At 62.9% G+C, this 113,827-nt stretch carries 105 protein-coding genes, 3 tRNA genes, 1 pseudogene and 1 riboswitch (2 of these 110 only partly in view); of the genes and pseudogenes, 48 read left to right on the top strand and 61 right to left on the bottom strand.

The annotated features are described in order from the left end of the window. The 14 genes from ssuD to NKH49_RS04565 form a co-directional block, all read right to left on the bottom strand. Positions 1-95, bottom strand: the start of a protein-coding gene (gene ssuD, locus NKH49_RS04630) for an FMNH2-dependent alkanesulfonate monooxygenase (RefSeq protein ID WP_352618964.1). 1,081 nt of this gene lie to the left of the window's left edge; only the first 95 of its 1,176 coding nucleotides appear in the window; it begins with the start codon at positions 93-95; its stop codon lies off the left edge, out of view. 33 nt (positions 96-128) lie between these two features. Continuing rightward, positions 129-1,376 carry an SfnB family sulfur acquisition oxidoreductase gene (locus NKH49_RS04625; protein WP_352618966.1) on the bottom strand — a complete coding sequence of 416 codons (1,248 nt, stop codon included), beginning with the start codon at positions 1,374-1,376 and terminating at the stop codon, positions 129-131. Continuing rightward, the gene (locus NKH49_RS04620) at positions 1,373-2,164 is read right to left on the bottom strand and encodes an ABC transporter ATP-binding protein (protein WP_352618968.1); all 792 of its coding nucleotides are present in this window, start codon (positions 2,162-2,164) and stop codon (positions 1,373-1,375) included. The genes NKH49_RS04625 and NKH49_RS04620 overlap by 4 nt, the downstream gene beginning before the upstream one ends. A 64-nt stretch (positions 2,165-2,228) precedes the next feature. Further along, positions 2,229-3,560, bottom strand: coding sequence for an ABC transporter substrate-binding protein (locus tag NKH49_RS04615; RefSeq protein ID WP_352613954.1), 1,332 nt, complete (start codon positions 3,558-3,560; stop codon positions 2,229-2,231). 49 nt (positions 3,561-3,609) lie between these two features. After that, positions 3,610-4,647, bottom strand: a complete 1,038-nt coding sequence (locus tag NKH49_RS04610; protein WP_023722896.1) for a branched-chain amino acid ABC transporter permease — start codon at positions 4,645-4,647, stop codon at positions 3,610-3,612. A gap of 3 nt (positions 4,648-4,650) precedes the next feature. Beyond that, positions 4,651-5,547: a branched-chain amino acid ABC transporter permease gene (locus NKH49_RS04605; protein ID WP_352453924.1), complete on the bottom strand. Its 897-nt coding sequence runs from the start codon at positions 5,545-5,547 to the stop codon at positions 4,651-4,653. After that, positions 5,547-6,449, bottom strand: coding sequence for an ABC transporter ATP-binding protein (locus NKH49_RS04600; protein WP_352470167.1), 903 nt, complete (start codon positions 6,447-6,449; stop codon positions 5,547-5,549). The genes NKH49_RS04605 and NKH49_RS04600 overlap by 1 nt, the downstream gene beginning before the upstream one ends. Positions 6,450-6,504: 55 nt before the next feature. After that, entirely contained in the window at positions 6,505-7,605 is a 1,101-nt protein-coding gene (sfnG, locus tag NKH49_RS04595; RefSeq protein WP_352496336.1) for a dimethylsulfone monooxygenase SfnG, read from the bottom strand. A 27-nt stretch (positions 7,606-7,632) separates the two neighbouring features. Continuing rightward, a complete protein-coding gene (msuE, locus tag NKH49_RS04590) occupies positions 7,633-8,202 on the bottom strand; it encodes an FMN reductase (RefSeq protein ID WP_352613953.1) in 570 nt (189 codons plus the stop codon). A 199-nt stretch (positions 8,203-8,401) separates the two neighbouring features. After that, a complete protein-coding gene (locus NKH49_RS04585; RefSeq protein ID WP_352925217.1) occupies positions 8,402-9,289 on the bottom strand; it encodes an ABC transporter permease in 888 nt (295 codons plus the stop codon). Next, the gene (locus NKH49_RS04580) at positions 9,286-10,245 is read right to left on the bottom strand and encodes an ABC transporter permease (RefSeq protein ID WP_352453579.1); all 960 of its coding nucleotides are present in this window, start codon (positions 10,243-10,245) and stop codon (positions 9,286-9,288) included. Before NKH49_RS04580 ends, NKH49_RS04585 begins: the two co-directional genes overlap by 4 nt. A 7-nt stretch (positions 10,246-10,252) precedes the next feature. Next, positions 10,253-11,890 (bottom strand): ABC transporter substrate-binding protein, encoded by a 1,638-nt coding sequence (locus NKH49_RS04575; RefSeq protein WP_352613951.1) that lies wholly within the window; start codon positions 11,888-11,890, stop codon positions 10,253-10,255. A gap of 34 nt (positions 11,891-11,924) precedes the next feature. Continuing rightward, the gene (locus tag NKH49_RS04570; RefSeq protein WP_352613950.1) at positions 11,925-12,701 is read right to left on the bottom strand and encodes a DUF427 domain-containing protein; all 777 of its coding nucleotides are present in this window, start codon (positions 12,699-12,701) and stop codon (positions 11,925-11,927) included. Between the two features lie 14 nt (positions 12,702-12,715). Next, positions 12,716-14,074, bottom strand: coding sequence for an LLM class flavin-dependent oxidoreductase (locus tag NKH49_RS04565; protein ID WP_352613949.1), 1,359 nt, complete (start codon positions 14,072-14,074; stop codon positions 12,716-12,718). Positions 14,075-14,282: 208 nt separating this feature from the next. Between NKH49_RS04565 and NKH49_RS04560 the strand changes: the two genes are divergently transcribed. The 3 genes from NKH49_RS04560 (at position 14,283) to NKH49_RS04550 (ending at position 17,014) form a co-directional block, all read left to right on the top strand. After that, the gene (locus NKH49_RS04560; protein ID WP_352613948.1) at positions 14,283-16,085 is read left to right on the top strand and encodes a dipeptide ABC transporter ATP-binding protein; all 1,803 of its coding nucleotides are present in this window, start codon (positions 14,283-14,285) and stop codon (positions 16,083-16,085) included. A gap of 301 nt (positions 16,086-16,386) precedes the next feature. Then, entirely contained in the window at positions 16,387-16,608 is a 222-nt protein-coding gene (locus NKH49_RS04555) for a hypothetical protein (protein ID WP_352613947.1), read from the top strand. A gap of 67 nt (positions 16,609-16,675) precedes the next feature. Then, positions 16,676-17,014 carry a BRA0787 family protein gene (locus NKH49_RS04550; RefSeq protein WP_352613946.1) on the top strand — a complete coding sequence of 113 codons (339 nt, stop codon included), beginning with the start codon at positions 16,676-16,678 and terminating at the stop codon, positions 17,012-17,014. A 165-nt stretch (positions 17,015-17,179) separates the two neighbouring features. Here NKH49_RS04550 and NKH49_RS04545 read toward each other — a convergent pair. Next, a tRNA-Thr gene (locus NKH49_RS04545) sits at positions 17,180-17,254 on the bottom strand. A gap of 160 nt (positions 17,255-17,414) precedes the next feature. On the opposite strand from NKH49_RS04545, the gene NKH49_RS04540 reads away from it, so the two are divergent. The 10 genes from NKH49_RS04540 to NKH49_RS04495 all read left to right on the top strand — a co-directional run bounded on the left by NKH49_RS04540 (position 17,415) and on the right by NKH49_RS04495 (position 23,631). Further along, on the top strand, positions 17,415-17,645 hold the full coding sequence (locus NKH49_RS04540) for a hypothetical protein (RefSeq protein WP_352613945.1): 231 nt from the start codon (positions 17,415-17,417) through the stop codon (positions 17,643-17,645). A 157-nt stretch (positions 17,646-17,802) separates the two neighbouring features. Beyond that, a complete protein-coding gene (gene murA, locus NKH49_RS04535) occupies positions 17,803-19,095 on the top strand; it encodes a UDP-N-acetylglucosamine 1-carboxyvinyltransferase (protein WP_023677408.1) in 1,293 nt (430 codons plus the stop codon). 301 nt (positions 19,096-19,396) lie between these two features. Beyond that, positions 19,397-19,831, top strand: a complete 435-nt coding sequence (locus tag NKH49_RS04530) for a DUF2948 family protein (RefSeq protein ID WP_352470153.1) — start codon at positions 19,397-19,399, stop codon at positions 19,829-19,831. Between the two features lie 4 nt (positions 19,832-19,835). Beyond that, positions 19,836-21,128, top strand: a complete 1,293-nt coding sequence (hisD, locus tag NKH49_RS04525) for a histidinol dehydrogenase (RefSeq protein WP_352613944.1) — start codon at positions 19,836-19,838, stop codon at positions 21,126-21,128. Positions 21,129-21,130: 2 nt separating this feature from the next. Continuing rightward, complete coding sequence (locus NKH49_RS04520) at positions 21,131-21,616, top strand: UPF0262 family protein (protein ID WP_352613943.1); 486 nt, start codon at positions 21,131-21,133, stop codon at positions 21,614-21,616. After that, positions 21,604-22,086 (top strand): arsenate-mycothiol transferase ArsC, encoded by a 483-nt coding sequence (locus NKH49_RS04515; protein ID WP_502907732.1) that lies wholly within the window; start codon positions 21,604-21,606, stop codon positions 22,084-22,086. Before NKH49_RS04520 ends, NKH49_RS04515 begins: the two co-directional genes overlap by 13 nt. A gap of 89 nt (positions 22,087-22,175) precedes the next feature. Then, complete coding sequence (gene infA, locus NKH49_RS04510; RefSeq protein WP_006200926.1) at positions 22,176-22,394, top strand: translation initiation factor IF-1; 219 nt, start codon at positions 22,176-22,178, stop codon at positions 22,392-22,394. 25 nt (positions 22,395-22,419) lie between these two features. Continuing rightward, positions 22,420-23,049 (top strand): Maf-like protein, encoded by a 630-nt coding sequence (locus NKH49_RS04505; RefSeq protein WP_352470150.1) that lies wholly within the window; start codon positions 22,420-22,422, stop codon positions 23,047-23,049. Further along, the gene (gene yacG / locus NKH49_RS04500; protein ID WP_023677402.1) at positions 23,046-23,237 is read left to right on the top strand and encodes a DNA gyrase inhibitor YacG; all 192 of its coding nucleotides are present in this window, start codon (positions 23,046-23,048) and stop codon (positions 23,235-23,237) included. Before NKH49_RS04505 ends, yacG begins: the two co-directional genes overlap by 4 nt. A 318-nt stretch (positions 23,238-23,555) precedes the next feature. Further along, positions 23,556-23,631, top strand: a tRNA-Phe gene (locus NKH49_RS04495). 193 nt (positions 23,632-23,824) lie between these two features. Here NKH49_RS04495 and ggt (NKH49_RS04490) read toward each other — a convergent pair. The 8 genes from ggt (NKH49_RS04490) to NKH49_RS04455 all read right to left on the bottom strand — a co-directional run bounded on the left by ggt (NKH49_RS04490) (position 23,825) and on the right by NKH49_RS04455 (position 30,678). Continuing rightward, on the bottom strand, positions 23,825-25,417 hold the full coding sequence (ggt, locus tag NKH49_RS04490) for a gamma-glutamyltransferase (protein WP_352613942.1): 1,593 nt from the start codon (positions 25,415-25,417) through the stop codon (positions 23,825-23,827). A 21-nt stretch (positions 25,418-25,438) separates the two neighbouring features. Next, a complete protein-coding gene (locus NKH49_RS04485) occupies positions 25,439-26,158 on the bottom strand; it encodes an ABC transporter permease (protein WP_352613959.1) in 720 nt (239 codons plus the stop codon). Continuing rightward, entirely contained in the window at positions 26,155-26,868 is a 714-nt protein-coding gene (locus NKH49_RS04480; protein ID WP_352925214.1) for an ABC transporter permease, read from the bottom strand. Before NKH49_RS04480 ends, NKH49_RS04485 begins: the two co-directional genes overlap by 4 nt. A 100-nt stretch (positions 26,869-26,968) precedes the next feature. Then, positions 26,969-27,814 carry a transporter substrate-binding domain-containing protein gene (locus NKH49_RS04475; protein WP_352470146.1) on the bottom strand — a complete coding sequence of 282 codons (846 nt, stop codon included), beginning with the start codon at positions 27,812-27,814 and terminating at the stop codon, positions 26,969-26,971. A gap of 86 nt (positions 27,815-27,900) precedes the next feature. Then, positions 27,901-28,548 (bottom strand): GntR family transcriptional regulator, encoded by a 648-nt coding sequence (locus NKH49_RS04470; protein ID WP_352683191.1) that lies wholly within the window; start codon positions 28,546-28,548, stop codon positions 27,901-27,903. A 536-nt stretch (positions 28,549-29,084) separates the two neighbouring features. Next, positions 29,085-29,462, bottom strand: coding sequence for a VanZ family protein (locus NKH49_RS04465; RefSeq protein WP_352613941.1), 378 nt, complete (start codon positions 29,460-29,462; stop codon positions 29,085-29,087). A 574-nt stretch (positions 29,463-30,036) separates the two neighbouring features. Further along, a complete protein-coding gene (locus NKH49_RS04460) occupies positions 30,037-30,408 on the bottom strand; it encodes a DUF6894 family protein (RefSeq protein WP_352613940.1) in 372 nt (123 codons plus the stop codon). Between the two features lie 78 nt (positions 30,409-30,486). Next, the gene (locus NKH49_RS04455) at positions 30,487-30,678 is read right to left on the bottom strand and encodes a DUF3606 domain-containing protein (protein WP_352613939.1); all 192 of its coding nucleotides are present in this window, start codon (positions 30,676-30,678) and stop codon (positions 30,487-30,489) included. A 422-nt stretch (positions 30,679-31,100) separates the two neighbouring features. On the opposite strand from NKH49_RS04455, the gene NKH49_RS04450 reads away from it, so the two are divergent. The 3 genes from NKH49_RS04450 (at position 31,101) to NKH49_RS04440 (ending at position 32,509) form a co-directional block, all read left to right on the top strand. After that, positions 31,101-31,400, top strand: a complete 300-nt coding sequence (locus NKH49_RS04450) for a DUF1236 domain-containing protein (protein WP_352470142.1) — start codon at positions 31,101-31,103, stop codon at positions 31,398-31,400. A gap of 139 nt (positions 31,401-31,539) precedes the next feature. Beyond that, on the top strand, positions 31,540-31,986 hold the full coding sequence (locus NKH49_RS04445; RefSeq protein WP_352613938.1) for a hypothetical protein: 447 nt from the start codon (positions 31,540-31,542) through the stop codon (positions 31,984-31,986). Between the two features lie 181 nt (positions 31,987-32,167). Continuing rightward, positions 32,168-32,509 (top strand): hypothetical protein, encoded by a 342-nt coding sequence (locus tag NKH49_RS04440; protein ID WP_292663955.1) that lies wholly within the window; start codon positions 32,168-32,170, stop codon positions 32,507-32,509. Positions 32,510-32,573: 64 nt separating this feature from the next. On the opposite strand, the gene ggt (NKH49_RS04435) is transcribed toward NKH49_RS04440, so the two are convergent. Next, the gene (gene ggt, locus NKH49_RS04435; RefSeq protein ID WP_352613937.1) at positions 32,574-34,310 is read right to left on the bottom strand and encodes a gamma-glutamyltransferase; all 1,737 of its coding nucleotides are present in this window, start codon (positions 34,308-34,310) and stop codon (positions 32,574-32,576) included. A 388-nt stretch (positions 34,311-34,698) separates the two neighbouring features. Then, a pseudogene (locus tag NKH49_RS04430) lies at positions 34,699-34,839 on the bottom strand (sugar isomerase); the annotation flags it as partial. A gap of 26 nt (positions 34,840-34,865) precedes the next feature. On the opposite strand from NKH49_RS04430, the gene NKH49_RS04425 reads away from it, so the two are divergent. Then, entirely contained in the window at positions 34,866-35,000 is a 135-nt protein-coding gene (locus tag NKH49_RS04425; RefSeq protein ID WP_352470139.1) for a hypothetical protein, read from the top strand. After that, positions 34,997-35,242, top strand: coding sequence for a hypothetical protein (locus tag NKH49_RS04420; RefSeq protein WP_352470138.1), 246 nt, complete (start codon positions 34,997-34,999; stop codon positions 35,240-35,242). The genes NKH49_RS04425 and NKH49_RS04420 overlap by 4 nt, the downstream gene beginning before the upstream one ends. A gap of 67 nt (positions 35,243-35,309) precedes the next feature. Here the strand turns inward: NKH49_RS04420 and rhaI are convergent, their stop codons facing one another. Together rhaI and NKH49_RS04410 are read right to left on the bottom strand one after the other, a co-directional pair. Then, positions 35,310-36,602, bottom strand: coding sequence for an L-rhamnose catabolism isomerase (rhaI, locus tag NKH49_RS04415; protein WP_352613936.1), 1,293 nt, complete (start codon positions 36,600-36,602; stop codon positions 35,310-35,312). A gap of 124 nt (positions 36,603-36,726) precedes the next feature. Continuing rightward, positions 36,727-38,829, bottom strand: coding sequence for a bifunctional rhamnulose-1-phosphate aldolase/short-chain dehydrogenase (locus NKH49_RS04410; protein ID WP_352613935.1), 2,103 nt, complete (start codon positions 38,827-38,829; stop codon positions 36,727-36,729). A 187-nt stretch (positions 38,830-39,016) separates the two neighbouring features. Between NKH49_RS04410 and NKH49_RS04405 the strand changes: the two genes are divergently transcribed. The 7 genes from NKH49_RS04405 to NKH49_RS04375 all read left to right on the top strand — a co-directional run bounded on the left by NKH49_RS04405 (position 39,017) and on the right by NKH49_RS04375 (position 46,158). Continuing rightward, on the top strand, positions 39,017-39,826 hold the full coding sequence (locus tag NKH49_RS04405) for a DeoR/GlpR family DNA-binding transcription regulator (protein WP_352613934.1): 810 nt from the start codon (positions 39,017-39,019) through the stop codon (positions 39,824-39,826). A gap of 55 nt (positions 39,827-39,881) precedes the next feature. Then, a complete protein-coding gene (gene rhaS / locus NKH49_RS04400) occupies positions 39,882-40,877 on the top strand; it encodes a rhamnose ABC transporter substrate-binding protein (protein ID WP_352448664.1) in 996 nt (331 codons plus the stop codon). Positions 40,878-40,960: 83 nt separating this feature from the next. Beyond that, positions 40,961-42,502: a sugar ABC transporter ATP-binding protein gene (locus NKH49_RS04395; RefSeq protein ID WP_352613933.1), complete on the top strand. Its 1,542-nt coding sequence runs from the start codon at positions 40,961-40,963 to the stop codon at positions 42,500-42,502. Next, on the top strand, positions 42,499-43,476 hold the full coding sequence (locus NKH49_RS04390; protein WP_352613932.1) for an ABC transporter permease: 978 nt from the start codon (positions 42,499-42,501) through the stop codon (positions 43,474-43,476). The genes NKH49_RS04395 and NKH49_RS04390 overlap by 4 nt, the downstream gene beginning before the upstream one ends. After that, complete coding sequence (locus NKH49_RS04385; protein WP_352541322.1) at positions 43,473-44,474, top strand: ABC transporter permease; 1,002 nt, start codon at positions 43,473-43,475, stop codon at positions 44,472-44,474. Before NKH49_RS04390 ends, NKH49_RS04385 begins: the two co-directional genes overlap by 4 nt. Beyond that, positions 44,474-44,791 carry an L-rhamnose mutarotase gene (gene rhaM / locus NKH49_RS04380; protein ID WP_352613931.1) on the top strand — a complete coding sequence of 106 codons (318 nt, stop codon included), beginning with the start codon at positions 44,474-44,476 and terminating at the stop codon, positions 44,789-44,791. Before NKH49_RS04385 ends, rhaM begins: the two co-directional genes overlap by 1 nt. After that, on the top strand, positions 44,788-46,158 hold the full coding sequence (locus NKH49_RS04375) for an FGGY-family carbohydrate kinase (RefSeq protein ID WP_352613930.1): 1,371 nt from the start codon (positions 44,788-44,790) through the stop codon (positions 46,156-46,158). The genes rhaM and NKH49_RS04375 overlap by 4 nt, the downstream gene beginning before the upstream one ends. A gap of 36 nt (positions 46,159-46,194) precedes the next feature. On the opposite strand, the gene NKH49_RS04370 is transcribed toward NKH49_RS04375, so the two are convergent. Then, entirely contained in the window at positions 46,195-47,445 is a 1,251-nt protein-coding gene (locus tag NKH49_RS04370) for a D-amino acid dehydrogenase (protein ID WP_352613929.1), read from the bottom strand. 43 nt (positions 47,446-47,488) lie between these two features. Then, entirely contained in the window at positions 47,489-48,484 is a 996-nt protein-coding gene (gene galE / locus NKH49_RS04365) for a UDP-glucose 4-epimerase GalE (RefSeq protein ID WP_352925210.1), read from the bottom strand. Between the two features lie 265 nt (positions 48,485-48,749). On the opposite strand from galE, the gene hemA reads away from it, so the two are divergent. Next, positions 48,750-50,027, top strand: coding sequence for a 5-aminolevulinate synthase (hemA, locus tag NKH49_RS04360; RefSeq protein ID WP_352613927.1), 1,278 nt, complete (start codon positions 48,750-48,752; stop codon positions 50,025-50,027). A 151-nt stretch (positions 50,028-50,178) separates the two neighbouring features. On the opposite strand, the gene NKH49_RS04355 is transcribed toward hemA, so the two are convergent. After that, on the bottom strand, positions 50,179-51,345 hold the full coding sequence (locus NKH49_RS04355) for a pyridoxal phosphate-dependent aminotransferase (RefSeq protein WP_352488243.1): 1,167 nt from the start codon (positions 51,343-51,345) through the stop codon (positions 50,179-50,181). A 111-nt stretch (positions 51,346-51,456) separates the two neighbouring features. After that, positions 51,457-51,879, bottom strand: a complete 423-nt coding sequence (gene mscL, locus NKH49_RS04350) for a large conductance mechanosensitive channel protein MscL (protein WP_352577002.1) — start codon at positions 51,877-51,879, stop codon at positions 51,457-51,459. Positions 51,880-52,110: 231 nt separating this feature from the next. Between mscL and NKH49_RS04345 the strand changes: the two genes are divergently transcribed. Then, the gene (locus NKH49_RS04345; protein WP_352613926.1) at positions 52,111-55,599 is read left to right on the top strand and encodes a PAS domain-containing hybrid sensor histidine kinase/response regulator; all 3,489 of its coding nucleotides are present in this window, start codon (positions 52,111-52,113) and stop codon (positions 55,597-55,599) included. 3 nt (positions 55,600-55,602) lie between these two features. Here NKH49_RS04345 and NKH49_RS04340 read toward each other — a convergent pair whose 3' ends face one another. Together NKH49_RS04340 and NKH49_RS04335 are read right to left on the bottom strand one after the other, a co-directional pair. After that, positions 55,603-56,265 (bottom strand): response regulator, encoded by a 663-nt coding sequence (locus tag NKH49_RS04340; RefSeq protein WP_473556440.1) that lies wholly within the window; start codon positions 56,263-56,265, stop codon positions 55,603-55,605. Positions 56,266-56,384: 119 nt separating this feature from the next. Then, positions 56,385-56,816, bottom strand: a complete 432-nt coding sequence (locus NKH49_RS04335) for a hypothetical protein (RefSeq protein WP_352613925.1) — start codon at positions 56,814-56,816, stop codon at positions 56,385-56,387. 128 nt (positions 56,817-56,944) lie between these two features. Here NKH49_RS04335 and NKH49_RS04330 point away from each other — a divergent pair, with 128 nt between their 5' ends. Both NKH49_RS04330 and NKH49_RS04325 read left to right on the top strand, forming a co-directional pair. Beyond that, positions 56,945-57,295 carry a DUF952 domain-containing protein gene (locus NKH49_RS04330; RefSeq protein ID WP_352613924.1) on the top strand — a complete coding sequence of 117 codons (351 nt, stop codon included), beginning with the start codon at positions 56,945-56,947 and terminating at the stop codon, positions 57,293-57,295. Then, positions 57,292-58,368 (top strand): quinone-dependent dihydroorotate dehydrogenase, encoded by a 1,077-nt coding sequence (locus NKH49_RS04325; RefSeq protein WP_352613923.1) that lies wholly within the window; start codon positions 57,292-57,294, stop codon positions 58,366-58,368. The genes NKH49_RS04330 and NKH49_RS04325 overlap by 4 nt, the downstream gene beginning before the upstream one ends. A gap of 3 nt (positions 58,369-58,371) precedes the next feature. Here the strand turns inward: NKH49_RS04325 and NKH49_RS04320 are convergent, their stop codons facing one another. Then, positions 58,372-59,796 carry an MATE family efflux transporter gene (locus NKH49_RS04320; RefSeq protein ID WP_352613958.1) on the bottom strand — a complete coding sequence of 475 codons (1,425 nt, stop codon included), beginning with the start codon at positions 59,794-59,796 and terminating at the stop codon, positions 58,372-58,374. 50 nt (positions 59,797-59,846) lie between these two features. Between NKH49_RS04320 and NKH49_RS04315 the strand changes: the two genes are divergently transcribed. Then, complete coding sequence (locus tag NKH49_RS04315) at positions 59,847-60,749, top strand: histone deacetylase family protein (protein WP_352613922.1); 903 nt, start codon at positions 59,847-59,849, stop codon at positions 60,747-60,749. Between the two features lie 4 nt (positions 60,750-60,753). On the opposite strand, the gene NKH49_RS04310 is transcribed toward NKH49_RS04315, so the two are convergent. Further along, positions 60,754-61,017 carry a DUF6460 domain-containing protein gene (locus NKH49_RS04310; RefSeq protein WP_023677362.1) on the bottom strand — a complete coding sequence of 88 codons (264 nt, stop codon included), beginning with the start codon at positions 61,015-61,017 and terminating at the stop codon, positions 60,754-60,756. Between the two features lie 131 nt (positions 61,018-61,148). Here NKH49_RS04310 and NKH49_RS04305 point away from each other — a divergent pair. Then, positions 61,149-61,222, top strand: a tRNA-Gly gene (locus tag NKH49_RS04305). A 313-nt stretch (positions 61,223-61,535) separates the two neighbouring features. On the opposite strand, the gene NKH49_RS04300 is transcribed toward NKH49_RS04305, so the two are convergent. Continuing rightward, a complete protein-coding gene (locus NKH49_RS04300) occupies positions 61,536-62,525 on the bottom strand; it encodes a LysR family transcriptional regulator (RefSeq protein WP_352613921.1) in 990 nt (329 codons plus the stop codon). Between the two features lie 317 nt (positions 62,526-62,842). Here NKH49_RS04300 and chvE point away from each other — a divergent pair, with 317 nt between their 5' ends. The 4 genes from chvE (at position 62,843) to araD1 (ending at position 68,009) form a co-directional block, all read left to right on the top strand. Continuing rightward, positions 62,843-63,907, top strand: a complete 1,065-nt coding sequence (gene chvE / locus NKH49_RS04295; protein ID WP_352470121.1) for a multiple monosaccharide ABC transporter substrate-binding protein — start codon at positions 62,843-62,845, stop codon at positions 63,905-63,907. Between the two features lie 99 nt (positions 63,908-64,006). After that, positions 64,007-65,539 carry a multiple monosaccharide ABC transporter ATP-binding protein gene (mmsA, locus tag NKH49_RS04290; protein WP_352470119.1) on the top strand — a complete coding sequence of 511 codons (1,533 nt, stop codon included), beginning with the start codon at positions 64,007-64,009 and terminating at the stop codon, positions 65,537-65,539. After that, on the top strand, positions 65,536-66,828 hold the full coding sequence (mmsB, locus tag NKH49_RS04285; protein ID WP_292659525.1) for a multiple monosaccharide ABC transporter permease: 1,293 nt from the start codon (positions 65,536-65,538) through the stop codon (positions 66,826-66,828). The genes mmsA and mmsB overlap by 4 nt, the downstream gene beginning before the upstream one ends. 188 nt (positions 66,829-67,016) lie before the next feature. Beyond that, positions 67,017-68,009, top strand: coding sequence for an AraD1 family protein (gene araD1 / locus NKH49_RS04280; protein WP_352613920.1), 993 nt, complete (start codon positions 67,017-67,019; stop codon positions 68,007-68,009). A 30-nt stretch (positions 68,010-68,039) separates the two neighbouring features. On the opposite strand, the gene NKH49_RS04275 is transcribed toward araD1, so the two are convergent. Then, entirely contained in the window at positions 68,040-69,134 is a 1,095-nt protein-coding gene (locus NKH49_RS04275; RefSeq protein WP_352613919.1) for a 2'-deoxycytidine 5'-triphosphate deaminase, read from the bottom strand. 135 nt (positions 69,135-69,269) lie between these two features. After that, a riboswitch (SAM riboswitch) is annotated at positions 69,270-69,347 on the top strand. A 70-nt stretch (positions 69,348-69,417) separates the two neighbouring features. On the opposite strand from NKH49_RS04275, the gene NKH49_RS04270 reads away from it, so the two are divergent. After that, entirely contained in the window at positions 69,418-70,608 is a 1,191-nt protein-coding gene (locus NKH49_RS04270; protein ID WP_352613918.1) for an O-succinylhomoserine sulfhydrylase, read from the top strand. A gap of 37 nt (positions 70,609-70,645) precedes the next feature. Here the strand turns inward: NKH49_RS04270 and NKH49_RS04265 are convergent, their stop codons facing one another. Further along, on the bottom strand, positions 70,646-71,797 hold the full coding sequence (locus NKH49_RS04265) for a ceramide glucosyltransferase (protein ID WP_352613917.1): 1,152 nt from the start codon (positions 71,795-71,797) through the stop codon (positions 70,646-70,648). A gap of 227 nt (positions 71,798-72,024) precedes the next feature. Between NKH49_RS04265 and apaG the strand changes: the two genes are divergently transcribed. After that, positions 72,025-72,417, top strand: coding sequence for a Co2+/Mg2+ efflux facilitator ApaG/CorD (gene apaG / locus NKH49_RS04260; protein WP_352470114.1), 393 nt, complete (start codon positions 72,025-72,027; stop codon positions 72,415-72,417). A gap of 6 nt (positions 72,418-72,423) precedes the next feature. On the opposite strand, the gene NKH49_RS04255 is transcribed toward apaG, so the two are convergent. The 3 genes from NKH49_RS04255 to NKH49_RS04245 form a co-directional block, all read right to left on the bottom strand. Next, positions 72,424-73,434 carry an Hsp33 family molecular chaperone gene (locus tag NKH49_RS04255; RefSeq protein WP_352470113.1) on the bottom strand — a complete coding sequence of 337 codons (1,011 nt, stop codon included), beginning with the start codon at positions 73,432-73,434 and terminating at the stop codon, positions 72,424-72,426. Positions 73,435-73,596: 162 nt separating this feature from the next. Continuing rightward, complete coding sequence (argF, locus tag NKH49_RS04250) at positions 73,597-74,508, bottom strand: ornithine carbamoyltransferase (protein WP_352470112.1); 912 nt, start codon at positions 74,506-74,508, stop codon at positions 73,597-73,599. Positions 74,509-74,522: 14 nt separating this feature from the next. Then, on the bottom strand, positions 74,523-75,722 hold the full coding sequence (locus NKH49_RS04245; RefSeq protein WP_352470110.1) for an aspartate aminotransferase family protein: 1,200 nt from the start codon (positions 75,720-75,722) through the stop codon (positions 74,523-74,525). Between the two features lie 355 nt (positions 75,723-76,077). On the opposite strand from NKH49_RS04245, the gene NKH49_RS04240 reads away from it, so the two are divergent. Continuing rightward, entirely contained in the window at positions 76,078-76,602 is a 525-nt protein-coding gene (locus NKH49_RS04240) for a GcrA family cell cycle regulator (protein ID WP_352925208.1), read from the top strand. Positions 76,603-76,699: 97 nt separating this feature from the next. On the opposite strand, the gene NKH49_RS04235 is transcribed toward NKH49_RS04240, so the two are convergent. The 3 genes from NKH49_RS04235 to NKH49_RS04225 form a co-directional block, all read right to left on the bottom strand. Beyond that, entirely contained in the window at positions 76,700-77,707 is a 1,008-nt protein-coding gene (locus tag NKH49_RS04235) for a magnesium and cobalt transport protein CorA (RefSeq protein WP_023677347.1), read from the bottom strand. Between the two features lie 116 nt (positions 77,708-77,823). Further along, positions 77,824-78,549, bottom strand: a complete 726-nt coding sequence (gene phoU / locus NKH49_RS04230) for a phosphate signaling complex protein PhoU (RefSeq protein ID WP_023677346.1) — start codon at positions 78,547-78,549, stop codon at positions 77,824-77,826. Positions 78,550-78,666: 117 nt separating this feature from the next. After that, on the bottom strand, positions 78,667-79,929 hold the full coding sequence (locus NKH49_RS04225; RefSeq protein WP_352501704.1) for an ATP-binding protein: 1,263 nt from the start codon (positions 79,927-79,929) through the stop codon (positions 78,667-78,669). Between the two features lie 197 nt (positions 79,930-80,126). Here NKH49_RS04225 and ppk2 point away from each other — a divergent pair, with 197 nt between their 5' ends. Beyond that, positions 80,127-81,029: a polyphosphate kinase 2 gene (ppk2, locus tag NKH49_RS04220; protein WP_352501703.1), complete on the top strand. Its 903-nt coding sequence runs from the start codon at positions 80,127-80,129 to the stop codon at positions 81,027-81,029. Positions 81,030-81,053: 24 nt separating this feature from the next. Here the strand turns inward: ppk2 and NKH49_RS04215 are convergent, their stop codons facing one another. The 3 genes from NKH49_RS04215 to NKH49_RS04205 all read right to left on the bottom strand — a co-directional run bounded on the left by NKH49_RS04215 (position 81,054) and on the right by NKH49_RS04205 (position 83,286). Next, positions 81,054-81,803, bottom strand: coding sequence for an enoyl-CoA hydratase-related protein (locus NKH49_RS04215; RefSeq protein WP_023677343.1), 750 nt, complete (start codon positions 81,801-81,803; stop codon positions 81,054-81,056). A gap of 15 nt (positions 81,804-81,818) precedes the next feature. Beyond that, positions 81,819-82,457: an acyl-homoserine-lactone synthase gene (locus tag NKH49_RS04210; RefSeq protein WP_023677342.1), complete on the bottom strand. Its 639-nt coding sequence runs from the start codon at positions 82,455-82,457 to the stop codon at positions 81,819-81,821. A 97-nt stretch (positions 82,458-82,554) separates the two neighbouring features. After that, the gene (locus NKH49_RS04205) at positions 82,555-83,286 is read right to left on the bottom strand and encodes a helix-turn-helix transcriptional regulator (RefSeq protein WP_352470107.1); all 732 of its coding nucleotides are present in this window, start codon (positions 83,284-83,286) and stop codon (positions 82,555-82,557) included. A gap of 271 nt (positions 83,287-83,557) precedes the next feature. On the opposite strand from NKH49_RS04205, the gene NKH49_RS04200 reads away from it, so the two are divergent. Beyond that, positions 83,558-84,409 (top strand): ABC transporter substrate-binding protein, encoded by an 852-nt coding sequence (locus NKH49_RS04200; RefSeq protein ID WP_352501702.1) that lies wholly within the window; start codon positions 83,558-83,560, stop codon positions 84,407-84,409. 14 nt (positions 84,410-84,423) lie between these two features. On the opposite strand, the gene NKH49_RS04195 is transcribed toward NKH49_RS04200, so the two are convergent. Beyond that, the gene (locus NKH49_RS04195; protein WP_023677339.1) at positions 84,424-84,834 is read right to left on the bottom strand and encodes a tellurite resistance TerB family protein; all 411 of its coding nucleotides are present in this window, start codon (positions 84,832-84,834) and stop codon (positions 84,424-84,426) included. A gap of 238 nt (positions 84,835-85,072) precedes the next feature. Between NKH49_RS04195 and NKH49_RS04190 the strand changes: the two genes are divergently transcribed. Continuing rightward, entirely contained in the window at positions 85,073-86,725 is a 1,653-nt protein-coding gene (locus tag NKH49_RS04190; RefSeq protein WP_352613915.1) for a lysine--tRNA ligase, read from the top strand. On the opposite strand, the gene NKH49_RS04185 is transcribed toward NKH49_RS04190, so the two are convergent. From NKH49_RS04185 to NKH49_RS04155, 7 genes are all read right to left on the bottom strand, one after another. After that, positions 86,688-87,527 (bottom strand): thermonuclease family protein, encoded by an 840-nt coding sequence (locus NKH49_RS04185; RefSeq protein WP_352613914.1) that lies wholly within the window; start codon positions 87,525-87,527, stop codon positions 86,688-86,690. The two genes, NKH49_RS04190 and NKH49_RS04185, sit on opposite strands and share 38 nt — an antisense overlap. An 11-nt stretch (positions 87,528-87,538) precedes the next feature. Next, the gene (locus NKH49_RS04180; RefSeq protein WP_352470103.1) at positions 87,539-88,183 is read right to left on the bottom strand and encodes a S24 family peptidase; all 645 of its coding nucleotides are present in this window, start codon (positions 88,181-88,183) and stop codon (positions 87,539-87,541) included. A gap of 82 nt (positions 88,184-88,265) precedes the next feature. Continuing rightward, the gene (locus tag NKH49_RS04175; RefSeq protein ID WP_352613913.1) at positions 88,266-90,485 is read right to left on the bottom strand and encodes a 3-hydroxyacyl-CoA dehydrogenase NAD-binding domain-containing protein; all 2,220 of its coding nucleotides are present in this window, start codon (positions 90,483-90,485) and stop codon (positions 88,266-88,268) included. A 12-nt stretch (positions 90,486-90,497) separates the two neighbouring features. Next, entirely contained in the window at positions 90,498-91,706 is a 1,209-nt protein-coding gene (locus NKH49_RS04170) for an acetyl-CoA C-acetyltransferase (RefSeq protein ID WP_352613912.1), read from the bottom strand. Between the two features lie 32 nt (positions 91,707-91,738). Continuing rightward, positions 91,739-92,908: an acyl-CoA dehydrogenase family protein gene (locus NKH49_RS04165; protein WP_352613911.1), complete on the bottom strand. Its 1,170-nt coding sequence runs from the start codon at positions 92,906-92,908 to the stop codon at positions 91,739-91,741. A 237-nt stretch (positions 92,909-93,145) separates the two neighbouring features. After that, positions 93,146-94,942 carry an acyl-CoA dehydrogenase gene (locus NKH49_RS04160; RefSeq protein WP_352613910.1) on the bottom strand — a complete coding sequence of 599 codons (1,797 nt, stop codon included), beginning with the start codon at positions 94,940-94,942 and terminating at the stop codon, positions 93,146-93,148. Between the two features lie 237 nt (positions 94,943-95,179). Next, positions 95,180-95,641 carry a MerR family transcriptional regulator gene (locus NKH49_RS04155; RefSeq protein ID WP_023677331.1) on the bottom strand — a complete coding sequence of 154 codons (462 nt, stop codon included), beginning with the start codon at positions 95,639-95,641 and terminating at the stop codon, positions 95,180-95,182. A gap of 552 nt (positions 95,642-96,193) precedes the next feature. Here NKH49_RS04155 and NKH49_RS04150 point away from each other — a divergent pair. From NKH49_RS04150 to NKH49_RS04135, 4 genes are all read left to right on the top strand, one after another. After that, on the top strand, positions 96,194-100,054 hold the full coding sequence (locus NKH49_RS04150; RefSeq protein WP_352613909.1) for a peptidoglycan-binding protein: 3,861 nt from the start codon (positions 96,194-96,196) through the stop codon (positions 100,052-100,054). A gap of 191 nt (positions 100,055-100,245) precedes the next feature. After that, a complete protein-coding gene (locus NKH49_RS04145; RefSeq protein WP_023676949.1) occupies positions 100,246-101,169 on the top strand; it encodes a sulfite exporter TauE/SafE family protein in 924 nt (307 codons plus the stop codon). Continuing rightward, positions 101,169-101,960 (top strand): TIGR02186 family protein, encoded by a 792-nt coding sequence (locus NKH49_RS04140; protein ID WP_352455141.1) that lies wholly within the window; start codon positions 101,169-101,171, stop codon positions 101,958-101,960. The genes NKH49_RS04145 and NKH49_RS04140 overlap by 1 nt, the downstream gene beginning before the upstream one ends. 108 nt (positions 101,961-102,068) lie before the next feature. After that, positions 102,069-103,325: an Hsp70 family protein gene (locus NKH49_RS04135; RefSeq protein ID WP_352613908.1), complete on the top strand. Its 1,257-nt coding sequence runs from the start codon at positions 102,069-102,071 to the stop codon at positions 103,323-103,325. A gap of 5 nt (positions 103,326-103,330) precedes the next feature. Here NKH49_RS04135 and NKH49_RS04130 read toward each other — a convergent pair whose 3' ends face one another. Next, positions 103,331-104,233 carry a LysR substrate-binding domain-containing protein gene (locus tag NKH49_RS04130; protein ID WP_352613907.1) on the bottom strand — a complete coding sequence of 301 codons (903 nt, stop codon included), beginning with the start codon at positions 104,231-104,233 and terminating at the stop codon, positions 103,331-103,333. Between the two features lie 279 nt (positions 104,234-104,512). On the opposite strand from NKH49_RS04130, the gene NKH49_RS04125 reads away from it, so the two are divergent. The 3 genes from NKH49_RS04125 to NKH49_RS04115 are packed head-to-tail and all read left to right on the top strand — an operon-like array spanning position 104,513 to position 109,121. Next, positions 104,513-107,443 carry a molybdopterin oxidoreductase family protein gene (locus NKH49_RS04125; RefSeq protein ID WP_352613906.1) on the top strand — a complete coding sequence of 977 codons (2,931 nt, stop codon included), beginning with the start codon at positions 104,513-104,515 and terminating at the stop codon, positions 107,441-107,443. Further along, positions 107,440-108,174 carry a 4Fe-4S dicluster domain-containing protein gene (locus NKH49_RS04120; protein ID WP_352470094.1) on the top strand — a complete coding sequence of 245 codons (735 nt, stop codon included), beginning with the start codon at positions 107,440-107,442 and terminating at the stop codon, positions 108,172-108,174. The genes NKH49_RS04125 and NKH49_RS04120 overlap by 4 nt, the downstream gene beginning before the upstream one ends. Before the next feature lie 11 nt (positions 108,175-108,185). Continuing rightward, on the top strand, positions 108,186-109,121 hold the full coding sequence (locus NKH49_RS04115) for a dimethyl sulfoxide reductase anchor subunit family protein (protein WP_352613905.1): 936 nt from the start codon (positions 108,186-108,188) through the stop codon (positions 109,119-109,121). A gap of 2 nt (positions 109,122-109,123) precedes the next feature. Here the strand turns inward: NKH49_RS04115 and pdeM are convergent, their stop codons facing one another. The 5 genes from pdeM to NKH49_RS04090 form a co-directional block, all read right to left on the bottom strand. Continuing rightward, positions 109,124-109,840 (bottom strand): ligase-associated DNA damage response endonuclease PdeM, encoded by a 717-nt coding sequence (gene pdeM, locus NKH49_RS04110; RefSeq protein ID WP_023676942.1) that lies wholly within the window; start codon positions 109,838-109,840, stop codon positions 109,124-109,126. After that, positions 109,837-112,359 carry a ligase-associated DNA damage response DEXH box helicase gene (locus tag NKH49_RS04105; protein ID WP_352613904.1) on the bottom strand — a complete coding sequence of 841 codons (2,523 nt, stop codon included), beginning with the start codon at positions 112,357-112,359 and terminating at the stop codon, positions 109,837-109,839. Before NKH49_RS04105 ends, pdeM begins: the two co-directional genes overlap by 4 nt. A gap of 67 nt (positions 112,360-112,426) precedes the next feature. Next, positions 112,427-113,338: a C40 family peptidase gene (locus tag NKH49_RS04100; RefSeq protein WP_502898527.1), complete on the bottom strand. Its 912-nt coding sequence runs from the start codon at positions 113,336-113,338 to the stop codon at positions 112,427-112,429. Next, the gene (locus tag NKH49_RS04095) at positions 113,301-113,651 is read right to left on the bottom strand and encodes a MarR family winged helix-turn-helix transcriptional regulator (RefSeq protein WP_023676939.1); all 351 of its coding nucleotides are present in this window, start codon (positions 113,649-113,651) and stop codon (positions 113,301-113,303) included. Before NKH49_RS04095 ends, NKH49_RS04100 begins: the two co-directional genes overlap by 38 nt. 70 nt (positions 113,652-113,721) lie before the next feature. After that, positions 113,722-113,827, bottom strand: partial view of a leucyl aminopeptidase family protein gene (locus NKH49_RS04090; RefSeq protein ID WP_352613902.1) — the end only. Its footprint extends 1,259 nt past the window's final position; the window shows 106 of its 1,365 coding nt (coding positions 1,260-1,365); its start codon lies off the right edge, out of view — the gene reads right to left on this strand; it ends in the stop codon at positions 113,722-113,724.

The raw sequence follows: 113,827 nt of genomic DNA, 5'->3' as shown, positions 1-113,827 counted from the left end.
GCCCTGCCCCCCTCGCAGGTGCCGAGATAGCGGCTGTCGCCATGGGTCGGAAGAAACCACAGGACCTTGATCCTGTCGGGGATGGCAGTGCTCATGAACAGTCCTCTATGACTTTACGGCGTTCTCGCTCAGCTCCAGGCGTGTAGCGGCGGATTGACGTCGTTCAGGTAATAGTTGCCGAGGATCGCGTATTTCCAGCGCACCGGATCGTGCAGCGTGTGGGTTCGGGCGTTGCGCCAGTGCCGGTCGAGATTGTGCTCGGCCAGTGTGGATCGCGTGCCGGCGAGTTCGAACAGTTTGTTGGTGGCGTTGATGGCGATCTCGGTGGTGAGGATCTTGGATTCGGCAACCGCGATCTGCGCTTCCGCGACGGTCTTATCGTTCGGATCGGCCACGGCGCGGTCGACCGCCAGCCCTGCCTTGTCCAGAACGGCCTGCGCCGCATTGGCCCGCAGGCGAAGGTCACCGACGGCCTGGATCGTGTAGGGATCCTGCCAGGCATGATCGACGCCGCTGTCGATCCACGCGCGCGACTTCGTGCGCACGAATCTGACGGTTTCGTCGATCGCCGCGTTGGCGATGCCGAGATCGACAGCAGCCTGGATGATCTGGAAGATGGCGCCGTCGGCCGTCGGCCGGTCATAGCCCTTGTAGCCGGGGACGAGATGCGTCTTCGGCACTTTCACATTGTCGAGCAGGACTGTGCCGGACAGCGTCGTCTTCTGGCCGAAGCTCGACCAGTCGTCGATGACCGTCAGTCCGGGCGCGCCGCGATCGGCGATGGCATACCAGGCCCGGCCCTCGTCATCGAGCGCCACGATCGGCACCAGATGGGCGAGCAGCGCGCCGCTGGAATAGAATTTCTGGCCATTGACCACGACGTGGTCGCCAGCGTCGACGAATTTGGTCTCGAAGTCGGCCGCCCGCTTGGAGCCGAATTCCGAGAACGCGTTGCCGAACCGCGTGCCGGACAGAACTTCGGCGAAGAGCAACTGCTTCTGGGCCTCGTCAGAGACGGTGCGGATGGCGGCGACGACGCCGAGATGGTTCTGCGGAATCTGGCCGAGCGACGGATCGGCCGCCGAGATGATGGTGATCACCTTCGACAGCGTCACATAGGAGAGTTCCGGTCCGCCATAGGCCTTCGGCACGTTGATCGACCACAGGCCGCTCTGCGAAAACGCATCGAGCTCTTCCTTCGGCCAGATGCGCTCGCGGTCCCGCCTGGAGGCGTCCTTGGCGAAGTCTGCGGCCAGTTTTTCCGCCACAGCGATCGCCTCGGCGTCGGTCTTGATGACATGCGCTCTGGCCGACGGACGCTCAACCGGGGGGACGGCGCTGCGGATATCGGACGGCTGCTTCGATTGGATGGTCATGCTGCGGTCTCCTGGGGAAAATGTTGCGATGGAAGCGGCGTGCCGCCGAGATAGTAGGTCTTGATGTCGTCGCGCTGGCGCAGGTCGGCGGCCGACCCTTCCAGCACGCTCTTTCCGTTTTCGAGCACGGTGGCGCGGTCGGCATATTTCAGCGCCACTGCCGAATTCTGCTCGGCGACAAGGATCGAAAGATCTTCGTCCCGATTGAGCCGCTTCAAAGCGCTGAAAATCTCGTCGACGATCAGCGGCGCCAGCCCCATCGAAGGCTCGTCCAGCACGAAGAGTTTCGGCCGCGACATCAGACCGCGGCCGATCGCCGTCATCTGCTGCTCGCCGCCGGAGGTGAGGCCGGACCGGGTTCGGCGCTTCTCGGTGAGCCTGGGGAAAAGCGCATAGACGCGGTCGAGGTCGGCCTTGACGCCGGTGCGGGAAGACGAATGCCCGAGCGCGCCGGTCAGAAGGTTCTCCTCGACCGTCAGCGAGCGGAAGCAGTGTCGGCCCTCGAGGACCTGGACCAGACCCTTGCGGACGAGGTGAGAGGGGGTTGCCCTGGAGACATCCTCGCCGTCGAAAGTGATCCGGCCAGCGGTAACAGTACCGCGCTCGGCCGGGAGGAGATTGGATACGGCGCGTAGCAGGGTCGTCTTGCCGGCGCCGTTGGAGCCGAGCAGTGCGACGATCTCGCCTTTGCCGACCGACAGGTCGACACCGTGCAGGGCGGCGATGGCGCCGTTGTAGACGGCCTCCACGCGACTGACCGACAGGATCGGATTTTCCGGGCTGGACATCGATGACTCCGCAATAGGCAGGAAATCGCGGCCGGCCCGTGGGCCGGCCGCGAGTTGTTGGACTTCAGTTGCTGACCACTGCTTCGGCGTCTTCGGCCGTGCGGATCTTGATGCCCTTTTCCCTGGCATAGGCCTCGGACGACTTCTCGATGATCGGACGCAGCAGCTTCCAGTCGGGCGCAATCCAGTCGGAGACGACGTTCCACTTCTTGCCGTCCCACTGCTGGAAGGTCACGTAGCCGTCACCTTCGTGATTGTCCCAGGAGACGTTGATCGAGTGGAACAGGTCCTTGGCGCCCAGCGCCTCGACGCGTGCCGGATCGAGCTTGAGATGCTCGAAGCCCCAGCGGACTTCGTCGCCGGTGAGCGTGCGGTTGCCGAACTTGGCCTGCGCGATGCGGACCGCCTCGACATTGAGGATGCCGTTGACGATGCCGAGATTGTGGTAGACCGAGCCGATACGGCTCTTTTCCTCGAGATTGCCTTTGCCGGCGCCGTAGACCGTTTTGACGATCTCCTGGACCACCGGATACTGCTCGCCTGACGCCTGGGTGGTGATGGCCGTATAGCCCTTGGCGGCATCGCCGGCGGGGATCACATCCTCTTCCGAATTCGACCAGACATTGCCGACGATGTGATCGGCCGGGAAGCCGGTCTTCTGCGCGGTCTTGAGCGCAACCGGGTTCATCACGCCCCAGCCGCGCAGCACCACATAGTCCGGATGCTCGCGACGGATCGTCAGCCACTGCGCCTGCTGCTCGTTGCCTGGATGCGGAACCTCGATCTGCGACAGCTCGAAGCCGTATTTCTGCGACAGCAGCTCATAGATCGGAATCGTCTCCTTGCCATAGGGCGAGCCGTGATAGAGCACGACGATCTTCTTGCCCTTGAGCTTGTCGAGGCCACCTTCCTTGGAGGCGATATAGTTCACGATGCCCGAGGTCTCGCTGTAGGGATTGAGCAGCAGCGGGAAGACGTAAGGGAACACGCGTCCGTCCGTGGTGTCGGTGCGGCCGTGGTTGATGGTAATCAGCGGCACCTTGTCATCGGTGATGCGGTCGATCATGGCATAGGCGATGCCGACCGAAAGCGGGTTCCAGGCGGCGATGCCGGGATTGCTCTTCAATCGTTCATACACCTCGACGCCCTTCTCGACCTCATACTGCGTCTCGCCCTCGCTCCAGGTCAGTTTGACGCCGTTGACGCCGCCGTCGCGGATGTTGATCAGGTTGAGATAGTCGATGAAGCCGCCGAAGAAGCCGGTGCCGCCGGCGGCATAAGGGCCGACGCGGTAGCTCTGCAGGGGAAAATACTGCTCGTCGGCGTGGACCGCCGTCGCGCCGAGGACGAAAGCCGTGGCGATCGCCGCTTTCTTGAGGTGACTGAAGAAGGTCATGGATTGCGTCTCCTGAGGTTGTGGTCCGTGAGAGGATGTCGAGCGGCGCTCAGCTGGACCTTGAGCCGATCCGTCGTTTCAGGCGGTCGAAGAGGGCCGACAGCCCGTTCGGTTCCGCGATGAGGAAGATGATGATGAGCGCGCCGAGCACGATGCGCTGGCTCATGTCGAGAACACCCGAATCGAACAGTCCGCCAAACAGGAAGGCGCCAAGCCGCGACAGGATGAGCGGAAAGATGACGATGAACGCCGCTCCCAGAAAGGCGCCGCGTATCGAGGCCAGCCCGCCGATGATGATGATGAACAGGATCTGGAACGAGCGGTCGAGATTGAAGCCGGCCGGCTCGACGGTGCGCAGATAGGTGAAGGCCCACAGCACCCCGGCGACGCCGATGATGAAGGACGAGATGGCGAACGCGAGCAGCTTGGTCTTCAGCACAGGGACGCCGATCACCCGCGCGGCGGTTTCGTTGTCGCGCACGGCGATGAAATTGCGGCCGGTCGCGCTGTTGACCAGGCGCCAGACGAGCGCCGTGAGCACGATGACCGTGGTCACCGAGAGCAGGTAGCGGCCCGTCGCCCTGTCGAGCGAGAAGCCCGCAACGGCAAGGTGCGGCGCCGAGATCACCCCGGAAGGGTTGTCGTTGGAGAACCACCCGAACTTGGTCAGCGCCCACTGCACGAAGAACTGAGCGGCGAGCGTTGAGACGGCGAGATAGAAGCCGCGCAGGCGCAGGCTCGGCAATCCGAACACGACGCCGATGCCGGCGGCTGAAATCCCGGCCAGGATCATGGTCGCAGCCAGCGGCAGTCCTTCGACCCGAAGGTTGAAATTGTAGGCGGCGAAAGCGCCGACCGCCATGAAGGCGGAGGAGCCCAGCGAAAGCTGGCCGCAATAGCCGGTCAAAAGGTTGAGGCCGACCGCCGCCAGGCTGAGCGCAAGGAACGGCAGCAGGATCGCCTCGACGAGATAGCTCGACGCATAGGCGGGGATCAGGCCGTAGGCCACGGCAATCAGGGCGACGGGCAGAGCTAACCTCTGCCAGTCGATGGGAAGCCTTGCGGCATCGAGCGCTTGCACGGCCATCGGTCAGACCCTTTCGACAGTCTTCTGGCCAAACAGGCCGGAGGGGCGCACCAGCAGGACGACCAGCGCCAGCGCATAGGCGAACCAGCCTTCGATGCCGCCACCGACAAAGGGTCCGAGGTAGACCTCGGCGAGCTTCTCGCTGGCGCCGATGATGAGGCCGCCGACGATGGCGCCGAGGATAGAATCGAAGCCGCCAAGCACCAGCACCGGCAGCGCCTTCAGCACGATCAGCGACAGCGAGAACTGGACGCCGAGGCGCGCGCCCCACAAGAGCCCCGCGACCAGTGCCACGAACCCCGCGGCCGTCCACACCGTTCCCCAGATCCGGGGCAGCCGCAGCCCGACGGCGAGCGCCGCGAACTGGTCGTCTGCGACGGCGCGAAACGCTAGGCCGACGCGGGTCCAATAGAAGAATGCGCTCAAGCCGGCGACCATCGCCGCGGCAATGCCTGCAGCAAGAAGATCGAACGACGATATCAGGATACCGCCGACCTCGAACGGCGTGTCGTCGATGCCGAGATCGAGCCCGTGCACCTGCGTGCCCCACACCAACTGGGCAGCGCCTTCAATGATGTAAGACAGGCCAAGCGTGGCCATGAACAGCGTCATCGGCGAGCGATTGACCAGCGGCCTCAGCACAGTTCGCTCGATGGTGAAGCCCAGCGCAACCATGACCGCGAGGGTAATGAGCATTGAAAGCGCAAACGGGATGCCGCGTTCGACAAGGCTGACAAAGGTGAGTGCGGCGAACAGCACCATCGACCCTTGCGCGAAGTTCAGCACGCCCGACGTCTTGTAGATCAGCACGAAACCGATGGCGACGAGCGAATACATGACGCCTGAGAGCAAGCCACCGACCAGCACCTCGATGACGAAGAGGAAATCATAGTAGCTCATCAGATGCCCTCGCCATCTTCGCCTTCGGCGGTGCCGATATAGGCCCGGATCACCGCCGGATTGGCCCTGACCTCGGCCGGTGTCCCGTCGGCGATCTTGCGGCCGTAGTCGAGCACGGCGACGCGGTCGGAGAGCCCCATGACCACGCCGATGTCGTGTTCGATGAGGATGATGGTGACGTCGTGCCGGTCGCGCGCTGCGCGCACGAAACCGGCCATCTCGGCCTTCTCGGTCGCCGTCATGCCGGCCATCGGCTCGTCGAGCAGCAGGATCTTCGGCTCGGCGACAAGCGCGCGCGCCAGTTCGACCCGCTTCTGCAGGCCGTAGGGCAGCGTTGCGACCAGGCGATCGGCGACGGCCTCGAGATGCAGGAAGGCGATTGTCTGGTCGACCTTTTCAGCGATCGCGGCATCTTCGCGCCGGGCGCGCGGTAGACCGGCGATATGTTCGACGAAGCTGGCGCGCCGGGTGTGGACGCGGCCCGACGCGATATTGTCGCGCACTGAAAGCCCACCGAACAGTGCCAGGTTCTGGAAGGTGCGCGCGACGCCGAGCCGTGCCAGACGGCTTGCCGACACCCGGGAGAAGGACTGGCCATCGATCGCGATCTTGCCCTGATCGGCGTGATAGAGGCCGCTGATGATGTTGATCAGCGAGGATTTGCCGGCGCCATTGGGACCGATCACCGCGCGGATCTCGCGGCTTTTGACCTCGAGGTCGACATCCCGCAATGCCATGACGCCACCAAAAGAAATGCTGATCCCGCCCAGCGCCAGGATCGCATCAGCCTTTGGCGACAGGCGCGCCGGGCGCGTGTCCTCGACGGGACCAGCACCAGCAAGAATCCCGGAGATTTCGGGCGCGCGCTCGTATGCGGCGGCTCCCAGCGAAGCACCAATCATGAAACGTCCCTGATTTTGAAGGCGTGCGGGCGGCGGCCTGAAGGCCGCGCCTGTCCTATTCCGCGGCGACGAGCTCCCTGTCGCGCGCCGCTTCCAGTTCGCGCACCAGAGGGATGACGCGCTTGCCGAAGAACTCCACCTCTTCCTGGAAATGCAGGAAACCGAGCAGGATCAGATCCGCGCCGGCATCCTTCAGCTTGAGGATGCGTTCGGCAATCTGTTCCGGCGTGCCGATGAGATTGCTGCGGAAGCCGTCATTGTATTGGACAAGATCCTCGAAAGAGGATTTCGCCCAGTTACCCTCGCCTTCCGGCGAGGCCTTGCCGGCGTTCTTGACCTGATCGGCGAAACCCTGCACCGCCTCCGGATTGGCCTTGGCGATGATCTCGTCGAGCACGGTGCGCGCTTCTGCCTCGGTTTCGCGAGCGATGGCAAAGGCGTTGACGCCGATCTTGACCTTGTGGCCATTGGCCTTCGCCTTGGTCTTGATGTCGTCAACCTGCTTCTTGATCTCTTCCGGCGTGTTGCCGTTGGTGAAATACCAGTCGGAAACCCGCGCAGCCATGTCGCGCGCCGCGCGCGATGAGCCGCCCTGGAAGATCTCCGGCTGCGGATCGATCGGCTTCGGCTTCATCGAGTAGTTGGTAAAGCGATAGAAGTCGCCCTTCAGAGTGAAATTGTCCTCGGTCCAGATGCCGCGCAGCGCACGGATGAATTCCTCCGAACGGCGATAGCGCTCGTCATGGTCGAGCCACAGCTCGCCGATGGCGGCGAACTCACCGCGGAACCACCCGCTGACGACATTGACGGCGACACGGCCATTGGTCAGGTGGTTGATGGTGGCTATCTGCTTGGCCGCCAGCGCTGGATTCCATGGGCCGGGCAGGATCGCCGCGATGACTTTCAGCGTTGTGGTCGCCGCAAGCAAGGCATGGCTGAACGATACGGATTCGTGCTGGTTGTCGGCGCCATAGCCGGCCGTGAAGCGTATTTGGCTCAGCGCGTAGTCGAAGCCGTTGGCCTCGGCGATCTGGGCGAGCTTGCGGTTATAGTCGATGTCCCAGCCGGTCCGCTGCTCGATGTTGGAGATGACCAGGCCGCCCGAGACGTTCGGGACCCAGTAGGCGAATTTCACGTCGTCGGAATTCGAGGTCATTTCGTTCGTTTCCCCTTTTGATTGGCTTCAACCGACGCGCGTGGCGACGGCAGTGTTTGCATCACTGGAATTAAGCAACGAGACCGCTTCGGTAGCGGCCCGTGAGATGCGCTCGATAATCGCCGCGCCGACGATCTTGGCATCGACGAAATCGTCAGGCGCGCCGTAGACGCCGGTAGGGACGGTGACGGCCCCGAAAAAACCGAACAATGGCCGGAGCTGATGTTCGAGAACCAGGCCATGGTATGGACTTCCGCCGGTCGCCGCGAGAAGCACGGTCTTGCCAGCCAGCGCACGGTAGTCGACGAGGTCGAACAGGTGCTTGAGAGCGCCGGTGTAGGACGCCCTGTAGAGCGGCGTCCCGACCACGAGCAGGTCGGCCTTCTCGACACGCTGGATGATCGCTTCGCCAGACGCGCCGAGCGCACGACGAGACAACCCGGCGAAAATCGAAGGCGCCGCCTCGGTGATTTCGATCAGCCCGGTGTCTGCCGGGACGCGCAAGGCGACTGCCTTGACCAGCGCGTTGACCACCGCGGTAGTGCGCGATGGTGTGCTTACGCCGCCGGATATTCCGAGAACCGATAGCCTTGCCAACTCGTCAATCTCCCGGACCCTGCATGCGCATCGGGTCATTTCCAAACCGGGGCAGACGATATTCGACAAAATCTATAGAGATAAGGAACTACGTTCCGATTTTTCGGCCTCGCGGAGAAAAATGCCGTTCTGCTAATGGACGTAGCAATGTCCGTATAGCGAGTAGACCGAAGCTCAGGCCATCAATACGGCTTCGCATTCATTCATCACCATTTTCAAACGCGCCTAAGCCTTGGGCAATTAGGTTCGTTGCCATGACCAGTGAAACGATCGCGCCGGAATTGAAAACGACGACCCACCATTTACCGCCGGACAGGAAGCCGTAGCCGTCGGCGACGGCTAGCCCCCAATCGGCCGACGGCGGCTGGATGCCGAGGCCCAGAAAACTCAGCGTCGCGATCGAAAAGAACGCGTAGCCCAGCCGAGTGACGAACTCGATGAGGATCGTCTCCCTGATGTTGGGCAATATCTCCAGGAACATGATAGCGAGCGCGCCTTCGCCGCCAAGCCGGGCGGCGCTGACATAGTCGCGCTGCTTCTGCTCGCGCACGGCGGCGCGGACGGTGCGCGCCACCAGCGGCGCATAGGCGATGCCGATCACCAGGACGACGGTCAGGTTCGACGGCCCGATCGCCACCAGCGTCATGGTGACGAGAACGATGAATGGAAACGCCATCAGTGTATCGAGCAGCCGCGCGCCGATGGCATCGGTGAGGCCATCGAAATAGCCGAGCACCAGGCCGATGATGCTGCCGGCGGCAACGCCGACCAGCGTCGCCAGCGGCGCAACCAGCAGGATATCGCGCGATCCGACGACAATGCGGGACAGCAGGTCGCGGCCGAGCTGATCGGTCCCGAACCAATGCGAGGCATCGGGCGGCGTCAGCATCGCCAGAAAATCCTCGGCATAGGGATCATACGGAACGAAAAGATTGCCTGCTACCGCGCATACGACCCAGAACAGTAGCAGCAGCGTTCCGATCACGACCGATGGGGGCAGTCCGGAGAAGGCACTGCCGATCCTGGGCACCGCCGGAAAACCGGCCACGGCGCGCCGTGATGCGGGAAACTCCGTCAGATCCGTCATGGCGAGGTCCGACGGCGTTGCCGCGGATCGAGCAAGGCCAGCACGAAGTCGCCCGCCGCCGCCGAAAGAACAAAGATTGCCGCCATCACCAGCACCCCCGCTTCAAGCATCGGGAAATCTCGCGCCTTGGCCGCGTTCAGAACCAGATTGCCAAGTCCCTGGATGCCGAACAGCGCTTCGATCACAACCAGCCCGCCAAGCATGTATCCGGTCTGCGTCGCCAGCACCGCGATGGTCGGGGTCAGCGCATTGCGCAGCACGTGCCGAAGGATGATCTCGCGCCGCTCAAGCCCTTTCAGGACGGCGGTGCGTGTGTAGTCGGCGGCCATCGCCTCGATCACGCCGGCCCGCGTCATCCGGGCGATGTAGCCGGCAAGATTGAGCACCAGCGGCAGCGCCGGCAGGATCAGATAATAGCCTTGCGTCCAGAAGCCCGCGCCATCCGGCGCAACGCCTGAGATCGGGAACCAGTTCAGCCACAGGCCGAAAACGATGAGCAGCATCAGGCCGGACACAAAATCCGGCACGATGCCGAAGGAGACGCCCGCCATCACGATCAGCCGGTCGATGAGGCGGCCGGCGTTGAGACCGGCGATGACACCGCCGCCAACCCCGAGCGGAATGAGAAAGACCAAAATAATGCCGGCAAGGGATGCGGAGCGCTTCAGGCTCTCCAGCACGAACGGGGCCACCGGCGCGCGCATCGAAAGCGAGGTGCCGAAATCGCCTGACACCGCCTTGCTGAACCAGAGCCAATACTGGACGAGAACTGGCTGGTCGGCGCCCAGCCGCTTGTTCAGCTCCGCCACCGCCTGCGCGTCGGCAAACGGCCCGAGCATCACGCGGCCGACATCGCCGGGCAAAACCTGCCCGGCGAAGAAAACCAGGACACTGACAAGCCACAGCGTGAGGACAAGAGTGCCCACACGCGCTGACAGAATGCGGCCGGTCAGCATGTCGCGATCATGCCTGGACGAAGGAAACGCGATCGAGCAGCAGATGCGAGATTGCGGTGAAGCGCACGCCCTCGACCTTCGAGCTGACAATCCGGCTGTATTGCGAGAAGTAGCTGATGATCGCCGGCGTCTCGTCAAGCAAAAGCGTCTGGATCTTGCCGGCAGCAAGGCGCTGGGCATTGAGGTCACGCGCCTTCGAGTAGTCGAGCAGCAGCGCATCATAGCCGGGGTTGTTGAAATGCGCCGCGTTCCAGGCTCCCGTACTCTTCAGCGTGGCGTTGAGGAAGATGTCGGGCGTGCCGCGATGGCCGTAGTCGGTGATGCCGAGAACCGAATCCAGCCAAGGCGAGCTGCCGAAGGTCGCCGAGCCGTAATAGGCGTCCTGCGGCAGGACATTGAGCTTGACATCGATGCCGATCTTTTTGGCGAAGTTCTGGATGATCACCGCATAGTCGGGAATGTCATAGGCGCGTTCGGTGGTCAGCGTCACCTCGAAGCCGTTCGGCACGCCAGCCTCGCCAAGCAGCCGCTTGGCTTCCGTGATATCGTGCTTGCGCTGCGGCACCGACGGATCGGCCGAAGGGAAGATCGGCGCGAACGGGGTGTCGTTGCCGACGATGGCGCGGCCCTTCAGCAGCCTCTTGACCACCGCCTCGCGGTCGATGGTGAGTGCCAGCGCGCGGCGGATGCGCTTGTCGGTGAACGGCGCCTGGTCGGTTCTGAGATGCACCTGGTCATGCGAGCTTGCCTGCACGCTGAGCAGCTTGAAGTTGGGGTTGCCCTCGATCGCCAGTTCCAACCGCGTCGTGCTGGGGATGACGTCGAGCTGGCCGGCCTGCAGCGTCAGCACCTGCGCCTGCTCGTCGTCGAAGAACTTGATCTCGATGCGGTCGGGAAGTGCCTTCTCGCCCCAGTAATCCGGATTGCGCACGAAGCTGGCGCCTTGCTTGGGACGGAAGGATTCGAGCTTGAACGGGCCGGTGCCGTTGAAATTTTTCTCGAAATCGCCGGCATAGTCGGCCGGCAGGATGACGGCGTTATAGACGTCGGAAGAGACATAGAAAGGGAAATTGCTGTTCGGACCGTCGAGATCGAAGGCGACCGTTTTGTCATCGACCAGCTTGGCGCCACCCTTGGACAGGATGCCCTTGTAGGCTGAGAGCGCCGACGAGCCGCTGGCGGGATCGACCAGCCGCTCGAAGCTCGCCACCACGTCCTTGGCGGTGACGGCGCGGCCATCGTGGAATTTCACTCCTTGCCGCAATTTGAAGGTCCAGCGGCTGGCTGTCTCGTCGGCCTCCCAGGACAAAGCGAGTTTCGGCTGGAGACCGTCCTTCGGATCGTCGAGGATCAGATATTCGCCGACCTGGCTGATCACCCCGATGCTGGCCGGATCGGTCACCGAAACCGGATCGATCGCCTTGGTCGGCTGACCGAGCCCGACACGAACCGTGCCGCCGGCGGCGGCCGCGGCGCGCGCGGCTCCGAACCCCTGCGAGATGGCAAAGCCTGTCAGGCCGAGCAGTGCGGCGTATTTCAGGAGATCGCGGCGCTTGAGAAAGCCGCCCTGATATTCGTCGACGGCGACATTCCAGATGTCCCCCGACAGGCTGCGAAGTGCGTCGATATCCCTGCGTTTGGTCATGTTAAAATCCTGCTTTGAAATGAAAATTGAAAACCTATGCGACGGGTTCGCCGTCGAGATGGATGCGGTCAACGGCCTGCGGATAGAAGGCGATGAGGCCTTTGATCTTCGGCATTTCGGCGATTGGTTCCCGGTAGCTCCAGGCGATGTCCGGGCGCACCGTTCCGTCGCTCAGCAGCCCCGACCAGTAGGAGGCGATGCCCTTGTAGGGACATCGCGTCGTTGTAACGGACGCCGTCAGCCGCTCCAGTCGGATGTCTTCCGCCGGCAGATAGAAACGCGTCGGCAGATGCGTCTCGAACAAAAGCACCGGGCGGTGACTGTCGGCGATCGGCTCGCCGTCGAACCAGACCTGCACATGGCTCGTGCTTTGCAGCACATCAATGCGCGCATAAGGGTCTCGCGCATGGACGAAGACCTCTTCGTCCTCCTCGAACCATTGGTCGACGGCCTTCCAGGTGAAGGCGATCCGCCCGGCCAGGGACGCCAGCGCTTCGTCCGGCGGCGAGATGAACGCCCACGCCGCGTTGGCACTCCGCCTGTCGCCGCTGTCGATATCCCAATAGGCCGTCTCGCCACCGACTGGATGCGGTTCGCGATGCAGCGAGGGCTTCAGCACCGACGGATCTACCGCTGACGGCGGGAAGAAATAGATCGGCAGGAAATGGTTGGAGCGCAGCACCAGCACGTTGCGGCCGTCGGCGATGGTGCGGCCGCCGAATTTGACGCGCACACGCTTGGGACTGTGCAGGACATTGACGAGCTGCGGCGCGGTGGCTTCGCGAGGCTGCAATCTTGGCGCGACGGTCATGATCGTTCTCCCGGTCAGGACACGGCGCGTGCGTTGTCGCGCTGCTCGGCGAAGCGGTTTGCCGGCCGCGCCAGACCGAAGCGGTCACGCAGCGTTCCCGGCGCGTATTCGGTCGGGAACACGCCGCGGCGCTGCAGCTCCGGCACCACCTGCTCGGCGAAATTCACCCAGTCCTCGGGCAGCAGCGGGAACATCAGGTTGAAGCCGTCGGCGGCGCCTGAAACGAACCAGTCCTGCAACTGGTCGGCGATCTGTTTGGGCGTGCCGGCGACGGTCGGCACCGAACCGCTGTTGGCGAGCTTGCGGGCGATGTCGCGTAGGCTGAGATTCTGCTTCGACCATTCCTTGACCCGGTTGAGCGATGTCCGTCCGCCATTGAAGGTGCTCTCGTCCGGCAGCGGCGGCAGCGGCCCGTCTGGCGGATAGACGGAGAGATCGATGCCGCTCCAGCTGGACAGAAGGTCGATGCCGACCTGATCCGGCAACAGGGTCTGGAGGTATTCCTGCTTTTCGCGACCTTCCGCCTCGGAAGCGGCGACAATCGGCAGAATGCCCGGCAGGATCTTGAAGCTCTCCGGCCGCCTGCCATAGCGGGCGAGGCGCTCGTTGATGTCCTGCCGGTATTTGATGCCGTCTTCCCTGGTGCTGTAGATGGCGAAATGCACGTCGGCCTGGGCGGCGGCGAAGTTCTTGCCGTCCTCGGACGAGCCTGCCTGGACGATCAGCGGGTGGCCCTGCGGCGGCCGCGAAACGTTGAGCGGCCCGCGCACCTTGAAGTGCTTGCCCTTGTGATCGATGGGGTGGACCTTGTCGGGATCGGCGAAATAGCCCGTCTCCTTGTCGATCAGCAGCGCCTCGTCTTCCCAGCTGTCCCAAAGCTCCTTGACGATATCGAGGAATTCGGCCGCGCGCTCATAGCGGAACGCATGTTCGATGTTGCCGTCGCGACCGAAATTGCGCGCCTCCTCGTCCATGGCCGATGTGACGACGTTCCACGACGCCCTGCCCTTGCTGATATGGTCGAGCGAGGCGAACATGCGCGCAACATTGTAGGGCTCGCTGTACGAGCTCGACACCGTGGTGATCAGGCCGATGTGTTTGGTCACGCCGGCCAGTGCCGACAGCAGCGTCAATGGCTCAAGGCGGGCATTGGCGTAGTGGGCGACACCGCTCTTGACCGAATCCCAGATCGAAACGTGGTCGGCGACGAAGATGGTGTCGATCCTGGCCCGCTCGGCCGCCTGCACGAGATCACGGTAGAACTCGAAGTCCAGCACCTCCCGGCCCGGCGCCCGCGGATGGCGCCACGACATCCGATGATCGCCCTGCGGGTTGAAGAAAAATGCGCTGAGGATCATGTGGTCTCGAGCCATGCCAGTCTCCTTCCAGATCTGCCCTGGAGCCAAATCTGCTCCGGAGATTGTCGCGCTGCTTCGGCAAGCGGCGACAATCGCTCTTGAGCCATGAAAGTTAGATTGCGCTCCGGCTTAATTCTAGTAATTTTATAGAGATAAAGCATTGCAAAAGTGGAAGCGATTGCCCTCGATCGCGACGCTGGAAGAAAGTGGTTTCAAGCTCCCAATGTCCTCCTCGGTTCTGAACGTCGACCAGCTTTCCATCGCCTATGACGGGCGCAATGGATCGCATCCCGCCGTCAGTGGCGTCTCCCTGCGCATAGGCGAAGGCGAAGCACTCGGCCTTGTCGGCGAGTCTGGATCGGGGAAAAGCTCGGTGGCGCTCGCCATCCTGCGCTATCTGCCGAAGAATGCCCGCATCGCGGCGTCAGCGCTGGAGTTCCAGGGCCGCGAAATCCGCGACCTTTCCGCCGAGCAGTTGCGCCAACTCAGGGGAAATCATATCGCCGCCGTCTACCAGCACCCGGGCGCGGCCCTCAACCCAAGCATGACGATCGGCCGCCAGATCACCGAGACGATCATGCGGCATCGCCCGGTGCGCCATGACGAGGCGCGCGAGCGGGCTTGCGAACTGCTCGGGCGCGTTCGGGTGAGCCATCCGGAGCGGGTGCTGGGGCTCTATCCACACGAACTCTCCGGCGGCATGCAGCAGCGCGCCAACATCGCCATCGCGATTGGGCTCGACCCGTCGCTGCTGGTGCTGGACGAGCCGACGACGGCGCTCGACGCCAGCGTCCAGTCCGAGATCATCGCTATCCTCTCCGGCCTGCGCAAGGACCACAAAACCAGCATTCTGCTGATCAGCCACGACATCAACATGATCCGCCGCACCTGCGACCGGGTGGCGGTGATGCAGTCGGGAACCGTGGTCGAAAGCGGCGCCGCCGGCGACGTCTTCGACAACCCCTCTCACGCCTATACGAAGGCGCTGATCGCCTCGATCCCGGCGCTCAACTACACGAAGCGGAATGGAAGACTGGCGGAGACGGACGGCCTGCCATCGCACTCGGCGGTCCAGAATGAAGACGCGGGCCGGCGCAAAGAACGCCGAATCGCGATCGCCTGCAAAGGCATCAGCCATGCGTTCGGCAGCCAACTGGTGCTCAGCAATATCGATCTCGACATCGGCCACGGCGAGACCTTCGGGCTGATCGGCGAATCCGGTTCCGGCAAGTCGACGCTGGCAAGGATCGTCACCGGCCTACAGATGCCAGACGCCGGATCGGTCGAGCTGTTCGGCAGGACGGTCGCACCGCGCGTCGAGAAGAGAAGTATTGGCGAACGCCGCGATGTGCAGATGGTTTTCCAGTCGCCGGATCGCACGCTCAATCCGCGTAAGCGGATCGGCAGGATACTCGGCCGCCCGCTGCGCCGGCTCGCCGGCCTGCGCAGCAGTGAGATAAAGGCCCGCGTCAGCGATTTGCTGCAATCGGTTCGCCTTGCCGGCGCCACAGCCGAGCAGAAGTCGCGATCACTATCCGGCGGCCAGCGGCAACGGGCGGCCATCGCACGGGCCTTCGCCGGCGTGCCGAAGGTCGTCGTGCTCGACGAACCCACTTCGGCGCTCGACGTTTCCGTCCAGGCAACCGTTCTCAACCTGCTCAACGACCTGCAGCGCGACAAGGACACGACCTATCTGTTCATCAGCCACGATCTCAGGGTCGTGCGCTACATGGCCGACAGGATCGGCGTGCTGTACCGCGGCCGCCTGGTCGAAACCGGCTCATCCGACCAGATTTTTCACGGACCCAATCATCCCTATACGAAACTGCTGCTGGCGGCGTCTTCAGACGATGCAGCGCCGAAGATCATCTCTCAGGCCGACATCGCGGCGGGCCCGAGCCAGAGATGCGCCTTCGCCGGCCGTTGCTCGCTCGCTGTTGCCGATTGCTGGAAAGCCGAACCGCCCCTCAGCCAAGCTGGCGACGAGCACCTGATCGCATGTTGGCGGCTCGACCAAGGTTCATGAAGGACGGATCATCATTCTGAAGATCCGTCGCGCTCGCGAGGAAGGCGCGATGGAGCTGATCCCCGTCGCAAAGTGCCAAGAGACCGGGAGCTGCGGCCGTTCGAGGCGCGGATAGCAGGAAGCTTGGCGATCAAGCATCCACCGTAGTCACAGGCAAGCTCGCATGGTATTTCGTCTGAGGCTCGCTCCTTACAAGCCAATGTCTACAAGTTTGATAGACATTTGCTAAGAAGCCGGTCATACTGCCCGCTTCAAGTGCCTGACTTTTCGCCGTCCATGTTCGCAGGATCAGGAGATGACGATGACGCAGACATTTCTGGAAGCCGTTCCGAGCTGTATCAGGATCGTGATCGGCGCCCTTTTCCCGCCCATGGAGCTTTCACGTTATGCGCCCGACCAGGCGCAGGCGGACGACGCATCTGACTCCGAGGCGAAATTTCGCCGCTCAGGACGGGATGAAGCCTTCTATTGGGGCATCGGCACTTGCGGCTATTGGGTAGGCGCCCGTCGCATCCGGCCATAGACCAATCATCGAAATGCGGGGGTTACCTGGCAGCATTGGCTGGCTGCCGCGATCCAGGAGGAGACCGATGACCACACGCCTTTTACCCGCACTGCATGAGGGCCATGCTCCGATTCATTTGCACGGAGCCTTCGACGATGCCTTGGAAGCTTACCAAACCTGGATTCCGGGAACGGACGAGCCGCACGTGGAATTTGAGGACCAGATGGTGCCGATCAGTTCGGTCTTCGGCCGCATGCGGACCTGCACCGATATTCTTCCTTGGCGCATCGAGGGCGATGTCCTAGAGGTTGTCGGCAATGCACTGGTTTTCGGCGGCGAAAAGGCGATCACTTACGCCGATGCCGCTCTGGTCCTTCGCGCTTTGTGCGTGAAGCGGCTCCGGAGCGGCGACGTCGGCAACTAACAGGCGACGCTGCATAGGTTCCCGTCAAAGCCGGAGGAGCCGGGCACAAGGCAGCTCGGCTCCGTATCATTCAGCCGGTATGCGTCGCGATCTGCCCTGATAGCCTCTATTTGCTCAGTCGGTCATGCGCGGCGATGGCCATAGCTCTGCATGGTGCGGATAGACTGGTGCTGCGAGAGAGGATTGAACTCTCGACCTCTCCCTTACCAAGGGAGTGCTCTACCACTGAGCTACCGCAGCCGCCGATGGCGGGGCTTCTGCCATATCGAACCGGCAAGCGCAAGGCCAAGACAAAGACGGGTTGAAAGGCCGCACCGGGCGATCGTTGCGGACATGGCCGTGCCACAATGTTGGCTATCCCTTTATATGCACCGGCGGGTCGCCGGCCGGGGGCAGAACGATGAACGGCAAGACAGTTTCTCCGAACAAGGATGGATCACCGAAGAAGGATGGTTCAGCGAAAAAGGCCGGAACGGGCCGCAAGGACCGGCTGGCCGAGCAGTTGCGCGCCAACCTGCAGAAGCGCAAGGCGCAATCGCGCTCACGAAGAGCCGGCGACGCCGACAAGCGGCGCGCCGGCGACGCCGACGAGCGGCCCGACGGGCTGCAGGCGGCGATGAAAAAAGATTAACGCGAATCGGCTATGTTGGTCGCCGGTACTTTGGCCAAGTCGGCGTGGGCCAAAGTGGGGAGTAGCCTGTTTCTTGAACCAAGCCGGCCAATGATCTAGATGGCCGCAACAGACTCAACCGATTTAAACCGGCCTTGGCGCCGAGGGGACGCTCTTCATGGATCGCATCAGAATTGTCGGCGGCAACAAGCTTGCCGGAAGCATTCCGATCTCGGGCGCGAAAAACGCTGCGCTGCCGCTGATGATCGCCGCGCTTTTGACCGATGACACGCTGACGCTGGAAAACGTGCCGCATCTGGCCGATGTCGAGCAGCTGATCCGCATCCTCGGCAATCACGGCGTCGACTATTCGGTCAATGGCCGCCGCGAAAAGCAGCAGGAAGGCTATTCGCGCACCATCACTTTCTCGGCCCGCAACATCGTCGACACGACGGCGCCTTACGAGCTGGTGTCGAAGATGCGGGCGTCGTTCTGGGTGATCGGCCCGCTGCTGGCCCGCATGGGCGAGGCCAAGGTGTCGCTGCCCGGCGGCTGCGCCATCGGCACACGGCCGGTTGACCTCTTCCTCGAAGGCCTGCAGGCGCTGGGCGCCGATATCGACGTCGACACCGGCTACGTCATCGCCAAGACCAGGAACGGCCGGCTTGTCGGCAACCGTTATGTGTTCCCGAAAGTTTCGGTCGGCGCCACCCATGTGCTGATGATGGCGGCCTCGCTGGCCAAGGGCGAGACGGTGCTCGAAAACGCCGCGCGCGAGCCGGAGATCGTCAACCTCGCCGAATGCCTCAACGCCATGGGCGCGAAGATCTCGGGCGCCGGCACGGCGACCATCACCATCGACGGCGTCGAGGCGCTGTCGGGTGCGCGCGTCAGGGTAATCCCCGACCGCATCGAGACCGGCACCTATGCGATGGCGGTGGCGATGACCGGCGGCGACGTCGTGCTGGAAGGCGCGCGGCCCGACCTGTTGCAGACGGCGCTCGACATCATTTCGCAGACCGGCGCCGAGATCACGCAGACTAATTCAGGCATCCGCGTCAGGCGCAACGGCGCCGGCATTTCGCCGGTCGACGTGACAACGGCGCCCTTCCCGGCTTTCCCGACCGATCTGCAGGCGCAGTTCATGGGCCTGATGACGATGGCCAAGGGCAAGTCGCGCATCACCGAGACGATCTTCGAAAACCGCTTCATGCACGTCCAGGAACTCGCCCGGCTAGGCGCCCACATCACGCTGTCCGGCCAGACGGCGATCGTCGACGGCGTAGCGAAGCTGAAGGGCGCGCCGGTCATGGCGACCGATCTTCGGGCCTCGGTGTCGCTGGTCATTGCCGGCCTTGCGGCCGAAGGCGAAACCACGGTCAACCGCGTCTACCATCTCGACCGCGGCTTCGAGCGGCTGGAGGAAAAGCTGTCTGGCTGCGGCGCGGAAATCGAGCGCATTTCGGGGTAATGATAGCAGGCTCAGGTCGGCGCTGCCCCTCACCTGCCTGCCGGCATCTTCTCGCCGTATAGGGACGGGGAGAAGGGACGCCTCGCGAAGGATTTCGCCAATCTCCGGCGTTGCGGAGAGGGTGCCGAGGTTGCGGCCAGCCCCTACACCCGTCCCTATACGGGGAGAAGGTCCTGGCAGGAGGATGAGGGGCAGCGCCGACCGGGGCGATTGCCTGGCCAAGACCTCCGGCGCGGTTGCACGAGCCGGAAAGACCGCCTAACAGAAGGTCGAATAATCAACTCGCAGGTGCGAATTCCGCATGAATGGCCTCAAGCTTGTCGCGCTCGACGATCAGGATCTGAGCATCATCTCGGCGCATGTCCAGGATGCCGTCATGAAGGTCAGCGATCTCGAATACCTGCCTTCGGTAAAGCGCTTCGTGCTGACCATGAACCGCTTCGTCTGGGAGGCGAAATCCGGCTTCTTCCGCCAGCACAATGAGCGGCGGCAGGCCGTGCTGCATTTCGACCGGGTGCTCGGCGCCAAGACCAGCGGCATTGCCCGCGACAAGCCCGACGAAGTGCTGTCGCTGCTGGCGATCAGCTTTCTCGCGCTCGACAAACCGGCCGGCATCGTCGAGCTGATCTTTTCGGGCGGCGGCGCGATCATGCTCGATGTCGAATGCATCGAGGCACGGCTTGCCGATGTCGGCGGCGCCTGGGAAGCGACGTCGCGCCCGGTCCACAGGGTTTGAGCCGATGGCCATCACGCTTCGCCAGTCCGACGCCGATTTCGAGCAGCGCTTTGCCGCGTTCCTGCTGACCAAGCGGGAAGTCTCGGCCGATGTCGACGCCGTGGTGCGCGAGATCATCGCCAAGGTGCGTGCCGAGGGCGACGCGGCGCTGGTCGGGTACACGCAGAAATTCGGCGGCGGTGACCTGGCCAGGCTCGGCATCGCCGTCTCCAGGGACGACATTGCCAAGGCTTACGAGGCCGCCGATCCGCAGACGGTCGAGGCGCTGAAATTCGCGCGCGAGCGCATCCGCTCCCACCACCAGCGGCAGATGCCGCAGGACGACCGCTACACCGATGCCGCCGGCGTCGAGCTCGGCTCGCGCTGGACGGCAATCGAGGCCGTCGGGCTCTACGTGCCGGGCGGCACGGCGAGCTATCCTAGTTCGGTGCTAATGAACGCGGTGCCGGCCAAGGTCGCCGGCGTCGAGCGCATCGCCATGGTGGTGCCGGCCTCCGGCGGCGAGGTGCCGCCGCTGGTGCTGGTGGCAGCCGACCTTGCCGATGTCTCCGAAATCTACCGCGTTGGTGGCGCCCAGGCGATCGCGGCCCTTGCCTATGGTACCGAAACGATAAAGCCCGTCGCCAAGATCGTCGGCCCTGGCAATGCCTATGTCGCGGCGGCCAAGCGCCAGGTGTTCGGCACGGTCGGCATCGACATGATCGCCGGGCCGTCGGAAGTGCTGGTTGTCGCCGACGGCAGCAACGATCCGGACTGGATCGCCGCCGACCTCCTCGCCCAGGCCGAACACGATGTGTCGGCGCAGTCGATCCTGATCACCGACGACCGTGCCTTTGGCGCAGCGGTCGAACAGGCGGTGGAGCGGCAGTTGCAGAACCTGCCGCGCGGAGCAACGGCGGCGGCGAGCTGGCGCGATTTCGGCGCCGTCATCCTGGTGCCGACGATCGAGGCAGCACTGCCGCTGGTCGACCGCATCGCGGCCGAACATGTCGAGCTTGCCATCGACGACCCAGAGGGCTTCCTGGCGCGGATGCGCAATGCGGGTGCGGTGTTTCTCGGCCGTCATACGCCGGAAGCCATCGGCGACTATGTCGCCGGCTCCAATCACGTGCTGCCGACGGCGCGCTCGGCGCGCTTTTCGTCCGGGCTTTCGGTGCTCGATTTCGTCAAGCGCACCTCGATCCTGAAGCTCGGGCCGGAGCAGTTGCGGGCACTGGCGCCGGCGGCGATCACGCTCGCCAAGGCGGAAGGCCTCGATGCACATGGACGCTCCGTCGCCATCCGGCTGAACATGTAGAAATGTCCGACTACGACCAAACCCGCGCCAGGCTGATCGATGTCGAGCTCGACGAGACGATCGGCCGCTCGACGCCCGATGTCGAGCATGAGCGGGCGGTGGCGATCTTCGACCTGATCGAGGAGAACCGCTTCCAGCCGGTCAATGACGACGGCGCCGGGCCGTACCGGCTAAAACTGTCGCTGGCCGAATCCCGGCTGGTGTTCGCCGTGGCGCGCGAGGACGGCGCAGCCGTGGTCACCCACATCCTGTCGCTGACGCCGCTTCGGCGCATCGTCAAGGACTACTACATGATCTGCGAAAGCTATTACGATGCCATCCGCACCGCGACGCCAAGCCATATCGAGGCGATAGACATGGGCCGGCGCGGCCTGCACAATGAAGGCTCGCAGAGGCTGATGGACCGGCTTGCCGGCAAGATCGAGATTGACTTCGACACGGCGCGCCGGCTGTTCACGCTGGTTTGCGTGCTGCACTGGCGAGGCTGAAACTGGCCGCCCCGCTGCCCCGCCAGATCCTGCCCCGCTCGATCCTGTTTGTCTGCGGCATGAACGCCGTGCGCTCGCCGATGGCCGAATTGCTGGCGCGCAAGGTGCTCCCGCCTACCACCTTCGTCGCCTCGGCGGGAGTGCGCGGCGGCGAACGCGATCCGTTCGTCGATGCCGTGCTGGCCGAAGAAGGGCTGTCGCTCGGCGAACGGCACCCGAGAACGATGGATGACCTCGAGGACGATTATTTCGACCTGATCGTCACGCTGGCGCCGGAAGCCCACCACATCGCGCTCGAACTCACCCGCTCGCTGGCCGTCGAGGTCGAGTATTGGCCTATGCCCGACCCGACCGGCGTCAGCGGCACGCGCGATCAGATCCTGGCCGCCTACCGCGACGTGCGCGAGCGGCTGAAGGGGCGGATCGGCCGCCGTTTCCTCGGCAACGGGGCTGAAAACGCCGCGGATTAAGCATGTTCACAAGCGGGCGTTTATCATATAGGTTCCGCGCAACTTTCCGGCCGGGGCGCTGGAAGTACCCATCCAAGCAAAGGTATCGAATGCCGAAGGAAGAAGTCCTCGAGTTTCCGGGTGTCGTGACGGAACTGCTGCCCAACGCGATGTTCAGGGTCAAGCTCGAAAACGAACATGAAATCATCGCCCATACGGCCGGCCGCATGCGCAAGAACCGCATCCGCGTTTTGACCGGCGACAAGGTCCTGGTCGAGATGACGCCCTACGACCTGACCAAGGGCCGCATCACCTACCGCTTCAAGTAAGTTCAAGGACCCGGCCGGGATCGCGATGGGCATTTTGCAGAAGCTCGTGCTTGCCTCGGGTTCGCCACGCCGGATCGAGCTGCTGCAGCAGGCCGGCATCGAGCCGGACCGTGTGCTGCCGGCTGATGTCGACGAGACCCCGCTGCGCGCCGAACACCCGCGTTCGCTGGCCAAGCGCCTGGCGACGCAGAAGGCCGAGAAAGCGCTGGCCTCGCTGAAAACCGAGACGGACTACGCGCCGAGCTTCGTGCTGGCGGCCGACACGGTGGTTGCCGTCGGGCGACGCATCCTGCCCAAGGCCGAGACGCTCGACGACGCCGCCAACTGCCTTGGGCTTTTGTCCGGCCGTTCGCACCGCGTCTATTCCGGCATCTGCCTGATCACACCTGGCGGCAAGCAGCGCTTGCGGCTGGTCGAGACCAGGGTGCGCTTCAAGCGGCTGCCGCGCGAGGAGATCGAGGCCTACATCGCATCCGGAGAATGGCGCGGCAAGGCCGGCGGCTATGGCGTCCAGGGGCTTGCCGGCGCCTTCGTCGTCAAGCTTGTCGGCTCCTACACCAACGTCGTCGGCCTGCCACTCTACGAGACGGTAGCGCTTTTGAGCGGCGAAGGGTTTAAGGTGCACGCCAACTGGCTGTCGGGTGCGCGGATATGAGCCCGGACGACAAGGTCACGCCGTTGCGGCCCAAGCGGCCCTGCCCCGAATGCGGCAAGCCATCGGCGCGCGAAACCTACCCGTTCTGCTCGACGCGCTGCAAGGACATCGACCTCAACCGCTGGCTGAAGGGGGTCTACGTCATCCCGGGCCGCGACGACGAGGATGAGAACGACGACCAGAAATAGCACCGTCCACCTGCGGTTTTCCACAGGCTTGGGACGGTTTCGCAGCCGCGATCGTGACCGATGATCGGCCTTGCGGACTGCCTGTCGTTTCCCGCCTGAAATCAATGTCCAGAACTTGTTCCATCCGGACACTGTCGGACGGAACAGCTTCTGGCGTTTGTCTGAGCATGATCTTTTCCGAAAACCGGATTCCACTTTTCGGGATCATGCTCTAAGCGCTGGACAGGCCGGATTCCCGTGCTATAACCCACGCGCTTTCAAGGGGTGCCGACGGCGCTTTCATGAACCCGGTGTGCAGATTGCCGCCCACCGGAGCAGGCCCAGATAGCTCAGTTGGTAGAGCAGCGGACTGAAAATCCGCGTGTCGGTGGTTCGAATCCGCCTCTGGGCACCATTTTTTTCCTGTCCAACCCGGACACATAGGTCACGGTTAATACCAGAGACATGGGTGACAACCTCGCGCAGATCGGATTGTCGATGGCGTGCAAGAATTATCTGGACCATGGCGCCAGCGGCTCCTGCTCGCCGGCCAAATGTCGATGGAGAGCATCTTCGGCATCTTGGATCCCGCTCTGGCCATAACCGCTCTACAGACCGAGGGCGCAGCCGTCCTTGCGCGGTTCAGAACCGCCCAGCAGGGTCCCGTTTGCCCAATCAATGCGAATGGCCTGCGCACCGCCGATCGGGTCCGTGGCGGGAATGATTTCGAAACCGCGTCGGCTAAGTTCAGCTACGGTTTCGCCAGCGAGCCCGTGTTCGGCCTGGACGTTCATGGTGCCGCTGACGGGGGCGACCCGCGGCAGATCAATCGCCTCCTGCAGATCCATCCCGAAATCGAGCACCTTCGTCAGCAGGTGCGCGTGGCCCATTGCCTGGTAGTAGCCGCCCATAACGCCGAAAGGCATTTCTGCCCGGCCGTCTCTCGCAAGCATCCCGGGTATGATGGTATGCAAAGGTCGCTTGTTCGGCGCCACTGCATTGGGGTGCCTGGGGTCAAGCGAAAAGCTTTGCCCGCGATTGTGCAAGACGACACCGGAGCGTGGCGAGACCAGGCCCGAGCCAAAGCTGTCGAAGACCGAGTTGATGAAACTGACCGCATTGCGGTCCTTATCGACAACGGAAATATAGACCGTGTCGCTGTGCAGCGGCATATCGAACGCCGGCAGGTCCGCGCGGGCGCGCTTTAGGTCAATCATGCCGGCCAGACGATCGGCCCAGGCATTCGACAACATCTCGGCCACCGGGACCTCGGAAGTGTCGGGATCGGCGACGAGCAGGTCACGCGCGGCGTAAGCGAGGCGTGTTGCTTCGATTTCCAGGTGAAGCCGGTCCGCGGATTGCGGGTCGCCGTGCGCTTCGAAGCGCGAGAGGATGTTTAGAATGAGCAGCGCGATCACACCCTGGCCATTCGGCGGACATTCGAACACATCGCAGCCTCGGAACGCCGTGCTGATCGGGGTCACGTATTCGCCTGTTGCCGAGGCGAAATCTTCGAGTGTGTGCAATCCGCCGAGCCCACGAAGATAGGCGACCATGTCGTCGGCCACAGGGCCAGTATAGAAGGCCTCTCGTCCCTTCTTGGCGATCAGCCGCAGCGTTGCAGCCAACTCAGGCTGGCGATGCACTTCGCCAACACGTGGCGCGCGGCCGTTTGGCAGGAAAATCCGTTTCGCGGCTACATCGGAGGCCAGAAGTTCTTCTTCCAACGCCCAGTCACGATGGACCCGCGGTGAAATGGCGTAGCCTTCCTCGGCGAAACGTATAGCGGGGGCCAGGATTTGATCGAAGGGCATATGTCCATGATCAGCGTGCAATCTGGTCCAGGCATCGATGGCTCCCGGGATGGTGACGGAGCCGGGAGAATTGCGGGCCACCTCGGCCATGCCACGTTCGAGGAACCAGTCAATTGTCAGGGCGGCGGGTGTCCTGCCCGATCCGTTGTAGGCGATGACCTCGCCGGATCCGTTTCGCGACAGAAGAGCGAAGCAGTCGCCTCCAATGCCGGTCGAGGCTGGCTCGACGACACATTGCACCGCGCAGGCTGCGATGGCGGCATCCATGGCGTTGCCGCCGGCCGCCATGATCTCGACCGCCGTCAGGGTCGCCGACGGATGAGAGGTGGCGGCCATGGCCTCGCGTGAAACGACGACCGAGCGCGTTGGTTTCTCAAAATTTCGCATGCTATGCCCTTCTGATCGTGCTCAAGAGGCGGCGTCGCTCATCGTCGAGGGGCGGTGCCGCAGATGCCGCGACATCCAGTATTCGAGTGCCGCCAAGGCCCGAATGATCGCGAAATTCAAAGTGAGATAAATGGCGCCCGCGCAGATGAAGACTTCAAAGGCGCGGTAGGTCTGGGAGATCAATCCCTGGGCAATTCCAGTCACCTCCATCAAGGTCACGATGGAAGCCAGAGACGTGCCCTTGATCATCAGGATGATTTCATTGCCGTAACTCGGCAGCGCCTGGCGAAAGGCCAGCGGCAGGATAACGTGCCGATACGTCAAATAGGTGGACAGGCCGACAGACCGGGCCGCCTCGACAAGGCCGCGTGGCACCGATTGAATCGCGCCGCGGAGGATTTCGCTGCCATAGGCGGTGGTGTTGAGGGTCAGCGCGATGATTGCGCACCAGTAGGGTTCGCGGAAAACGGTCCATAATCCAATTGCCGACAGTTGGTGCCGGAACTGACCAAGGCCATAATAGGTCAGAAAAATCTGCACCAGCAGAGGCGTGCCCCTGAACACGGCAACGAAGCCACGGATCGGCAAGACGACGAAGGGCGATTCCGATTGCTGGGCAAGCGCCAATGTGACGGCAAGAATGAAGCCGGCAACGATGGAAGTCAGGGCCAGTTCCATCGTGAGCGGCAGGCCGGCGAGTAGCTTCGGCAGGATCTCGAGGAAAAAACTGAAATCTATCATGCCGACCGGACGCGCCACGGCGCCTTCCGTTCCAGACGGTAAAAGGCGTGGCCCGTGACGGAAGCGATAGCCAGATAGAGCAAGGCTGCAGCAATGTAGAAAATGAACGGTTCACGGGTCGAACCTGCAGCGATCTGCGCCTGGCGCATCAGTTCAACGAGGCCGATTACCGATATCAGCGACGAGTCCTTCAGAACCAACTGCCACACATTGCCGAGACCTGGCAGCGCGTATCTCAGGAGCTGGGGAAAAATAACCTGTCGCAGCCGCTGCAGCCGGTTGAGACCAAGCGCGCAAGCGGCATCGTGCTGTCCCTGGTCGATGGCGACGTAAGCCCCTCGATAGACCTCGGCTTGATAGGCGCCCGAGATGATCGCGATAGCCAAGGTTCCGGTGGCAAAGGCCGGAACGCCGACGAATCCGGACCCGCCCAGGCTATGACCAAGCGAGGTCAGGGCGACGCTACCTCCATAGTAAAGCAGATAAATGGTCAGAAGGTCGGGCACGCCCCTGAAAACCGTGCAATAGCCAAGGGCCAAGAACCTCAATATTTTGGAGTTGCGGAGACGCCCGGCCGCTGCCAGCCCGCCAAATACAGCGCCAAGCGCAAAGCCCAGCATAGACAGGAGCACTGTGACCGAGGCCGCCATGAGAAGAGCAGCCCCCCAACCTCCGTGCTGGAAACCAAGCAGCCGGAATGCGTCAACCATTGATACCCCCGGCATTGATACCCCCGGCATTGATGCCCCCGGCAGGACGAACGGCTCAGCTCCGGAACGTGGTCAGGAATGGCCGTTCGCCGGCAAGCGCTTACTTGACTGGAGTAACGTCGCTCTTGAGCCATTTAAGCGACAGGGTTTTGATCGTGCCGTCGGCGGTCGCGGCGTCGATGGCGCCGTTGAGCATGTCTTTCAGTTTGGTGTCCTCTTTGCGGATGCCGGCCCCGGAGCCAAGACCGAAGAGACCCCCGACAAATCCTGGTCCTGCAAGCGTATAGTCGCTGAACTCCGGCTTGCTCAGCGTGGCGGCCAGCGCTGTCTGTTGCGCGAAGAGCGCGTCGATGCGACCCGCGGCAAGATCGAGATCGTGTTGCTCGGTGGTCTTGTATTCGCGAATCTCGGCGACGTCCGAGAAGTATTTTTTCAGGAATTCCAGGTTCGCCGTTGCAGCCTGAACTCCAATGATCTTTCCCTTCAGCAATGGCTTGAGCTTGTCGATTGCCGCCTGCGAAGTGGCTTCATTGTCCAGCTTGAACCGCTCGTTGGAAATGCCGAGCTTGCCCAGTTCGCTATCCTTGGCGACCGCGAAACCTGAGGGGTCAACCGCATATGGCTGGGTAAAATCAATGACCTTCAGACGTTTTTCAGTGATGAACATGCTCGCCATGATCACGTCGAACTTGCCGACGGTCAGCGCGGGGATCATGCCGTCCCAGTCCTGTGCGACGATCTTGCACTCGATCTTCATTCGCCCGCACAGATCATTGGCGAGATCGACTTCGAAGCCGTCCAGCTTGCCGTCGGCTGTTGTGAAATTCCAGGGCGCGTAGGCTCCTTCGGTGGCAATGGTAATTGCCTTTGGTGTTTCTTGTGCAACGGCGGCCTGGACCAGGCCAAACAGGACCGACGCAATGGCTGCGATGCGGCTAATTTTCATGTCATTCTCCTCTTTTTTGCCGGTACGGCAGTTCCCTTTCGTCGTGCCGGATTATCTTTCGGCTTCAACGAGTTAGATGGTATTCCCTAGCGGCGGCCGGGACTTGCGAAGTTGGCCAGAAGCGGCGCTGTCTCGACGATATGATCCCGCATGACGATCTCAGCCTTGCCGGCGTCACCTGACCGCAGCACGTCGATCAGGATCTCGTGCTCGGCACGCGCGCTGGCGGGTTTGTCGACATAGTCGAACCAGATGCGCAGGTAGGGCTCGATCACGACGTGCAGGCTGGCAATCTGCCGGACGAGTTTGGGTCGGTTGCTCAGTTGGCAAATCTGCAAATGGAAGGCCTGATGGCGCACGACCCAGTCGCTGCTGCCGGTCTGGCTGGCGCGCTCCATGCGGTCCAGCTGGCGTTCCAGTTCTTCAAGCACTTCGGCATCGATGTGCGGCATGGCAAGCCTCACCGCCAGCCCTTCGAGCACCGAGCGTATTTCAAAGGTTTCGTAGATCTCATCGAGGGTAAGCCCGGCGACGATGCAGCCACGGTTCGGGCGAATGACCACAAGACCTTCCGCGGCCAGTTGGCGGAATGCTTCGCGAACCGGCATGCGGCTCATGCCGATTTCCGTCGCGATCTCTTCCGGGATCAGCCGGTCCCCGGCCCGATAACGCCCCATCCTCAGGGCCCGCTGAATGTGGCGATAAGCTTCCTCCTCGGCGGTCGTGATGCCCAACGGCTCGATTGCGTCAGCTGCCATGTCCCAGGTCCGATCAGAGCGTATCTGTGTATCCACTTATCCAGTTGTCGAAACCTGTGTCAAGCACCGATGCTTGGGCGCTTTAGAATTTCTCTTGTGAGAATAAGCACTTGGCAGGGGAAATCGGGCTAAGCACACCGTGATCGGCTAAGCCGCTGATCGGCCTACTTTTCAACGTCCGGCAAAAAGGCCCGCCGCTCCATTTGCGAAGCGGCGAGGCCCCATATTCGGGGACGATTGCCGGGATTTCCCGGCATTGCCTGCAGTGCAATTCAGGTGCCAGATTTGTTGATCCAAAACGGGTCACCGCACCGGAGGCGCCAATGCGGACCTTCCGCGATCACGCTACTGCCGCGCTTTGCCGTTCCTGCTATGTTACTTTGCGGCGGACGTAATTTTTCCGCCTGGCCGGCGCCCCATCAGGCAACTTACCCCAACGCGCCCCCCAGTGGCGCCGGCCAATTTCCCCTTATTGGGGCACGGGCGCGCCGATTCCGTTATGCGCTTTCGAGCTATGGCAATCCGCCGGCGAGCCGCCTTGTCCAGCCTGCAACCATCAGTCCGCACGCGATTCCCGCGCAGTCGGCGACCCAGTCGAATAGATCCGGGTCGCGCCCTATCAGTCGCACGGCCTGAAGCCCCTCGATCGCCGCGCCCGTGAGAACGAGGAGTACGATCAGCTTCGCCTTGCGTTCCGGCCAGCCGAGACTTCCGAGAGCCGCCAGGACGACGAAGGCGGCGGCGTGATTGAGCTTGTCGTGATCAAACGTGAAAGCCAGGCCAAGGCCCCGCAGGACTTGCTCCGGCAAAAGGGCGAACAGCAGAACGCCGGCAAACGCGGCCGTAAAGGCAAACCTTGCCACGATCTGATAAGAATCCAGGCGCGACAAGGATAGAATGGCCTTTCATCCGAAATCTGCAGGGAATACCGCCGGCCGCCATAGTCGCGAGCGAGCGCGGTGTCCAATTTCCGCCGTCGGGGCGTCCGATGCATCGTCAGAATGAATGAATGCCGCGGGTCAGCCGCTGGGCAGGCCGAACTGCTGGGAGTGCTCTGCAATGGTGCGGCTTCCGCGATCACGCAATTACCTGCTGCGCCGGCGCGGCTACAATCTGGCTGCGGCGGACCTGATTTCCGCTTGACCGGCGCTGCGTCAGGGCACCTTACCCCATGCCACACGAAGCGGCGCCGGCCAGAATTCCATCGATTGCGTGATGACCGACCCGCGTCAAAAAAGCCCGCCGCCCTGTCGGACGACGGGCTCCGTTGCCTGGGCGCCAGGGCGCCGCGGTAACGACAGATGTTACTAATGCTCCCGCAGGCCTCCAATATGCTGCTGCCGAACGGCGTTGCGCATCGGCTAAACAAACGAAGCCCGCGCCTCTGGCGGAGGGCGCGGGCCGATCGGGTTGCACCCGATCTGCAGCAGAAACCTGGGAGGTTCCCGCTGCTTAAGATAACAATTAGAGATTTCTAATGTTCCGCGCCAGGGGAAGATGCCGCTGCACCAGAAATCTGATGCTCGGCGCGATGATGATCGAGCCGTAGTTCGTGCGCAAGTCGATCCGGAAAATCCGCTCGTCGAAGTGCCGCGTTTCAACGGCAAAGGTCAAAGCCACTTCAAGGACCAGACCGCCACGGTCGTCCCGGACCTTGACTGCAATCCTGCGATGAGGAAGGCCATCCCTGGCCATCTCGGCCAATGTGCGAAGGGCTTCTTTCCTGACCAGCGGGAGATCGTCATATAACGTTCCCTGATCGTCGGAATAGACAATTCCGTCTTCATCGGAATCGAAGAAGTAGCGGGGCATTGCGCTTGGCCGAAGCGGCGGCATCCGGGCACGTTGTCGATAGCTGGCCGGATCTCGGCCGATCGCGATCAGTGCCTTTCCACCGTTGGCTTCGCCGCCAGCTCACTTGCGCTCGCGCAATGCCTTCACCGCCTGCGAGAGGATTATCCGGTCGCCGCCGGTCCTTTTGATCAGCTTGCTCACCTGGCTGGGCGAAACACCATTTTCCCGCGCGAAATATTCGACCTCATAATATTCATCCGCCGAAACGCGATTTCGGTCGCTGAAGTCTCGCTTGCTCTTGTCATCGGCCATTTCCGCTCTCCTCGCCCCTTCTCTTCGCTTCAGGGGGTCAACTTTGGTGCACGCAGCAATTTGAGGGTTCGCCCGCCACAAAGTGACGCGCGAACCCTTATCGGCGCAGGAAGGGACAGTGCTGCGCAGATGCCGGATTCGATCGGAATGGAAACAGCCAGGACCGGTGCGAGCAACCGTCGACCTTTTCCATGGAATCCTCCCGGAACGTGCAGCCAGCAACGGCCACGCGCCGCCACGGTTCCGGGTCACGCGGCAAACCCACCCTTTGCGCGCAAGGATCAGACTTAGGTCCTGCGGCAACACGTCGGTTGGTCCCTGCCGGGCGGGACCGAAGCCCCGTCGACGGAACGTTTTCAGCTGCCTTCCGTTCGAGTGAGCCTTGGCGTGAAGAGCGGACCGAGTTCGCAAAGGAGACGACCATGAGAATGCATCTTTCCACCGCGGTGGCGGGATTTTTGCTGCTGGCAGGCATCGGCGCCGCTGCGGCGCAAGACGTTGTCATCGAACCGCAGCAGGAAACGATCATCAAGGAGTATGTGAAAAAGCAGCCGCTGGCCTCGGTGAAAATCCCTGGGGTGGAGCTCAATATCGGCTCGACGCTCCCCGATACCGTCGAGCTTCATGAAGTCCCCAACGTCAAATACCGCTATGTCGTCGTCGACAACCGCACCGTCGTTGTCGACCCAGGCACGCGCAAGATCGTCAAGATCATCGAGTGACGTGAAAGCTCGGGCAGTCGTCCCCCGCCGCTCGCAAATCCGCGGCGGGCGACGTATGCGTTAGGCGGTTCCTCGGCGTCGTCGCTCAGCAGGAACCCGCCGCACCGTCGAGGGCCGGGGGGCCTCACAGGCAGTTTCAATGCGAACAATCAGCAGACTTTTTGATTCCCATGACCAGGCGGCGCGAGCCGTCGAAGCACTTCAGGCGGCAGGAATTGCGCGCCACCAGATCAGTATCATCGGACCCTACGACGACGAAATCGGCGCCGTCTTGCGCGTTCCAGGCACCGGTGCCGCCCTTGGCGCGGCGGGTTTGTTGGCCGGCCTCGGCGCCTTCGATATCCCCGGCATCGATCCCCTCGGCGCGGGATGGCTGGCATCGGCCCTCGTCGGTGCAGCCTTGGGCTGCGTTGCCGGCAGACTTTTCGGCGCATTGTCCGATATCGGCAAGCAGCCAGGCAAGCCAGATGCCGCACAAGGTGTGATCCTGGTGCTGGCGCATGTCGATGAAAGGCAGGCAGACAGCGCACAGGCGGTGCTTGGGGCTTCCGTTCAGGCAACGCAGTCTTTGGCCAGGGCGGCATGAAGGTTCAGCTCGGGCAAGGCGCTTGACCAGGCCGCGCAGCGGGGCGGCGATCCAAGCGCGAATTCAAAAATCTCTGGCAAGCCGCCGCCAGAAAGTGTTGAACACCGTGCCGATCACATTCGGCGAGCGGTTGCGCTCGGCGAGGCTTGATGATTTGCTGTCGGTTTGCGGAGAACGAATAATGCATGAGCCTGTCGGTCAAGACGAATATGGGTCGACCAGCCCGTTCGATCCGGACGATCTGTCGAGGTTGAACGCAATCGGCCCGAGCGCTGGCAGCAACGATTTCGAGAAATACGCAGTCGCCGTGATCATCGTGTTCGGCGCCCTGATCATCGGTGGCCTGATGGCTGCCGGCTTGAGCTTCGGGCGCCGCAGCACCTTCTTTTTCGCGCTTGGTGGCGCCACCGCGGCATGGATATCCGGCAATGCGCTTCTGCTCGACCGGCCACGCATCTACGCCCTGTTCGTCGGCATCGCGGCGCTGATGCTGATAGCGTCGACGATCGCGCTGGTCACCTGATTCAGAGCGAAATCTTATTGTTGACCATGATCTTATCCGAAAAACCGATTCCCACTTTTGGGGTCTAATACCCGATAGCCTTGCCGGATGCGGCGCGGCTGTCGATGGCGCCATTGTAGCGGGTGCCGCCGCCCTTCTCGATTTCCGCCAGGCTCTTGCCGCCGACCAGGATGCCGGCCGCCTGGCCCCAGGTCGTGTCGGCAAGATCGAGGTGGTAGCCCATGCCGGTGAGCAGCTCTTCGGTATCGGGCGACAGGCCGAAAGGTTCGATATAGACCGTGTCAGGCAGCCATTGGTGATGGATGCGCGGTGCGTCGATGGCCTCCTGGATGTTCATACCGTGGTCGACGACGTTGACGATCGCCTCCAGCGTGATGGTGATGATGCGTGAACCGCCGGGGCTGCCGATGACCATGAACGGCTTGCCGTCCTTGGCGAGGATGGTCGGGCTCATCGAGGACAGCGGCGTCTTTTTCGGCGCGATCGCATTCGCCTCGCCCTGGACCAGGCCATAGAGATTGGGCACGCCGGGTTTCTGGGTGAAATCGTCCATCTCGTTGTTGAGCAGGATGCCGGTGCCGGCGGCGACAACGCCGGCGCCGAAAGAGCCGTTCAGCGTGTAGGTTACCGCGACGGCATTGCCATCATTGTCGATGATCGAAAAATGCGTCGTCTCGTTGCTCTCGCCAAAACCCTTCGGCATCAATTCCTGCGAGACGCCGGCCCGGAACGGATCGATCTTTTCGCGAATTTCCCTGGCGTAATTCTTGTCGAGCAGTTTTGCGACCGGATTGTCGATGAAACCGGGATCTCCGAGCGCCGAATTGCGGTCGACATAGGCGTGGCGCATCGCCTCGACCATGACGTGAACCGTCTCGGCCGAACCGGCGCCGAGATAGGACAACGGATAGAACTCAAGCACGTTGAGGATCTCGCAGATGATGACGCCGCCGGAGCTCGGCGGCGGCGAGGAAATGATCTCGTAGCCGCGATAATTGCAGGTCACCGGCTTGAGCTCGCGCACCGCATAGTTTTCGAAATCAGCCCTGGCCAGAATGCCGCCCTTCTCGCCACTCGCCTTGACGATGGCGTCGGCGGTCGCGCCTTTGTAGAAGGCATCCGCCCCGCGTTCGGAAATGGCGGCCAGCGAAGCCGCGAGGTCGGGCTGAACAAGACGCTCGCCGACAGCATAGGGCTTGCCGTCCGGCTTGAGGAAAATGGCCGCCGCCGCTGGGTCCCTCGCCAACCGCTCGGCGCCGCCCTGGAGCGAGGCCGCATCGCCCTGCTCCAGCACGAAGCCTTCCTTGGCAAAGCGGATGGCCGGCGCCAGCAAGTCCTGCCGCGACAGCGTGCCGTATTTCTCCCGCGCCATCTCGAAACCAGCGACCGAGCCCGGCACGCCGACCGCCAGATAGCCGTCGAGACTGGCGCCTTTTACCGGCTTGCCGTCCTTGTCGAGATACATGGTTTTGGTCGCGGCCAGCGGCGCGCGCTCGCGAAAATCGAGGAAGGTCGAGCGGCCGTCCTTGAAGCGGATGGTCATGAAGCCGCCACCGCCGATATTGCCGGCGGTCGGATAGACCACGGCCAGCGCATAGCCGACGGCGACCGCGGCATCGACCGCGTTGCCGCCCCTCTTCAGCACCTCGACGCCGACCTCAGACGCAAGATGCTGGGCGGTCACCACCATGCCGTGCTCGCCCTTCGCCGGCTGCGGCGAGGCGGCATAGGCGAGGAAGGGTACGAAGGTCAGGGTGAGGGAAAGGCTTACGGCGATTAGCGTTCGGCGGGTGTTGTGCATGGCCGTGCTCCGAGGCGTGGGGTAGGCCTAGAAAACGCGCTTGGAGCGGTTGAGTCTACTGCGAAGATCGAAAGAATCGGGAGGGTTCGCACGCCTGTGCCGGTTCGCCTCGCAACCGCCGTTGCAATCTTCGGCGACTGCAACGGCATGGATCCTAGGGTCTCCGCTACGTCGCTTCGCTCCTGCTCCGCCCTAGGATCCATGCCGTAACTTCTGAGCGCCGCAGCGTTGGTAGCAAGGCCACGCTTCATCGCGGCTCTCAGAATTTTTCAGTTACACAGCAACTTTGTTCTTGCTTTGTGCCGGCAGCTATGCTACTAATTTGGATATGGTGCTAATTGGCTCCAACGACCCGCCCTTCGTGGCGGGTTTTCATTTTCAGCCAATATCAAACAATCCCGCCGCCGACGCTCGCCACCGCCGGCCGTTCGGCTGCGACCTTCGCCCGGTAGCCGGCGGCGCGGTAGGCGGCGACCGGATCGATGGCGCCGCCGGTCTTCAGCCGCGCCATGGCAAGGATAGGCCGCAGCCACTGAGCATGGTACAGGCGCAAGCATGGCTGATCCGAAGCAATCCCAGATCCACAACTTCAAGGACGTAGCCCGCGGGCCTGAACGCGACGACGAGAAGCCCTTGGGCGAGCGGCTCAAGAAGCTGGTGAAGTACAAGCCGACAGAGAATTTGACGTGACCGACGAGCAGTTGGTTTTGGTAGCGATCCCATCGCTTGTGGCGGTTCTGCTCAATCGCGAACAGCAAAAGGGCTCGCCTTTGACTGAGGACGAAGTCGTGGCGATCAGGGACAGCGCCGCATGCATGGCGATGCCATACGACGTCGCCGCGCAGGTGGCGGAGAAGCGCGGCTATGATGACATCAGGCTTGAGAATGCTTGGGAAGACTGGAATGCGATCCGCCCAAGCCTGGGCTTATAAACGCAACAATCGCGATTGATTCGCACCGACGACCCGCCTTAGGCGGGTTTTCGTTTTTCAGCCAATATCAAACAATCCCGCCGCCGACGCTCGCCACCGCCGGCCGTTCGGCTGCGACCTTCGCCCGGTAGCCGGCGGCGCGGTAGGCGGCGACCGGATCGATGGCGCCGCCGGTCTTCAGCCGCGCCATCGCAAGGATAGGCTCGACGTCGGTGCGATAGGCTGTCTTCAGCGTCTGCGTCGCCATCAGCGCGTCATTAGCGTCCTGGAAGCCTTCGAGCGCCTTGCGGTCGACCAGCAGCGCCTGCGCATAGGCGCGCTGCACCTCGACCGCCGACAACATCAGGCTTTCTATCGGATCGGTGACGTTATGGCTCTGGTCGAGCATGTGGGCCGGATCGAAACCTTCGGCACCGGCAAGCTCGGCATCGACCAGTTCATTGAAGACGAGGAACAGCCGGTAGGGATCGATCGAGCCGGCGTCGAGATCGTCGTCGCCATATTTCGAATCGTTGAAATGGAAGCCGCCAAGTTTCTTGAACTGGATCAGTCGCGACACGATCATCTCGATGTTGACGTTGGGGGCGTGATGGCCAAGGTCGACCAGACAGAACGCCTTGTCGCCAAGCTCGTTGGCGATGATGTAGTTGGTGCCCCAATCCTGCACGACGGTCGAATAGAAGGCCGGCTCGTACATCTTGTGCTCGGTGAACAGTTTCCAGCCGTCCGGCAGTCCGGCATAGATCTCCTTCATCGCGTCGAGATAGCGCTCGAATGCCTTGGCGAAATTGACCTGGCCGGGAAAGTTCGAGCCGTCACCGATCCATACCGTCAGCGCTTTGGACCCCAGCGTCCTGCCGATCTCGATGCATTCGAGATTATGCTCGACCGCCTGCCGGCGTGTTGCTGCATCGGCATGCGACAGCGAGCCGAATTTATAGGAAAGTTTTTGGTCCCTGGCGTCGGAGAAGGTGTTGGAGTTGATGGCGTCGAAGCCGAGGCCGAAGCGGGATGCCGCCTGCTTCAGCCGGTTCGGATCGGCCTTGTCCCAGGGAATATGCAGCGAGACGGTCGGCGTCGCCTGCGTCAATTGCCGGATGACGGCGCAGTCCTCGATCTTGTCGAAAATGTCACGCGGCTCTCCGGCGCCGGGAAAGCGGGCAAAGCGGGTGCCGCCGGTGCCGACGCCCCAGGACGGGATGGCGACGGCGAATTTCTCGACCTTGTCGCGGATGGCGTCGATGGCGATGCCGCGGCGGTCGAGGCGCTCGCCGAGGGACTCGTAGTCGCGCTTGAGATTGGCGCTGCGCGCGGCATTGTGCCTGTCGACGAGGTCGGCGGAGATGATGGTTTCGGACATGGTGGTTTCCTCCCAATTTGTGTTGGTCGGCGCTGCCCCTCATCCGCCTGCCGGCACCTTCTCCCCGTATAGTGACGGGGAGAAGGGTAAAGCTCCGGCGTCGGCGCCAACCCTCAACGACTGCTTATCGCGTAAAACTCTGTGCGTTGCCGGCGTCGACGTTGATGATGTTACCGGTCGATTTGGCCGACATATCGGAGGCGAAGAAATAGATCGCCTCGGCGATGTCTTCGGGGAACACCGACCGCTTCAGCATCGAACGCGAGCGGTAGTGCTCCTCGAGATCGTCGGTCGACATCTTGTAGGCGGCGGCGCGCTGTTCCTTCCATTCGCCGCTCCAGATCTTCGAGCCGCGCAGCACGGCGTCGGGGTTGACGACATTGACCCTGATCTGCGCTTCCGCGCCTTCCAGCGCCAGGCAGCGTGCCAGATGGATTTCGGCGGCCTTGGCAGTGCAATAGGCGGCGGCGTTTGGCGATGCGGCAAGCCCATTCTTGGAGGCGACGAAGACGACGTTGCCGCCGATCTTCTGCGCCCGAAACAGCCGGAACGCCTCCCGCGAAACCAGGAAATAGCCGGTCGACAGGATGTCCATGTTCTTGTTCCACAGCGTCAGCGTGGTGTCCTCGATCGGCGCCGAGGAGGCCAGGCCGGCATTGGAGACCAGAATATCGATGCCGCCGAATTCGACCGCCGTTTCGGCAAAGCCGGAGATCACCTGATCCTCGGACGTGACGTTGATGACTACGGGCCGCACGAAATCCTTGCCATAGGCCTTGGCAAGCTCGTCATTGGCGCCGGCAAGGGCTGCTTCGTCGATATCGGCCAGCACGACGCACGCGCCCTCGCGCAGCAGCCGGTTGGCGGTGGCCCGGCCAATGCCGCCGGCGCCGCCGGTGACCAGCGCAATCTGGCCGGCAAGAGCCTTTGGTTTCGGCAGGCGCTGCAGCTTTGCCTCTTCGAGCAGCCAGTATTCGATGTCGAAGGCTTCCTGGTCGGGCAGGCCGACATAGGTCGAGACCGTCGAGGCACCGCGCATGACGTTGATGGCGTTGACGTAGAACTCGCCCGATATGCGCGCCGTCGCCTTGTCGCCGGCGAAGGTGAACATGCCAACGCCGGGCATCAGATAGACGACGGCGTTCGGATCGCGCACCGGTGGCGAATCCGCGTGCTTGCAGCGGTCATAATAGGCCTGATAGCCGACGCGATACTCCGCCACATCATCGGCAAGACGGGCAATGACGGCATCGACGTCGGGATTTTGGGGGTCGAACTCGATGACCAGCGGCCGGATCTTGGTGCGCAGGAAGTGGTCCGGGCAGGACGTGCCGAGTGCCGCCAGCGGCCGCAAATCCCTGGAATTGACGAATTCGAGCACGGCAGGGGAATCGTCGAAATGGCCCAGCTTGTGGCTGTTCTCCGAGATCAGGCCACGGATCCTCGGCATCAGTTTTGCGGCCGCGGCGCGACGCGCAGGCGCATCGAGGGATTTGACGACTTCGCCGCCGAAAATCGGCTTGCCCTGGCTCTTGCGCTCGAACCAGTCGATCGCCTGGTTGATCACCGAGATCGTCGTCTCGTAGCATTCCTTCGGTGTGTCGCCCCAGCTGAACAGGCCATGACTGGCCAGTACGACACCCTTGGCTTCGGGGTTTTCGCGGCAGAATTTCTCCAGCCACAGGCCGAGCTCGAAGCCCGGACGTTTCCATGGCAGCCAGCCGATCGTGTCGCCGAAGATCTCCTTGGTCAGCGCCTGCGAATCCTTGGCGGCGGCAATGGCGATGATGGCATCGGGATGCATATGGTCGACAAAAGGCTTCGGCACGAAGGCATGCAGCGGCGTGTCGATGGAAGCCGCACGCGGGTTGAGGTTGAAGGTGCAATGGGGCAGATAGCCGACCATCTCGTCTTCATGTTCGAGGCCGCGATAGAGACCTTTCAGCGCCCGCAATTTGTCCATGTAGAGCGTGGCGAAGCCGTCGAGCTTGATCGAGGCGCTGTCGCCGCCCGAGCCCTTGACCCACAGCACTTCCACGCTCTCGCCGGTGAGCGGATCGTTTTGCCAGATCTTGGAGGAGGTGTTGCCGCCGCCATAATTGGTGACGCGCTTGTCGGAGCCAAGAACATTCGAGCGATAGACCAGACGTTCGGGCTCGCTCATTGCTTGCGCTTTTGCGTCATCCCAAAGATTGGCGAGGCGCGTGCCGGAGCGCTTGTCGAGCATAGGTATCCTCCCTTTGGGACACGCAAACGGCGCGGGTCCCTTTTGTACGAATTTCTACGCAAGCAGCGGCCTTGTCAATCACAAACGATCAATATCAGTCATATTGCATTGCACAATGAAATTATCTGATCGGAAATGATTGACACTGCGCGCTTTGGGTGACTAGATGCTCCGGCAGGGAGGAACCATGCACGAGAAAGAGCGCCACAGGATCATTCTGTCCGCCGTCCAGGAAAAGCCTGTGGTGACGGTGCAGGAGATGGTCGACCTGACGGAGTCGTCGGAGGCGACGATCCGGCGCGACATCGCGGCATTGCATGTGCAAAAACGGCTGCGCCGGGTGCGTGGCGGCGCCGAGGCGCTTTTGCCGCCGCAGTTCATCGGCCTTGCCGGCCGGCCCTTTTCCGTCAACGAGACCATCAACGCTTCGCAGAAGCGGGCAATCGCGCGGGAAGCCGTCGAACTGTGCAAGGACGGCGAGCCGATCATCATCAATGGCGGCACCACCACCTTCCAGATGGTGCATTTCCTGACCGGCCGCCGCATGCCGATCTTCACCAATTCCTTCCCGATCGCGGAGCACTTGCTCAGGCACTCCAAGAACACGGTGATGCTGTCGGGCGGCACCATCTACCGCGAGCAGAACATCATCCTGTCGCCGTTCGACAATGACGTGACGCGCAATTTCTACGCGCGCCGCATGTTCATGGGCGCGCAAGGGCTGGGGCCGCTCGGTCTTATGGAAGGCGACCCGCTGCTGATCCAGGCCGAGCAGAAACTGATCGACCAGGCAGACGAATTGGTGGTGCTGGTCGATTCCTCGAAGTTCCGCAAACGCTCGAGCCTGATCCTGTGCGGCCTGTCGCGCATCGCCACGGTGATCACCGACGACGCCATCGAGGATCGCGAAGCCAACATGCTGGAGACTGCCGGCGTGACGCTGATCATCGCCCGCACAACGGCAACCAACAAGGAAGAATCTTCGCTGCAGGCCTGAGAACCACTCACGCCCGCAGCGGCGATGGAATGCAACGCTCAAGGGAGGATATTCGATGAGCTTTCTGAAGAAACTGATGGTTACGGCGGCGTTCTCCGCCGCCATGTTCGTGAATGCCGCCTACGCCGAAAACGTCAAGATCGCGCTGGTGGTGAAGTCGCTCGGCAACGGCTTCTTCGACGCCGCCAACAAGGGCGCCGAAGAGGCGGCCAAGGAGCTCGGCGATGTCGACATCATCTACACCGGCCCGACCAAGGCGACCGCCGAAGCGCAGATCGAAGTGGTCAATTCGCTGATCGCCCAGAAGGTCAATGCCATCGCCATTTCGGCGAACGACGCCGACGCGCTGGTGCCAGTGCTGAAGAAGGCGATGCAGCGCGGCATTACCGTCATCTCGTGGGATTCAGGCGTCGCGCCGGAAGGACGCCAGCTTCACCTCAACCCCTCCGATACCAACCTGATCGGCGAGACCATCATCAAGCTGGCCGCCGACTACCTGCCGGAAGGCGGCGATGTCGCCATCCTGTCGGCTTCTTCGACCGCGACCAACCAGAATGCCTGGATCGACGCGGCCAAGAAGGTGCTGCCGGAGAAGTTCCCCAAGATCAAGCTCGTCGCCACCGTCTATGGCGACGACGACTCGGCCAAGAGCACGGACGAAGCCAAGGGCCTGCTGAAGTCCTATCCGAACCTCAAGGCGATCATCGCACCGACCACGGTCGGCGTCGTTGCCGCCGCGCAGGTGGTGACCGATGAAGGCCTGATCGGCAAGGTCAACGTCACCGGCCTGGCGCTGCCGTCGGAGTTCAAAAAGTTCATCGACAATGGCGCCAGCCAGGCGGTTGCGCTGTGGAACCCGATCGATCTCGGCTACTCCGCCGTCTACCTCGCCCACGACCTGGCGGTGAAGAAGGAAGAGGCCAAGCCCGGTGCTACGCTGTCGATCGGCCGCGTCGGCAAGGTCACGCTCGACGACACCAACTCGGCTGCGATGGCTCCGCCCTTCCAGTTCGACAAGTCGAACATCGAAAAGTTCTCCAAGATCTATTGATCCTGGGACCTTCGAAACGGTGCGGCGGGGCTCAGGTTCCGCCGCGCTTTCAAACGAACCTTGCTACAGGGCTTGATACGATTATGGACACGACAGCCCAGCACGAAGTGGCACATGAAGCGCCTTTGTCATCCGGACCGCGCCTGACGCTGTCCGGCATCTCGAAAAGCTTTCCCGGCGTGCGGGCGCTGCACAATGTCGGCCTGTCGCTCTATCCCGGCCAGGTAACCGCGCTGATCGGCGAAAACGGCGCCGGCAAGTCGACGCTGGTCAAGATCATGACCGGCATCTACCAGCCGGATGCTGGCACGATCAGCATCGACGGCCAGCCGGTCATACTGCCCAGCGCCCACGCCGCGTTCGGGCATGGCATCACCGCCATCCACCAGGAAACCGTGCTGTTCGACGACCTGACGGTGGCCGAAAACATCTTCCTCGGCCATGCGCCGCGCACGCCTTTCAAAACCATCGACTGGCGCACCATGCGCAAGAATGCCCGCGAGGTGCTCGACACGATGGGCGCCGGCCATATCGACGCCGACGCCAGGCTGAAGGACCTCGGCATTGCCAACAAGCACCTAGTCGCGGTTGCCCGCGCCATGTCCATCGACGCGCGGATCGTCATCATGGACGAGCCGACGGCAGCGCTTTCGATGAAGGAGATCGAAGAGCTTTTCCTGCTGATCGAATTCCTCAAGAGCGACGGCAAGGCGATCCTGTTCATCAGCCACAAATTCGATGAGATCTACCGCATCGCCGACCGCTATACCGTGTTCCGCGACGGCGAGATGGTCGGCGAAGGCCTGATCAAGGACGCCGGCCAGAGCCAGATCGTGCGCATGATGGTCGGCCGCTCGGTCGATCACATCTTTCCGCAGCGCAAGGCCGAGATCGGCGCGCCGGTGCTGGCCGTCTCCGGCCTGTCGCACCCGACCGAGTTCGACGACATAGGCTTCGAGCTGCACAGGGGCGAAATCCTCGGCTTCTACGGCCTTGTCGGCGCCGGGCGCAGCGAGGTGATGCAGGCGATATCAGGCATCACCCGCACCAGCGGCGGCACGATCACGCTGGAGGGTAAGGCAATCGCGCCGAAATCGGCGGCGGATTCGATCGACGCCGGCATCGTCTATGTGCCGGAGGAGCGCGGCAAGCAAGGCGTGGTGATCGGCCTGCCGATCTTCCAGAATGTCTCGCTGCCCTCGCTCAAACGGACATCCAAGTCCGGCATATTGCGGCTGGCCGAAGAGTTCGCGCTGGCCCGCTCCTACACCGAGCGGCTCGATCTGCGCGCCTCCTCGCTCAGCCAGGACGTCGGCACGCTGTCGGGCGGCAACCAGCAGAAGATCGTCATCGCCAAATGGCTGGCGACCGCGCCCAAGGTGATCATCCTGGACGAGCCGACCAAGGGCATCGACATCGGCTCGAAGGCGGCCGTGCACGGCTTCATGGCCGAGCTCGTCGCGCAAGGCCTGTCGGTGATCATGGTGTCGTCCGAATTGCCGGAAATCCTCGGCATGTCGGACCGCGTCGTCGTTATGCGCGAGGGCCGCATTGCCGCGGTCTACGACAATAAAGGGCTCGACGCCGAAACCTTGGTCAGGACGGCAGCGGGGATCGCGGCATGAAGGCTCTTCTCAAACACCGCGAGGTCTGGCTGCTGGCGGCAATCGTCGTGCTGATCGGGCTGATCTCCACGCGGTTTCCAGGTTTTGCCGATCCGGCCAACCTGCGCCAGGTGTTCAACGACACGTCGATCCTGATGATCCTGGCGCTCGGCCAGATGGTCGTCATCCTGACCCGCTCGATCGACCTGTCGATGGCTTCAAATCTCTGCTTCACCGGCATGGTGGTGGCAATGCTGAACGCCGCGCATCCGGCGATCCCGATCCCGCTGCTGATCGTCATCGCACTGCTGGTCGGCCTGGTGCTCGGCGCCATCAACGGCCTGCTGGTATGGCGGCTGAACATTCCCTCGATCGTGGTAACGCTCGGCACCCTCACCATCTACCGCGGCGCCACGTTCGTTATTTCAGGCGGCGCCTGGGTCAACGCCGACCAGATGAGCGCTGAGTTCATCGGCCTGCAGCGTGCGGCTTTCCTCGGCATTCCGGTACTGTCGTGGATCGCCCTGCTGGTCATTGCATTGTTTTTCCTCGTGATGACGCGCACCGCGCTCGGCCGCTCGATCTATGCCATCGGCGTCAACCCGACCGCATCGGTCTATGCCGGCATCGATGTCGGCCGGACGAAATTCATCGTCTTCTGCATCTCGGGGATGATCGGCGGCCTCTGCGGCTATCTGTGGATTTCGCGCTACGTCATCGCCTCGGTCGAGGTCGCCAACGGCTATGAGCTCAACATCATCGCCGCCTGCGTCATCGGCGGCATCTCGATCGCCGGCGGCATCGGCTCGGTCGGCGGCGCCGTGCTCGGTGCGCTGTTCCTCGGCATCATCTCCAACGCGCTGCCGGTCATCAATATCTCGCCCTTCTGGCAGATGGCGATTTCAGGCAGCGCCATCATCCTGGCCGTGGTGCTCAACGCGCGCGGCGAACGCCGGCAAGGCCGCATCATCCTCAAGAAAGCGGAAGCGGCATGACCGACACCCCTGCCCCACGCCACATTCCCGATCGGCTCGACAAGCCGCTGACGTCGGCGATCTTCTCATGGGAGGCGCTGCTGGTCGTCGTGGCGGTTGCCATCTTTGCCGTCAACAGCTTTGCCTCGCCCTACTTCCTCGACGCGTGGTCGTTGTCGGACCTCACCTTCAACTTCACGGAAAAGGCGCTGATCGCGCTGGCCATGGCGCTGCTGATCATCTCCGGCGAAATCGACCTGTCGGTGGCCGCCATCATCGCGCTGGCGTCAACAATGATGGGCATGGCGGTGCAGGCCGGCGCCGGCATGCCTGAACTGGTGGCAATCGGCCTCGTCGTCGGGCTCGGCTGCGGCGCCTTCAACGGACTGCTCGTCACCAGGCTCGGCTTGCCGTCGATCGTCGTCACCATCGGCACGATGAGCCTATTTCGCGGCATTGCCTTCATCATCCTCGGCGACCAGGCCTACAAGGGCTATCCCGCGAGCTTCGCCTTCTTCGGCCAGGGCTATGTCTGGTGGGTGGTGTCGTTCGAACTGACGCTTTTCCTGGTCGCGGCAGTCGTCTACTGGTTCCTTCTGCACCGGACGAGCTTCGGCCGCCGGGTCTTTGCCATCGGTAACAACCCGGTCGCGGCGCAGTTTTCCGGCGTACGCGTCGGCCGTATCAAATTCATCCTGTTTTGCCTGACCGGCCTGATGGCGGGCATCGCCTCAGTGCTGATCACATCGCGGCTCGGCTCGACCCGGCCGTCGATCGCGCAGGGCTACGAGCTGGAAGTCATCACCATGGTGGTGCTTGGTGGCGTCAGCATCCTGGGCGGGGCCGGCAGCATAGTGGGCGTGGTGCTCGCGGCCTTCATCATGGGGCTGGTGACCTTCGGCCTCGGCCTGCTCAATGTGCCAGGGATTGTTATGTCGATCTTCATCGGCCTGCTGCTGATCATCGTCATCGCGCTGCCGATCCTGTGGCGGCGAGTACGGCGGGAGCGCTTTGCCTGATGCCGGAGAAATACGCGTTCAAGATGAAGCTCAATCCGGGCATGAAGGCCGAATACAAGAAGCGCCACGACGACATCTGGCCGTCGCTGGTCGAGCTGCTCAAGCAGGCCGGTATCTCCGATTACTCGATCCATCTCGACGAAGGGACCAACACCTTGTTCGGCGTGCTGTGGCGCCGTGACGACCACGGCATGGACGAATTGCCGAAGCATCCGGTGATGCAGCGTTGGTGGGCCGAGATGGCGGACATCATGGAGACCAAGCCGAACAACGAGCCGGTGGCGGTGCCGCTGGAAACAATGTTCCATATGGAATGACCCGCCACGTCGCCGTCATCGATATCGGCAAGACCAACGCCAAGGTGGCGCTGGTCGATCTTGCCGCAGCAAGCGAAGTCACGCTGCGCAGGATGGTGAACGAGCCGGTTCGGCAAGGCCCATACCCGCACCATGACGTCGAGCGGTTATGGGCGTTTATCCTTGGCAGCCTAGCCGAGATCGATCGCGAGCAGCGCATCGATGCGATATCGATCACCACCCATGGCGCAACGTCCGTGCTGGTCGACGCATCAGGCGAGCTGGCGCTGCCGGTGCTCGACTACGAATTCGACGGTCCGGATGCCCTTGCCGGGGACTATGACACGATCCGTCCGGCGTTCTCCGAGACCGGCACGCCGCGCCTGCTGGCCGGCCTCAATCTCGGCGCGCAGCTGTTCTGGCAGCAGAAGCGCTTTCCGGCGGATTTCGCCAGAACCTCCGCGATCCTGATGTATCCGCAATACTGGGCCTTGCGCCTGACCGGCGTCGCCGCCAGCGAGGTGACTTCGCTCGGCTGCCACACCGATCTGTGGAACCCGTGGAAAGCGGATTTTTCGTCGCTGGTCGACCGGCTGCAATGGCGCCGGCTAATGGCGCCGGTGCGGCAGGCCAAGGACCGCTTGGGCCCGATCCTGCCCGCGCTTGCGACACGGACCGGGCTCGACCCGCAAACGCCGGTGTTTTGCGGCCTGCACGATTCCAACGCCTCGCTGCTGCCACATCTCCTGTCCGACCGACCGCCTTTCTCCGTGGTCTCGACCGGCACCTGGGTGGTGTCGATGGCGGTTGGCGGCAACAAGATCGCGCTCGACCCGGCCCGCGATACGCTGGTCAATGTCAACGCGCTCGGCGATCCCGTGCCGTCGGCGCGCTTCATGGGTGGCCGCGAGTTTTCCGTGCTGACCGAGGGCCAATCGGAGAACTGGACGGAAGACGATGTTGCCACGGTGCTGGCGCGCAAGACGTCCCTATTGCCCTCGACCCAAAAGGGTTCGGGCCCGTTTCCGCATCATACCGCATCATGGCTTAACGCGGACGGTATGAGCGTCGGCCAGCGCTTTGTCACCATCTCGTTCTACCTGGCGCTGATGACCGCGACCTGCCTCGACCTGATCGGCGCGGACGGTCCAACCATCGTCGAAGGACCCTTCGCCCGCAACCGGCTGTTCACCCGCATGCTGGCTGCGGCGACGGCGCGTGGCGTCATCGCCTCCGAGGCCGCCACCGGCACCAGTATCGGCGCCGCCTTGCTGGCGTCGGACCAGGGGACACCGCAAGGCAGAGGCGAAAGGACCGAACCGTCGGCCGATCCACTCTGGACAAGTTACGTGCGCTCCTGGCGTTCAGCGGTCGACGAACGAGCCTGACCGCCGAGCTCATGGCGCCCTGATGTCCGGAGATGCCTAGCCCGCATAGAGCAATCCTTGCGGATCGATCTCCGGCTTGCGGCCGGCGACCACATCGGCAAGGAACTTTCCCGAGCCGCAGGCCATGGTCCAGCCGAGATGGCCGTGGCCGGTGTCAAGGTAGAGATTGTCGTATCGCGCCCGGCCGATGACCGGCACGGAGTTCGGCATCATCGGGCGAAGTCCAGCCCAGAGCTCGGCCTTGCTCTCGTCGAAAGCGCCGGGGAACAGGTCCTTGGCGGTGTTCAGGATCGAGTTGAAATCGCGTGGCTTGAACGTGCGGTCGAACCCGGTGAACTCCGCCGTCGAGGACATCCGCAGCCGATTTCCCAGCCTGGAATAGCCGATCAGCCGGTCCTCGTCGGCGCCACCCATGATCGGCCCCTTGCTTTCATCTTCCAGCGGAACAGTCACGGTATAGCCCTTCACGGGATAGACGGGCAGATCGATGCCGTAGCGGCGGCCGAGCAGACCGCTCTCCGGCCCCATGGAAATGACCACCGCGTCACCCGCCACCGGGCCGGCCGAGGTCATCACGGCGCGCACCCGGTCGCCGTCGATGTCGAGGCCTTCGACCGTGGTGCCGTAGAGGAATTGGACGCCGAGTTTCTCGGCGGCATAGGCAGCGAGGTTCTGCGTGAATTGGCTGGAGTCGCCGGTCTGGTCGATCGGCGAATAGACGCCGCCGGCTATCTTGTCCTTGGCGCCGGCAAGGCCGGGCTCGAGCTCGACCAGCCGGTCGCGGCCGACGATCTCGATCGGCAGGCCGTGTTCGCCGAGATAGCGGTAATTGTCGGTGCCGGTATCGAAACTCTGCTGCGAGCGGAAGAAATACAGAATGCCTTTCTTGCGCTCGTCATAGTGGATGCCGGTCTCGGCCGAGACGGCGTTGATGCAGTCGCGCGAATAGAGCGCCAGACGCAGCTTGACGTCGGTGTTGGCGCGCATGCGCTTATGCGTGCACTGGCGCAGGAAGCGCAGGCTCCAGGCGAAAAAAAACGGATCGAAGCGCAGCCGCACCTTGATGCCGAGATCGTGGTTGTAGAGGCCGCGCAGGAGCGTCTTCAGCGCGGCTGGCGAGGCCCAGGCGGTGGCGTCCCCGGGCGACACCAGGCCGGCATTCGACCGGCTGGTGCCGCGTGCCGCCGCCGGATGGCGCTCGATCACCGTCACCTCATGGCCGTCGCTGGCCAGATAATAGGCCGCCGCCGTACCGACGACGCCGGCCCCAAGCACCAGGATTTTCATTCCGCCCCCAGCCCGCTGAGCCAACCTTTGCGGAGAGCCCACTTCACCCCAGAGCCGAATTCTTGCTGGTCAGGATGCGCTCCCAGGCAAGCGCATCGGCAACGATCTGGTCGAGGTTGTCGCGCTGCGGGGTCCAGGCGAGCTCGCCGCGCGCCAGCTCCGAATTGGCGACGACCGCGGCGGCGTCGCCGGCGCGGCGATCGCCCATCCGTACGTCGAAATCATGGCCGAAGACGCGACGGACGCTGTCGATGACCTCGAGCACCGAATAGCCGTGGCTGTAACCACAATTGGCGACCAGGCTCGATCCGCCGGCACGCAGCCGCTGAAGCGCCAGCCGATGCGCCGCCGCCAGGTCGCTGACGTGGATATAGTCGCGCATGCAGGTACCGTCCGGCGTCGGATAGTCGGTGCCGAACACCTGCATGAAGGGGCGCTTGCCGAGCGCCGTCTCGCAAGCGACCTTGATCAGATGCGTGGCACCGGGCGTCGACTGGCCGGTGCGGCCCTTCGGATCGGCGCCGGCGACGTTGAAATAGCGCAGCGCCGTATAGCGCAACCCATGGGCAATTGCCGCGTCGCGCAGCATCCATTCACTCATCAGCTTGGACAGGCCATAGGGCGATTCCGGCGCAAGCCGGGCATCCTCGCGCACCGGCTCCAGGCCGGCGCCGCCATAGACGGCGGCGGTCGAGGAAAAGATGAAATTGGGCACGCCTTCGCGCACCGCGGTCTCGATCAAGGTGCGCGTCTTGCAGGTGTTGTTCTCGTAATAGGCAAGCGGGTCAGCGACCGATTCGGGGACCACGATCGAGCCGGCGAAATGGATGATCGCGTCGATCTTATTGTCGCGAATGATCGAAGCGACCAGTTCCCTGTCGGCGACGTCGCCGACGACGAGCTTTGCTTCCGGGGCCACCGCCCATTCAAAGCCGGTAGAAAGCCGGTCGAGGACGACGACGCTGTCGCCCGTGTCCAGCAATTCCCAGACCATATGGCTACCTATATAGCCGGCACCGCCTGTCACCAAAACCGTCATCCGCATCCTCGCTATTCATGATTTATCGGAACTGTCTCAATCGTCGCCGTACTGGAAAATCCGCCGCCAGGCCATTAAAACCTGCGGTAACCAGTCTCATCGGCGCGTGGCATTGTCCTGAAACAAGATTGATCCACATCAAGGGAATAGGCCACGTTCCGTGGTCGTTAGGAACAGGCTCGGGGCGTGGCATTTTGACCAAAAAGGCCAGGTGGACGACGAATGGGCCAATGACTATGATCCCGCGCAAAACTGGGAAGGCGACATGAATTATCAGCGGTTTTTCGAGGAAGCGATCGACCAGCTCCATGCGGAGCGTCGCTATCGCGTCTTCGCCGACCTTGAGCGTATCGTCGGGAAATTCCCACGCGCCATCTGGCGCGCCAATGGCCGCGCCGAGGAAATCACCGTCTGGTGCTCCAACGACTATCTCGGCATGGGCCAGCATCCCGACGTCATTGCCGCGTTCCAGAAGGCGGCAGGCAAGATGGGGTCGGGGGCCGGCGGCACCCGCAACATCTCCGGCACCAGCAACCCGCTGGTCGAGCTCGAACTGGAGCTTGCCGACCTGCACGACAAGGAAGCGGCACTGGTTTTCACCTCCGGCTTCGTTTCCAACGAGGCGTCGATCTCGACCATTGCAAAGCTGCTTCCCAATTGCCTGATCATCTCGGACGAGCTCAACCACGCTTCGATGATCGAGGGCGTGCGGCGCTCAGGCGCCGAGAAGAAGATCTTCCGCCATAACGACGTCGCGCATCTCGAAAGCCTGCTGCAGACGGCCGGCCGCGAGCGCGCCAAGCTGATTGTCTTCGAGAGCGTCTATTCGATGGACGGCGACATCGCGCCGATCAAGCAGATCGTCGATCTCGCCGAGCGCTACAACGCCATGACCTACATCGACGAGGTCCACGCCGTCGGCATGTACGGGCCGCGCGGCGGCGGCATCACCGAGCGCGAAGGGCTGGCCGACCGCATCGACATCATCGAGGGCACGCTGGCCAAGGCGTTCGGCACGCTTGGTGGCTACATCGCCGGCACCAGCGCCGTGATCGACGCGGTGCGCTCCTATGCGCCGGGCTTCATCTTCACCACGGCGTTGCCGCCGGCGATCGCTGCCGCGGCAACCACCTCGATCCGCCATCTCAAGCGCTCGCAGGCCGAGCGCGATGCGCAGCTGCGTCAGGCGACGCGGACCAAGCAAGTGCTGGCCGCGGCCGGCCTGCCGGTGATGGAGTCGCCTACCCACATCGTGCCCCTTCTGGTCGGCGATCCCGAGCTCTGCAAGATGGCCAGCGACCGCCTGCTCGGTGTGCACGGCATCTACATCCAGCCGATCAACTACCCGACAGTGCCGCGCGGCACCGAGCGGCTGCGCATCACGCCGACACCGTTCCATTCGGACGCGTTGATTGCGTCCCTGCAGGACGCGCTGGTCGAGACATGGGATGCGTTGGGGATTCCTTACGGTTCGGCGGGCCGACCGTCGGTCGCCAAGAGCGACCGCGTCATTCCGTTGCTGGTGCCGAAGTCGGGCGGCTGAAGCCCGTTTGAAACTCTACTCCGGCGGCCATCTGACGCGGCTTTCTGCGCTTCCGGTGCTCACGGACCCAAATGTCCGCTGCGCTCCGGTTCTCGAAACCCACGCCAGCTGACTCGCCGGAGCGAGTTTGAACTCGGGGCTTCGAGGCAGCTCACATATTCTTCATCCATTTCGCCAGCCGGTGCGCGGCTTCCTCGAGCTGGTCGAGACGGCGGTGGAAGCATAGCCTGAGAAAGGATTCGCCGCCGGGGCCGAAGGCGGTGCCGGGAGCCAGGCCGACATTGGCGCGGTCGACCATGTCGAAGGCGGCAGCGCGGGAATCGGTGATGCCGTCGACCGCGAAGAACAGATAGAATGCGCCCTGCGGCACGGTGAACCGCGCCCTGCCGGTTTCGGCGAGAATGCCGCACACCAGGTCGCGCGCCGCCCTCGCCCGCTCCACCTGCTCGACGATGAAGGCGTCGCCCTCATCGAGGGCAACGACGGCGCCGCGCTGCATGAACTGCGCAACGCCGGACGTCGAATACTGGACCAGGTTCTCGAACACCTGCTGCAAGGCGGGATGGATCTTGATCCAGCCGATGCGCCAGCCGGTCATCGCCCAGTTCTTGGAAAAGGAATTGACGAACAGGATGCGATCCTCATCGGCCATGATGTCGATGAAGGACGGCGCGCGACTATCGCCGTAATGAAACAGCGAATAGATCTCGTCGGCGATGATCCACAGGCCCCTTTCGCGGGCAAGGTCGAGGATCGCCTGCAGCGTCTCCTTGTCGGCGGTCCAGCCGGTCGGGTTGGACGGCGTGTTGACGAACAGCGCCTTGGTCCGCGGCGTGATCGCGGCTGCGATCTTGTCGACATCGCAGGACCAGCCATTGCCCGACTGGTCGAGCGTGACCGCGACCGGCACGGCGCCGGCGACGCCGGCGGCGGCGGCGAAGTTCGGCCATGCCGGCGACAGGTAGACGAGTTCGTCGCCCTTGCCGGCCACCGCGTCGATGGCCATCTGGATGGCATGCATGCCGGAGCCGGTGACGATGAATTCCTCGTTGGCGAAAGTCTTGCCGAAATGCCTGGTGTAGTAGCGGGCGAGTGCCTGCCTGAGTTCGGGAATGCCCCGCTGCCAGGTGTAGAAGGTTTCACCGCCGGCGAGTGCCTTGGCGGCGGCATCAGTGATGAAGGCAGGCGTCGGCAGGTCGCCCTCGCCGGCCCAGAGCGGGATCATGCCGTCGCGGCCGCGGCCACGGTTCATGACGGCGACAATGCCGCTTTCAGGCGCCGCCCGCGCTTCGGCGCGCAGAGTATCGATCAGGGTCATGGATGGGTCCGTTTTCGTTTGCTCGACTGCTAGCGTGTTTCAGGGCGGACGAAAACAGAAAACCCCGGCCGCAGGCGACCGGGGTTTTGGTCCAGAAAGTTACCGCAGGCGCTACTTTCTGGCGAGGAGATCGCGAATTTCGGTGAGCAGCGCGACATCGGCCGGCGGCGGGGCAACCGGGGCGGCCGGTTTCTCGCGCTCCAGCCGCTGGCGCAGATTGTTCACCGCCTTGACCATCAGGAAGATGATGAAGGCGAGAATGAGAAAATTCAGCGCCACGGTGATGAAACTGCCATACGCAAAGACCGCGCCCTGCTTCTTTGCGTCGGCCAGCGATGTGGCGTTGACGGCTGAAGACAAGGGCAGAAAGTAGTTGTTGAAGTCCAGTCCGCCGAAAATCGCCCCGATAATCGGCATGATGATGTCGTTGACCAGCGAATCGACGATCTTGCTGAAGGCAGCGCCGATGATGACGGCGACGGCCAGGTCCATCACATTGCCCCTGGAAATGAATTCCTGAAATTCTTTCAGCATTCGACCCTCCTTGTCCTGACCGGCCGTGCTGCCGTCCACGCCTCGGCATCGACCGGCGGGCAGAATAGCAAAAACCTGCGGTTGCGACAGGCGCAAAGACGTGTTTCCCCGGCCTGGATTGCGCGAAGCCGCGGCCATAATGCGCCGAAAGCCGCGATGGACTCGGTGGCGAAGCTGTGATTGCGTCTGCAAGGCCGGATGAAAAATCGGCGCAGGGAGGAAGTTCGAGCCGTGCAGGGCTGGTTCATCGTCATCATCGCGATCGCCTATGTGACGTTGCTGTTTGCTATCGCCAGCCTGGGCGACCGGCGCTCGACTTCATCCGGGCCTGGCCGCGCCCGGCCCTTTATCTATGCGCTCAGCCTCGCCATCTACTGCACCTCCTGGACCTTCTTCGGCTCGGTCGGGCTGTCCTCCGAGCGCGGCCTGGAGTTCCTCGGCATCTATATCGGACCGGTGCTGGTGTTCGTGTTCGGCTTTCCGCTGCTGCAGCGCATCGTCAGGCTGGCCAAGACCGAGAAGATCACCTCGGTCGCCGACTTTCTCGGTGCCCGCTACGGCAAGAGCTTCGCTGTCGCGGCGATCGCCACACTGATCGCGACCATCGGCGCGGTGCCCTATATGGCGCTGCAATTGAAGGCGATCTCGGGCTCGGTCAGCCTGATGGTCGAGCACTATACCGGCTCGCCGCCGTCGTTCGATCCGTTCGTCAGCGACATCTCGCTGGTCGTTGCCATGCTGCTGGCGCTGTTTGCGGTGCTGTTCGGCACGCGCCACGCCGATGCCACCGAGCACCAGGACGGGCTGGTGCTGGCGGTGGCAGTCGAAACCGTGGTCAAGCTCGCCGCCTTCCTGGCAATCGGCCTGATGGTCATGTTCCTGATCTTCGGCGGGCCAGGCGACATGTTCGACCGGCTCGCCGAAAACACGCAGGTGCGCCAGGCGATGGGCTACAACACCTCGCTCGCCACCTGGCTGGTGCTGACATGCCTGAGCGGCTTTGCCATCCTCATGCTGCCGCGCCAGTTCTACGTCACCATCGTCGAAAATCGCAGCGAGGCCGAGCTGCGCACCGCGACATGGGTGTTTCCGCTCTATCTGGTGGCAATCAACCTGTTCGTGCTGCCGATCGCGCTGGCCGGCCTGGAACTGGTCGGCCCCAGGACCAGCAGCGACCTTTACGTGCTGTCGCTGCCGCTGTTCAGCGGCCACGACGTGCTGGCCATGGCCGCCTTCATCGGCGGGCTGTCGGCGGCGACCGCAATGGTGATCGTCGAAAGCGTCGCGCTGTCGATCATGATCTCCAACGACCTGGTCATTCCGCTGTTCGTGCGCCGGCTGCTGCGGACCACGACATCCGAGAACGAGGACTGGTCGACGCTCATCCTCAATGTACGGCGGGCGGCGATCTTCATCATGCTGTTCATCGCCTTTCTCTACTACCGCGAGAGCACCAATAGCGCGCGGCTGTCCTCGATCGGCCTGATGTCGTTCGCCGCGATCGCGCAGTTCGCGCCGGCAATGATCGGCGGCCTGATCTGGCGCGGCGCCAACGGAAGGGGTGCCGCACTTGGCATGGTCGCCGGCATCGTCGTCTGGAGCTATACGCTGCTGCTTCCCTCGCTCGTCGCGCCCGATACCGGCATCCTCGTCCACGGCCTGTTCGGCTTCGATGCATTGCGGCCGCAGGCTCTTTTCGGCACCGTCGCCGAGCCGCTGAACCATGGCGTGCTGTGGAGCCTGTCGATCAACACGATTTTTTTTGTGTTCGGCTCGCTGTCGCGCGCCTCCGTGCCGCTGGAACGCATCCAGGCATCGATCTTCGTGCCGCGCGAGGCGGGGCCGCTGCCGAGCCTGCGCCGCTTCCGCACCACCATAACCGTCAACGACCTCAAGGACACGATCGCGCGCTATCTCGGTGTCGAACGCACCGAGCGGTCATTTCAGTCGTTCGAAAAGAGCGGCGGCACTTCACTGCACGGCAACGAACAGGCCAGCATGGATGTCATCCGCTTCTCCGAGCAGCTTCTGGCCAGTGCCGTCGGCTCCTCTTCGGCGCGGCTGATCCTGTCGCTGCTGCTGCGCCGCAACGACCGCGAATCCAAGGACGCCTTCCGCCTGCTCGACGACGCCACGGAGGCGCTGCAGCACAATCGCGATCTGCTGCAGATCGCACTCGACCAGATGGAACAGGGCATCACTGTCTTCGACCGCGATTTCCGGTTGATTTGCTGGAACCGCCAGTACCGGGCGCTGTTCGACCTGCCCGACGAGATGGGCCAGGTCGGCGTCTCACTCGATCGTATCCTGCGCCACCTTGCCGAGCGCGGCGATATACCGGCAGACCAGCGCGTCACCATGCTCAACCGCCTGACCAGCTTCGTCAGCCCATGGCAGATGGAGCTGAAGACAAGCGGGCGCATCCTGGAATTGCGCTCCAATCCGATGCCGGACGGCGGCATCGTCGCCACCTACGCCGACATCTCTGGACGCGTCGAGCAGGATCTGGCGCTGAAGCGCGCCAACGAATCCCTGGAACAGCGAGTGAAGAGCCGCACCGCCGAGCTCACCCGCGTCAATGAGGAGCTGGCGCAGGCGCAGATGCTGGCCGAGGAGGCCAATCTCGGCAAGACCCGCTTCCTCGCTGCCGCCGGCCACGACATCCTGCAGCCGCTGAACGCCGCCCGCCTCTATTGCTCGTCACTGATCGAGAAGACTGGCAAGGGACCTGCCGGCAAGGCGGCGATGAACATCGAATCGTCGCTGGAATCGGTCGAGACCATCCTCGGCGCGGTGCTCGACATTTCGCGCCTCGATGCCGGCGCGATGAAGCCGGACGATACGAGCTTCGGCCTCGACGGGCTGCTGCGCCAGATCGGCAACGACTTCCGGCCGCTTGCCGCCGAAAAGAAGCTCGAACTCTCGATCATGCCGTCGTCGCTCAGCGTCATGACGGACCGCAATCTGCTGCGCCGGCTGATCCAGAACCTGGTCTCAAACGCCATTAAATACACGCGCCATGGCCGCATCCTGGTCGGCGTGCGGCGGCGCGGCGAATTGGCCGAGATCCAGGTTATCGACACCGGCATCGGCATTGCCGGCGACAAGCTCAACACCGTGTTCCGCGAATTCACCCGGCTCGACGAGGGCGCACGCGAGGCGGAAGGCCTCGGCCTTGGGCTCTCCATTGTCGACCGCATCGCCCGCGTCCTGCGCCTCGAAATCCGGATCTTCTCCAACCCAGGCAAGGGCACACGCTTTTCCGTGTTGCTGCCGGTGGTGGCCGTGCAGGCACCGCGGCGCGAGGCCGAGGCGAAGCCGCCTGCCCGTGCCGCGGCCTCGCTTGCCGGGCTCCATGTGCTCTGCATCGACAACGACGCCCGCATCCTCGACGGCATGCGGCTGCTGCTCGAGGGTTGGGGCTGCAGCGTCGACACGCTTTCCGGCGCGGAGGATCTCGAGAGGTCCGGCATGCATCGGCCGGACATCGTGCTTGCCGACTATCATCTCGACAACAGGACCGGCCTCGAATTGATCGCCCAGTTGCGTGCGATCCATGGCGAGGACTTGCCGGCCGTGCTGGTCACCGCCGACCGCTCCAGCGAGGTTCGCGCCGCTGCCGGCAGGCTCGACGTGCCGGTGATCAGCAAACCACTGAAACCGGCAATGCTGCGCTCGATGATGGCCAGGGTCAGGCCGCTGGCGTCGGCGGCCGAATAGGAATCAGCCGGCCGTCTGCAGCGGGTCGCTGCCGATTTTGGACAAAAGGATCACCGCCTGCGTGCGGCTGTCGACGCCGAGCTTCTGCAGGATGGCCGAGACATGCGCTTTGATCGTCGCTTCGGAGACCCCGAGCTCATAGGCGATCTGCTTGTTGAGCAGTCCCTCAGCCAGCATGCCGAGCACGCGCGTCTGCTGTGGAGTCAGCGCTTGCAGGCGCTTGATCAGGTCGGAAATCTCGGGATCGCGCTCGACACCGAGATCGACCCCGGCGGGTGCCGCGATATCACCTGCGAGCACCGACTGCACCGCATTGCGGATCTCCTCCATGCTGGCCGATTTGGAGATGAAGCCGGAGGCGCCGAGATCGAGCGCGCGCCGGATCGTCACCGGATCGTCATGCGCCGAGACCACCATCATCGGCACCGCCGGATGGATGCCGCGCAGCGAAATCAGGCCGGAAAGACCGCTTGCCCCCGGCATCGAGAGATCGAGCAGCACCAGATCGACATCCTCATTGGCCAGGACCAGCGCCTTGGCGCTTTCGAAATCGCCGGCCTCGTGAATGGCGGCAACGTCTCCGATGCCCGCGAGTGCCTCCCTCAATGCACCGCGAAAAAGCGGATGATCGTCGGCAATGACGAATGTGTAGCCCAACGGTGATATCCCTCCCCGACTCCCATTGGCGATGTTCCGCCTTGCAGGATCTGAACGATTGTAACGCTACGCCTGCCGTCCGGCGTGGGCGGCTTGCTATTCCCGCCCCAGGTCTTTTTGCGAATTGCCTAGGTCTTTTGCGAATTGGGCTTGGCGCCGTCTTCGTCCTTGTCCATGTCCTTGACGATATCCATGAAGCTGCGCAGGAAGCGCTCCATGTAGCCCATCGTCTTGTTGAAATCCTCCTCGCTGGGCAAAGTCGATTCGAAACGGGCGGCAAGCGAATTTTCGAGCTTGGCGACGCGTTCGTCGAGCGCCTTCACCGAACTTTGCAGCCGGTCGACCTCGCCCTGGAAGGCGGCGCGCTCGTCGGCCGCCATCTTGCAGACGAGCTGGCCGGAACGCTCCTCGCAGAGCGACATGGCGCCGGTTTGCGTATCCATGCGGACATAGCCATTGGCCGATTTCTCCAACCGGTAGCGATCGGCTTCATCGGAAAAGGCCGACGCCGCGACAAGCGACACCAGTGCTGCGGGGATCAAGACGTGTTTCAGACGCATGTTTTCCTCCATGAGCCAGTCAGCGCAAAATCTATCACAGTTTGCGCCTGAAATGGGGACGAACCTGAAATGGGGAAGAACACGGGCCTGCCCTTCCCCGCGTGGTCGGTTCGGACTATAGCGCAACTATGTCCGAGATCATCTACAAGATAGTTCCCGAGGTGCTGTGGCGCGAGGCTGAAAGAGAAGGCCGCTTCACCGGCGCGCCTATCGACGTCGCCGACGGCTTCATCCATTTTTCCACCGCCGGGCAGGTTCGGGAAACGGCGGCCAAACATTTCGCCGGCCAAAGCCGGTTGCTGCTGGTCGCCGTCGATAGCGCGCGCCTCGGCGATGCGCTGAAATATGAGGTCTCGCGCGGCGGCGCCCTGTTCCCGCATCTCTATGGCGGGCTCGGCCTCGATGCGGTCGTTTCGGTGCAGGCATTGCCGCTCGGCGCTGACGGCCGGCATGAATTCCCGGCGCTGGAGGCCGAATGAGCGCGTTCGACCGGATCGGCCAGAAACTGCTGTTCACGCTCGATCCGGAAACCGCGCATGGGCTGTCGATTGCCGCGCTGAGATGCGGGCTGCCGGTCGCCGGTCGTCCGCCGCAGGACAACAGGTTAAAGGTCAGCCGTTGCGGGCTCGATTTCCCGAACCCGCTCGGCATGGCCGCGGGTTACGACAAGAATGCCGAAGTGCCGGACGCGCTGCTCGGCCTCGGCTTCGGCTTCGCCGAGGTCGGCACGATCACGCCGCTGCCGCAGACGGGCAATCCAAAGCCACGCATCTTCCGGCTGCCTTCGGAGGGGGCGGTGATCAATCGGCTGGGCTTCAACAATGAGGGCCACGCCGCCGCGGAGAAGCGCCTTGCCGCCCGCAAGGGCCGCCCCGGCATCGTCGGGATCAACATCGGCGCCAACAAGGACAGCGCCGACCGCGTCAGTGATTATGAGCGCGGCATGATCCGGTTCGCGCGATATGCCAGCTATCTGACGATCAATATCTCCTCGCCGAACACGCCGGGCCTGCGCAACATGCAGGCGCGCGACCAGCTTGGCGAGCTCCTGTCGCGGGTCATGGCTGCGCGTGCGGCGGCACCGGCAAAACCGCCCGTCTTCCTCAAGATCGCCCCGGACCTGGTCGAGCCCGAGCTTGAGGACATCGCCGCCGAGATCAGCGACAAGCAAATGGACGGCGTCATCGTCTCCAACACCACGATCGCGCGATCCGGCCTGCGCAGCGCCGGCCTTGCTGGCGAGGCCGGCGGGCTTTCGGGGAAACCCTTGTTCGAGCGCTCGACCATCGTGCTGGCAAGGATGCGAAAACTGCTTGGCCCGGATCCCACTATCATCGGCGTCGGCGGCGTTGATTCCGCCGAGACGGCGTTGGAAAAGATCCGCGCCGGCGCCGATCTCGTGCAGCTCTACACCGGCATGATCTATGCCGGGCCCGCGCTGCCGGGGCGCATTCTTTCCGGCATGGCCCGTTTCATGGACAGTCAAGGGCTGAAGTCGCTGCGCGAGCTTCGCGACAGCCGCCTCGATCACTGGGCGGCGAAACCGCTTTAGCGATCAGTTAAAGGCTGTGCGCGCCCGCAGCCGCAATATGGCGAGCAGGCTGAAGCCGCGTACCAGCAGGAAGACATGCAACGCCGCCCACAAGCCGTGATTGCCGAAGGCCGGCGCCAGAATCAGCAGCGCGGCGCTGAACGACAGGAACGACACCAGCATCATGTTGCGCATGTCGCGCGACCATGTTGCGCCGATGAAAATCCCGTCCATCTCGAAAGCCAGCGCGCCGCTGAGCGAGGTGAACGCCGCCCAGGGCAGGTAGATGTCGGCAATGGCGCGGACGTCTGTCGCGGTCGTGATCAGGGCGACGAGATCGGCGCCCTCCAGCAGGAAGAAGAGCGTCGCCGCGCCCGCCAGCCCGAGCCCCCAAAGCAGCGTCAGCCGCACCGCCTGATCAAACGCCGTGGCGGCACGGGCGCCGATGGCGCGCCCGGCGAGCTGTTCGGCAGCGGTGGCGAAACCATCGAGGAAATAGCCGGCAACCAGGAAGAGGTTCATCAGCACGGCGTTGGCGGCCAGCGTCAGAGTGCCGAATTGTGCGCCCTGGCGCGTGAACAGCGCGAAGGCGGCGAGCAGCGAGAAGGAGCGGATCATGATATCGCGGTTGAGCGACATCATGCGCAGGAATGCCGGCAGATCGAGCACGCGGTGGCGCGGCAGCCTGGGTGCCGCCCAGAAGCGCCGGCCGACGATGGCGAGACCCAGCAGCATGGCGACGAATTCACCGGTGAGCGTTGCCCAGGCAACGCCGGCAACGCCCCAGCCGAGCTCCAGGCCAAGCAGGAAGCAGAGGGCGATGTTGATGCCGTTCAGTATCAATTGCAGGATCAGCCCGAGCCCGCCCTCGCCGCGCCCAAGCACGTAACCGAGGATGGCGTAATTGATCAGCGAGAACGGTGCCGCGAGCATCCTGATGCGGATATAGACGTCCATCGCCGCGCTGACGCGCGGCTCGGCGCCGATGAACCATTGCCCGGCGGTGGAGACCAGCGGCGCAAGCGCGGCAAGGACGACGCCGGCGACGACCGCGATCAGCACGGCGCGCCAGAACACCGCCTGCTCCTCCAGCGCATCGCCGCGCCCGAAGGCCTGGGCGACGAGGCCGGTGGTGCCGGAGCGCAGGAAGTTGAAGGTGGTGAAAACGACGTCGAAGATCAGGGCGCCGGCCGCCAGGCCGCCGAGAAGGGCGGCGTCGCCGAACTGCCCAACCAGCGCCGTGTCGACAATTCCGAGCAACGGCGTCGTCAGATAGGCAAGCGTCATCGGCACGGCGATGGCGAGCACCGAGCGGTTGGTGACGACGAAGGCCCTGGCTTCGGTGGTGTGGGCTTCGATGGGTAAAGCCTGCTCCAAACGCGTGTTGCTTCCTGTTGCGGCTTGATCGGCCAGCCGATGTGCCCCAGTTTGCGGACCTCGCGCAACCATCCACCCCGTTATGTTCAACCGAAATCCGCCTCTGGCGCACCGGCCGCCCCATGCCCCTGCAGATCGTTCATCATCCCGACTACGACGCCGGCTTCGCCGTCAACCACCGCTTCCCGATGAGCAAATATCCGCGGCTGATGGATGCGTTGCGGGCACGCGGCCTGGCGCAGCCCGAAGCGCTCAACATGCCGGAGGCGACGCGGCCATCATGGCTGAAGCTTGCCCACGCGGTCGACTATGTCGACCAGGTGCTTGCCTGCAAAGTGCCGGTGGCGATCGAGCGCGAGATCGGCTTTCCCGTCGGACCGCGGGTTTCGCTGAGGGCGCAGCTCGCAACGGCCGGCACGGTGCTGGCAGCGCGGCTGGCGTTGCTGAACGGCATCGCCTGCAACACCGCCGGCGGCAGCCATCATGCACGGCGCGCGCAAGGCGCCGGCTTCTGCACCTTCAACGACGTAGCCGTTGCCGCGCTGGTGCTGCTCGCCGAAGCTGCTGTCCAAAACATCCTGGTCGTCGACCTCGACGTGCATCAGGGCGACGGCACGGCGGATATCCTGAACGACGAGCCGCGCGTGTTTACCTTCTCCATGCATGGCGACCGCAACTACCCCGCGCGCAAGATCGCCTCCGATCTCGATGTCGCCCTGCCCGACGGCGCCGGCGATGCAGCCTATCTGGAGCGGCTGGACGCCATCCTGCCGGAGCTGTCGGCGCGAAGGCGCTGGGACCTCGTCTTCTACAATGCCGGCGTCGATGTCCATGTCGAGGACCGGCTCGGCAGGTTGTCGCTCACGGATGACGGGCTGCGCGCCCGCGACGATATGGTGATCCGCCATTTCCGCACGCTTGGCATACCGGTATGCGGCGTTATCGGCGGCGGCTATTCGACGGATGTCGCAGCACTTGCTGCACGGCACGCCATCCTGTTCGAGGTGGCGGCGGGCTACGCCTGAAAATTCACTTCCGGTAGTTAGCGATCCTGAGCAGGATGAAGGCCGGCACGACGATCGCGGCACCGAGCAGGATGTAGCCGAGAAAGCGGTCGATGGCGTGGAAGCCCAAATTCCACAGGTCGATGAAGAATTTGCGAATGCCATAAAGCACATCCATCGGCGACCAGCCGAAGGCATTCATGACCAGCCCGACGAGGAACGACACCACAAGCAGCTTCAGGATCACCCGGAGCGGCGTATCGCCGAGAAAGCGGTTCAGTGCGGACAAGCCTGTCTCCACAGTCGGGTGCCGCGATTCGGGCACATGCCTAGAAATACGCAGTTGATAGCCCTGCATCAAGCCGAGCCCTCAAACCGGATTGCGCATCGGCGCCGGGCCATGATATCGGAGGAACCAGCGCGGGTATGATGTAATGGTAGCTTGTCAGCTTCCCAAGCTGAACGCGCGGGTTCGATTCCCGCTACCCGCTCCAGCTTTTGCCCCCGGTGCATTGCACTTGTTCTGGCCAAGCTGAAAACCAACGGATTTATAGGCAGTTTTACAGCCCGGCTGGCCGTCTTTCATCTGTTTGGCCGATGTGCCAGTTCGTGGAATATCTCACATTGAGGGTCGGCGGGGCCTCGAATGACCCCAACCGGAAAGTCTACCCTTGGCCCGCTGGCTTCTGCTGGCGGGCTTTTTTTGAGCATCAGGCAGTAGTGGCCGACGTGCATCGGCGCCGCTGCTGGCGGGCCTGTCTGGTCGTCTGGCCGGCCACGGGATGCGCCCGCTACCCGCTCCAACCCTCAGCCCACCTCTCGCAAAATAAAATCGTGCAGCATCTTGGCTGCCGGTGACAGCGCGCGGTTCTTCACCGTGATCAGGCTGTAGGGCCTGACCTCGATGTCGAATTCAGTCTGGACGACATCGATAGCGCCGGCCAGGCCTTCGGGGTTCTGGATGAACTTCGCGACCTGGATCGACACCGGTGCGATGGCGTCGGATTGCGCGACCATGACCAGAGTCAATAGCAGCGAGCTGGTGTTGAGGATGCGGTCCGGCAGCGCGATGTTGCGGTTCAAAAAGTTGCTTTCCATCGCCTGGCGCAGCGGCGAGCCGCCCGACTGGAAAACCCAGTCATAGGCGGCGGTGTCTTCCAGCCGCACCGCCTTGCCCTTGGTCAGCGGGTGGCCGCGGCGCACGATCAGGCAGGCTTTCTCGACGCCGATGACGCGCGCTTCGAACAGCCGCGGATTGAGGTCGTCGGGGATGCGGGCGATGATGAAATCGTGGCGCGAGGCGATCAGCTCGCGTGCCAGGACGTTCGAGGTCTCGACCTGCATGGTGATTTCGATGCGCGGATAAAGGCGCCGGATCTCGCGGATCGCCGGCACCGCCAGCTCGATCGCCGGTGCTGTCACCGCGCCCAGGAATACCGAGCCGCCCTTGCCCGCCTTGAGCTCGAAAATCTCGCGGTCGACCTCGCGCATCTCGAGCAGGATCGATCGCGCGCGCCGTGCCAACGCCTTGCCATAGGGTGTCAGCGTGATGCCGCGCGGCAGCCTTTCGCAGAGCTTGACGTCGAGCACGGCCTCCATCTCGGCGATCATGCGCGAGGCCGCCGGCTGCGAGATGTTCATGACCTGGGCCGCGGCGCTCACCCGGCCGTGCTCGTCGAGGGCTGCGATCATGCGCATGTGACGCAGGCTCAAGCCGCTGCGCAGCAAGGTTCCGCCATCACCCGGGATCTCATCGTAACTGGCTGATATTCCGCCAGGATTTCGCAGCGCTGCCATGATTCTTCCCTACTCTTACGCCCGGCGCCCTGGCAGGATCCGGCAGCGTCGTCACTAGCCTAAGCCATATCAGTCTCGATATAGCAACCATCAAAGATCGCATTTGACAGTTATGGCAAAGCGACACACCCTTCGCGCGTCCTGAGGCTTGACGGTCGGTGACGAGGGAAAACTCGTATCGATTGAAACCAGAGTCTCGGGGCCGATTGGGAGGATACCGGAGATCGATTGACGGCAGCGGCGCGTTTGGCGCTCCTGCACGATTGCGCGGCCCACGAAACCCAAGGGTACGCGTCCATCAACCAGGGAGAGTTAATGTGAAGATTATCAAGACACTGGCCGCCGTCGCGGCCCTAGGCATCGCGGCCATGACGCTGCCGGCGCAGGCGGGCGAAGGCCTGATCGGCGTGCTGATGCCCACCAAGACCTCGCAGCGCTGGATCAACGACGGCGACGCCGTCAAGTCCCAGCTCGAGGCTCTGGGCTACACTGTCGACCTGCAGTACGCGCAGGACGACATTCCGAACCAGCTCAGCCAGCTGGAAAACGAAATCACCAAGGGCCCGAAGGCGCTGATCATCGCTTCGATCGACGGCACCACGATGGGCGATGCGTTGCAGAAGGCGAATGACGCCGGCGTTGTCGTCGTCGCTTACGACCGCCTGATCAAGAAGACGCCAAATGTCGACTACTACACCACCTTCGACAATTTCGGCGTCGGCGTCATCCAGGCCAAATCGCTGCTCAAGGGTCTCGGTTATCCCGAGAAGAAGGGCCCGTTCAACATCGAGCTGTTCGGCGGTTCGCCGGACGACAACAATGCGTTCTTCTTCTATAACGGCGCCATGTCGGTTCTTCAGCCGCTGATCGACGACAAGACCCTCGTCGTGAAGTCCGGCCAGATGGGCATGGACAAGGTCGGCACGCTGCGCTGGCTGGCGGCAACCGCCCAGGCCCGCATGGACAATCTGCTCTCCGCCAACTACTCGGACGGCAGCCGCGTCGATGGCGTGCTCTCGCCCTATGACGGCCTGTCGCGCGGCATCATCGCTTCGCTGCGCGCCGTAGGCTACGGCACCGCCGATCAGCCATGGCCGATCGTCACCGGACAGGACGCCGAGACCGCTTCGGTCAAGGCGATCATCGCCGGCGAACAGTATTCGACCGTGTTCAAGGACACCCGCGAACTCGCCAAGGCGACGGTCGAACTCGTCGACAAGGTGCTCTCGGGCGGCAAGCCGGAAGGCCTCGACACCACGACCTACAACAACGACGTCAAGGTCGTTCCCTCGATCCTGTTGACACCGCACGACGTCGACAAGTCGAACTATCAGTCCCTGGTGGTCGATTCCGGCTACATCAAGGCCGAAGAGCTGAAGTAATCGCGGTTACAAAGCCTGGGGTCCTGCGCAGGCAGGGCCCCTTTTCGTTGGCGAGCCAGCCCGGTATTGTTTGCGGACCTCGCAGGAGTGGTATTCTCAATGGCATCGACGATTTTGGAGATGTGCGACATCACCAAGACGTTTCCCGGCGTCAAGGCGCTGTCGAACGTCAAGCTCATGGTCGAGGAAGGCGAGATCCATGCCGTGGTCGGCGAGAACGGCGCTGGCAAGTCGACGCTGATGAAGGTGCTGTCGGGTGTGTATCCGTCCGGCACCTATGACGGCCAGATCATCTATCGCGGCGATGAGTGCCATTTCAAAGGCATCCATGACAGCGAGCGCAAGGGCATCGTCATCATCCACCAGGAGCTTGCGCTGGTGCCGATGCTGTCGATCGCCGAAAACATCTTTCTCGGCAACGAGCACGCCAGATACGGCGTCATCGACTGGAATGCCAATGAGGCGCGCACCAGCGCCCTGCTCAAGAAGGTCGGCCTCAAGGAAGACCCCAACACGCTGATCACCAATATCGGCGTCGGCAAGCAGCAGTTGGTCGAGATCGCCAAGGCGCTCAGCAAGGAAGTGAAGTTGCTCATTCTCGATGAGCCGACCGCGAGCCTGTCCGAAAAGGACAGCCAGGCGCTGCTCGATCTGCTGCTCGAATTCAAGCGGCAAGGCATCACTTCGATCCTGATCTCGCACAAGCTCAACGAGGTGAACCGGGTCGCCGACAAGGTCACCATCATCCGTGACGGGCGGACTATCGAGACGCTGGCCAAGAAGGACATCTCGGAGGACCGCATCATTACCTCGATGGTCGGCCGTTCGCTCGACGACCGCTATCCGCCGCGCGAGCCGAAGATCGGCGAGACCGTTCTCGAAGTGAAAAACTGGTCGGTCTACCACCCCATCCATGCCGAGCGGCAGGTCATCAAGGGTATCAACCTCAACGCCCGCAAGGGCGAAGTGGTCGGCATTGCCGGGCTCATGGGTGCCGGCCGGACCGAGTTTGCCATGAGCCTGTTCGGCCGGTCCTATGGCCGTCGCATCACCGGCGAGGTGTTCCTCAACGGCAAGCCGATCGACGTCTCTTCGGTGAGCAAGGCGGTGGAACACGGCATCGCCTACGTTACCGAGGACCGCAAGACCTACGGGCTCAACCTGATCGACCACATCAAGCACAACATCACGCTGGCCAACCTGCCCGGCGTGTCGCGCCACGGCGTGATCGACGATTTGCGCGAGCTTTCGGTCGCCAACGATTATCGCGGCAGGACCAATATCCGCGCCTCGAGCGTCTACCAGATGACCGGCAACCTTTCTGGCGGCAATCAGCAGAAGGTGGTGCTGTCGAAATGGCTGTTCGCCAATCCGGAAGTGCTGATCCTCGACGAGCCGACACGCGGTATCGACGTCGGCGCCAAGTATGAAATCTATACGATCATCGCGCGTCTCGCCTCCGAGGGTAAGGCAATCATCGTCATCTCGTCGGAAATGCCCGAACTGCTCGGCATCACCGACCGCATCTACGTCATGAACGAAGGACGCATCGTCGGCGAAATGGCGGCAAGCGACGCCAGCCAGGAAAAGATAATGCGCGCCATCGTCCGCGGAGAAGGAAAAGCATCATGAGCACCGAAAGCGCTCCCGGGCCGCAGACCGGCGTTGCCCAGGATCTACAACAGGGACCTCGCATTGCCGTCTCGGCGCTGGTCACCAACCTGCGCGAATACGGGTTGGTGCTGGCGTTGATCGCAATCATGGTGTTCTTCCAGTTCACCACGTCCGGAACGCTGTTCAAGCCGGTGAACCTCAGCAATCTCGTGCAGCAGAACAGCTTCATCATCGTGATGGCGCTGGGCATGCTTCTGGTGATCGTTTCGGGCCACATCGATCTCAGCGTCGGCTCCGTCGCCGGCTTCATCGGCGCGCTGGCGGCGATGATGATGGTCATCTGGCCGCTTGGCCCATTGAGCAATCCGCTGGTGGTGTCGATCATCTGCCTGATCGTCGGTGGTGCGATCGGCGCGGCACAAGGCTACTGGATTGCCTATCACCGAATACCGAGCTTTATCGTCACGCTGGCGGGCATGCTGATCTTCCGCGGCATCTGCCAGGCGCTGCTGGGTGGCGGGTCTTCCGTAGGGCCGCTTCCCGTCGGCTTCAAGGCGCTCAGTTCCGGCTTCATTCCGGACCTGATCGGCCCATTGACGCTGATACCGCCAACCGTGAACGCCGCCGGCAAAACCATTGTCGGCAGCGGCCTGACGCTGCACCTGACGACGATCGTGATCGGCCTCGTCGCCGTGCTCGCCTATGCCTATTTCGGGCTCAGGGCACGGCGCACCCGCGAGAAGCATGGCTACGAAGCCGAGCCCTTCTCGCTGTTCGTCGTCAAGACCCTGGTGATCAGCGCGCTGGCGCTGTTTCTCGTCTACCAATTCGCCACCTATAGGGGCCTCCCCATCGTTCTCATGGTGATGGGCGTGCTGATCGCGTTGTTCGTCTTCGTTACCAAACGCATGACGATCGGCCGTCGCATCTATGCGATGGGCGGCAATGCCAAGGCAGCCCAGCTATCGGGCATCAAGACCGAACGGCTGACGTTGATGGTGTTCATCAATATGGGCGTGCTGTCGGCACTCGGCGGCCTGATTATCGCAGCGCGCCTGGGGCAGGCTGTGCCGGCGGCCGGCCTCGGCAGCGAGCTCGACGTCATCGCCGCGGTGTTCATCGGTGGCGCTTCGGCGATGGGCGGCGTCGGCCAGGTGATCGGCGCGGTGGTCGGCGGCTTCATCATGGGCGTCATGAACAACGGCATGTCGATCATGGGCGTCAATGTCGACTGGCAGCAGGTGGTCAAAGGCCTGGTGCTGCTCGGCGCCGTCGTCTTCGACGTCTACAACAAGAACAAGGCTTGAGAGGCAACCAGGAGGCATACGGGTCACATCGCGGCGCTGCCGGGCGCAAAGAAGTCCCCCGAGGGACCTGATCCGCGAGCGCAATCCGGACGAAGAATTTCAACCGAGGCGCGGACAGGGGTCCGGGCCGCGCAGGGTGGGGTTTGCCGAGAAAGGGCAGGCCAGCCCACAATTCAGAGAGGGTTACCATGCTGATCTCACAAATCCTCGACGACGCCGAGACGATCCGCGTCGTTGCCCGCAACGGCGGCAAGACCCGCGTCATCAACGGCGCCCGCAGCGTCTATTCGCTGGCGATGGAAGCCGCGCGTACCGGCAGCGGGCTTGTCGCCCTGATCGAGCGCAAGGGCTTCGGCGAAACCGTCGATCTCGACGCAGCCTACAAGAAGGGCCGGCTGCTGTCGCCGATCAACCATCCCGATCCGGCGCATCTCCATCTCACCGGCACCGGGCTGACGCATCTCGGCTCCGCCGCGACCCGCGATTCCATGCACAAGAAGCTCAGCACGGACGGCGAGGAACAGCTGACCGATTCCATGAAGATGTTCCGCATGGGGCTTGAGGGCGGCAAGCCGGCGAAGGGCCAGATCGGCGTGCAGCCGGAATGGTTCTACAAGGGCAACGGCACCATGGCGGTGGCGCCCGGTGCGGCGCTTATGTCGCCCGCCTTCGCCCAGGATGCCGGCGAGGAGCCGGAAATCGCCGGTATCTATGTGATCGGCGACGACGGCGCCCCGTTCCGCGTCGGCTTCACGCTGTCTAACGAGTTTTCCGACCATGTCACCGAGCGTGTGAACTATCTCTTCCTTGCCCATTCCAAGCTGCGCAATGCTTCGTTCGGGCCGGAGATCCTGATCGGCGATCTGCCGTCCGATATCCGCGGCACTTCGCGCATCCTGCGCGACGGCAAGCTGCTTTGGGAAAAGCCGTTCCTGTCGGGCGAGGCGAACATGTCGCACACCATTGGCAATCTCGAGCATCACCACTTCAAATACTCAGCCTTCCGCCAGCCGGGCGACGTGCATGTGCACATGTTCGGCACGGCGACGCTGTCCTTTGCCGACGGCGTCAGGACCGAGGCCGGTGACGTATTCGAAATCGAGGCGCAGGATTTCGGCCTGCCACTGCGCAACCCGCTTGAAATCGAGCAGCCGGTGAAGGTCGCCGTGAAGGCACTTTGAGCCGGGCGTAGCCCGGAAGTGAGAGGAAGGTCAGCGCGCGGCGCGGAAATGCTTGGACAGTTTCAGGCCCTGTGCCTGATAGTTCGAGCCGAGATCAGTGCCGTAGAGCGCCCGCGGCCGTTTCAGCATGTGCTCATAGACCAACCGTCCGACGATCTGGCCGTGGTCGAGGATGAACGGCACTTCGTGGCTGCGTACCTCGAGCACCGCCCGGCTGCCGGTGCCGCCCGACGCCGAATGGCCGAAACCCGGGTCGAAGAAACCGGCATAATGGACGCGGAACTCGCCGACCAGCGGATCGAAGGGCGTCATTTCGGCGGCGTAGAGCGGCGGCACATGCACCGCCTCGCGCGACACCAGAATATAGAATTCGTCCGGATCGAGCACCAGCTCGCCGGCACCGCTCTTGTAGAGCGGCTCCCAGAAATCGACGACATCCTGCGCGGCGCGCTTGTCGACGTCGACGAGGCCGGTGTGGTGCTTGCCGCGATAGCCGACCAGCCCGTCCTTGTCGCCGTCGAGGTCGATCGATAGCGCGATGCCCCCGCCTGAGATGTTGGGTGGTTCGGTGGCGACCAACATTTCGGCGCGGTGCAACTCGTGCAACTCGTTTTCCGACAAGAGCGCATTGCCGGTGCGGAACCTGATCTGCGACAGCCGCGAGCCGATCCGCACGACGATCGGGAAAGTGCGCGGGCTGACCTCCAGGTAGAGCGGGCCTTCATAGCCGGCGGCGATCTTGTCGAACTCGTGGCCGCGGTCGGTCATTACCCGAGTGAAGATATCGAGCCGTCCGGTCGAGCTTTTCGGGTTGGCGGAGGCGGAAATATGGGCGGGCAGCGCCAGGCTTTCGAGCAGCGGCACGATGTAGACGCAGCCGGTTTCCAGCACAGCACCTTCGGCGAGGTTGATCTCGTGCAGCTTCAGCCGGTCGAGCTTGTCGGCAACCCTGTGGTCCGGGCCGGGCAAGAAGGAAGCACGCACCCGCCAGGCCTTGTCGCCGAGCCTGAGGTCAAGGCTGGCCGGCTGGATCTGATCGGCATCGAGCGTGCGCGGCGATTTCAGCGCGCCCGTCTGGAACAGCGCGGAAATATCCTGATCGGGAAGAATGCCTGTCTGCCGCAAGGGTCTGGCTCCGTTCGAACGCCGGGCGAGGTCTTGTTCTGTCGCAGGTCCGACCGTGGACGCGTTTGGCACCTGCTTGGTACAACCCTCTTAATCATGCCGGCAATTGACGCAAGCGTGGCGCGGGTCTAAAGCTCGTTATCCCGTGGTGATTTGGCCGGTCGGCTTGCAGCCACGTTAAACAAGTCGCTAAAGGACCGTCGGGCCGCAAGGCCATATGGACCGGTTGCGACTTTCGCGACCGGTTTTTTGTTGTTTGGACCAATTTTGGTGTTTGGATGGAATGATGACCAAGAAGCGCGACTGGAAGCCTCAGACCGCACTCGTGCATGCCGGAACGCTGCGTTCCGGCTTCGGCGAGACCTCCGAGGCGATGTATCTCACCCAAGGCTATGTCTACGAGACGGCGCAAGCGGCGGAGGCCCGCTTCAAGGGCGAGGAGCCGGGCTTCATCTATTCGCGCTATGCCAATCCGACGGTCGACATGTTTGAGAAACGCATGTGCGCGCTGGAAGGAGCCGAAGACGCGCGCGCCACGGCATCCGGCATGGCGGCGGTGACGGCAGCACTGCTGTGCAGCGCCAAGGCGGGCGACCATATCGTGGCGGCGCGCGCGCTGTTCGGCTCCTGCCGCTGGGTGGTCGAGACGCTGGCGCCGAAATACGGCATTGAGGCAACGCTGGTCGACGGCACCGACATCGCCAATTGGGAAAAGGCGGTCAAGCCAAACACCAAACTGTTTTTCCTGGAAAGCCCTACCAATCCAACGCTGGAGGTAGTCGACATTGCCGCCGTCGCGGCACTTGCCAATTCGATCGGCGCCAGGCTGATCGTCGACAATGTCTTCGCTACGCCCTTGCAGCAGAAACCCCTGCAGCTCGGCGCCCACATCGTCGTCTATTCGGCCACGAAGCATATTGACGGCCAGGGGCGCTGTCTTGGCGGCATCGTTCTGTCGGACAAGAAATGGATCGACGAGAACCTGCATGACTATTTCCGCCACACCGGCCCAAGCCTCTCGCCCTTCAATGCCTGGACGCTGCTGAAAGGCCTGGAGACGCTGCCGCTACGCGTACGCCAGCAGACGGAAAGTGCCGGCCGCATCGCGGATTTCCTGGCCGAGCGCCCGCAAATCGCCCGTGTCATCTATCCCGGCCGTGCCGACCACCCACAAGCGGCCGTGGTCAAGAAGCAGATGTCGGGTGGCTCGACGCTGATCTGCCTCGATGTGAAGGGCGGCAAGCAGGCGGCCTTTGCCTTCCAGAACGCACTCGACGTCGTGCTCATTTCCAACAATCTCGGCGACGCCAAGAGCCTGATCACCCATCCGGCGACGACGACGCACAAGAACTTGACCGATGAGGCCCGCGCCGAGCTCGGCATCGGACCGGGAACGCTCAGGCTGTCAGTTGGCCTTGAGGACGCCGACGACCTGCTCGAAGACATCGAGCAGGCACTGAGAGTTGCCGGATAAGGGCTGGCCGAACAGAGGCGAGCGGGAACGCGCCCGATCAGGCACCGGACGGGGTCTCTTCCAGCTCCGCGACGGTCTTTGTCTGGATAGTCATCACATTGCCGCGCCAGTCGACGGCGCCGCTCAGCCATCCGCGCGCCCAAATGGCGGGAAGCATCAGGTCTCGCGCCATCATCGCCGGGATCGTGCGCGGCGACAGGTGCCATCCCTTAGCCGAGGCCAAAGCGCATTCCGGCAGGTAGGCCGCGACCAGCACGGCGATGGCGGTTGCCGGCAGGCTGACGCCGGCGTCAGCCGCCGCGATCAGCGCAAGCACCAGCGGCGGCGCCGCGCCGATCAGGATCTCGGGGGCGAAGAACAGCGCGAAGGTGACGCGGCGCAGCCGCGCCCAGCGCGCCTGCCGCGACCAGATCTCGCCAAGCGTGCGCCGGCCGAGCGGCTGTTCGAAGGGCGAGGCGACAAGATTGACCCGCAGTCCGAGCCCGTTGACCAGCTTGGTCGCGGCGGCGTCCTCGGCGATCTCGGCGGCAAGCGCGCGGATGCCGCCATTGGCGTCGAGCATCGGCTTGTTCCACAACATGCTCTTACCCTGCGCGAAGCCGAGGCCGAGCGCCTCTCCGGCGTACTGCCAGCGTGCCTGCAGCGTGTTGAGAAAGGCGCATTCGACCTCCCCCCAGAAGCCGTCCGGCCGTGAGCCGATCGGCGTCGAGCAGACGAGGCCAGTACCATGCCGCCATGCCGCCATCAGCTGCTGGACGTAGTCGCTCGGCATAAGCACATTGGAATCGGCAAGAATGACCCAGCGATAATGCGCCGCTTCCCAACCCTTCACGCAATTGTTGAGTTTTGGATTGCCGCTGATGCGGTCGTCACCGACTAGAAGGCGGGCGCGAATAGCTGGAAAGCGCGCCATTGCGGCGGTGATCGGCTTGACCACCGGGTCGTCGGCATGGGCAACGCAGAAGATGAGTTCGTAGCGCGGCCAGTCGAGTGAGAAGGCGCGCTCCAGCGTCTCTTCGGCAAACGGCTCGACGCCGCGTGCCGGGATGACGATCGATACCGGCGGCGCGTTGGCGGGCGGTGCGATCCTGGCTGGTCGCTTCAGCTTCAGCGAAGCTAACAGGATGCTGGCGAGATTTGAAAGAAGGAGGGCTATGGAAAGGAGAGCGGCTGCGAATGTCGGTTCCATCGAGATCTGGTCACTCCAGAAGTGCCGGCCGCATGACGGCCGTTTTCAACAATTCGACAGAACGCTGAGTCGCCCGGCACAAGCCTGCACACCATCATTGTCATGTGTCACTTAAATGACATTGTTTTTCGGCACCTGCGCTCGAGTCGGGCAAGGAGATGACGCGCATCGTTGATCAAACTGCGCTGAGCGTCGAAAGTTCCATCTACATTGCTTTGGAGCAGTTTATGTACAGCGCCGTCACCCGCAACATCGAAGTGCAGGTCAGGCCGTTCTATCTGGAGGATCACTCCGACCCGCCGCAAAACCGCTATGTCTGGGGATATCAGGTGACCATCGACAATCAGTCGGATGAGTTCGTGCAGCTTCTGTCGCGCTACTGGCACATTACCGACGGCACCGGCAAGGTCGAGGAAGTGCGCGGCCCCGGGGTCGTCGGCGAGCAACCCGGACTCAACCCCGGCGACAGCTATCAGTATACGTCTGGATGCCCGCTCTCGACGCCGTCCGGCATCATGGTCGGGCACTACACCATGCGCAACAGGCGGGGCGAGACGTTCGACGTCGCCATCCCCGCCTTCTCGCTCGACTTGCCGGGAATGCGGCGCACCGTCAATTGACGGCGGTCATCCGGCCGCTGCAAACTCCGCCGGGTCGAAGTCATATTGCTTCGAGCAGAATTCGCAGGCGACGTGAATGCTGCCATCCTCGGTGCTGTCCCTGATCTCCTCGGCGGAAAAGCCTTCGAGGATGCCGTGGATCTTCTCCCTCGAGCATGAGCACTGGTCGGCGACCGGCACCCCGCCGAACACGCGGACGCCATGCTCGTGGAAAAGCCGGTAAAGCAGCCGTTCGGCGCCGATCGTCGGATCGATCAGCTCGGTCGGTTCAACAGTACCAAGCAGCGCCAGCAGCTCCTGCCAGGAATTGTCGGTCGGGTCGTGGATTTCCTCACGCGGATCGCCGTCGCCACCTGGAAGGTCGGGTACGCGCATGCGCTCCGCCGACTGCGGCAGGAATTGTGCCAGCAGGCCACCGGCCCGCCATTGTTCGCGGGCACCGCCGACGCCGGGCGTCAGAAGCTTGGCAACCGAAAGCCGGAGGTCGGTCGGAATCTGCTCCGACTGGCGGAAATAAGTGCGTGCGGCATCTTCCAGTGTGACGCCGTCGAGCTGGACGATGCCCTGGTAGCGTTGCGTGTGGGCGCCCTGGTCGATGGTCAGCGCCAGGACGCCGCTGCCGAGCAGCGTCTGCGGTGACGTCTCGCCGGCAGAAGTCAAAGCCTGCAGCCGGTCGGCATCGAAGCGGGCGTAAGCGCGCAGCGCGTGCGGCGTGGAGAAATCCGCGACCAGCATGTCGACCGGCCCGTCGGTGCGGGTCTGCAGAATGAACTTGCCCTCGAACTTCAGCGAAGTTCCGAGCAATACCGTCAACACACAGGCTTCAGCCAGGAGCCGGGCGACCGGCTCGGGATAGTCGTGGCGGCTGAGAATAGCATCGAGCATCGGCCCGAGCTGGACGGTGCGACCGCGCACGTCGAGCGGGCCGACCTCGAACGGCACGACATGGTCGTCGCCGGCGTAGCCGAATTCGCCGAGCTTGGGTTTATGTTCAGCCAATTGATGAGTTTCCAACATGACAAAGCTCCGGGGCGCGGCGATGCCGCCCTCCGGGGCGCATGCGACGAGACGCGCTCGATTTGCGTGATGCGCCTGAGATAGGCACCACCAACTCCCGGATCAAGGCGGCCCAGATCAAGGCGGCGCAGATCAGGCCGGCCCGGATCACCGCGGCTCGTATCAAGCGCCCAGGCACCAGGCCAGGACCGCCTTCTGGGCATGGAGCCGGTTCTCGGCCTCATCGAACACCACCGAATGCGGTCCGTCGATGACCTCGTCGGTAACCTCCTCACCGCGATGCGCCGGCAGACAGTGCATGAACAGCGCATCCGGCTTGGCTTTCGCCATCAGTGCCGCATTGACCTGATAGGGCAGGAAGACATTGTGGCCGCGGGCACGGTGCTCCTGGCCCATCGACACCCAGCAGTCGGTGACGATGCAGTCGGCCTCGTGAACGGCCTCCTCGGGCGAACGGGTGAATTTCAGCTTGCCGCCATTGGCTTTCGACCAGTCGACATGCTTCTGGGCCGGTTCGCTGCCCTCGGGCACGGCGACATTCAGCTTGAAATGGAACCGCGCGGATGCCTCCAGCAGCGAATGCAGCACGTTGTTGCCGTCGCCGGTCCAGGCGATCGTTTTACCGGCCACCGGACCGCGGTGCTCTTCGAAGGTCATGATGTCGGCCATCAGCTGGCAGGGATGGGTCTCGTCGGTCAGCCCGTTAATGACGGGGACCGTAGCGTTTTCCATCAGTTCCAGCAGCCGGTCATGCGAGGTGGTGCGGATCATGATGGCATCGACGTAGCGCGACAGCACCTTGGCCGTGTCGGCAATGGTCTCCGAGCGGCCAAGCTGCATCTCGGTGCCGGTCAGCATGATCGTCTCGCCACCCAACTGCCGCATACCGACGTCGAACGACACGCGCGTGCGCGTCGACGGCTTGTCGAAGATCATCGCCAGCACCTTGCCTTCGAGCGGCTTGCTGCGTTCGCCGGCCTTGAGCCTTGCCTTTCGCACCGCTGCGTCGTCGAGCATGAAGCGCAGATCGCCTTCGGAAACGGCGGAAAGATCGGTGAAATGGCGAAGGGACATCAGGAATTCCAGGATTACTTCGCAGCGGCAGCGACGATGGCATCTGCCAGGCTCTTGGCGCCGGCACGAATGCGCTCGAGCGCTTCGTGGATCTCGGCGTCGGTGACGGTGAGAGGCGGCAGCAGGCGGATAACGTTGTCGCCGGCCGGAACCGTCAAGAGATGCTGGTCACGCAGTGCCACCGTGACCTTGGTGTTGGGCATCGCGCATTTAAGCCCGAGCATCAGGCCGGTGCCCCTGATGCTTTCGATAACATCCGGAAATTCGTCGGCGACGCCAGCGAGCCCCTGCTTCAACAGCAGTGCCTTGCGCTGGACGTCTTCGAGAAAGCCGTCTTCCAGTACCACGTCGAGCACGGCGTTGCCGACCGCCATTGCCAGCGGATTGCCGCCGAAGGTGGTGCCGTGCACGCCGGCGGTCATGCCGACCGCTGCCTCGTCGGTGGCGAGGCAGGCACCCATCGGGAAGCCGCCGCCGATGCCTTTGGCCACCGCCATGAGGTCGGGGGTGACACCCGCCCACTCATGCGCGAACAGCTTTCCGGTGCGGCCGACGCCGCATTGGACCTCGTCGAAAATCAGGAGCAGTCCGTGCTGATCGCAGAGCTGCCTGAGCCGCTTCAGCGATTGCGTCGGCACTTGCCTGATGCCGCCCTCGCCTTGCACCGGCTCGATCAGGATCGCCGCGGTTTCAGGCGTGATCGCCTTCTCGGTGGCATCCACATCGTCGAAACCGACCTGGTCGAAGCCGTCGACCTTGGGGCCGAAACCTTCCAGATACTTGTACTGGCCGCCGGCGGCGATGGTCGCCAGGGTGCGGCCGTGGAAGGCGCCTTCGAAGGTGATTGTGCGGTAGCGCTCGGGATGGCCCTTGACGAAGTGGTAGCGCCGCGCCGTCTTGATGGCGCATTCGAGCGCCTCTGCGCCGGAATTGGTGAAGAACACCTTGTCGGCAAAGCTTGCGTCGGCCAGCCGCTCGCCGAGCCGGCTCTGTCCCGGAATCTCGTACAGATTAGAGACGTGCCAGAGCTTGGCGGCCTGCTCGGTGAGGGCCGCGACCAGATGCGGATGGCTGTAGCCCAACGAATTCACGGCGATGCCGCCGGCGAAATCGAGATATCGCTCGCCCTTGTCGGTGACCAGCCAGGTGCCTTCACCGTGGTCGAAAGCCAGGGGTGCGCGAACAAAGGTCTCGAAAAGCGCCGAACCGCTCATTATATGCGTCTCCGGAACCGGAAAAATCAAAAAGCCGCCAAAGCGGCGGCCCTTGTGGCTTATCGTGTTTTTCGGCCGTGAAGTCAACGAAAAGGTCGCGCAAGGTCGCGCGGCAAGCCCCCCAGCATAACGCCGGCTCCTAAGCGACCGGGCAAGTTGGGGAAAACCGAAAAAACCGATTCGTGTTGGCCTTGGGACTCTTGTCACCGAGTCAGCGCATAAGGTAATTGTAGCAGAGAAATAACTAGATTTCGTGCGGCGGACCTAATCACCCGATATATGTGGTGTCTGCCCGGCAGAAGCCGGGTCGGGAATGGATTCCGATTGCCGCACGTTTCAGCAGGAGCGCGGTCTCATGAACTGGACTGACGAGCGAGTCGAACTTCTCAGAAAATTGTGGTCGGAGGGCCTCAGCGCCAGCCAGATCGCCGCACAGCTTGGCGGGGTCAGCCGCAATGCGGTCATCGGCAAAGTGCACCGGCTGAAACTGTCCGGTCGCGGACGCACGACCTCCTCACCGGCACGCCAGAAGAAGACGGTGCAGGGATCGACGATCCAGAAATCGGTGTCCCGGGCAGCAAGCGCCACGCGCCATGCCACCACCTCGATGTCGATCGGTGCGACCGCGCTCAAGGCGCAGTTCGATGCCGAACCGGTGGCGCGCCACTATATCCGCCCGGTCGAGAACGTCGTCGTGCCGATCTCGCGGCATCTGCAACTTGTCGAACTCAACGAGCGCACTTGCAAATGGCCGAACGGCGATCCGCTTTCGGAAGACTTCCATTTCTGCGGCAACGACGCCGCCGAAACCGGCCCCTACTGCAAGTACCACGCCCGCGTGGCGTTCCAGCCGGCATCGGAGCGGCGGCGGAGCAGGTGAATGGTGAATGGTGAATGGTGAATGGTGGCGGGCTGAGCTTGGAGTAAGAAAGCAAGGCTCTTGCCTAGCCCTATTCACTATTGATCATTCACCCACTTCATAGCCACCCATTCTTGCGAAACCGCCAGTAAAGAAACGTGCAGATCAGGGCAATTGCCGCCAGGACGGCCGGGTAGCCATATTCCATCCTCAGTTCCGGCATGTCGCTGAAATTCATGCCGTAAATGCCGGCGAATGCCGTCGGCACGGCCAAGATTGCGGCCCATGAGGCAAGCTTCTTGGAGATCGCCGTCTCCTGGCTTTGACCGACCAGAAGGCTCGCCTCGAAGGCGAAGGCGAGAACCTCACGCAGGCTGTCGATCTTTTCCTGGACAGTGCGGATGTGGTCGGTGACGTCGCGAAACAGCGGGTGCATGGCTGTGTGGATTTGCGGCAGATCGGCGCTGGTGAGCCGCCGGCAGACCTCCACCAGCGGCAGGGCCGCATTACGCAGGCGCAAGAGATCGCGGCGCAGCATGTAAAGCCGTTCGATATCGGAGCCGGTCATCGGTTTCAGCAGAACCTTGTCCTCGATCGCCTCGACCTCGTTTTCGATCTGCTCAAGCACCGGCATATAGTTGTCGACGATGAAATCGAGAATGGCGTAGAGGACGAAATCCTCGCCCTTGGCAAGGGAATGCGGGCAGCTTTCCCAATGCTGGCGAACGGCGGCGTAGGAGGTCGACGGGCCATGCCTGACGCTGACGATGTAGCCCGCGCCGACGAACAGATGCGTCTCGCCGAAGGTGACGCGGCTGTCGATCAGCTGCGCCGTGCGGGCAACGATGAACAGGGCATCACCATATTGCTCGATCTTCGGTCGCTGGTGCGGATGCTCGGCGTCCTCGATCGCCAGCTCATGCAGATGGAATTGCGCCTGGACGCGCAGCAACAAATTGCGGTCGGGCTCCAGCAGTCCGATCCAGACCACGTGGCCCGGCTTCCCGGCCCATTCGCCGGCTTCCTCGATCGGAATGTCGGCGATGCGCCGCCCAGCCGTATAGACGCCGCAAGCGATTATACCCGACATCGGCGGCGCAGGAGCAAACTCGCGGACATATTCCATCGCAGCCTCCTGAAGGCGTGGCCTTCATCGCGGAACTGAGAAGTCGGCGCGTCGAAAGCTTAGCGCAATTTTCTGTCGGGTGGCGAATCCGAAATTCGCATCAGTGCTGAGAGAACTCACTTCGCTGGTTGGGTTGCGGGAAGAATAATCTTGTCCGTCTTATCGCCCTTCGGACGATCGGCCGGCATCTGGTCGCCGGTGACGATATAGTAGATCGTCTCGGCGATGTTGGTGGCGTGGTCGCCGATGCGCTCGATGTTCTTGGCGCAAAACAGGAGATGTGTGCAGGGCGTGATGTTGCGTGGGTCTTCCATCATGTAGGTCAGCAATTCGCGAAACAGAGAGGTGTACATGGCGTCGATCTGGTCGTCGCGGTCGCGCACGAAACCGATTTTCTCCACCGACCGCGACGCATAGACGTCGAGTACTTCCTTGAGCTGGGTCAGTGCCAGATTGGCCAAAGCCTCGAGGCCGCGGAACAGGCTGTTCGGCTGGCGCCCGTCTGCGACGGCAACCACCCGCTTGGCGACGTTCTTGCCGAGGTCGCCTACCCGTTCGAGGTCAGCCGAGATGCGGATCGCGCCGACGATCTCGCGCAGATCCGTCGCCATCGGCTGGCGTTTGGCGATGATGATGATCGCCTTGTCGTCGATCTCGCGCTGTCCCTCATCCAGAACTAGGTCGTCCCGAATGACTTTCTGGGCAAGCCCCGGATCCGCATTGACCAGCGCCGCGACCGCCTGCTCGACCATGCGCTCGGCATGCCCGCCCATCGCAGCGATGCGCTTCGACAGATATTTCAGCTCCTCGTCATAGGCGCTGACGATATGCACGGACTGCATGGACGAAATGCCTTCCCGGGATCTCGTGGTTGAGTCGTTCCCTCGAATCCCCGCTGATACGCTAGCCGGATGACAGAAAAAAGAAACGGCCCATTATGTGCTAGAGATAGTACTACGTTAGCGAGCCGGCAAATGGACCGTGAACGCCGCACCCTTGCCGATCTCCGACCTGATGGAGAGTCTGGCGTTGTGGCGGGTCAGGATATGCTTGACGATGGACAGGCCAAGGCCGGTGCCCTTCTGGGTTCGGCTGTTCTCGACGTCGACGCGGTAGAAACGCTCGGTGATGCGCGGGATGTGCTCTTCGGGGATGCCGGGGCCGAAATCCCTGATGGTGACGTCGATGCCCGGTTCGGGATCGCTGTCGCTGCGTATGATCGACACCACGACACGTCCGCCCGACTGACCATATTTGCAGGCGTTTTCCAGCAGATTTTCGAAGACCTGGAAAAGCTCGTCCCGATCGCCGGCCACGTCGAGCGGCCCTTCCGCGAAATCACGCTCGATGACGACGCCGTTTTCCTTTGCGAGCGGCCCAAGCGAATCGATGACGCTGTCGATGGCCTGGCGCACGTCGACCTCGGTTCCCGGCTTGAGATAGGGCTTCATCTCCAGGCGCGACAGCGACAGAAGGTCGTCGATGAGGCGCGCCATGCGGCTGGTCTGGTTCTGCATGATCTGCAGGAACTGCTCGCGCGCCGCGGGGTCGTTGCGGGCCGGCCCGCGCAGCGTCTCGATGAAGCCGGCGATCGAGGCGAGAGGCGTGCGCAGCTCGTGGCTGGCATTGGCAATGAAGTCGGCACGCATTCTGTCGATCCGGCGCGCCTCACTCTGGTCCTTGAACACCAGCACGTAGAGATCCGTGGCATGGCCGACTGAAGACGCGCTCACCCGATAGGCTCGTTCGACCGGCAGCTTTTCTATGTAGTCGACGCTGTCCGAAGCGACGTTGCCCGCCAAGATGCTATCCAGCAAGGCCTGCATTTCCGGCGCGCGGAATTTCAGCGACAGCGACATGCCGGGGGCAATCCCACCGAAGGCGGCAAAGGCAGCGGCGTTGGCGTGGACGATGGCGGCGGAGCGATCGAAAATGATCAGCGGATCGGCAACCGCCGCCGCGAGATATTCGCCGGAAAGTTGTTGCACGCCCGACTCGATGGCCGCGGCATTTTCGGTCGATTGGCGGGCGATGCCGGCCGGCAGCATCGCAGCGGCAACCAGCACGGCGCCAGCCAGCAGCACCACATAGCCAGACATGCCGGCAAAACCATAGACCATCAGAACCGCAACGAGACCGGCCGCCAGCAGCCAGCGGCTGTTCCACAGCCGCATGGCGACGGTTTGCGCCCTGCCTCTCCGCTCTGTGCCGATGTCGGCCATTTGCGCTCCGTCTGCGGCCACTTCAAGAACTTCTTGCTGGACCGGCGCTAGAGCGCAGTGCGTCCAATTGGGCGCACAAAGGACGCTCTACCTCTTTATCTGCTGCATCGTTCTTTCCGAAAATCGATTCCGATTTTCGGGCCGATGCAGTAAGGCTCCCAATAGCACGAGTCCGGAAGCTGGAAAGGTTCGCCTCGATGAAAAACGCCAACGAAAGCCCCGCCGCACCCTCATCGGGGCCGCTGAAGATCATGATCGACGGCAAGGAGAGGGCGTTCGACATCGAGGCCCCCGCGCTTCCCGACTGGGTCGAGGACCGCAAGCTCACTGCCGGCGGTTACCCTTACGACAAGAAGATGAAGAGCGAGGAGTATGACGAGAGGCTAGAGAAGCTGCAGATCGAGCTGGTCAAGGCGCAGGCGTGGCTGCAGTCGACGGGCAAGCGGGTAATGTCGCTGTTCGAGGGGCGCGACGCTGCCGGCAAGGGCGGCACGATCTTCGTTTTGCGCCAGTATCTGAACCCTCGCACGGCGCGCAACGTGGCGCTGACCAAGCCAACGCCCACCGAGCTTGGACAATGGTACTTCCAGCGCTACGTCGACCACTTCCCGACGTCGGGCGAATTCGTCACCTTCGACCGCTCCTGGTATAACCGCGCCGGCGTTGAACCGGTGATGGGATTCTGCACGCCCGAGCAGCACGAGCAATTTCTGGACGAGGTTCCGCATTTCGAGCGGATGATTCGCAACGAGGGCATACATTTCTTCAAATTCTGGCTGAACATCGGCCGGGAAACGCAGCTCGAGCGATTCCACGACCGCCGCTGGAGCCCGCTGAAGAGCTGGAAGTTTTCGCCAATCGACATCGCCGGCATCAGCAAATGGGACGAATACACCAAAGCGCGCGACCTGATGGTCGAGCGCACGCACAAGGAGTTCGCGCCCTGGATCATTGTGCGGGCGAACGACAAACGGCGCGCGCGGCTGGCCGTCATGCAGCGCATTCTCCTTTCGCTTCCCTATGACGGCCGCGACCTCGACGTCATCGGCAAGGAGGACAAGAAGATCATCGGCGAAGGGCCGACTTTCCTCGAAAAATAAGCTCACCTCATCGATACGCGGCTCTCATGCCGCCAGCCGGGCAATCCGCTGCAGTCGCTTCAGCGTGGTGTCGTCCTGCAGCGCCTGCTGGAAAAGCGAGATCTCCTGATCGATGCGGTCGCAGAGCGCGCCGGTGTCGCCCCTAAGCAGGTCGCGCGTCTGTAGCAGCGCCGCGACAGGCTTCTTGGCGAGTTGCCTGGCTCTTGCCAACGTGGCTTCCTCGACGCTGCCGTCCGTCACGATCTCGCCGACAAGGCCCAGTGCCCTGGCATCTTCGGCGGCGAGCGTGTCGCCCAGGCAGAAGAAGCGGAACGCCCCGGCATAGCCGAGCTTCTGCGGCGCCAGAATGCTGGTCGCCGCGTCCGGCACCAGGCCGAAATCGACGAACGGCACCCGAAACGTGCTCTTGCTCGAGGCGATCACCATGTCGCAGTGGAACAGGATGGTGCAACCGACGCCGACGGCGTCGCCGTCGACACAGGCAAGGACCGGTTTCGGAAACGTCGCCAGCGTGCGGAACATATCGGTGACGGCGGCGATCAGTCGCCGATGTTTGGTGGCGTCGAGAAATTCGGAGAAATCGGCACCGAGGCAGAAGCACCCGGCCAAGCCGCGCAGGACCACTACGCGGACGTCGTCGTCGACAGCGGCTTCGTGGAATGTCCTGGCCAGGCTTTCATAGGCCCGCCTGTCCAGCACCGGGCGGCCGTCACCCGACGATACCGTGACGATCAGCGTGTGATTGCGGAATTCTGCTTTTGAGTGAACGTTCATGGCCTCTCTCCAATCTCACGAGGCGCGTCTCTGTCCGAGCATGTCCGGGTACCCTCTGGCCAGCACCGGCGCAAAGTGGTTGCGGCGCGAACGCACCACGTCGAGCGTGTGCTCGTTGAAGGTGAGCAGTGTGGCAACCACCTGCTGGTTGCCATAGGTACGCTGGTAACCGAGCGGCGTTGCCAGGAAATGCAGCTGCAGCGCGCGAAGCACCCACATCGGCTCGAATTCGATGATCACCTGGTTGACGTTGCGCTTCAGACCCCACTCGACGAAGCCGGCGATCAGCTCGGTGCCGACCGTCGACACGCCGCGCCGACCGTCGCGGAATCCCGGCGCAACCGCATAGCGGGTCAGTTCATAGACATTCGGGCCCGACGGTGGGGTTCCCTCATAAAGGTCCGCCAGCACATCGGTTAGAAGATGGGCCCGGGTTGTCGGCAACATCCGCTGATAACCGGCGAGCTCGCCATTGCGGATGACGATCTGGTGCACTGCCTCGTCGTGGTCGAATTGATCGATCTCGAGGCCATCAGGGCGCTGCAGATCGGTCCATCCCATCTCTTCGACGAAAACTCTGTAACGCAAACGATGAACTGCCTCCCAGAGGTCGGGCCGTTCCATCAGTTCCTGGGTTGTGAGGGAAAAAAGCATTTGCCGTCTCCTAGTTTCAATAGGAAGATACGGCCGTGCTTTCCCAAAAAAATTACGCGATCACGCAAGCAAGAATTTCTAGGCCGGCGCGGCCGACCTAGTTAATATAGCCGCGCCTTATCGCTTCCGCGACGGCCTGGACCCGGTTGACGGCACCGAGTTTGCTTTTGGCGTTAAGAAGGTGTTTCTCTGACGTGTGTTCCGAAATGCCGAGAATTTGTGAAATCTCCCATTCGGACTTGCCAACAGCAGCCCATTGCAGGCATTCGCGCTCACGCGGCGTTAATTCGACATGATCGATGGTTTTGCCCGCCATGGTGTGGAGCTGCATTGCGCGGCCAATCGCATAAGTCGAGACCAGCGACACCAACCCGAAATCGGCGCTCGACAATTCGACAGCCTCGCCGCCTAGCGACACCATGACGATCTGGCCATCGAGCGTGATTAGCGGAAAGGCCAACCCGTCGCGCAGCTTGAATTCCCCGGCATCGCCCATCACCTCGCCGCCGCTCTTGCCGATGCGGATGCCCTGAGATGCTTCCCGCCACTGGAATGGCGCTTGAAGCTGCTTCATGTGGCTGACGACGGGGTCGTGATCGACGTAGTTGCGCGCGACGTAGCGTTCAAGCCATTCAGCCGGCCAGTCGCAGAGCAGCACATGGTCCTTTTGCTGGTTTCTCGGCGTGCCAGGTTGCGGAACCGTCCCGGCCATCAGCGCCGTCAGCCCGAACCCGCTTGTTACCCCCAACAGCTTTTCGCAGACGGCGGCGGCTGTGCCGGCGTGCTGCAACTGATCTATCAACTCCAGCGTACGATCGAAATGACCCATCGCAACATCTACCCCATGTTGCCTTCCGCTCTTGAGGCCAATGGCAGTGATCAACCCGCACCACGCCATCAACCCCGGACTGCAAAGCTGCCTCCCCTGTGCGTCCTACTGCTCCTCTTCAGCCGGCATCACGCAGTCACTTGCAAACTCACTAAACAATATCCCTAAATTGCAATGATGAAACCAAAAACCGTCGCACCTGTGTTTTTTTCGTACAAAAACCTGTGTTATTTCGTACGAAAGCCGGGGCAAGACCGAACGGAGTCGTCGCGTGGCGTTTCGGCGCATATCCATTTCATTGATCTCGATATTGATCGGAGCGCAATCGCTTGCGGCTGCTGCGCTCGCCGCGGAGCCGCAGGTGCCCGTGTTCTGGGACGCCAAGGAGCGGCTGCCAAAGCCGGACCTTTCGATGCTGCCGCGGCTGCGATTCCTGACCACCACGGATTTCCCGCCGTTCAATTTCCTCGATGGGGCAGGCCGGCTGTCGGGCTTCCATGTCGACCTAGCGCGCGCCATCTGCGCCGAGCTCGGCGTTGCCGAAAAATGCCAGATCCAGGCGCTGCCCTGGGCCGAGCTCGAAGGTGCGCTCGGGAAGGGCGAGGGCGAAGCGATCATTGCCGGCATCGCCGCGACGCCGGAGTCGCGGTCGAAATACGCATTTTCACGCTCCTACCTGCAATTTCCGGCCCGCTTCATCATGCTGAAGACACAGGCGCTGACCGAACCAATGTTCGACAAGCTGCGCAGCAAGCGTGTCGGCGTGATCGCCGGCTCCGCGCACGAGCGGGTGCTGCGCGATTATTTCGGCGACGTCCAAATCGTCCCATTCGCAAAGCCGGAGGAGCTTTATGGCGAGCTGAAAGCCGGCAAGATCGACGCCGCCTTCGGCGACGGCATGCGTTTCGCCTTCTGGCTCGGCGGTTCGGATGCAGCGGGCTGCTGCCGCTTTGCCGGCGGCCCCTATCTGGCGCCCGAATATCTCGGCTCAGGCATGGCAATCGCCACCAGGGCCGACGATCCGGCACTGGCCGCCGCTTTCGACTACGCGCTGCAGGAAATCTCGGTGAAAGGCACGTTCGCCGAGTTCTATCTGCGCTATTTTCCCGTCAGTTTTTTCTGAGCTTGGCCGCCGGCTCAGGTCAGCGTGCGAAGGCGGGCCTTGGCGGCTCGCGCAATGGCGGCGACCGTCAGCGCATCGAGGTCGAGTTCCCGGCGGACGAGCTGCAGAACGCGTACCTCCTCCAGGCGCATTTCGAGATCGACAGCTGCGACCTCGAAGGCGGCGGCATAGGCGGTGTCACGCAGGCGTTCGGGCAGCGCCTCGGCGACGCGCGCCAGGACGCCCTCCAGCCCATCCTTTTCATGCAGCATTTTCTGGCAGGCCTGGGCGACCTCGACCAGCCGCTCCTGGTTGAAATCCTCAAACACCGGCCAGGATCGAACGACGTCGCCGATCCGCGCCAGTTCGACGTCGGTCATGTCGCGGTCTGACGCCGAGGTGATGACCATCAGGTAGATCATGGCTTCGTGTGGCGACAATGGCATTTACAACTCCTTGAGATGGTCCCGAAGTTAGGAACGAGGGACCGGCGCCGCAAGGAAAAACAGCCGCGATCGTTGGCGCTCCGATCACGCCTTGGAAGTTGATCCATCCTGACTATCGGGACGGGGGCTTCTTGCCTGATCACGGTCCTGCCCGAAAACCGGGTTCCACTTTTCGGGATCATGGTCTAGAGCATGCGGCTGCCGGCATCGATGCTGGCAACGTTGCAGGAATAGCATCATGGCCGAACAACAGCCGATCGATCTCAGCCCGGAAGTCCTCGCCGCCGCCGAAAGCAAGGCGTGGCCATTCGAGGAAGCGAAAAAGATCGCCGCCCGCTACGCGAGCAGCGGCTACCCGGAAACGGTGCTGTTCGAGACCGGCTACGGCCCGTCCGGCCTGCCGCACATCGGCACGTTCGGCGAGGTGGCGCGCACATCTATGGTGCGCCACGCCTTCCGCGTGCTGACTGAAGACAAGGTCAAGACGCGGCTGCTGTGCTTCTCCGACGACATGGACGGATTGCGCAAGGTGCCTGACAATGTGCCTAACAAGGACATGCTGCGCGCCTACCTCGGCAAGCCGCTGAGCAGGATACCGGACCCGTTCTCCAATGAGTATCCGTCCTTCGGCGCTGCCAATAACGCACGGCTGCGCACTTTCCTCGACCGTTTCGGCTTCGATTACGAATTCGCTTCCTCGACCGACTATTATACTTCCGGCCGCTTCGACGCGACGCTGCTCAAGATGCTCGAGCGCTTCGATAAGGTGATGGCAATTATGCTGCCGTCGCTGCGCGAGGAGCGGGCGCTGAGCTATTCGCCCTTCCTGCCGATCCATCCCAAGACCGGCATCGTCATGCAAGTCGCGATCGACGAGCGCAAGCTCGACGCCGGCACCATCGTGTGGCGCGACCCGGACACCGGCGAGCGCTTCGAGACGCCGGTGACCGGCGGTCATGCCAAGCTGCAATGGAAGCCAGATTGGGCGATGCGGTGGGCAGCACTCGGCGTCGATTACGAGATGTCCGGCAAGGATCTGATCGATTCCGTCAAGCTCGCCGGGCAGATTTGCCGCGCGCTCGATGCTCCGGCACCGGAGGGCTTCAATTACGAGCTGTTCCTCGATGAGAACGGCCAGAAGATCTCGAAGTCGAAGGGCAATGGGCTGACCATTGACGAGTGGCTGACTTACGCGCCGACCGAGAGCCTTAGCCTTTATATGTTCCAGCGCCCGCGAACCGCGAAGAAGCTCTATTTCGACGTCATCCCGAAGGCGGTAGACGAATATTACACGTTCCTCTCTGCCTATCAGAGGCAGGACTGGAAGGAGCGGCTGGGCAATCCGGTCTGGCACATGCATGACGGCAATCCCCCGGCAGTCGACCTGCCGGTTCCGTTCTCGCTGCTGCTCAACCTGGTCAGCGCCTCGAACGCGCAGAACAGGGACGTGCTGTGGGGTTTCATTTCGCGCCACGCGCCGGGTGTGACGCCGACAACCCATCCCGAGCTCGACCGGCTGGCCGAATATGCCATCCGCTATTTCGACGATTTCGTGAAGCCGGCGAAAGTGTACCGTGCTGCCGACGCGGTCGAGCGCGAGGCGCTGACCAAGCTTTCGGTAGCGCTTGCCGCGCTGCCGGCTGATGCCGACAGCGAGGCAATCCAGAACGCTGCCCTCAATGTTGCGCGCAAGATCGAGCGCTACCAGGACCATTCCAAGCAGAGCCCGGAGGGCGGACCCGGTGTCTCCGTCGCCTTCTTCCAGATGATCTATCAGGTGCTGATAGGTCAGGAACGCGGACCGCGCTTCGGCTCCTTCGCCGCGCTCTACGGCATCGCCGAAACGCGCGAGCTCATTCAGCGGGCGCTGGCTGGTCAACTGGCGGCATGAGGACGCCGTCTTGCTCCTCCAGGATCGAGCTAGGCGCTACAGGCGCGGATCGCGACGCAGCAGCCGGGAGCGGCGGCAGGCCTGAAACGCTCGGCGCCGGCCCGAAGACGCCTTTTTTTGCTGCACGCGCCTTCTCGCCGGCTTCTGCGTAAGGGCCGCCCTTGGCGGCGCGCGCCCAGCCATTTTCGACCAGCCATTGGCCGATATCCTGATTGCCGATCCGGCACTCGGCGGCGATCAGATCACGACCGCCTTCGGGCGGCACGGCACAGACCACCGCACGACTGCGGAGAAAGGCGCGGAAGGCCGTTCGCGCCCGAATGCCGCAATTCCAGGACTCGCCGCCGTCGGTGCAAGTCTCCTCCTGCTTGACGATGTCGATACCGGAAACCGCAATCGAATAGCCCTTTGCTTCGATGACCCCGGCGGCCGACGCGACGGGCTGGAATAGTTTCGTGCCTTTCCAGTCGTCAGGCATTTTCGTTTTTGGCGGCTTGGGCGGTCCGGCCAATGCCAGATCGCTCAACGGGGCGCGCGGCTCTATCCGTTCAAGCTCGTTAGAACCGGGCGGCGGCGGCACCACGATGTCTGGATCGATTGCCCTCGAATGCGCCGCCTGCTTGGCTGGCACTGGTTTCGGGATGGCCGACGTAGCCGGCGCGGCGGGCTGCGGTTCAGCGCCGACCTGGATTTGCTCCCAGGGGCCGCCGCTTTCGCTCTGGACGGCGCGGCCGCCGGCGACAATTGCCGTGGCCATCGCCGGGATCGCCAGAACAGCCAAGGCAAGGTGAGGCAGACGCACCGGCCCCGCGCCTACTGGCTTGCCCAGACAATCCGCGCCACCCATTCGACATCGCGCATGGGGATGTCGCGGTCCGGGTGATCGGGATTGAGGGAGACCAGCGCGATCGACCTCGGTGTCTGGCGGTCAAGCACCTTGGCCATCACCTCGCCGGCATTGGTCTTGACGACGACGCGATCACCCTTTCGTATAGTAGCCCCCGGCTCGACGATCAGGACATCGCCATTGCGATAGAGCGGCAGCATGGAATCGCCCTGGACCTTCAAGGCATAGGAGGTCTCGGTTGCCCGTGCCGGAAGCTCGATCAGGTCCCATCCCTGCCCCGCTGGAAACCCGGCGTCGTCGAAGAAGCCACCGGCGCCCGCCTGGGCGAAGCCGAGCAGCGGCACCGACGATCTCTGCACGGGTAGTGAGCCGGAATTACCCCGACCCTCGACCAGCCCCGCAAATTCGTCCAGCGAGGCGCCGGTCGCCTCGATGATCTTGGCCAGCGATTCGGTCGACGGCCAGCGCGGCCGTCCATCTGAGGACAGCCGCTTCGATTTGTTGAAGGCGGTCGAGTCGAGGCCAGCGCGCCTGGCCAGTCCAGAGGCCGAAAGCGAATAACGCTCGGCAAGAGCGTCGATGGCGGCCCAAACGCGGTCGTGCGAGAGCACCTTGCTCTTCCTTCGAAACAGGAAAAAATACCTTCCCTGTTCTACCCCTTGGCCGCCATCTTGTCCACCGCCGAAGACGGTGTCAGGCTGCCTCCTTGGCCTCGTCCCTGGTATAGGGATCGAAGCGCTCGTAAAAGGTCTCGCCCTTCTCGGCCATATCAAGCAGCAGCTTCGGCGCCTTGAACTCGGTGCCGTATTTCTTCTGCAGGCGCTTGGCGATTTTGACGAATTTCTTAGCGCCGATGCCGTCGATGTAGGACAGTGCACCGCCTGTATAGGGCGCGAAGCCGAAGGCCAGGATCGAGCCGACATCGGCCTCGCGTGGGTCGGTAACGATGCCCTCTTCCATCACCCGTACCGCCTCAAGCGCGATGGTGACCAGCAGCCGCTGCTTCAGTTCCTCATAATCAACCTGCTCCGGCGCCAGCTGCGGGTAGAGATCCCTGAGACCTGGCCACAGCTTCTTCTTGGCCGGTTTTGCCGGATAGTCATAGAAGCCCTTGCTGTTCTTGCGGCCCAAGCGACCATGCGTGTCGACCATCGTGTTGATCAGCGCCATCTGCTTCGGATCGACCGCCTTGTCGCCGAGATCGCGCATGGTCTGCTTCATGATCTTCTGGGCAAGGTCGATCGCGGTCTCGTCGGTCAATGCCAGAGGACCGACCGGCATGCCGGCGGCTTTCGCCGCATTCTCGATCATCGGCGCCGGAACACCTTCGATCAGCATCTTGTAGGCTTCCGACATGTAGCGCAGTACGCAGCGATTGACGTAAAAACCGCGCGTATCGTTGACGACGATCGGCGTCTTCTTGATGGCGCGGACGAAGTCGATCGCGGTGGCCAGCGCCTTGTCGCCGGTCTTCTTGCCGAGGATGATCTCGACCAGCATCATCTTGTCGACCGGCGAGAAGAAATGAATGCCGATGAAATTCTTCGGGCGCGCCGAATTCCTGGCCAGCGATGTGATTGGGATGGTCGACGTGTTCGACGCGAAGATCGCCGACGGCTTCAGCACCGCCTCGGCCTGTTCGGTGGCATCCTTCTTAACGGCCGAATCCTCGAACACCGCCTCGATCACAAGATCACAGCCGGCAAGATCGGCGTAATCGGCCGTCGGCGTGATCAGCGACAGCAATCTTTCCTTGTCCTCTGGCTTGGCGCGGCCCTTCCTGACCTGATCCGAGATCAGGTTGTCGGAATGCGCTTTGCCCTTGGCGGCGGACTCTATGTCGCGGTCGAGCAGCACCACCGGAATGCCGGCCTTGGCCGTCACATAGGCGATGCCGATGCCCATGAAGCCGGCACCGAGCACGCCGATCTTCTTGAACTTCGTTTCCGGCACACCGGCCGGGCGGCGCGCGCCCTTGTTCAGTTCCTGCAGCGACACGAACAGCGAACGGATCATCGCTGCCGCTTCCCTGGTCTGCATGATCTCGGTGAAATAGCGTTGCTCGATCCGCAAGGCGGTGTCGAACGGCACCAACAGGCCCTCATAGACGCATTTCAGGATGGCGGCAGCGGCGGGATAATTGCCATAGGTCTCGCGGCGCAGAATGGCGATGGCCGGGGGCCACAGATTGGCACCGGCCACCGAATAGATCGGGGCGCCGGGCAGCTTGAAGCCCTTTTCATCCCATGGCGCCACCGGTTTCAAGCCGTTCCTGATCATCGCCTTGGCGGTTTCGACCAGCTTGTCCGGCTCGGCAATCTCATGGATCAGGCCCATCGACTTGGCCTTCTGAGGCGACAGCGTCTGGCCGGACGTCAGCATTTGCAGCGCCTGCTGCTGGTCGGTCAGCCGCGGCACGCGCTGGGTGCCGCCGGCGCCCGGAAAAATGCCGATCTTCACTTCGGGAAGCGCCATCCTCACTTTGTCTGAATCGGCCGCGACACGGCCATGGCAGGCGAGCGACAATTCGAGCGCGCCACCCATGCATGTGCCGTTGATCGCCGAAACCCATGGCTTTCCCGAAGTTTCCAGCTTGCGGAATAGGCCGTTCATGGTGCCCGCATTGTCGAACAGGGCCTTGGTCGCCTTCTCCGGGTCCTTCGCCTTGTCGGCGGCGAGGGTCGCCAGCATCTTCTGCAGCATGGTGATGTCGGCGCCGCCCGAGAACGTATCCTTGCCGGAGGTGATCACCGCGCCCTTTATCGCTGCATCGCTCGCCACTTTGTCGACGATGGTATTCAGTTCGAGCATCACCTCCTCGGTGAAGACGTTCATCGAACGGTCCGGCATGTCCCAGGTGACCAGCGCAATGCCGTCGGCGTCGATGTCGAGGGTGAAATTGGTGTAGCTCATCATCTCTCTCCGTCAGACGCGTTCGATGATCGTTGCAGTGCCCATGCCGGCGCCGATGCAAAGCGTCACCAGCGCGGTGTTGAGGTCGCGGCGTTCCAATTCGTCCAGCACCGTACCGAAAATCATCGCACCGGTGGCGCCGAGCGGATGGCCCATGGCGATGGCCCCACCATTGACGTTGATCCGGTCATGCGGAATGTCGAAAGCCTGCATGTAGCGCAGCACCACCGAAGCGAAGGCCTCGTTGAGCTCGAACAGGTCGATGTCCGACAGCTTCATCTTCGCCCGCTTCAACAGCTTCTCGGTGACGTCGACGGGGCCGGTCAGCATCAGCACCGGTTCGGAGCCGATGTTGGCGAACGCACGGATGCGTGCGCGCGGCTTGAGGCCGAGCGTCTTTCCCGCCTTTTTCGAGCCGAGCAGCACGGCCGCCGCGCCATCGACGATGCCGGAGGAATTGCCGGCATGGTGGACGTGGTTGACCTGTTCCACCTCGGGATGCTTCTGCACGGCGACGGCGTCGAAGCCGCCCATTTCGCCGGGCATGACGAAGGACGGGTTGAGCGCGGCAAGCGACTGCATGTCGGTCGAGGGCCGCATATGTTCATCATGGTCGAGGATGGTCAGGCCGTTCTGGTCCTTGACCGAGATCACCGAATTCTTGAAGCGGCCCTCGCCCCACGCCTTGGCGGCACGCTTCTGGCTTTCGACTGCGTAGGCATCGACGTCGTCGCGCGAAAAGCCGTATTTGGTGGCGATCAGGTCGGCCGAGATTCCTTGCGGCACGAACCAGCCGGGTAGGCCGACCGATGGGTCCATGAACCAGGCGCCGCCGGAGGCGCCTATGCCGACGCGCGACATCGATTCGACGCCACCGGCGATGACGACCTCGTCGGCGCCCTGCGCGATCTTGGCGGCGCCGAAATTGATGGCGTCGAGGCCCGAGGCGCAGAAACGCGATATCTGCATGCCAGGCGCCTTGGTGTCGTAGCCGGCCTCGAAAGCGGCGGCACGTGGAATGACCGCACCCGCCTCGCCAACCGGATCGACACAACCGAAGATGATGTCGTCGACGGTGCCGGTGTCCAGCCCGTTGCGGTCGCGGATGGCCTCGAGCACCTTGGCGCCGAGCCGCACCGCCGGCACTTCGTGCAGCGAGCCATCCTTCTTGCCCCTGCCGCGCGGCGTGCGCACGGCATCATAGACATAAGCTTCGGCCATTTTCCTGCTCCTTGGGTTTGCCGAAAAGTCGCTCAGAGCGAGCGCCCGATCAGCAATTTCATGATCTCGTTGGTGCCGCCGTAGATGCGCTGGACGCGGGCGTCGCGGAACATGCGCGCAATCGGATATTCATTCATGTAGCCATAGCCGCCATGCAATTGAAGGCATTCGTCGACGACTTTTCCTTGCAGGTCCGACAGCCAGTATTTGGCCATAGACGCGGTCACCGGGTCGAGGCCGCCGTTAATGTGGCGGGCAACGCAGTCATTATAGAAGACGCGGCCGATGGTCGCCTCGGTCTTCAATTCGGCAAGTTTGAACTGGGTGTTCTGGAATTCGATGATGGGCTTGCCGAAGGCCTTGCGCTCCTTGACGTAGTCGATGGTAAGCGCCAGCGCCCGCTCGATCATGGCGATAGCAGTGGTGCCGATCTGCAGCCGCTCCTGCGGTAATTGCTGCATCAACTGGACGAAGCCCTGGCCTTCCTCGTTGCCGAGCAGGTTCGAGGTCGGCACACGCACGTCGTTGAAGAACAGTTCCGACGTGTCGTTGGCCTTGAGGCCGATCTTGTCGAGGTTGCGGCCGCGCTCGAAACCTTCCACCTCGTCAGTCTCGACGACGATCAGCGAGATGCCCTTGGCGCCCTTCTCAGGATCGGTCTTGGCAACGACGATGATGAAATTGGCGAGCTGGCCGTTGGTGATAAAGGTCTTCGAGCCGTTGAGCTTGTACTGGTTGCCGTCCTTTTCGGCGCGCGTCTTGACGCTCTGAAGGTCGGAGCCCGCACCCGGCTCGGTCATGGCGATGGCGCCGATCAGCTCGCCGGTCGCCAGCCTCGGCAGCCATTTCTTCTTCTGCTCGTCCGAGCCGTAATGGAGGATGTAGGGGGCAACGATCGAATTGTGCAGGCCAATGCCGAACCCGTCGACGCCGACATGGCCGATCGCCTCGATAATGGCGCTCTCATGCGCGAAGGTGCCGCCCGATCCGCCATATTCCTCCGGCATCGAGGCGCACAGCAGGCCGGCAGCACCCGCCTTCAGCCAGCTCTCGCGGTCGACCATTTCGTTCTTCTCGAACTCGTCGTAACGCGGCGCGATCTCTTCCGACATGAAGCGGTGCGCCATGTCGTAAAGCATGCCGACCTCGTCCGCCGCCCAGGCGGGCTTGGGAAGGCCAAGGATTTCGGCGGGGTGGGTCATGGTTTCTCCCTCGCGCCGACGTTCCCCTCCCCCTCGAGGGGAGGGTGGCCGCGAAGCGGCCGGGTGGGGTCGCCGATGACTTGCTCGACCTTATCTTTTACAACCTGCGCCATGTGCCACGGCATTGCGATCATTTTCCTCCAAGGCATGCACCAGAATGGAGGTCGGCGCACTGCACGCAGGACCCCTCCCGGCCCTTCGGGCCACCCTCCCCTCGAGGGGAGGGGAACGCCGAAGCTAGAACGCTTCCGCCGGCAGTGCCATCAATGTGTCGGCACCGCTGGAGATGCGGGCAAGATGCGCCGACGTCTCCGGCATGATCCGCTCTATGAAGAAGCGCGCCGTCACCAGCTTGTTGTCGTAGAAAGACGAAGCGCCGTCAGCGCCATCAGCCAATTTCGCTGCGGCCACCCTGGCCATCCGGGCCCACATATAGCCCAGCGCCACCAGGCCGAAGAGATGCATGTAGTCGGTCGAGGCGGCACCGGCATTGTCGGGCTTGGCCATGCCGTTCTGCACCAGCCACATCGTCGCCGCCTGCAGATCGTTGAGGCCCTTTTTCAGCGCCTTGGTGAAGGGCGCCATCGTCTCGTCGGTGCGGTTCTCCTCGCAGAACTCTCCGACTTCCCTAAAGAAGGCCTGGACCGCGCGGCCGCCATTCAAGGCCAGCTTGCGGCCGACGAGATCGAGCGCCTGGATGCCGTTGGCACCCTCATAGATCATGGCGATGCGCGCATCGCGGACGAACTGGCTCATGCCGTGCTCTTCTATATAGCCGTGGCCGCCGAAGACCTGCTGCGCCATTACCGCATGATCGAACCCCTTGTCGGTGAGCACGCCTTTGACCACCGGCGTCATCAGGCCGGTGTAGTCGTCTGCGACCTGGCGATCTTTGTCGTCTCCGGAGCGGTGAGCGATGTCGGACTTGATCGCCGTCCACAGCGCCAGCGCGCGGCCGGCCTCGTTGAAAGCCTTCATGGTCATCAGGCTGCGGCGGATGTCCGGATGGACGATGATCGGATCGGCCTTCCTGTCCGGCGCCTTCGGCCCTGACAGCGAGCGGCCCTGCAGACGATCCTTGGCGTAGGAAACCGCATTCTGATAGGCGACCTCCGATAGCGAGAGGCCCTGCAGGCCGACGCCAAGCCGCGCCTCATTCATCATGGTGAACATTGCTTTCAGCCCGCCATTGGCCTCGCCGAGCAGCGTGCCTTCAGCGTCGTCGTAATTCATGACGCAGGTCGAGTTGCCATGGATACCCATCTTCTGCTCGATCGAGCCACAGGAGACGGTGTTCTTCTCGTCCGGATTGCCTGAGGCATCGAGCTTGAGCTTCGGCACGATGAACAGCGAGATGCCCTTCACGCCATCCGGCGCGCCCTCGATACGGGCCAGCACAAGGTGGACGATATTGTCCGACATGTCATGCTCGCCGGCAGAGATGAAGATCTTCTGACCGGAGATCCTGTAGGTGCCGTCGCCATTTGGGACGGCCTTGGTGCGCAGCAAGCCAAGATCGGTTCCGCAGTGTGGCTCGGTCAGGTTCATGGTGCCGGTCCAGGCGCCCTCGACCAGCTTCGGCAACCATGTTGCCTTCTGCTCTTTGGTGCCATGGGTGATGATCGCAGCGATCGCGCCTTGCGTCAGGCCGGCATACATCATCAGCGACATATTGGCCGACACCATGTATTCGGCAACCGCAGTGTGCACCGCGTAGGGCAAGCCTTGCCCGCCAAACTCGACAGGTGCCGCGAGCCCCATCCAGCCGCCTTCGCGATACTGGTCGAAAGCTTCCTTGAAGCCTTTCGGCGTCGTTACCGAACCGTCGTCATGGCGCATGCAGCCTTCCACGTCGCCAATGCGGTTCAGCGGCTGCATCACGTTTTCGGCGAGCTTCGCGCCCTCGGCAAGGATGGCCTCGAGCACATCCGGTGTGGCGTCGGAAAATCCGGGAAGATTGGAATAACGCTGATATCCCAGCACTTCGTTCAGCACGAACAGCGTGTCCCGGACCGGCGCTCTGTAGATCGGCATGCGTTTCCTCCACCATGCGGTCTTGGCCCCGAAATCAGCCCCAGCATATGAGGATGGCAGACGGACCAACGTTGTGGTCGAGATAACAAATATTGACGTTTGCGTAAACGTCAATTCTGTGCTGAGGCAAATTTTCTCCCGCGCGCCAGGACGACAAACGACAAAGCACGGCAAACGACGAAGAACCGCGCAGCGAAAGCCGCGCGGCTCCTATTCGTCACAAATCGAAAGCTTAGTTTAGCTCGCCACACTGGCCTGCGGGGTCGAGCGCTCGATCAGCATTTGCCGGACGGTCGACATCGAAGCACTCAGTTCGCTGATGGCATCGTCGATCAGCGCCCGCTGCTTCTGCAGGCGGGCAAGCTGCTTCTCCGACTTGTCGAGCGCCAGCCGCAATTGCTTGGTGTTGGAGCCGTTCGGATCGTAGAGGTCCATCATCTGCTTGACGTCACGCAGCGAGAACCCGACCTTGCGGCCAAGCAGGATCAGCTTCAGCCGGGCCCTGTCGCGGCGTGTATAAAGACGGGTCGAGCCGTCGCGCTGCGGGTTGAGCAGACCCTTGTCCTCATAGAAGCGCAGCGTACGCAGCGTCACTCCGTATTTCTTGGCCATTTCGCCGATGCGGACAAGCTCTTCACCGGCTTCGCTCGACATATCGTTGGTGTTGGCCGCGGCTTGGCCGGGCGAAATAAGTTTCATGGTCACTGGCTTTCCCCGTCTGGTGGCGTCGCGGTCGCGGACCTTGCGTCGCCTGAGTGAAAGCGGGGGCGTGCTTCCACTCGTGGTTTCAACAAACAAATCGCAAACGGCGTAATCCGCTCATTTACGTTTACGTCAATTCTATATCGATAGCCGCCTCAGCACGCAAGAGTGTTCTGGTCTTGCAACTTTATGCCGCAGCACCAGCGGACAACCTAAAAGGTCGTTGCCGATTTCGGGAGCGATCATGCGGCTGATCAAAATTCTACAACGTCTTTTGCGCGTCCAAAAAAAGACACCCGGCGCCGTCGGCAGCCAGCCGACAAAGTTGCAACTTCTTAAGCTTGGTTAACGCGTTGTTTACCACGTTGGGGCGAAATGTGCGCATGTCGGTTACCCGTGTCTATCCTGTACTGAATTTTTCACGGTTTTTCGGAGCGCGGATGAGACCGGGAAGCTCGTCTTCCACTGCAACAAGCCAAGCAGTCGCCTTCGTCCCGGCAGGACTTTGGGAACCTGGTGAAAGCCAGCAATTCTGAAACGGGCGCATTGATGAACAGCAAGCGGTCCTACCTCGATACACTCAACGCCGGCAGGCAACGCCGGCCGCACACGACGCTTGAAGAGCTCAACCGCTCCCTGGAAACTCTGGAGCAGCGGCTGGAGCGGACGCGCGAGGAGACGGCAAGCCACGCCGATCCGCGCCGACCAGCGGCAGAACCACGCTATCCCAGCGCCCAACCCTATGGCCAGCAGCGCCGGTATGAGGATCCACGCGCGCAGCGGCCGAAAGGTCCAGCAGCGGCTTTCGACCAGAATTACCAGGCGATCGCCCGCGATATCGACCGGGTGCGGGGCCAGGAGGACGGCGTCGCCCTAGCCGGCAAGATCGCCGGCGAATTGCGCGGCCTGCGCGAAGAGTTGCGCCAGCAGATGACCTCCGGCCTGCAACGCGAGTTCGAGGTACTGCGCAAGAATATTGAGCGAGCCTTCCAGTCAAATGGCGGCGGCAAAGGCAGCGCCGAACTCAGCGTCGAATTCGAGCGGCTTTCCGGCGCCATCCAGACACTGGCCGAAAAAAGCGACGACAGAAGCGTCAATATGCTGCGGCTCGAGCTTGAGCAGGTCAAAGCCGCGCTCGATACGCTGGCGCGCGAGGAGAGCGTGCAGGCGGTCGGACGCCGCTGGGACGATTTCGACCGCCGCTGGAACGCTTTCGAGGATCGCGTCGAGGCCGATCAGCGCAAGCGTTCCGATGCACCCGGCCTGTCGGCGCTAACGGAGCGGCTCGAACAGATCAGCAATGCCGTCAGCAATCTGCCGGAATCGCTGTCGCTGCGCTCGCTCGAGGAAAAGGTCCGCACGCTTGCCGGAGCGGTCGACCATTTCGCCCGCCAGCAGGACAATCGCGGCGGCGACACATTCAGTCAGATCGACGAGCGGCTCGACGAGATTTCCCGCGCGATCGTCGCCTCGACGGTTGCCGCGCAAGCCAATTCGTTCGACCCCGAGCCCTTCGAACGCATCGAGAAGCGGATCGATTCACTGGCCCAGCAAATCGAAGAAGTGTCGCAGGATCGTCCGGGTCGGGAGGTCATCGACCGTCTCAACACATTGTCGAGCCGCGTGGATGAACTGGCCGGCCGAGCCAATCTGCCGGAACAGGCGATGGAGCGCCTTGCCAGGCAAGTCGCGCTTATTGCCGACAAGATCGACCACGCACCTGCCATGCCCGACGCCGACTACATCTTCCAGGGGCTCGAGCAGCGCTTCGACGTGCTGTCCAGCATGATGGAACGTCGCCAGGGCGACGCAATCGAACAAGGCAACATGCTGTTTCGCGACCTTGAGCGCCGGTTGGACGAGGTCGCCGACAGGCTGGACCAGCGCATGCCGCAGGTCGATAGCGCCGGCATCATGGATGCCATCGACGCCCGCTTCACCGCGCTGGCCAAGCGGATTGAGACGCGCGTTCCAGATCCCGCCAACGAGGCGGCGATCCGTGGCCTGGAGAGCCGGCTCGAAGACATCTCAAGCCGGCTGGATTCGTCCGCGGCACAGGTCGCCAGCATCGACCCGGCGTTGATCCGCAGTCTTGAAGCGCAGGTCGCCGGCCTGACGGCGCATCTTTCCAAGCCTGGCACGCCGCTGCCGGAATTCGACGACATCAGCCCGCGTCTCAACGAAATCGAGAAGTCGCTGGCCGGAACCCGCGATTCCATCCTCGGCGCGGCGCGCGAGGCGGCTGAGAGCGCCGTCCGCTCACTGGCCGGATCAAGCGCCAACACGGCGGCCGTTACCGGCCTCGCCCAGGACCTGAAGACGCTCGAGGCACTGACGCGGCGTTCGGACGAGCGCAATTCGAGAACGTTCGAGGCTATCCACGATACGCTGCTCAAGATCGTTGACAGGCTTGGTTCATTGGAGACGGGCGAACCGGCAAGCGCGGAGTTGAGCAAGCGTTTCGGCCGGCCATCCAAGATCTCGATACAGGACGCACCGTCGATGGACCTCGACCAGCCGCTGCCGTTGACAGGCAGCATGGCCGATCTCGACGGCCGCGCCGCGGCGCTCGTGCGCGACGAGCCAGGTCCGCGTACGCCAGCCGAGGCCGCCGCCGCAGCAGCCCTGGCGGCTCTCGGTTCAGACACGACGCGTGAAAAATCCGAGCAAGGCGGCGGCAGGAAATCGATGTTAGGCGGGCTGGCGCGCGCCTTGAAGGGCAAGAAGGACGCCGAGATGCCGCCGCTTGCAGGCTCGGCGCAGAGCGCCGAGATACCGAGCGTCGATCTCGACGAGCCCCTCGACCCCAAGCTCGCCAACCGGCCACTGGAACCCGGCTCCGGCGCACCCGACCTCAGCGCCATCATGAAGCGCGTGCGCGACGAGCGCGGGCAGCCGACCCGGGAAGGCGGCGCTGAGGCGGCAAAATCGGACTTCATTGCGGCAGCCAGACGGGCTGCGCAAGCGGCGGCTGCCGAGGCGGACGCCCTCAAGCGCCAGTCGACGATGAAAGGCCCGGTCAAGGCACTCAGGATCGGCGACCTGCTCAAGGCGCGGCGCAAGCCGATCCTGATGGGGGCAATCGCCATCATGCTGGCGCTTGCTGGCCTGCAACTGGGCAAAGCCTTCTTCTCCGACCCGGTCGAAGTTACCAACAATGAGGCGGCACCGGCCGTGGCCGTACAGCCGGTGGAAACCAATTTGGCCAGCGTTGCCAGCGAGCCGAAGGCGGACGCGCAGACGACACCACAGGAGAGCGCGCCGTCGCCCACCGTCAGGCAGGCAGAGCCATCCGCATCGATGACCAAGGACGACACGGCGGCGCAAACCGGCCCCGCTACACCGGCAGCCGAGACATCGACGGCGCCCTCGGCTTCCGCGGAGCCCGCTGACCTGGCGGCGCAAGACTCCGCGGCCGCAGTGCCCACGCCGGCAGCGGCGACGGCCAGCGACGCCGAGCCAATGGCTGCCGCGCCTGCTATAGCCACCGCTGCGACGCAGGACTCGACCGGCACGGTGCCACCGGCGGATGCTGCCGCGGCAGGCGTTGCCAAGATCGACGTTCCGGCCGATGCCGGTCCGGCCGCCCTGCGCGATGCAGCGGCGGGCGGCGACGCCAAGGCGCTGTTCGAGATCGGCTCGCGCTACGCCGAGTCTCGCGGCGTCAAAGAAGACATGGCGGCGGCGGCCAAATGGTATGAGAAAGCTGCCGAACTCGGTTTCGCGCCGGCAGAATACCGCATCGGCAATTTCTACGAGAAGGGCATCGGCGTCGCACGCGACATCAAGAAAGCGAAAACCTGGTACCAGCTTGCCGCAGCGCAGGGCAATGCCAGCGCGATGCACAATCTTGCCGTGCTGTTTGCGATGGCGGCGGATGGCGTGACCGACAATGAATCGGCAGCGCGCTGGTTCCAGGCGGCGGCGGATCTCGGTGTCAAGGATAGCCAGTTCAATCTCGGCATCCTCGCGGCGAAGGGCGTCGGCATGAAGCAGAACCTCGAGGAGAGCTACAAATGGTTCGCACTCGTCGCCAAGACCGGCGACAAGGATGCGGCGGCCAAGCGCGACGAGATCGCCAAAGCACTGAGGCCCGAGCAGCTGGAGCGTGCGCGGGCCGCGGCTGAACTGTGGAAGGCCAAGCCGCTCGATCCAACCGCCAATTCGGCCGACGTTCCTGAATCGTGGCAGGACGGCACACCGCAGACGACCGCCGGCATCGACATGACGAAAGCGGTCCAGAACATCCAGCGCATTCTCAACAAGAACGGCTACGAGGCCGGCAATCCCGACGGGATGATGGGCCAGAAAACCAAGAACGCGATCATGGCCTTCCAGGCCGACAACGATATGAAGGCAACCGGCGCGATCGACGAAAAGCTGGTCAAGGCGCTGCTTGCGCGTAAATAACGGCGGATGCGTCGTTTCCGCGACGCCCTTGCCACAGATTTGCCTGTTAACTGATTGAGTTGTTTTTTGTTTCGGCGGTGCGGCGAAGTTTGACTTCACGGCCCGGCCGGCGCAAGAACGAGATAGCCTTCTGACGCAAAATGCCCGCAACGGTTGCATTCGCCAGGAGGCAAACTGATCGAGACTGACGGGTGGGCATCTATCTCCCGATCGCGGAAATTTCCGTCAACATCTTCGTGCTGCTGGCCATGGGTGCGGCGGTGGGTTTCCTGTCGGGCATGTTCGGCGTGGGCGGCGGCTTTCTCATTACGCCGCTGCTGATCTTCTACAACATACCGCCGGCAATCGCGGTCGCCACCGGCGCCAACCAGGTCATCGCTTCCTCCTTCTCCGGCGCCCTGTCGCACATGAAGCGCGGCACGCTCGACTTCAAGCTTGGCGGCGTGCTTTTAGCCGGCGGCATCGTCGGCTCGACTGGTGGTATCTATGTCTTTGCGCTCCTGCGCCGGCTCGGCCAGCTCGACCTGTTCATCTCGCTGCTCTACGTCGTGCTGCTCGGCACCGTCGGCGGACTGATGCTGGTCGAGAGCGTCAATGCGCTGCGCGCCACTCGCAGCGGCGCCGCACCGGTGTTGAAGAAATCCGGCCAGCATAATTGGATCCACCGCCTGCCGCTGAAGATGCGGTTCAGGGCCTCGAAGCTCTTCGTCAGCGTCATTCCGGTGCTTGGGCTGGGCGCGGCGATTGGCTTCCTGTCCTCGATCATGGGCGTCGGCGGCGGCTTCATCATGGTGCCGGCCCTGATCTACCTTTTGAAAGTGCCGACCAACGTCGTCATCGGCACCTCGCTGTTCCAGATCATCTTCACCTCGGCTTACACCACGCTGGTCCACGCCACCACCAACCAGACGGTCGACGTCATGCTCGCCTTCCTGTTGATGGCAGGCGGCGTCGCCGGCGCGCAATATGGCGCCAAGGCTGGTCAGAGGCTGCGGGGCGAGCAACTCAGGGCGCTGCTGGCGCTGCTCGTGCTGGCGGTAGCCATCCGGCTTGCCATCGATCTTTTCGTCACGCCGCCCAATCTCTATTCTCTGTCCGGCGTGGGCCTGAGCTGATGGCCGGCCTAAGGACGCTCGCGGCCGCCGCCTTGCTGTCGCTGCTGGCTGCTGCGCCACCGGCGAAGGCGCAGGCGCCACTAACCGAAAACATCCAGATCGGCCTTTCCACCGACAATGTCTCGATTACCGCCGGCTTTTCCGGCGCCGACCTGACCATTTTCGGCTCACTGGAAAATGCCGATCCGCTTGTCGCGCGGCAAGGGCGCTACGACGTGATCGTCGTGCTGGAAGGCCCGGCTCGGCCGGTCGTCGTGCGCCGCAAGGACCGGGTGCTCGGCGTCTGGGTCAATCTGGAGTCGGAGACCTTCAAAAACGTACCTGTCTCCTATTCGGTGGCGACGACGCGGCCGCTGCAGGACGTCACCGATCCGAACAGCTACAAGCAGCTGTCGCTTGGCGCCTCCAACCTCTATTTGCAGCCGGCCGACGCGGAGGACAGCCCGGCGACAATCGAGGAGTTCACCGCCGCGCTGCGCGAACGCAAGGCGGCGACCGGCCTCTACAGCGAGAATGTCGGCGGTGTGCAGTTCCTGTCACAGAACCTGTTCCGCGCCACCGTCAGGCTCGCCCCAAACGTTCCGGTCGGCACCCATAAGGCCCGCGCCTTCCTGTTCAAGAGCGGCTTGTTCATCAAGGAAAGCTCCGCCCAGCTCGAAATCCGCAAGTCCGGTTTCGAACAGTCGATCTTCCGCGTCGCGCACGACTATTCCTTCCTCTACGGTGTCTTTGCCGTATCGCTTGCCATGCTGACCGGCTGGCTCGGAAGACTGGTGTTCAGGAAAGACTGAACTCTCGTAAAAGTGGTTTCCCTTTCCGAGGGTATGGGTTAGACCGCGACCCCCGGCCCGACCGGACACGAGCTGCTGCTCCCCAAATCAGAAATACAGGAACGCACGATGCGACCAGCATTCGCCGGGATCGACTTCGGCACTTCGAATTCCACCGTAAGCGTGGTCAGGAACGGGCAGCCGCGGCTGGTGGCGTTGGAAGACGGCCAGGTCACGCTGCCCAGTGCGGTATTCTTCAATTTCGAGGACAACCACACCTATTTCGGGCGACGCGCCCTTGCCAATTATACGGACAGTATCGAAGGCCGCCTGATGCGCTCGTTGAAGAGTGTGCTCGGCAGCTCGCTCGCCCACGAAAAGACGCGCATCAAGGCGCGCTCGATCGGCTTCATGGAGATTGTCGGCCTGTTCGTCGGCCATCTGAAAAAGAAGCTGGAAGAAGAAGCCCATGACGCGGTCGACAGCGTCGTGCTGGGACGGCCCGTGCAGTTCGTCGACGACGATGCCGAGGCCGATGCCAAGGCGGAGCACGAACTCGAAAACGCCGCTCGTGCCCACGGCTTCAAGCAGATCGCCTTCCAGTTCGAACCGATTGCCGCGGCGCTCGACTACGAACAAAAGGTGACGCGCGAGGAACTGGCGCTGATCGTCGACATGGGCGGCGGCACGTCCGACTTCTCAATCGTGCGGGTCTCGCCCGAGCGCGCCCGCTCGCTTGACCGCAAGGACGACATCCTGGCCAGCCGCGGCATCCATATCGGCGGCACCGACTTCGACCGGCTGTTGAGCATCGCCCATGTGATGCCGCAGCTCGGCCATCTCTCACCGACCAAGGATGGCAAACGTAATCTGCCGGCGAGCTACTTCATCGACCTGGCGACGTGGCAGCGCATCAACCTGGTCTATACCGCAAGGGCGATGACGCATCTGCGCCAGATCCGCTATGAGGCGGAGCGCGCAGACCTGGTCGACCGGTTCATCCACATCGTCGAGCATCGTTACGGCCACGCGCTGGCGGCACTGGTCGAAAAGGCCAAGATTGAGCTGACGGACCGATCGTCGGCCGATGTCGAGGTCGCGCTGCCGGAGGTGAGGTTCACGGCAGAAATCACGCGCAAGAGTCTCGAAGCCACCATAGCCAGGGACATTGAGCGTGTTGCGGCTACGGTCGAGCAGACCATCCGCGACGCACAGGTGAAGGCCTCGGATATCACCGCGGTGTTCTTGACCGGCGGATCGACCGCGATCCCGCTGGCCAGGCAGCAGATCCTGGCGCTGGTGCCGCAGGCGTCGGTAATCGAAGGCGATGTGTTCGGCTCGGTCGGGCTTGGGCTGGCGCTCGACGCGCAGCGGAAGTTCGGCTGATCGGCTTAAAGCGGCGCGGATCTCTCAGCTTTGCCGCCAAGATGCGCCTTGAGCGCCATCTGGGCCAGGCTTGGCTGCCGGTCGCGATGCGTGATCATGGCAAATTCGCGCTTCGGCAGATCGATCGGCACGGAACGCAGACTGCCTTCGGCGACCGCGCGCGCGACGACGAGTTCCGAAATGATGCTGGCGCCGGCGCCGGCCTCGACCGCCTGGCGAATAGCCTCATTGCTCGGCAATACCAGGAATATCTGCAGGTCCGCGAACGAAACCCCGTCGCGTCGGGCAAGGTCCTCCAGCGCCTCGCGCGTGCCCGACCCGCCTTCGCGAATGATCCAGCGAAGCCCGCCAAGGTCGGGATGTCCAGGCGAAACTTCCGCGATCTCAGGGTGCGTGCGCGCCACGACCAGCATCATGCGATCGATATCGACCTTGGCACGCCGCAAAATGTCGGATTCGGTGCGCCCCTCGACCAGGCCAAAATCGGCTGCGCCATCAAGTACATTGGTCTCGACCTGCCTGGTGTTGCCAATGCTCACGCTCAGCCTGACGGCAGGATAGGCTTCGTGGAAAGAGGCGAGCCGGCGCGGCAGCCAATAGCTGGCGATGGTCTGGCTGGCAGCTATCGAGAGACTGCCTGATATCGTCTGCGAGACATGCTCCAGCACATTGTGGGCCGCCGCAGCCCGCTCGAGGACCGCCTTGGCTTCGGGCAAGAATCGGCGTCCGGTCTCGGCGAGTTCGATGTTGCGGCCGACGCGGTTGAACAACTGGACGCCATGCTGCTGTTCGAGCGAGCGGATCGCGGCGGATGCGGCCGACTGTGAGATGCCCAGCAACTCGGCCGCTTTGGTCATGTGCGCCCGTTCGGCGACGGCGACGAAGATCCGCAACTGGTCCAGGGTCATTCCGATACTAAGAAGCAAATCCGATTGGAATTACAAGAGCAATTTGTTAGACGGATCGGTCGCTTTGTTCTAAATTTTGGCCCGAAATTGGAAAAAAGTCGCGCCAGAGCAGTCGAGGGTAGAATTGGTGGGGCGGTTCAAATCCGTGTTTGCGCACTGGACCCGCAGCCTGCGGTGGCGGCTCGTCGGTGAACGCTATCGTCCGGAACAACATTACATGCGCGGCCCAGGTCCGAAGACGAGAGCCAAGTTAGCGGAGCGCAAGAGCATCACCGGATCATGACCAACAACCTGCTGCGCGGAGCCAATTCGGCACCATCACAACGGCCGCTTGCCGATACGCGCGCGCCCGCTGAACGCGACGGCGTCGATACGTCGCCTGATGTCTCCGACAGCATCGCCAAGACCACCTGCTATATGTGCGCCTGCCGCTGCGGCATCGACGTCCATATCAAAGACGGCAAGGTTCGGTATATCAACGGCAACAAGGATCATCCGGTCAATCGCGGCGTGCTGTGCGGCAAAGGCAGCGCCGGCATCATGCAGCATTACAGCCCGGCGCGGCTGACGAAACCATTGCTGCGCACCGGACTGCGCGGCTCGGGCGAGTTCCGCGAGATTGAGTGGGAGGAAGCTTTGTCGATCGCGACAGAACGGCTTTCGAACATCCGCCAGACCGATCCGAAGAAACTCGCCTTCTTCACCGGGCGCGACCAGTCGCAATCGCTGACCGGCTGGTGGGCGAGCCAGTTCGGCACGCCGAACTTCGCCGCCCATGGCGGTTTCTGCTCGGTGAACATGGCAGCCGGCGGCCTCTACACGATTGGCGGCTCGTTCTGGGAGTTCGGCGAGCCCGACTGGGACAACACCAAATATTTCATGCTGTTCGGGGTTGCCGAAGACCATGATTCCAATCCGATCAAGATCGGACTCGGCAAGCTCAAGGCGCGCGGCGCCAAGGTGGTTTCAATCAATCCCTGCCGCACCGGCTATAATGCAATTGCCGACGACTGGATCGGCATCCGGCCCGGCACCGACGGCCTGTTCGTATTCGCCCTCATCCATGAATTGCTGAAGGCTGGCCGCATCGATCTCGAGTACCTCTTGCGCTACACCAATGCCCACATCCTGGTCGTTCAGGAGCCTGGAGCTGTCGATGACGGGCTGTTCATGCGCAATGGCGACGGCAATCCGCTGGCTTGGGACAGGGTGGCGAAGACGCCTGTCAATGCCAGCGATGCGGACGCGAAGCCCGCATTGACCGGCAGCGTTCTCGTCGACGGCCGCCGCTGCGTGCCGGTCTTCCAACTCGTCGTCGACCGTTATCTGGACGAGAGCTATTCACCTGACGCCGTCACTGACCGGTGCGGCATCTCCGCCGACACCATCCGACGCATTGCCGCAGAACTCGCCCATGTCGCCTTCGAACAGCAAATCGAATTGCCGGTGGCCTGGACGGACTGGGCCGGCCGCCGGCACGAGACCATCAAGGGTCGCCCGGTGTCGATGCATGCGATGCGCGGCATCTCGGCCCATTCGAACGGATTTCACACTTGCCGCGCCATTCATCTGCTTCAGGTGCTTCTCGGCACGGTGGACGTGCCGGGCGGCTTCCGCTTCAAACCGCCTTATCCGCGGTCCGCGCCGCCGGGTCCAATGCCCGCCGGCAAGAATGTAAAGCCGATGACACCGCTCGAAGGCATGCCGCTCGGCTTCGTCTGCGGACCGGAGGACCTGCTGATCGATGAAGGCGGCAAGCCTGTTCGTATCGACAAGGCCTACTCCTGGGATGCGCCGCTGGCCGCACACGGGCTCATGCACACGGTTATCCGCAACGCCTGGGCCGGCGATCCCTACAAGATCGACACTCTGTTTATGTACATGTCCAACATGGCCTGGAACTCGTCGATGAATACGGTCGAGACGATGGCGATGCTGACCGATATCGATGCGTCGGGCGAGTACAAGATCCCGTTCATCATCTATTCCGACGCTTATTATGCCGAGACCGTGCCTTTTGCCGATCTGGTGCTGCCGGACACCACCTATCTCGAGCGTCATGACTGTATCAGTCTGCTCGACCGGCCGATCAGCCATGCCGACGGTCCGGGCGACGCCATCCGCCATCCGGTCGTCGAGCCGGACCGCGACGTCAGGCCCTTCCAGACGGTGCTGATCGAACTCGGCGCGCGGCTCGGTCTGCCCGGCTTCGTTCATGACGACGGCTGCGCCAAATACCGCGACTATGCCGACTACATCGTCAATCACGAGCGCACGCCAGGTGTCGGTCCGCTCGCCGGCTGGCGCGGCAAGGACGGGGCCTCGGTCGGCAAGGGCGAGGTCAATCCCGACCAGTTGCAGCGCTACATAGATAATGGCGGCTTCTGGCACCAGGATTTCGCCGCCGATCAGCGCTACTACAAGATGGCCAACCGCTCGTATCTCGAATTGGCTGAGAGCATGGGCTTCATGCCGAAGGCCGAGCCGATCGTCTTCCAACTCTATTCGGAGCCGATGCAGCGCTTTCGCCTTGCGGCGCGCGGCCATGGCGGGGTGCTGCCGCCGGAGGCGGAGCGCAGCCGCATCGAGACCTATATGGATCCGCTGCCGTTCTGGTATGCGCCCTTCGAAGAGGCTGCGGTCGACAGCCAAGCCTATCCGCTGCACGCGCTGACGCAGCGGCCGATGCACATGTACCATTCCTGGGGCGGGCAGAATGCCTGGCTAAGGCAGATCACCAGCCAGAACCGACTGTTCGTGCACTACCGGACGGCAGCCGGCCTCAGCCTTGTCGACGACGATTGGGTTTGGATCGAGAGCATCAACGGCAAGGTCAAGGGGCAGATCAAGCTGGCCGACGGCGTCAACGCCGATACGGTGTGGACCTGGAACGCGATCGGCAAACGGCGCGGCAGCTGGGGGCTCAAGGACGACGCGGCCGAATCCAATCGCGGCTTCCTGCTCAACCACATCATCGGCGACCAGACCTCCGCCGATGCCAACGGCAAACGCTATTCGAATTCCGACCCGGTAACGGGCCAGGCCGCATGGTTCGACCTGCGCGTGCGCATCGTCAAATGCGCGCCCGAGGAAGCGGGCTTCACCGAACCGCAGTTCGAGCGGTTCCGCCAGCTGCCGGACTCTGAGCTCTCGCCCGACAAGCTCAGTTTCGGCGCCGAGTTCCGCATGAAAAGAGAAGCCGCCGAATGACTTGCCTTCCCGCCCATACCGACAAGAAGCTCGGCCTTGTCATCGATCTCGACACCTGCGTCGGCTGCCAGGCCTGCGTTACCGCCTGCAAAGAATGGAACACCGGCGGCCATATGGCGCCGCTAACCGACATCGACCCCTATGGCGGCAATGTCGACGGCGTCTGGTTCAACCGCGTGCACAGTTATGAGCACATGACCGAGATGGGTGGGCGCACGGTCAATTTCCCACGCTCCTGCCTGCACTGCGAGACGCCGGCGTGCGTCACGGTCTGCCCGACCGGCGCCTCCTACAAGCGGGCGTCGGATGGCATCGTGCTGGTCGACGAGGACAAATGCATCGGCTGCAAATTGTGCAGCTGGGCCTGCCCCTATGGCGCGCGCGAGTTCGACACCGATGTCGGCGTGATGAAGAAATGCACGTTGTGCGTCGACCGCATCTACAACGACAATCTGGCGGAAGAAGATCGCGTGCCGGCCTGCGTCGCTGCTTGCCCGACCAGCGCGCGGCATTTTGGCGATCTGGGCGATCCGGCATCCGCTATCTCGCAACTGGTGGCCGAGCGTGGCGGTGTCGATCTGATGCCGGAAATGGGCTATAAGCCGACCAACAAATATCTACCGCCACGTGCCCACACCACCCGCGCCGCATCGGTGCCGGCGCCAGCGCTTGAAGCGGTGCGGGCCGAAGGCGGCTTTCTCGGCTGGGTCGACCGCATGCTCTCGAACTGACCCGTGCCTTCATGCATCCAGCCTTCTCCGTCGTCTTTTTCACCACGGCCACGGGCGCCGGTTACGGCCTGCTCGCGCTGCTTGGCGTGCTCGCTGGACAGGGCTTTATCCCGCCCGATTTCTGGCTTGGCCTCACCGGCATGGGGCTGGCGCTCGGCCTGATCTCGACAGGCCTGCTGTCGTCGGCCGGCCATCTCGGCCGGCCCGAACGCGCCTGGCGTGCCTTCTCGCAATGGCGTAGCTCATGGCTGTCGCGCGAAGGTGTTGCCTCGGTCGCCACCTTCGTGCCGGCGGGGTTGTTCGGTATTGGCTGGGTGGTCCTCGGCCGTACGAGCGGCTGGGCGGCTGTCGCCGGGCTGCTCGCTGCCATCGGCGCGGTCGCAACCGTCTGCACCACCGGCATGATCTACGCGTCGTTGAAGCCGATTGCCCAGTGGCACAGCCGCTTCACCCTGCCCGCCTACCTGGTCTTTTCGGCGATGACCGGCAGCGTACTGCTCAACGCCCTGCTGCAGGGATTTGCCGCAGGCTCGAATATGCTTCTGGCGGGTGCCCTGTTGCTGACCGCGCTCGGCTGGGGTTTGAAGCTGGCGACCTGGCGATACAATGACAGGCTGGAGATCCCGACCAATGCCAACACCGCAACCGGGCTTTCCGGCGGCACGGTGCGGTCGCTGGAATGGCCGCATACCGAGGAAAACTATCTGCTCAAGGAGATGGGTTTTCGCATTGCGCGCAAGCACAGCGCTAAACTCCGCCAGATCACGCAGGTGCTGGCATTTGCTTTGCCCGCGTTGCTGCTGGTCGCAGCGTTCGCCTTGCCGTGGCCCTATGCGGCAGCACTGTCGATACTCGCCGCAATCGCCCAACTCGCCGGAATGCTGGTCGAGCGCTGGCTGTTCTTCGCCGAGGCCAAGCACACGGTCACTTTGTACTACGGCAGGTAGGTTCAGCCCGGTCTGAGCATCGCGTGGGAAATCGCGAAAATGCGCTCTGTGCCAAGCATATAGGCCATCAGCGTTTCGCGGCGGAACAGCCCGGCATAGGCGCGATCGAGCACGTTGAGCGAGCCGGTATAGGCGCCGAAAGCCGGCATGATCATGCGGCCGCCATCGCCGGCAAAGCAACGACGCCGCACCGAACGGCCTTGCTGCACGATGCGGGCGCAAGGATGCAGGTGGCCTGATATCTCGCCTTCCACTCTCACCGCCGAAGGCTCGTGTCGGAAGAGTAGCGAGCCGATAGCCAATTCGCGTACGGTCTCGCCTGGCAAGTCGGCCGGCGCTTCAGGATCATGATTGCCGGCGACCCAGAACCAGTCGCGCCCGACCATCAACCCTTCCAGCCTTTGGCGAAAGCTCGCGTGCATACGAGCGGCGCCGCCGCCATCGTGAAAACTGTCGCCCAGGCTGATAACGATCGCAGGCTGATAATCGGCGATCACCGCCTGCAGCCGGAGCAACGTCGCACCGGTGTCGTAAGGTGGGACCAGCGTGCCGCGCCTGGCCAGTGATGAGCCTTTTTCCAGATGCAGGTCGGATACGGTCAGAAGCCGGAATTCGGGAAAATAGAGCACGCCGCGACGGTCGCAGATCGCGCGTTCGCCGGCGATACGGACAGCGCCCGCATCCGCCAGAGGCGCAGCCATGGCGAGCGCGACAGTCATTTCGTCCCCATGGCCTCCTCGATCAGCGTGGCTGCATCCATCAGCAGCGTGTCATCGGCCTCGCCATGCACCGGCATTTTGCCGATCTCGAGCATGATCGGCACGGCGAGCGGCGATATCTGCTCGAGGTTCTTATGCATGATTCGACCTTGGACGCGCGAGAGCATCTCGGCAAGTCTGCTGACATCCAAGAGACCGGTCGCGGCATCGGCACGCGTCGCCTGCAAAAGGATATGGTCGGGCTCGTGGCTGCGCAGCACGTCGTAGATGAGATCCGTCGACACGGTTACCTGGCGGCCGCTCTTCTCCTGCCCCGGGTGGCGTTTCTCGATCAATCCCGAGATCAGCGCGCAATTGCGAAAGGTGCGCTTCAACAACCAACTGCCGGCGAGCCAGGCTTCGAGGTCGTCGCCCAGCATGTCCTGATCGAATAGCGCAGCCAGCGACGGTTTCTTCGCCCTGAACATATGGCCCATATCGGCCAGCGACCATATGGCAAGCGCATAGTCGGTGGCGACGAAGCCGAGCGGCTTGGCTCCCGCCCTGTCGAGGCGGCGGGTGAGCAGCATGCCGAGCGTCTGGTGCGCCAGCCTGCCCTCGAACGGATAGGCCACCAGATAGTAGCGGTTGCCGCGCGGAAAGGTCTCGATCAGCAGATCGTCGCGTTTCGGCAGCACCGACTTGTCGGCCTGAAAGCGTAGCCAGTCGGCGACCTGCTCCGGCAGCTTCTTCCAGCGCTGCGGATCGTCCAGCATGGCGCGGACCTGTTCGGCCAGGTACGTCGAAAGCGGGAATTTGCCACCACCGTAATACGGCACCTTGGCGTCGCTGCCGGGTGCATTCGAGACAAAGCACTCATTCTCGCGGATACCTTCGAAGCGCAGCACCTTGCCGGCGAACATGAAGGTGTCGCCATGCGTCAGCGTTTCGAGGAACGCCTCCTCGATTTTGCCCAGAACCCGGCCGCCACGCGAAGCCGCGCCTCTGCTGCCGGCCTGAACATAACGGACGTTGAGCGCCGGCACTTCGATGATGGTGCCGACATTGAGCCGGTATTGCTGGGCGACGCGAGGATTTGAGACCCGCCACAGCCCGTCCTTGTTCAACCGGATGCGGGCATAGCGCTCGTAGTTCCTTAGCGCATAGCCGCCAGTGGCGACGAAATCGATGACGCGATCGAATGTCGGGCGATCGAGATCGGCATAGGGTGCTGCCGTCCGCACCTCCTCGAACAGCGCATCGGCATGGAACGGCGCACCGCAGGCACAGCCCAGCACGTGCTGCGCCAGGACGTCGAGCCCGCCATCGACCAGCGGCGGCGTATCCTGGGCACCGAGATAATTGGCGTCGAGCGCCGCCCTGCATTCCAGCACCTCGAAGCGGTTGGCCGGTATCAGGATCGCCTTGGACGGCTCGTCCATACGGTGGTTGGCGCGGCCGATGCGCTGTGCCAGCCGGCTGGCACCTTTCGGCGCGCCGACATGGACGACCAGGTCGACGTCGCCCCAGTCGATGCCGAGGTCAAGCGTCGACGTGGCGACGATGGCGCGCAGGGCGTTCTCGCCCATTGCCTTTTCGACACGCCGGCGCTGCGCGACGTCGAGCGATCCGTGATGCAGCGCGATCGGCAAGATCTCCTCGTTGACCCGCCACAACTCCTGGAATAGCAACTCCGCCTGGCTGCGCGTGTTGACGAACAGCAGGGTTGTCTTGTGGCGCTTGATCTCGTTGTAGATTTCCGGCGTTGCGTAGCGGGCCGAATGTCCCGCCCACGGCACGCGCTCCTCCGAATCGAGAATGGAGATGTCGGGCTTGGCGCCGCCAGTGACGACGATCAGTTCGGCCATCGGCCCCGGTGGATTCTGGCTGACCAGCCAGCGCCGCAATTCGTCAGGCTCGGCGACCGTCGCCGACAGGCCTATCGTCTGCAGGGCGGGCACAAACGAGCGCAGCCGGGCCAGCCCGAGCGACAGGAGATGCCCGCGCTTCGAGGTCACCAGCGAATGCAATTCGTCGAGCACGACATAGCGCAGGTCCTCGAAGAAGCGCCTGGCATCGGGCGCGGCAATCAGCAGCGCCAATTGCTCGGGCGTGGTCAGGAGAATGTCGGGGGGCGCCAGCTTCTGCCGCTGGCGCTTGTGTGCGGGCGTGTCGCCGGTGCGCGTCTCGACGGTGACCGGCAGCCCGATTTCTTCGACGGGTTTGCCGAGATTGCGCTCGATGTCGACGGCCAGCGCCTTCAGCGGCGAGATGTAGAGTGTGTGGATGCCTCGATGCGCCTGCCCCGGCCTTCTCCTCGGCCGGCCGGCCAGTTCGGTCAGCGATGGCAAGAACCCGGCCAGCGTCTTGCCGGCGCCGGTCGGGGCGATCAGCAATACCGACCGGCCGCCCTGGGCTTTGGCCAGCAAATCGATCTGGTGGGCGCGCGGCGACCAGCCCTTTTCCGCAAACCATTTGACAAATGGCTCGGGCAGGACGACGGCGGCATTCTGTTCGGCAAGGCGCGGCTGCTCTGTCACGCGCCAGACGTAGCGCGGCGGCGCGCAATCGCCAAGCAGAATCAGAACAAAAGGTGATCGATTCGCGCTACGGCCGGCGAAACCCGGTCGGTCCGCCATAGAGATAGCCGATACGGGCGACCGCCTCCCTCAGTCCTTCACGCGACACCAGCATGGTGTGGCCGTTGGCGTGGATCATGGTCTCCGGATCTGTCATGATCGCGACGTGGCCTTTCCAGAAGACCAGGTCGCCGCGCCGCAACCCGGCAAAATCCGGCCCGGGTTCGAGCGGCTCGCCGACGGTCGCCGCCTGCATGTCGGTGTCGCGCAGCACTTGCCTGCCAGCCATGTGCATTGCAAGTTGCACGAGACCGGAACAATCGATGCCGAAGCCGGAGACGCCGCCCCACAGATAGGGCGTGCCGAGAAACGCCTCGGCGACCGCGACGTAGTCGGGATGAACCTCGGCGACCGGCCTGAGATGACTCGAGATGACCGCCTGGCCGGACGGCAGCAGAGCATAATGCGTGCCGCGCGTTTCCGCTGAGCCCGTCACCGCCACCAATGACCCCATCGAGAGCTCCCCGCTCACCGGGAACCGCAAATCCGGTCCCGGATAGAGGAAAGTGCGCGGCACCGAGACAACATGGGTGGGCGCATGCTCCCGACCGCCCAGCACGGTGTCGGCGACATAGCCGACATAGCCGTCGCGCTCGGCCTGTATCCAGGCCCAGCCCTCAACGTCCTCGAAGACGAGGACGTCTTCGCCGAACAGAAGCTGGGTATCGACGCCGGCGTCCGGGCGCGGCGCCTTGCGGATGTCGGCGACGCAGGCTGATATGCGAGCCGGCCGGCCGGCGACGAAACGGTCGGCGGCGACCTCGCCTCGCAGCCTGGCGTCGGCGAGATCGGAGCGGAAGGCATGGAGGCGGGCATCCCTGGCGGTCAAATCGGCAACTCGTTCAAATGGGCAACTCTTGGGCTCTGGCAATGATAACATCGCCAAAGCGCTCGACAAAGAGCGCGCCTTCGACTGTGCGCCTGACCAGCACGTTGCGCTTGTCGAGCTCGTCGCGGTGGCGCGACACCAGTTTCAGCGCCCCCATCGTATCGAGCGCACGGGTGATCACCGGCTTGGTGACGTTGAGGCGGGCGGCTAACCCCCGTACCGTGTGGGGCGGCGGATCGAGATAGATGGTGAACAGGATCGCCGTCTGGCGCATGGTGAGATCGGGCGCGTCGTCGCGCACCTCCGACAGCACCACCTGTTGCCATAGTCGCAACGCTTGGCTTGGACGCATGATAATCGACATCCGTCCAGCATGACGGAAAATTGTTTCGGTTCCGTTTCAGTCAATAACCTTCGTCGGCTATGCCCGAGAATCAGCCGTAGCGGTTCGAAATGACCTGCTCCAGCGCCCGGATGCCTTGCGCTTCGCCACCGGCAAGGCCGTGCGGGCGGTCGAACGGGTTCCAGGCGAAGATGTCG

This window comes from Mesorhizobium sp. M1088 (genome assembly GCF_040318575.1).
Lineage (GTDB): Bacteria > Pseudomonadota > Alphaproteobacteria > Rhizobiales > Rhizobiaceae > Mesorhizobium.
Note: the sequence above shows the minus strand (reverse complement) of the source record. Positions and strands in the feature narration are given on the sequence as shown.

Excerpts from the sequence above, each read along its gene's own strand:
- NKH49_RS04625 (WP_352618966.1), bottom strand. The coding sequence starts at position 1,376 with ATGACCATCCAATCGAAGCAGCCGTCCGATATCCGCAGCGCCGTCCCC.
- NKH49_RS04620 (WP_352618968.1), bottom strand. The coding sequence starts at position 2,164 with ATGTCCAGCCCGGAAAATCCGATCCTGTCGGTCAGTCGCGTGGAGGCC.
- NKH49_RS04615 (WP_352613954.1), bottom strand. The coding sequence starts at position 3,560 with ATGACCTTCTTCAGTCACCTCAAGAAAGCGGCGATCGCCACGGCTTTC.
- NKH49_RS04610 (WP_023722896.1), bottom strand. The coding sequence starts at position 4,647 with ATGGCCGTGCAAGCGCTCGATGCCGCAAGGCTTCCCATCGACTGGCAG.
- NKH49_RS04605 (WP_352453924.1), bottom strand. The coding sequence starts at position 5,547 with ATGAGCTACTATGATTTCCTCTTCGTCATCGAGGTGCTGGTCGGTGGC.
- NKH49_RS04600 (WP_352470167.1), bottom strand. The coding sequence starts at position 6,449 with ATGATTGGTGCTTCGCTGGGAGCCGCCGCATACGAGCGCGCGCCCGAA.
- sfnG (WP_352496336.1), bottom strand. The coding sequence starts at position 7,605 with ATGACCTCGAATTCCGACGACGTGAAATTCGCCTACTGGGTCCCGAAC.
- NKH49_RS04585 (WP_352925217.1), bottom strand. The coding sequence starts at position 9,289 with ATGACGGATCTGACGGAGTTTCCCGCATCACGGCGCGCCGTGGCCGGT.
- NKH49_RS04580 (WP_352453579.1), bottom strand. The coding sequence starts at position 10,245 with ATGCTGACCGGCCGCATTCTGTCAGCGCGTGTGGGCACTCTTGTCCTC.
- NKH49_RS04575 (WP_352613951.1), bottom strand. The coding sequence starts at position 11,890 with ATGACCAAACGCAGGGATATCGACGCACTTCGCAGCCTGTCGGGGGAC.
- NKH49_RS04570 (WP_352613950.1), bottom strand. The coding sequence starts at position 12,701 with ATGACCGTCGCGCCAAGATTGCAGCCTCGCGAAGCCACCGCGCCGCAG.
- NKH49_RS04565 (WP_352613949.1), bottom strand. The coding sequence starts at position 14,074 with ATGGCTCGAGACCACATGATCCTCAGCGCATTTTTCTTCAACCCGCAG.
- NKH49_RS04560 (WP_352613948.1), top strand. The coding sequence starts at position 14,283 with ATGTCCTCCTCGGTTCTGAACGTCGACCAGCTTTCCATCGCCTATGAC.
- NKH49_RS04555 (WP_352613947.1), top strand. The coding sequence starts at position 16,387 with ATGACGCAGACATTTCTGGAAGCCGTTCCGAGCTGTATCAGGATCGTG.
- NKH49_RS04550 (WP_352613946.1), top strand. The coding sequence starts at position 16,676 with ATGACCACACGCCTTTTACCCGCACTGCATGAGGGCCATGCTCCGATT.
- NKH49_RS04540 (WP_352613945.1), top strand. The coding sequence starts at position 17,415 with ATGAACGGCAAGACAGTTTCTCCGAACAAGGATGGATCACCGAAGAAG.
- murA (WP_023677408.1), top strand. The coding sequence starts at position 17,803 with ATGGATCGCATCAGAATTGTCGGCGGCAACAAGCTTGCCGGAAGCATT.
- NKH49_RS04530 (WP_352470153.1), top strand. The coding sequence starts at position 19,397 with ATGAATGGCCTCAAGCTTGTCGCGCTCGACGATCAGGATCTGAGCATC.
- hisD (WP_352613944.1), top strand. The coding sequence starts at position 19,836 with ATGGCCATCACGCTTCGCCAGTCCGACGCCGATTTCGAGCAGCGCTTT.
- NKH49_RS04520 (WP_352613943.1), top strand. The coding sequence starts at position 21,131 with ATGTCCGACTACGACCAAACCCGCGCCAGGCTGATCGATGTCGAGCTC.
- infA (WP_006200926.1), top strand. The coding sequence starts at position 22,176 with ATGCCGAAGGAAGAAGTCCTCGAGTTTCCGGGTGTCGTGACGGAACTG.
- NKH49_RS04505 (WP_352470150.1), top strand. The coding sequence starts at position 22,420 with ATGGGCATTTTGCAGAAGCTCGTGCTTGCCTCGGGTTCGCCACGCCGG.
- yacG (WP_023677402.1), top strand. The coding sequence starts at position 23,046 with ATGAGCCCGGACGACAAGGTCACGCCGTTGCGGCCCAAGCGGCCCTGC.
- ggt (WP_352613942.1), bottom strand. The coding sequence starts at position 25,417 with ATGCGAAATTTTGAGAAACCAACGCGCTCGGTCGTCGTTTCACGCGAG.
- NKH49_RS04485 (WP_352613959.1), bottom strand. The coding sequence starts at position 26,158 with ATGATAGATTTCAGTTTTTTCCTCGAGATCCTGCCGAAGCTACTCGCC.
- NKH49_RS04480 (WP_352925214.1), bottom strand. The coding sequence starts at position 26,868 with ATGGTTGACGCATTCCGGCTGCTTGGTTTCCAGCACGGAGGTTGGGGG.
- NKH49_RS04475 (WP_352470146.1), bottom strand. The coding sequence starts at position 27,814 with ATGAAAATTAGCCGCATCGCAGCCATTGCGTCGGTCCTGTTTGGCCTG.
- NKH49_RS04460 (WP_352613940.1), bottom strand. The coding sequence starts at position 30,408 with ATGCCGCCGCTTCGGCCAAGCGCAATGCCCCGCTACTTCTTCGATTCC.
- NKH49_RS04455 (WP_352613939.1), bottom strand. The coding sequence starts at position 30,678 with ATGGCCGATGACAAGAGCAAGCGAGACTTCAGCGACCGAAATCGCGTT.
- NKH49_RS04450 (WP_352470142.1), top strand. The coding sequence starts at position 31,101 with ATGAGAATGCATCTTTCCACCGCGGTGGCGGGATTTTTGCTGCTGGCA.
- NKH49_RS04445 (WP_352613938.1), top strand. The coding sequence starts at position 31,540 with ATGCGAACAATCAGCAGACTTTTTGATTCCCATGACCAGGCGGCGCGA.
- NKH49_RS04440 (WP_292663955.1), top strand. The coding sequence starts at position 32,168 with ATGCATGAGCCTGTCGGTCAAGACGAATATGGGTCGACCAGCCCGTTC.
- ggt (WP_352613937.1), bottom strand. The coding sequence starts at position 34,310 with ATGCACAACACCCGCCGAACGCTAATCGCCGTAAGCCTTTCCCTCACC.
- NKH49_RS04425 (WP_352470139.1), top strand. The coding sequence starts at position 34,866 with ATGGCTGATCCGAAGCAATCCCAGATCCACAACTTCAAGGACGTAGCC.
- rhaI (WP_352613936.1), bottom strand. The coding sequence starts at position 36,602 with ATGTCCGAAACCATCATCTCCGCCGACCTCGTCGACAGGCACAATGCC.
- NKH49_RS04410 (WP_352613935.1), bottom strand. The coding sequence starts at position 38,829 with ATGCTCGACAAGCGCTCCGGCACGCGCCTCGCCAATCTTTGGGATGAC.
- NKH49_RS04405 (WP_352613934.1), top strand. The coding sequence starts at position 39,017 with ATGCACGAGAAAGAGCGCCACAGGATCATTCTGTCCGCCGTCCAGGAA.
- rhaS (WP_352448664.1), top strand. The coding sequence starts at position 39,882 with ATGAGCTTTCTGAAGAAACTGATGGTTACGGCGGCGTTCTCCGCCGCC.
- NKH49_RS04395 (WP_352613933.1), top strand. The coding sequence starts at position 40,961 with ATGGACACGACAGCCCAGCACGAAGTGGCACATGAAGCGCCTTTGTCA.
- NKH49_RS04390 (WP_352613932.1), top strand. The coding sequence starts at position 42,499 with ATGAAGGCTCTTCTCAAACACCGCGAGGTCTGGCTGCTGGCGGCAATC.
- NKH49_RS04385 (WP_352541322.1), top strand. The coding sequence starts at position 43,473 with ATGACCGACACCCCTGCCCCACGCCACATTCCCGATCGGCTCGACAAG.
- rhaM (WP_352613931.1), top strand. The coding sequence starts at position 44,474 with ATGCCGGAGAAATACGCGTTCAAGATGAAGCTCAATCCGGGCATGAAG.
- NKH49_RS04375 (WP_352613930.1), top strand. The coding sequence starts at position 44,788 with ATGACCCGCCACGTCGCCGTCATCGATATCGGCAAGACCAACGCCAAG.
- NKH49_RS04370 (WP_352613929.1), bottom strand. The coding sequence starts at position 47,445 with ATGAAAATCCTGGTGCTTGGGGCCGGCGTCGTCGGTACGGCGGCGGCC.
- galE (WP_352925210.1), bottom strand. The coding sequence starts at position 48,484 with ATGACGGTTTTGGTGACAGGCGGTGCCGGCTATATAGGTAGCCATATG.
- hemA (WP_352613927.1), top strand. The coding sequence starts at position 48,750 with ATGAATTATCAGCGGTTTTTCGAGGAAGCGATCGACCAGCTCCATGCG.
- NKH49_RS04355 (WP_352488243.1), bottom strand. The coding sequence starts at position 51,345 with ATGACCCTGATCGATACTCTGCGCGCCGAAGCGCGGGCGGCGCCTGAA.
- mscL (WP_352577002.1), bottom strand. The coding sequence starts at position 51,879 with ATGCTGAAAGAATTTCAGGAATTCATTTCCAGGGGCAATGTGATGGAC.
- NKH49_RS04335 (WP_352613925.1), bottom strand. The coding sequence starts at position 56,816 with ATGCGTCTGAAACACGTCTTGATCCCCGCAGCACTGGTGTCGCTTGTC.
- NKH49_RS04330 (WP_352613924.1), top strand. The coding sequence starts at position 56,945 with ATGTCCGAGATCATCTACAAGATAGTTCCCGAGGTGCTGTGGCGCGAG.
- NKH49_RS04325 (WP_352613923.1), top strand. The coding sequence starts at position 57,292 with ATGAGCGCGTTCGACCGGATCGGCCAGAAACTGCTGTTCACGCTCGAT.
- NKH49_RS04320 (WP_352613958.1), bottom strand. The coding sequence starts at position 59,796 with ATGGTTGCGCGAGGTCCGCAAACTGGGGCACATCGGCTGGCCGATCAA.
- NKH49_RS04315 (WP_352613922.1), top strand. The coding sequence starts at position 59,847 with ATGCCCCTGCAGATCGTTCATCATCCCGACTACGACGCCGGCTTCGCC.
- NKH49_RS04300 (WP_352613921.1), bottom strand. The coding sequence starts at position 62,525 with ATGGCAGCGCTGCGAAATCCTGGCGGAATATCAGCCAGTTACGATGAG.
- mmsA (WP_352470119.1), top strand. The coding sequence starts at position 64,007 with ATGGCATCGACGATTTTGGAGATGTGCGACATCACCAAGACGTTTCCC.
- mmsB (WP_292659525.1), top strand. The coding sequence starts at position 65,536 with ATGAGCACCGAAAGCGCTCCCGGGCCGCAGACCGGCGTTGCCCAGGAT.
- araD1 (WP_352613920.1), top strand. The coding sequence starts at position 67,017 with ATGCTGATCTCACAAATCCTCGACGACGCCGAGACGATCCGCGTCGTT.
- NKH49_RS04270 (WP_352613918.1), top strand. The coding sequence starts at position 69,418 with ATGATGACCAAGAAGCGCGACTGGAAGCCTCAGACCGCACTCGTGCAT.
- NKH49_RS04265 (WP_352613917.1), bottom strand. The coding sequence starts at position 71,797 with ATGGAACCGACATTCGCAGCCGCTCTCCTTTCCATAGCCCTCCTTCTT.
- apaG (WP_352470114.1), top strand. The coding sequence starts at position 72,025 with ATGTACAGCGCCGTCACCCGCAACATCGAAGTGCAGGTCAGGCCGTTC.
- NKH49_RS04255 (WP_352470113.1), bottom strand. The coding sequence starts at position 73,434 with ATGTTGGAAACTCATCAATTGGCTGAACATAAACCCAAGCTCGGCGAA.
- argF (WP_352470112.1), bottom strand. The coding sequence starts at position 74,508 with ATGTCCCTTCGCCATTTCACCGATCTTTCCGCCGTTTCCGAAGGCGAT.
- NKH49_RS04245 (WP_352470110.1), bottom strand. The coding sequence starts at position 75,722 with ATGAGCGGTTCGGCGCTTTTCGAGACCTTTGTTCGCGCACCCCTGGCT.
- NKH49_RS04240 (WP_352925208.1), top strand. The coding sequence starts at position 76,078 with ATGAACTGGACTGACGAGCGAGTCGAACTTCTCAGAAAATTGTGGTCG.
- NKH49_RS04235 (WP_023677347.1), bottom strand. The coding sequence starts at position 77,707 with ATGGAATATGTCCGCGAGTTTGCTCCTGCGCCGCCGATGTCGGGTATA.
- phoU (WP_023677346.1), bottom strand. The coding sequence starts at position 78,549 with ATGCAGTCCGTGCATATCGTCAGCGCCTATGACGAGGAGCTGAAATAT.
- NKH49_RS04225 (WP_352501704.1), bottom strand. The coding sequence starts at position 79,929 with ATGGCCGACATCGGCACAGAGCGGAGAGGCAGGGCGCAAACCGTCGCC.
- ppk2 (WP_352501703.1), top strand. The coding sequence starts at position 80,127 with ATGAAAAACGCCAACGAAAGCCCCGCCGCACCCTCATCGGGGCCGCTG.
- NKH49_RS04215 (WP_023677343.1), bottom strand. The coding sequence starts at position 81,803 with ATGAACGTTCACTCAAAAGCAGAATTCCGCAATCACACGCTGATCGTC.
- NKH49_RS04210 (WP_023677342.1), bottom strand. The coding sequence starts at position 82,457 with ATGCTTTTTTCCCTCACAACCCAGGAACTGATGGAACGGCCCGACCTC.
- NKH49_RS04205 (WP_352470107.1), bottom strand. The coding sequence starts at position 83,286 with ATGGGTCATTTCGATCGTACGCTGGAGTTGATAGATCAGTTGCAGCAC.
- NKH49_RS04195 (WP_023677339.1), bottom strand. The coding sequence starts at position 84,834 with ATGCCATTGTCGCCACACGAAGCCATGATCTACCTGATGGTCATCACC.
- NKH49_RS04190 (WP_352613915.1), top strand. The coding sequence starts at position 85,073 with ATGGCCGAACAACAGCCGATCGATCTCAGCCCGGAAGTCCTCGCCGCC.
- NKH49_RS04175 (WP_352613913.1), bottom strand. The coding sequence starts at position 90,485 with ATGAGCTACACCAATTTCACCCTCGACATCGACGCCGACGGCATTGCG.
- NKH49_RS04170 (WP_352613912.1), bottom strand. The coding sequence starts at position 91,706 with ATGGCCGAAGCTTATGTCTATGATGCCGTGCGCACGCCGCGCGGCAGG.
- NKH49_RS04165 (WP_352613911.1), bottom strand. The coding sequence starts at position 92,908 with ATGACCCACCCCGCCGAAATCCTTGGCCTTCCCAAGCCCGCCTGGGCG.
- NKH49_RS04160 (WP_352613910.1), bottom strand. The coding sequence starts at position 94,942 with ATGCCGATCTACAGAGCGCCGGTCCGGGACACGCTGTTCGTGCTGAAC.
- NKH49_RS04155 (WP_023677331.1), bottom strand. The coding sequence starts at position 95,641 with ATGAAACTTATTTCGCCCGGCCAAGCCGCGGCCAACACCAACGATATG.
- NKH49_RS04150 (WP_352613909.1), top strand. The coding sequence starts at position 96,194 with ATGAACAGCAAGCGGTCCTACCTCGATACACTCAACGCCGGCAGGCAA.
- NKH49_RS04140 (WP_352455141.1), top strand. The coding sequence starts at position 101,169 with ATGGCCGGCCTAAGGACGCTCGCGGCCGCCGCCTTGCTGTCGCTGCTG.
- NKH49_RS04135 (WP_352613908.1), top strand. The coding sequence starts at position 102,069 with ATGCGACCAGCATTCGCCGGGATCGACTTCGGCACTTCGAATTCCACC.
- NKH49_RS04130 (WP_352613907.1), bottom strand. The coding sequence starts at position 104,233 with ATGACCCTGGACCAGTTGCGGATCTTCGTCGCCGTCGCCGAACGGGCG.
- NKH49_RS04125 (WP_352613906.1), top strand. The coding sequence starts at position 104,513 with ATGACCAACAACCTGCTGCGCGGAGCCAATTCGGCACCATCACAACGG.
- NKH49_RS04120 (WP_352470094.1), top strand. The coding sequence starts at position 107,440 with ATGACTTGCCTTCCCGCCCATACCGACAAGAAGCTCGGCCTTGTCATC.
- NKH49_RS04115 (WP_352613905.1), top strand. The coding sequence starts at position 108,186 with ATGCATCCAGCCTTCTCCGTCGTCTTTTTCACCACGGCCACGGGCGCC.
- pdeM (WP_023676942.1), bottom strand. The coding sequence starts at position 109,840 with ATGACTGTCGCGCTCGCCATGGCTGCGCCTCTGGCGGATGCGGGCGCT.
- NKH49_RS04100 (WP_502898527.1), bottom strand. The coding sequence starts at position 113,338 with ATGTTATCATTGCCAGAGCCCAAGAGTTGCCCATTTGAACGAGTTGCC.
- NKH49_RS04095 (WP_023676939.1), bottom strand. The coding sequence starts at position 113,651 with ATGTCGATTATCATGCGTCCAAGCCAAGCGTTGCGACTATGGCAACAG.